Raw genomic sequence first — 113676 nt, 5'->3', positions numbered from 1 at the left:
TCGCATTGTCTCGGAGGACCACGCCGCGGACTGGCTGTACAACGGCGCCACGCTGACCGCGCTCACGCCCGGGGTGTCCGGGTTCCCGAAGGACTCGATCAACTCGCGCATCGATCTCGCCGGCGTCACCAAGACAGCCGACTGACCCGTGCTCCGCTACGCGCTCACACGGGGGGTCCTGCTCGTCGCAGGACTCCTCGTGTCGAGCGCGATCATCTTCCTCACCCTGCGCGTCTTCCCCGGCGACGTCGCCCAGCTCATCGCCGGTACGCAGGCGAGCCCCGAGACCGTCGCCGCGCTGCGCGAATCCCTGGGTCTGAACCGGCCGATCCTCGCGCAGTACTCCGACTGGATCGGCGGCATCCTGCGCGGGGACCTCGGCACGTCGCAGCTCAGCGGGGCATCGGTGGGCGCCGAGCTCGCCGAGAAGGCGCGCGTCACGGTGCCGCTCGGCATCCTGGCCCTCACCGTCGCGCTGCTCATCGCGCTGCCGTTCGGGATCCTCTCCGCGCTGCTGCGCGGGCGCGCGGTCGGGACCGCCATGAGCGTGGGAGCGCAGGCCGTGGCCGCCGTCCCCGTGATCTGGGCGGGCATGATGCTCGTGGTGGTCTTCGCTCACGTGCTGGGCTGGTTGCCGGCGCAGGGGTTCCCCCGCGCCGGCTGGTCCGAACCCGGCAAGGCGCTCGAGGCGCTGCTCCTGCCCGCGCTCACGATCGGCATCGTCGAGGGCGCCATGCTCATGCGCTTCGTGCGCAGCGCGACACTGCAGGCCGCATCCCAGGACTTCGTCCGCACGGCCGCCGCCAAGGGCCTCACCCGCCGCCAGGCGCTGGTGCGACACGGCATCCCCGCCGTCGGGCTGTCGATCGTGACCGTGCTCGGACTGCAGATCGCCGGCATCATCGTCGGATCGGTCGTGATCGAGCAGCTGTTCACCCTGCCGGGGATCGGACGGATGCTCGTCACCGACGTCGGCACACGCGACCTGGTCAAAGTGCAGAGCGAGCTTCTGGTGCTCACCGGGTTCGTGCTGGTCGTCGGTTTCGTGGTCGACCTCGTGCATCACGCGGTCGACCCGCGTCAGCGAGCGGAGGCCGACTGATGCCGCACTGGCTGCGCGCCCTCTTCTCGTCCGGCACCGGCCAGTTCGGGGCGATCGTCGTGCTCGTCATCGCCGCCGTCGCCGCCGTGTCGCTGGTGTGGACGCCGTTCGATCCGATGCTCTCGGATGTACGCGGCCGCTGGGCGCCCCCGGGCTGGCCGCACCTGCTGGGCACCGACGGCACGGGTCGCGACGTCCTCAGTCTCGTGATGGCCGGGGCGCGCACGACTCTGTTCGTCGCCGTGGGCGCGGGGGCCGTCGCGACCGTCGTGGGGATCGCGCTTGCTGCGCTCGGCGCTCTGTCGCCGCGGTGGGTGCGCGAGAGCGTGGCCGTGCTCGTGGACATCCTCATCGCGTTCCCCGTGCTGATGATCGCGATGATGATCTCGGCCGTCTGGGGCGGCTCGCTGTGGGTGGTGGTCTTCTCGGTCGGCATCGGCTTCGGTGTCAGCATCGCCCGGGTGACCCGTCCGGAACTCCGGCGGGTGCAGCAGAGCGACTTCGTGCTCGCCGGGCGCGCGAGCGGTCTGACCGCCGGCCAGAACCTTCTGCGGCATCTGCTGCCCAACGTCGCGCCCGTCTTCATCGTCCAGCTGTCATGGTCGATGGCCGTCGCCGTGCTCGCCGAGGCGGGGCTGTCCTACCTGGGCTTCGGCGCGTCCCTCACAGAAGCGTCCTGGGGGACGCTGCTGGCCGACCTGCAGCGCTACATCGGCGTGCACCCGCTCACGGTCGTGTGGCCGGGTCTGGCGATCACGCTCACCGTGCTCGGGCTGAATCTGCTCGGAGACGCGCTGCGAGAGGCGACCGATCCGACCCTGTCGCACCGGCGAGCGCAGGTGCACGTACCGGAGGTGGTCGCGTGAGCCTCGAGGTGACCGATCTCGTCATCCGCATCGACGGACGCCGCGTCGTCGACGGGGTGTCCTTCCGCGTGGAAGACGGTCAGCGCTTCGGCCTGATCGGCGAATCCGGCTCCGGCAAGTCGCTCACGGCCCTGGCTGTACTGGGCCTGCTGCCGGAGGGGGCGACGGCGAGCGGCAGCATCCGGTGGGACGGCGTGGAGCTGATCGGGATGCCCGACCGCGAGCTGGCGCGGTTGCGCGGAGATCAGATCGGCATGGTGTTCCAGGAGCCGCGCACCGCGCTGAACCCGATCCGCACGGTGGGCAGGCAGATCGCCGAATCCGTGCGGATCCACGAGGGTGTCGGCCGTCGCGAGGCGCGCGAGCGCGCGATCGCGGAAGCCGCCCGCGTGCGCCTGCCCGAGCCCGCCTCGATCGTCGACCGCTATCCGCATCAGCTCTCCGGCGGACAGCGCCAGAGAGCGGCCATCGCGATGGCTCTCGCCTGCCGCCCGAGGCTCCTGATCGCCGATGAGCCGACCACCGCGCTCGATGTGACCATTCAGGCGGAGATCCTCAGACTGCTGCTCGCGCTCGTCGAGGAGCACCGCATGTCGCTCGTCTTCATCACGCACGACCTGGCGGTGCTCTCGCAGGTCGCGACGCACGCCGTCGTCCTGGAGGACGGACGGGTCGCTGAGCAGGGTCCCGTCGCGACCCTGCTCAGCGCACCGGTCTCCCCCGTCACCCGGGCGCTCCTCCGTGATGCGAGAGCGACTCTGTGGCACCGCGACGACCCGGCCGGAGGTGCGCCGTGACCCTCATCTCGGCCGAGGGGCTGAGCCGCGTGTTCCCGGTACCGCGTCGCACGATGTTCGAGCGCCGCCGCACCGGCACCGCGCTGCATCCGACCGACCTCCGCATCGACGCGGGCGAATCGCTCGGCCTCATCGGCGAATCGGGCTCCGGCAAGTCGACGCTCGTGCGCCTGCTGCTCGGGCTCGACCGGCCCACGGCCGGTCGAGTGCACGTCGACGGCCGGGAGGTGGATGCCACGGCGTCCGCCCGATCGCTGCACTGGCTGCGTCGGCAGACCGGCCTCGTCTTCCAGGACCCGTACGCGTCGCTGGATCCGCGTCTGACCGTGGGCAGGATCATCGCGGAGCCGCTCTGGGCGCTCGACGTTCCGGGAGATCATCGCGCGAGGGTGCACGAGGTGCTGGCGCAGGTCGGGCTCGACACCGAGATGGCCGACCGGCACCCCCACGAGTTCTCCGGCGGGCAGCGACAGCGCATCGCCCTCGCCCGGGCGATCGCCCACCGTCCGCGCATCCTCGTCGGCGACGAGCCGCTCTCCGCGCTGGATGTCACCGTGCGCGCGCAGATCCTCGCGCTCTTCGATCGGCTGCGCCGGGAGGAGGGCATGACGCTCATCCTGGTGTCGCACGACATCGGGGTGGTGCAGCATCTCGCCGACACGGTCGCCGTCATGAAGGACGGCCGGATCGTGGAGCGCGGACCGACGGATGCCGTGCTGCGGCATCCGTCCGAGGACTACACCCGCGCCCTGCTCGCGGCGATACCGGTGATCCCCGACTCGCAGCCGTGAGGCTCAGAGCGACTTCTGCAGGAAGAGCACCCCGAGCCGCTCGCCGAACTTCTCGCCCACCTCGACGAGACGGCCGGCATCCGCGAATCCCGCCCTGCGGTGCAGCGAGATCGATGCCTCCGCACCGTGGTCGGCGATCACCGCGATGATCTGGCGCAGCCCGGCGGCGCGGCAGGCGTCCAGGAACTCGGCCAGCAGCGCCCGGCCGATGCCGCGGCCGGCCGCGGAAGGCGCGAGGTAGATGGAGTTCTCGACGGTGAAGCGGTAAGCGGACTTCGGCGACCACGGCTGACCGAGGGCGTATCCCAGCAGCTCCCCGCCCTCCGTCTCGGCGACGAGGAAGGGGATGCCGGCGGCGGCGATCCGGGCCGCCTTGTCCGCCCACGCCTGCTCGGTCGACTCGACCTCGTCGTACGTGACCGTCGAGGTGCGGACGTAATGGTTGTAGATGTCGCGGATCGCGGGCAGGTCGGTCTCGAGCACGCTGCGGATGCGCACCGCGCTCACGCCTCACCGCCCACGCGCCAGTCGACGGGCGTCGCGCCCATCGACTCGAGCAGCGCGTTCGCCCGTGAGAACGGCCGCGAGCCGAAGAACCCCCGGCTGGCCGAGAGCGGCGAGGGGTGCGCCGACTCGATCAGCGGCGTCTCGCCGAGAAGGGGCTTGAGCCCGCGGGCATCCGCACCCCAGAGAATCGCGATGAGCGGCCTCTCTCGGGCGACGAGAGTGCGGATCGCCAGCTCGGTGACGGCCTCCCATCCCCAGCCGCGGTGCGAAGCGGGTGTGCCCGGACGCACCGTCAGGACTCTGTTGAGCAGCAGGACGCCCTGATCGCTCCAGGCGGTCAGGTCGCCGTGCGGGGCAGGCGGGATGCCGAGGTCGGCGTGACGCTCCTTGTAGATGTTCCCGAGGCTGCGGGGCAGGGGCCGCACATCCTCCTCGACCGCGAAGGAGAGCCCGATCGGATGCCCGGGTGTCGGATACGGGTCCTGCCCGGTGATGAGCACGCGCACGTCGTCCAGAGGACGCTGGAACGCCCGCAGCACGTTCGCCCCCGAGGGAAGATAGCCGCGGCCTTCGGCCTGCTCGGCGCGCAGGCGCGCCCCCAGCTCGGAGATCAGCGGCTGCACGGGTTCGAGCGCGGCCGCCCAGCCCGGATCGATCCGCCCCGCTTCCGCCAGCTGGGCCAGGCTCTGCGGCATCAGTCGACGTCCGTGCGCACGTGCAGCGGCCCGCGGGCCAGCAGGTGCTGCGCGGACTGCGCGACCGGACGCATGGTCACATGGTCGAGGTTCACGCGGCGTGGCGCGTTCAGCGCGTAGGCGATCACGTCGGCCACGTCCTCGGCCAGCAGCGGCTCCTCCACGCCCGCGTACACGGCCTCGGCCGCCACACGGTCGCCACCGAGCCTGTTGAGCGTGAACTCCTCGGTGTGCACCATCCCGGGAGCGATTTCCACGACGCGGATCGGCTCGCCGTTGAGCTCCTGTCGCAGCACCTTGACGAGCATCGCCTCAGCCGCCTTGGCCGCGTTGTAGCCCGCCCCGCCCGGATACGCCGTCTGCGCGGCGGTCGAGGTCACGAACACGGCATCGGCGTGGCCGCTCTCACCCGCCGCGGTGCGCAGCAGCGGAAGGATGCCCGCCACCAGCCGCTGCGTGGAGAGCACGTTCGCGTCGTACATCCACTGCCAGTCCTCGACCGAGCCGTCCTCGACGCTGTCGGTACCGCGCGCGCCGCCGGCGACCTGCACCAGTGCGTGCACAGGGCCGGTGCGCTCCAGCTCCTCGATCAGGGCGGCCACGGCATCCGCATCCGTCAGGTCGCAGGCGATCGCCTGCGCGCCGGTCTCGGCGACGAGCGTCCGCAGGCGCTCCTCGCGCCTGGCGACCCCGACGACCTCCCAGCCCTGCGCGCGCAGCGCGCGCACGGTCGCCTCACCGATCCCGGTACTCGCCCCCGTCACCACGGCACGTCTGTTCACCATGCCTCCACCGTACGACTTTTCCGGCCGAGAACCCGGAAGCGCGTGTTACGTAACATTTCCCCGCGCTTGTCGCACCCGGTGCCGCTCCGTACTCTCGCTTGCAGGCACACTGCCGAACGACCACCACTCACCCTGGGAGAACATCATGTCCGCACCCGAGAACTGGCGCTTCGAGACCAAGCAGATCCACTCGGGCGCCGCGCCCGACCCGGTCACCAAGTCGCGCGCCACGCCGATCTACCAGACCACCTCCTACGTGTTCGACAACGCCGACCACGCCGCGAACCTCTTCGCGCTCGCCGAATTCGGCAACATCTACACCCGAATCCAGAACCCCACGCAGGACGTGCTCGAGCAGCGCCTCGCCGCACTCGAGGGCGGCACCGGCGCCCTGGTGCTCTCCAGCGGCCAGGCCGCCTCCACGTTCGCCATCCTGAACATCGCGCAGGCCGGTGACCACTTCGTCGCGTCGAGCTCGATCTACGGCGGCACCTACAACCTCTTCAAGTACACGCTGGCCAAGCTCGGGGTCGAGGTCACCTTCGTCGAGAACCAGGACGACCCCGACGAGTGGCGTGCCGCGGTCCGCCCGAACACCAAGCTCTTCTTCGCCGAGACCATCGGCAACCCGAAGATCAACGTGCTCGACATCCGCACCATCGCCGACATCGCTCACGAGAACCGCGTGCCGCTGATCGTCGACAACACGATCGCCACGCCGTACCTGATCCGTCCGTTCGAGCACGGCGCCGACATCGTCATCCACTCCGTCACCAAGTTCCTGGGCGGCCACGGCACCACCATCGGCGGCGTCATCATCGACGGCGGTTCCTTCGAGTGGTCGAAGAACGTCGACAAGTTCCCCGGGCTGACCGAGCCGGATCCCTCCTACCACGGCGCCAGCTACACCACCGCCGTCGGCGACGGCCTGGCGTACATCATCAAGGCGCGCGTGCAGCTGCTGCGCGACCTCGGCTCCGCCATCGCGCCGCAGAGCGCCTGGAACCTCATCCAGGGCGTCGAGACCCTGTCGCTGCGCATCGAGCGCCACGTGCAGAACGCCCAGGAGATCGCGGAGTGGCTCGAGAACCACGACGACGTCGCCTCGGTGAACTACTCGGGTCTGCCCTCGTCGCCGTGGTACGCCAAGGCCAACGAGTACGCCCCGAAGGGCGTCGGCGCCGTGCTGTCGTTCGAGCTGAAGGGCGGCGTCGAGGCCGGCCGCGAGTTCGTCAACAGCCTCAGCCTGTTCAGCCACCTCGCCAACATCGGCGACGTGCGCTCGCTCGTCATCCACCCCGCGTCGACGACCCACTCGCAGCTCTCCCCCGAGCAGCAGCTCACCGCCGGCGTGACCCCGGGCCTGGTGCGCCTCTCGGTGGGCCTGGAGAACGTCGACGACCTCAAGGCCGACCTCGAGAGCGCCCTGTCCGCCGCACGTCGCGTCGCCGAGGCCGCTCGCGCCTGACCCTTCGCGCAATCGCGCGCCGCGCCGGAGATCGGCGCCCCCTCCGGCCATCCGCGCCCCCTCTCAGTGACGCTTCTGAGAGGGGGCGCGGATGCTGTCAGGGGGCGCGACGACGCACAGCAACCGGATTCGTCCGAACGGTTCGCGTAACCTGCGGGCGGCGACGGCGCCGAGCCCGGAGAATGGGAGGCATGGACTGGCAGACGACCTCTGAGGACACGGTGCCTTCGGCGCTCGTGACCGAAGCGGACCAGCGTCTGCTGCGGGCGCGCCCTCCGGTCACCGGCGCCTGGCGTGACGGCGACCCCGCCGGCGACCGGCGGTTCACGCTCCTCGGGGACGTGCACACGGAGAACGGCGACCTGCTTCCGGCCGCACGCCTGGCGTGGGAGTCCTGGGGCGAGCTGAACGAGGCGCGCGACAACGCGGTGCTGATCCTGCACGCGCTCACCGGTGACAGCCATGTGCGCGGTGCGGCAGGAGCCGGGCATCCGACCGCGGGGTGGTGGGAGTCGATCGTGGGCTCCGGCGCGGCGATCGACACCGACCGCTGGTTCGTGATCGCCCCCAACATGCTCGGCGGATGCCAGGGCTCGACCGGGCCGGCGAGCGTCGCGCCCGACGGGCGCGAGTGGGCATCCCGCTTCCCGTACCTCACCATCCGCGATCAGGTCGGCGCCCAGATCCGCCTCGCGGACGAGCTGGGCATCGACCGCTGGGCCGCGGTGATCGGCGGATCGATGGGCGGGATGCATGCTCTGGAGTGGGCGATCATGCGGCCTGAGCGCGTCGAGCGGCTCGCGGTGCTGTCCTCTCCCCCCGTCACCACAGCCGACCAGCTGGCGCTGAACTTCGTGCAACTGGAGACGGTGCGCATGGATCCGCGATTCGCGGGAGGCGAGTACTACGATGCCGCGCTGGGTGAGGGACCGCACCGCGGCCTCGCCCTCGCGCGTCGCATGGCGCTGCTCAACTATCGCAGCCCGATCGAGCTCAACCAGCGCTTCCAGCGCTCCTGGCAGTCGGGAGTGTCACCTCTCGGCCGCGGCGGCCGGTTCGCCGTGGAGTCGTATCTCGATTTCCACGGCAACAAGTTCACCCGCCGCTTCGACGCGAACAGCTACCTCACGGTCGTCGAGGCCATGAACTCCCACGATGTCGGGCGCGACCGCGGCGGTGTCGAGGAGGCGCTGCACACCGTCACGGCCAGGAGCCTCGTGATCGGCATCGACAGCGACCGGCTCTTTCCCGTCGACGGCCAGCAGCGCATCGCGCGAAGCCTGCCGAATCTCATCGATGATGAGGCGATCGTGCTGACGAGCGACTTCGGCCACGACGGCTTCCTCATCGAGACCGATCAGGTCGGGATGCATCTGCGGCGGCTGCTCGGCAGCTGAGCCGCCGCACGATCCGACTGCAGCCGGCTGCAGACTTCTGCCCGCCCCTCGGCGATCGCGGAGGGGCGGGCAGAGGTCGCGCGGGAGTCACGCCTCCTGGCGGCGCCTCCTCACCAGCAGCACCACGCCGGCGCCGACCAGCAGGGCGGCCAGTGCCATCGCACCGGGCAGGAGCGCACCACCGGTGACGGCGAGCCCGGGCACGATCTCCGGCGTGTCCACGCCGCCTTCGGCGGGCAACTCGTCGATCGTGTTCTCGAGCGTCACCGCGGCGATCTCGCCGCCCACGATGGTCACCTCGCTCGTGCTGAAGACCGCTGCCGTCCAGCGCGCACCGTCCACTGCGGCCGGAGCATCCTCGGTCAGCGTCACGACCGCACCGGACGGAAGGTCGCCCACCACGACGGGTGTCCCGTCGGCCTGCACCTGGATCTCGCCGCTTCCGCCCGGGTGACCGTTCACGGCCGGGAAGGAGTAGTGCACGGTGAACTCCTGGTCATCCGCGACCAGATCGGCGCCGGAGCCGCTCAACGTCTTCGCGACCGAGAGAGCACCGTACACGCGGATCAGCTCGTTCGTGACGCGGACGGTGACCTGCGAGGCGGTGTCGGCCGTCACGGTGAACTCCGCGGGAGTGATGACCGGCGCCTGCCACTGGCCACCGTCCACCGAGGCAGAGGCACGCTCGGAGACGCGCACGACGGCTCCGACCGGGATCGACCCGCTCGCGACGGGTGCGCCGTCCGCGACGAGCTCGATCGTTCCGGCCCCGGCGGCGAAGCCGCGCGAGGCGTCCGCATCCCACTCGTAGTCGAGCAGATAGCGCGCGTCGTCGTCGAGTGCCAGCCCGTCGTCGTTGACCACGGTCTTCGTGGCCGAGAACGCCCCCATCTGCAGGGTCGCGGTGTTGGTGAGCGCGATCGTGCTGACGCGGCCGACGTTGCGGTTCTCCGGGCTCAGCACGACCTCGTAGGAGAAGCCCTGCGAGGATCCACCGCTGGCTTCGTCCTCGATCGCGGCGCTCCAGTCGATGTTCGACGGCGCCGCCGGAACCGTCTCGGTGACCACGAGGCGCGTACCCACGCGGTACGTCTTGGTGAGGAAGGACTCCCCATCGGAGATCGTCGCCGACTCGGAGTCGAACTTCGTTCCGTCGGCGTCGTAGGCGTCGACCGTCACGGAGAACTCGGGGGCCGGATCGAAAGAGGCGTCGCCTTCGACGGTCTTGGTGATGAGCAGCTGACCCTCGTTGACACCGACGGCGCCACCGCTTCCCCCGCCACGCTGAGAGACGGCGGACATGTTGCCGGTGGACCGCCCGTCCACGGTGAAGGAGGCGGTGTTGTAGTAGGCGCCCGCTGCTCCCTCGTCGTCCAGGGTGACCGTCCACTCGACCTCGTACACAGTCCCGCCCAGACCACGCAGATCCTCACCGGCGGGGTTCTGACCGAGGTCGCCGCTCTCGGCGGGTGCCGCCGTCCACGACACCGTCGTGAAGTCATCGGACCAGTCGAGCTCGGATTCCGGCACGTCTTCGAAGTTCAGCACCTCGTTGCCATCGGGCCCCTTGCGCACGGTGTCAGCACCGATCACACGCACGGAGACGACGGTCATCCCGTCGTCGATGCCGCTGTCGGTCACCTCGATGACCCTGCCCTCTGCGATGGGCGCGCCCATCGCAGCGAGATCGCCGGGCTGGGTGCCGGCCGGAACATCGCCGACGCGGACGACCCAGCGAATGCGGTCGACCTGACCGGGCTCGGTCGCACGGAGGTACTGTCCGAACTTCTCCGGCTGTGCGGGAACGTACTCGCAGTCGTCGCAGACTCCACCGCCGTTGTCCTGGCGCGGGGCGACCGTGAATGTGAAGTCGTGCCCGCCGATGGTCTCGTCGATGGTCTCGCTCGCGGTGTTTCCGCGCTCCGAGACGAGGTAGAAGGAGAAATGCCCCCTGAAGTCGAGCGGCCGCTCGGAGACGTACGCGTCATCGGTGATCTCGCACGTCGCCGCGGTCGCGGTGATCGTGCAGGACCCGATGTCCTCGCCTCCGTCACCGCGAAGTGTGAAGAAGTCGGCCTCGCCCTGCAGCCATGACGGCAGCGGCAGCTCGATCGATATCGGCGCTTCGGTCGGATTGCCGTCGACGTGCCACTGGACGCTCACCTCCTGCCGGGTTCCGTCCTCGAACTCCGTCTTCTCGAACGAGACGGTGTCGAAGACGATCGGGTTCCCTGCGGCGTCGTCGGCGTGCGCCGGAACGGCGATCAACGACGCGAAGACGACCCCCAGGACTCCCAGGAATGACAGCACCCACGAATGCAATCGTGATGAATGTATGGCTTCGCCACTACGCGATGACATGGTTCTCCCCACCAGCCTGATGACAGGCATTCTGAATGAACGCTTCGGGTAAGCGTTTCTCGTACAGTAGGGACACGGTTGACACCGGTCGACGGTTCAATTCCTGCGCAGATCGGCCGCCGCGTCATCGGCGTAATGCGGTCCGCGGGTCCGGGACCGGCCGGATCAGGCGGGGACGGATGCCGTCGCTGCGCGCCTCTCGGCCCGGTACGCGAGGACGGTGATCCCCAGGCCCAGCAGCGCGAGAGCGGCACCCACCCATTCGGGGGATGTGAACCCGAAGCCGAGCGCGATCGCGGCGCCGCCCAGGAAGGCGCCCAGGCTGTTGCCGACGTTCAGGGCCGAATGGTTCAGCGCCGCGGCGATCGACTGGTTGTCGCCGGCGACATCCATCAGGCGCGTCTGGATGGCGGGGCTCAGCAGAGACGAGAGCGCGCCGATGATCACGGCGAGGAGCACGAGGGCGACGTACGACCAGGAGAGCAGGGCGAGCAGCACGAGCGCGGCCGCGAGCCCGGCCAGCCCGACATGCAGCGTCGCGCGCAGGTCGCGGTCTGCGAAGTGGCCACCGGCGAGGTTGCCGGCGGTCATGCCGACGCCCACGAGCACCAGGGTGACCGGCACCGCCCAGTCCGGCGCTCCGGCGATCTCTGTGACCAGAGGCGCGATGTAGCTGTAGACGGCGAAGAAGCCGCCGAACCCGATCGCACCGATGCCGAGAGTCAGCCAGACCTGCGGCACGCGGAACACGCCGAGCTCGGACCGCAGCGTCCGCCCGGGGTCTCCGGGGTGAGCGGGCACGAACAGGGCGATGCACACCGCGGCGAGCGCGAAGACGATCGTGACGGCGAGGAACGCGGTTCGCCAGCCCCAGTGCTGGCCGAGGAAGGTGCCCGCCGGAACGCCGACGACGTTGGCGATCGTGAGGCCGGTGAGGATGAAGGCCACGCCCTGGGCGCGCCGGCCGGGTCCGAGCACGTCCGCGGCGACCAGCGCGCCGATACCGAAGTAGGCGCCGTGCGGGAGCCCGGCGAGCAGGCGCGCCATGCCGACGAGTCCGAAGCTGGGCAGCACCACCGCGAGAGCGTTGAAGACGGTGAGGGCGATCGCGAGGCCCAGCATCACGCGGTGCCGCGGATAGCGTGCGACGGCCCCGGCGATCGTGGGCGCACCGATGACCACGCCCAGGGCGTACATCGACACGAGCACGCCGGTCTGGCCGATCGCCTGCTCCCGGCTCTGCTCCCAGAGGGCGGGCAGCAGGTCGCGGGCGATGTCGGGAAGCAGGCCCATCATGACGAATTCGGTCATGCCGATGCCGAAGCTGCCGACGGCGAGAGAGAGGAGCGCCCGCATCGCCGCCCCCCTCGAGAGGTTCGAGGGAGTCACGGGTCCATGCTAGTCGCGCACGCGGGCGTTCCTGCCAGCGGGGGCGGCGAGAGGGTCAGCGCCGTTCGTACGTCCACGGCAGCGCGCCCATGAGCAGCCGGTGACGCGCGCCGGCCACGCCCGGAGCATCCGGGTACTCCTCGTCACCGGCCCAGGTCGCCAGCGATCCGCCGTCGACCGACGTCACGCGGGTCGCGAAGTGCTCCGGCTCGCCGAGCGCGTCGAAGGCCTCATCCACGGTGCGCGCTGCCCGCAGTCCATGCAGTGTCACCCAGGTGGGCGGGACGAGCGTGATCAGGCCGCCGACGTGACCGTCGAAGATGCGCTCGATAGTCAGCCAAGCGGCCTCCTCGATCTCACCCGGGTTGATGACCACCGCGTCCCCCGGGTCCCGCGCGAGGAAGAACCAGGTGCGGAACTTCACCGGCGTCTCGGGCGGCGGGGTCCATCTCGACAGCAGCGCCAGCTCGCCGATGCGGATGCCCGCCTCCTCGTGCGTCTCACGGACGGCGGCGCGCCGTGCCGCCTCCGCCTCGTCCGGGGCGTTCCGCGAATCGACCGGGTCGACGCGGCCGCCCGGGAACACCCACGCGCCCGGGAAGGACCCCGAAGCCGGCCGCCGCAGCAGAAGCGCCTCGACCCCGGATGCAGAGTCGCGCAGCACCACGGCCGTGCCGGCGACGCGCATCGGGGCGTCTCCCGCCATCTAGCGGTCCTCGCCCTCGACGCCGACCGGCCGGTCACCCTCGCCGGTGCCGGCCCGTGAGGCATCGATCGCGGCTTCCAGCCGGTCGATCTTGGCATCCAGCTCGCCGGTGTACCCGGGCCGGATGTCCGCCTTCAGCACCAGGGACACCCGCGAGCCGAACGGCATCACCGCCTCGGTGGCACGCTTGACGACATCCATCACGCTGTCCCAGTCGGAACCCTCGATCTCGGTGAACATGCTGGTGGTGCGGTGCGCGAGACCGGATTCGCGCACCACCCGCACGGCTGCGGCGACCGCGTCGTGCACCGAGCCGTCCTCTCCTGATCCACCGGACGGGGCGACAGAGAATGCGACGAGCATGGTTTCCTCCTGGGTCAATGCGGGGACGGCGCCGGCACGCGCAGGACGGCGCGGACGGCATGAGCGAACAGGACGACGAGCAGAGCATTGCGGGCCGTGACGAGGAGCACGGCCACCGGCTGCGCGGCGAGCAGCTGGTCGTAGCAGAGCGGGTACACGGCGAAGGTCAGCGCGCACAGCGCGAGCACCATGAGGGCGGCCGGCCGGGCACGCCGGCGGTCGAACACGATCCAGACGACCATCGGTGCGATCAGCCAGGTCTGGAACTGCGGCGAGCCGACCTTGTTCGTCACGATCAGCCCCACCACCAGCGCCGTCGCCAGCGCCGGCAGCAGCCGCCGCCACTCGGCCCCGATGCGCGCACGCCACACCCCCAGCACCAGGATGCCCGCGGTGACGAGGATCATCACGGGAGTGAGCGCCGCCGAGACCTCGTCCGCCCCCGGCGCGGCGATCTGGAAGGTCAGGATGTCGAAGCTGTACTCGATGCGCGCGCCCCCGGCGGCCGCCGCCCACAGGAAGGGTGTCGCGGCGACCGCTTCGATCTGCAGGCCGCGGCCCGTCTGCAGACCCAGGAACCCGAGAGTGTGCGCCCCCGCGCCGAGCAGCAGCAGGACGACGACGACCGCGATCGAGACGACGCCCGCGGCCAGCACGATGCGCCACGCACGGCGTCCGGCCGCCACCGCTGCCAGGACGATGGCCGCCGGCCAGATCTTCACCCACGCGGCGAGGGTGAGCATCGCCGCTCCGGCACCGGGCCGACGCGCGAGCCACAGCCCGCCCACCACAGCCAGCGGCACCGTGATCGCGTCGATGCGGTACAGGGCGATGGGGCCGAGCAGCGCGAGCGCCGCAGTCCAGAGCCAGGCGGCCAGGCGCCGTCTGCGCGTCGCCCCTCGCCCGACGAGCGCTGCGAAGCCCAGCAGATCCGCCGCCGTGACCAGCAGCGCCCACCCGATCAGATAGGCCCCCTCGTGCCCCAGCGCGACGATGAACGGCACGGCCAGCACCTGCGCGAGCAGCATCGGCACCAGTGCGAGCTGCGGGTACACCCACGGCTGCGTGATGCCGACGATCGCCCCGCCTCCGAGGGCGGACGACGACCACGGCTGATAGACCAGCACGACATCGCCCATCGGCTGACCGGGCAGCACCCAGCCGAGCCACGCCACGAGCGCGTGAGCGGCGAGGAACGCGCCCCACAGCGCGGCGGAGCGTGTCGTGGCCCGCGTCATCCGACTCGCGCCACGGTCATGAGAGCAGCTCCGCGATCGCGGCCGGCAGCGCCTCGGCGACATCCATCGCGACGATCGGATGCCCTGGTGCGCCGTCGCGTGCGCCGGAAGCGATGGCGCCGGCGAGTCCGTGCAGCCACGCCGCCGATGCCGCGACCTCGACGCGCGGACGCTCCGGGGAGGATGCGAGCAGGGTTCCCACGATGCCCGCCAGCACGTCGCCGGTGCCCGCGGTCGCGAGCCAGGCGGGCGCACCCGAAACCTCGATCACCTGTCCGTCGGGTGCGGCGATCAGCGTGCGCGCGCCCTTGAGCAGCACGACGGCCTCGAGCATCCGCGCCGTCTCGACGGCTTCGGCCATCCGGGCCTCGGCGCGGGCGGACGCCGATTCGGGGGAATCCTCGCGCACCTCGAGTCCGAGCTGTTCACGCAGCCGGCGCAGTTCCCCGGCGTGCGGGGTGAGGACGAGCGGCGCGTCCGCCTCGCGCGCCAGATCGAGCGCGCCGGCGTCGACGACGACGGGCGCCGAGCCCGCGAGGATGTGCTGCAGTGCGGCGAGCTCCCCGGGATCGCGGCGGGAGGCGTCCATCCCCGAGCCGATCACCCATGCGCCCACGCGCGTGCGGCCGGTGTCGGAGGTGGCGACGGTCTCCGGTCTGCGTGCCAGCACGGCCGCGGCGGCGCCGCCGACGTACCGCACGTACCCGGCACCTGCGCGCCACGCCGCCTCGACGCCCAGCACCGCAGCGCCGGGATAGTCCGCCGATCCCGTCCGCAGGGCCACGACCCCGCGGGAGTACTTGTCGTCGTCCGCCACGGGAACGCGCAGCACGCCTCTCGTATCGGCGCGTGTCCACTCGCGGATCATGCCTCCACGCTAGCGCGCCCAGCCGTCGACGCAGACGGTAGCGTCGAGGTGTGAGCCTCCTCTTCTCCCCGCTGACCCTGCGCAGTCGCACGTTCCGCAATCGCCTGTGGGTCTCGCCCATGTGCATGTACAGCGCTGTCGACGGCGTTGCGCAGTCCTGGCACCGCGGCCATCTCTCCCAGTTCGCCTCGGGCGGGGCGGGTCTGGTCCTCGCCGAGGCGACCGCGGTGGTCCCGGAGGGACGCATCTCGCCGCGTGACACGGGCCTGTGGACCGACGAGCAGCGCGACGCCTGGTCGGCCATCGTCGACGACGTGCACGAGAGAGGCGGTCTGATCGGCGTGCAGCTCGCGCACGCCGGGCGCAAGGCCTCGACCTGGTGGCCGTGGGCGGAGCAGGCCGGATCCATTGCGCCCTCCCGCGGCGGCTGGGTCACGAGCGCTCCCTCGGCGATCGCCTTCGAAGGGTTCGCCGAACCCGTGGCGCTGGACGCCGACGGCATCGACGGGGTGGTCGCCGGGTTCGTCACGGCCGCCCGCAGAGCGGTGGATGCCGGATTCGACGTCCTCGAGGTGCACGGAGCGCACGGCTACCTTCTGCACCAGTTCCTCTCGCCGCTGTCCAACCGGCGCACGGACGACTACGGCGGCGCGCTGGCCGGCCGCGCCCGGCTGCTGCTGCGGGTGCTGGCGGCGGTCCGGGAGGAGGTCGGCGAGGACCTCCCGCTCTTCCTGCGGATCTCCGCCACCGATCACGCCGAAGGAGGCTTCACACCCGATGAGGCGGCGCAGGTCGGGCAGTGGGCCGTGGACGCGGGCGCCGATCTGGTAGACGTGTCCAGCGGCGGGCTCGTCGCGCATCAGCGCATCGACGTGCATCCGGGCTACCAGGTGCCGCTCGCCGAGACCGTCCGCGCCGGCGGGCGGGTGCGCACCGCCGCCGTCGGGCTGATCACCACGGGCGCTCAGGCGGAGCAGGTGCTGGCCTCGGGCGCGGCCGACGCGGTCTTCGCCGGACGGGAGTGGCTGCGCGATCCGCACCTCGCCCTGCGGGCCGCCCACGAGCTGGGTGCCGAGGCGACCTGGCCGCCGCAGTACCTGCGGGCCCGCTGGCGCTGAGCCGGGGCCCGCAGGCGGCGGTCGGTCAGCGACCGTGGCCGCGACGCGTGGCGTCCTGCACCTCGCCCACCAGCTCCTCGAGGATGTCCTCCAGGAACAGCACCGCCGTGGTCTCACCCGTGACGTCGCGCACCTTCGCGAGATGGCGGCCGGCGCGGCGCATCGCCGCGAGCGCGTCCTCCAGGTCGGTCTCCTCCTGCACCGGCACCATGTGGTGGATGCGCTTGGCGGGCAGCGGCTCGTCGACGACCTTCGCGTCGGTCTCGGGACCCTCGAATGCGCGGAGCACGTCCTTGAGGTGCACGTAGCCGATCGGCACGTCCTCGCCGTCGACGATCACGTACCGCGAGAAGCCGTACTTCGCGACGGCCTTCTCCACGTCGTCCGGCGTGGATGCCACCGGGAGCGTGACGAGCTCGGCGAGCGGCACCGCGACGTCCCTGGCCTTCTTGTCGGTGAACTCGACCGCCGCGGCCACCGCGCCCGAGGCATCCGCGAGCACGCCCTCGCGGCGCGAGCGATCGACGATCGTGGCCACCTCGTCGATGGTGAACGTCGAGGCCGCCTCGTTCTTCGGCTCCACGCGGAACAGCCGCAGCACGGCGTTCGCGGTGCCGTTGAGCACCCAGATGACGTGCCGGAAGATTCGCGAGACCCACACGAGCGGCGGGGCGAGGACCAGCACCGCACGATCCGGGATCGAGAACGCGAGGTTCTTGGGCACCATCTCGCCGAACACGACGTGCAGGAACGAGACGAGCGAGAGCGTGATCACGAAGGCGAGCACCGAGATGAGCGCCTCGTCCCAGCCCAGCGCATGCATCGGGATCTCGAGCAGGTGGTGGATCGCCGGCTCTGAGACGTTCAGGATCAGCAGGGAGCAGATCGTGATGCCCAGCTGCGATGTCGCGAGCATGAGCGTGGCATGCTCCATCGCGTAGAGCGCCGTCTTGGCAGCACGCGAACCGCGCTCGGCGAGCGGCTCGATCTGCGAGCGCCGCGCCGAGATCACGGCGAACTCCCCGCCGACGAAGAACGCGTTGGCCAGCAGGAGCACGACCAGCCAGACCAGACCCATCCAGTCGCTCATCGGCCTGCCTCGCTCTCGTCAGCGGAGACGCTCTCCGGATCAGCGGTGTAGCGGATGCGATCCACGCGCCGGCCGTCCATGCGCACCACGGCGAGGGTGCCGGTCTCGACCCGCACCTCGTCGCCGAGCGCGGGCACGCGCTCGAGCAGGCTCATCATGTAGCCGCCGACGGTGTCGTAGACATCGCCCTCCGGCACCTCGATGCCGGTACGCGCCAGAAGCTCGTCGGGGCGAAGCTCGCCGGGGAAGGTGATCGAGCCGATGCGGCGCACGATCCCCGCGCGGGAGCGGTCGTGCTCGTCGAACACCTCGCCCACGATCTCCTCGATGAGATCCTCCAGGGTCACGATGCCGGCGGTGCCGCCGTACTCGTCGACGACGATCGCCATCTGATAGCCCTTCGAGCGCAGCTCGGCGACCAGCACGTCGAGGTGCACGGTCTCGGGCACGCGCAGCGGCTCGGTGCTCAGCGCTCCGACGGGCACGTCGCGTCGCTTCTCGCGCGGCACCGACACGGCCGCCTTGACGTGCACGACCCCGGTGATGTCGTCGAAGTCGTCGTCGTACACCGGGAAGCGGCTGTGACCGGTGCTGCGGGCCAGGCGGATCACGTCGTCGGCGGAGTCGCCCACCGAGATGGCGTGCATGCTCGGTCGCGGGGTCATGATGTCGTCGGCGGTGAGCCGCGCGAAGGTGAGCGTTCGATCCAGCAGCGTCGCGGTGTCCTTCTCGAGCACGCCCTGACTCGCGGAGCGGCGCACGAGCGAGGAGAGCTCCTCTGCGCTGCGCGCCCCGGACAGCTCCTCCTTGGGCTCGATGCCCATCGCCCGCAGCACTCCGTTGGCGCTGCCGTTGAGCAGCACCACGGCCGGCTTGAACACCGCGGTGAACGCGGTCTGGAACGGGATCACGAGCTTTGCCGTCGCGAGAGGGAGCGCGAGGGCGAAGTTCTTCGGCACGAGCTCGCCGATGATCATCGACAGGATCGTGGCGATCAGCATCGCGACGGTCACCGAGACCGGAGTCGCGACGGCGTCGGGAACTCCCCAGACCTCGAGCAGCGGCGCCAGCAGCGTCGAGATCGCCGGCTCCATCGTGTATCCGGTCAGCAGCGTCGTCAGGGTGATGCCGAGCTGTGCCGAGGAGAGGTGGGTGGACGTGATCCGGAGGGCCCGGATGGTGAGGGAGAGACGGGTCTCGCCGCGCGCCTGACGCGCTTCGAGCTCGGCGCGATCCAGGTTGACGAGCGCGAACTCGCTGGCGACGAACAGCCCCGTGCCCACGATGAGCAGCAGCCCCACGCCCAGCAGCAGGAATTCCATCAGCTGATCTCCTCGCAGAGGGCGAGAAGCGGGCGGTGGGGCGATGTACTGCAAGAAGGAGGGTCGTCCATGGTGCGCACGATCTTACAGAATCCGCATGTGAGACGCGCGCCGCAGAACGTCTACCAGCTGACCGGGAGCGCCTTGCCCTCCTCGTAGCCGGATGCCGACTGCAGGCCGACCAGTGCGCGGGCGTGGAACTCCGCCACGGTGGACGCACCGGCGTAGGTGAACGAGGAGCGCACGCCGGAGGTGATCATGTCGACGAGGTCCTCCACGCCCGGCCGCAGCGGGTCGAGGTAGATCATGGACGACGAGATCCCCTCGGCGAACAGCTCCCTGCGTGCGCGCTCGTACGCGTCCAGACGGCCGAACCGCGCCTGCACCGCCTTGGTCGAAGCCATCCCCCAGGACTCCTTGAACGCCCGACCCTCCGCGTCGTGGCGCAGTTCGCCGGGCGCCTCGATCGTGCCGGCGAACCACGAGCCGATCATGACCGACGCCGCACCCGCCGCGAGCGCGAGCGCCACATCCCGCGGATAGCGCACTCCCCCATCGGCCCAGACGTGTGCGCCGAGTGAGCGCGCCGCCTCGGCCGTCTCGAGCACGGCGGAGAACTGCGGCCGGCCGACCGCGGTCATCATCCGGGTGGTGCACATCGCTCCCGGGCCGACTCCCACCTTCAGGATCGAGGCGCCGGCGCGGACGAGATCGTGCACGCCGTCGGCGGTCACGATGTTCCCCGCGGCGATGGGGATGCCGAGATCCAGCGAGGAGACGGCGCGCAGCGCCCGCAGCATCCCCTCCTGGTGACCGTGCGCGGTGTCGACCACCAGGACGTCCACCCCGGCGGAGGCGAGGGCTCGGGCCTTGCCCTCCACGTCGCCGTTGATGCCGACGGCCGCCGCGACCGCGAGCCTTCCTGACGCGTCGACGGCGGGCCGGTAGAGGCTCGAGCGCAGCGCGGAGCGCGGAGTGAGGGTTCCGACGAGGCGGCCCCGGTCCAGCACGAGGACGATCTCGGCGTCGAGCGCGTCGAGCGTGTCGAAGGCGGCCCGCCCCTCCCCGACGTCCTCGGCTGCGAGAGCGAGCGGCTCGGCGTGGACGAGATCGCCCAGCGTGGCATCCGCGAGCGCCGTCGCGAGCCGCGGGGCGGGCAGCACGCCGCGGATGTCCTCGCGGCGCGGGACGCCGTCGTCCGTCCGTTCGGCGACGACGATCCCGTGCCCGGCCGTCGCCGGCAGCAGCCGGAGCGCCTCGGATGCCGTCGCCTGCGGCGGCATCACCAGTGGCGTGTCCCAGCGCACGGGCTGTTCCTTGACCCACCGGATCGCCTCGTCCAGCTGCTGCAGCGGAAGGTCCTGCGGGAGCACCCCGAGCCCGCCCCGGCGCGCGAGCGCCGCCGCGAGGCGGGGCCCGGTCACCGAGTTCATGTTCGACGCGACGAGAGGGAGGGTCGCCGGGGTGCCGTCCTCCGGAGCGAGATCGACTCCGAGACGGCTCTCGACGGCCGATCGCCGGGGCACCAGGAAGACGTCGGAGTAGGTCAGATCCACCGTGGGTCGCGCGCCGGAGAACTTCATGCCGCCACGCTACTCCGGAGGGTCCGGGAAACGCTCGGCCCTTCGAGCGATCGCCGCCGCATTGGCACTAGGCTTGAGGACTGTTACACATGTGCGGCCCGACGCGCACTCATCGTCGAGCCGCATCCACAGCTTCAGCGATGGAAGAGGGCGATAGAGCGTGTCGAACCAGGTGACCGGCGTCGGTGGCGACGGGGGGTTCGGAGCCAATTCCTGGCTCGTGGACGAGCTGTACGAGCAGTTCAAACAGGATCGCAACTCCGTCGACAAGGAGTGGTGGCCGATCCTGGAGAACTACACGCCGGATGCGGCCGAGCCGGCCTCGCCGGCGCAGACGACCGGTTCTTCCACGACTCATCCCGTGACCGCCCCGATCCCCGTGATCGGCGCGCAGCCCGTCGCCCGCACCACCGCCAAGCCGGCCAAGGAGGCGCCCATCCCGGCGCAGGCTCCGAAGCCCCAGGCCAAGGAGGCTGCCGATCCCGCCGACGAGGAGAAGGTCACGCCGCTGCGCGGCATGCCCAAGACCCTCGCCGCGAACATGGATCAGTCGCTGAGCGTGCCCACCGCGACCAGCGTGCGCACCATCCCGGCCAAGCTGATGATCGACAACCGCATCGTCATCAACAACCACATGTCGCGCACGCGAGGCGGCAAGGTGAGCTTCACCCACCTGATCGGCTGGGCTCTGATCCAGACGCTCAAGGAGTTCCCGAGTCAGAACGTGTTCTACGCCGAGGTCGACGGCAAGCCGTCGGTGGTGGCGCCCGCTCACGTGAACCTCGGCATCGCCGTCGACATCCCCAAGCCCGACGGCACCCGTGCCCTGCTGGTGCCGAGCATCAAGCGCGCCGACACCATGACGTTCAGCGAGTACCTCGCCGCCTACGAGGACCTGATCTCCCGCGCGCGCAGCAACAAGCTGACCGCGGCGGACTTCGCCGGCACCACGGTCTCTCTGACGAACCCCGGCGGCATCGGCACCGTGCACTCGGTCCCCCGCCTGATGAAGGGGCAGGGCTGCATCATCGGCGCGGGCGCGCTCGACTACCCGGCCGAGTTCCAGGGGTCGAGCGCGAAGACGCTCACCGAGCTCGGCATCGGCAAGACGATCACGCTGACCAGCACCTACGACCACCGCGTGATCCAGGGAGCCGGCTCGGGCGAGTTCCTCAAGAAGGTCCACGAGCTGCTGATCGGCGAGCGCGGCTTCTACGACGACGTGTTCGCCGCTCTGCGCATCCCGTACGCACCGATCCGCTGGAACGCGGACATCGCCGTCGACCTCGCCGAGCGGGTCGACAAGCAGTCGCGCGTGCAGGAGCTCATCAACTCCTACCGCGTGCGCGGTCACCTGATGGCGGACATCGATCCGCTGGAGTACGTGCAGCGCTCCCACCCCGACCTCGAGATCGAGACCCACGGGCTCACGTTCTGGGATCTCGACCGCGACTTCGTCACCGGCGGCTTCGGCGGCAAGCGCGTGATGAAGCTGCGCGACATCCTCGGCGTGCTGCGCGACTCGTACTGCCGCACGCTGGGCATCGAGTACATGCACATCCAGGACCCCGAGCAGCGCCGGTGGTTCCAGGAGAAGCTCGAGGTCAAGTACGTCAAGCCGGGTCATGACGAGCAGCTGCGCGTGCTGAGCAAGCTCAACGAGGCCGAGGCCTTCGAGACCTTCCTGCAGACGAAGTTCGTCGGTCAGAAGCGGTTCTCGCTCGAGGGTGGTGAGTCGCTGATCCCGTTGCTCGACGAGATCCTGCAGGGCGCGGCCGGCGCGGGCCTCGACGGCGCCGCGATCGGCATGGCGCACCGTGGCCGCCTGAACGTGCTCACCAACATCGCGGGCAAGACCTACGGCCAGGTCTTTCGCGAGTTCGAGGGGTCGCTGACCCCCGGCAACCAGCGCGGCTCGGGCGATGTGAAGTACCACCTCGGCACGCAGGGCACCTTCGTCGCCGAGGACGGCGCCGAGCTGCCGGTGTACCTGGCGGCGAACCCCTCGCACCTGGAGACCGTCGACGGCGTGCTCGAGGGCATCGTGCGCGCCAAGCAGGACCGCAAGCCGATCGGCACCTTCGCCTGGCTGCCGATCCTCGTGCACGGCGACGCGGCCTTCGCCGGGCAGGGCGTGGTCGTCGAGACGCTGCAGATGTCGCAGCTGCGCGGCTACCGCACCGGCGGAACCGTACACGTCGTGGTGAACAACCAGGTGGGCTTCACGACGCTGCCGACCGACTCGCGCACCTCGGTCTACGCCACGGATGTCGCCAAGACCATCCAGGCGCCGATCCTCCACGTGAACGGCGACGACCCCGAGTCCGTCATCCACGTCGCGCAGGTCGCGTTCGAGTACCGTGAGCGCTTCCACCGCGATGTCGTGATCGACCTGGTCTGCTACCGCCGCCGTGGCCACAACGAGGGCGACGACCCGTCCATGACCCAGCCTCTGATGACCGACCTCATCCAGGCCAAGCGCTCGGTGCGCAAGCTGTACACCGAAGCCCTGGTCGGACGCGGCGACATCACCGAGGAGGAGTACGAGCAGGCCAAGGCCGACTTCCAGAACCGTCTGGAGATCGCCTTCGCCGAGACGCACGCCGCCGAGACCGGAGCGACCCCCATCGCCCCCGATCTGCCCGCCGTCGACGCGCAGATCGGCTCACCGGAGGTCACCGGCGTCCCGCTCGAGGTCATCCATCTACTCGGCGACGCGCACGCGAACAAGCCCGACGGCTTCACCGTGCACTCCAAGCTGCAGCAGCAGCTCGACAAGCGCGTCGAGATGAGCCGCAACGGCAACATCGACTGGGGCTTCGGTGAGCTTCTCGCCTTCGGCTCCCTGCTCGTCGAGGGAACCCCGGTGCGCCTGGCCGGTCAGGACTCCCGCCGCGGCACGTTCGTGCAGCGTCACGCGGTGCTGCACGATCGCCAGAACGGGCAGGAGTGGCTGCCGCTGGCCAACCTCTCCGAGAGCCAGGGGCGCTTCTTCGTGTACGACTCCCTGCTGAGCGAGTACGCGGCGCTGGGCTTCGAGTACGGGTACTCGGTCGAGAACGCCGAGGCCCTCGTGCTCTGGGAGGCGCAGTTCGGCGACTTCGTCAACGGAGCGCAGTCGGTGATCGACGAGTACATCTCTGCCGCCGAGCAGAAGTGGGGTCAGCAGTCCGGTGTCGTCATGCTGCTGCCGCACGGCTACGAGGGCCAGGGCCCCGATCACTCCTCGGCCCGCATGGAGCGCTTCCTTCAGCTGTGCGCGCAGGAGAACATGACCGTGGCGCGCCCGTCGACGCCGGCGTCGTACTTCCACCTGCTGCGTCGTCAGGCGTACGCACGCCCCCGCAAGCCGCTCATCGTCTTCACCCCGAAGGCCATGCTGCGCCTGCGCGGTGCGACGAGCCCCGTCGAGGACTTCACCCAGGGCCGCTTCGAGCCGGTGCTCGACGACGACCGCGGTGTCGACCGCAGCGCCGTCAAGCGCGTGCTGGTGCATGCCGGCAAGATCCACTGGGACCTGCGCAGCGAGCTGGAGAAGAACCCGAACCCCGAGATCGCGCTCGTACGGCTCGAGCAGTTCTACCCGACGCCGATCGATGCCCTGAAGGAGATCACGGACTCCTATCCGAACGCCGAGCTGGTGTGGATGCAGGACGAGCCCGAGAACCAGGGCGCCTGGCCGTTCCTGGCGCTCGCGTTCGCCGACGTCCCGGGCGACCGTCAGTTCCGCGCCGTCTCTCGTCCCGCCGCGGCATCGCCCGCGACGGGCTCGTCGAAGGTGCACGCGACCGAGCAGGTCGAACTGCTGAAGGCCGCGCTCACGCTCGACTGAACGGGCCTTCCGAACGCCGAGTGCCGCCTTCCTCCGGGGAGGCGGCACTCGCGTCTCACCCGCCGCATCCGGCTCCCGACGTGGATCAGGAGCGGCACAGCGGCGCGATCAGCACGGCGACCGCGGCAAGGACTGCGGGAACGATCAGCGCCGCACCCGCCAGCGGAAGCATCGCCGCCGTCAGCACGGCGGCGACGACGGCCAGCCGGTGCCCGGCCGTGCCACGCGGAAGCAGCCGGACGGCCGCGATCATCCCGAGGGCGTAGATCGCCACCATGCTCGCGGTGTGCACGAGGATGAACGGCTGCAGGTCTCCGCGGGTGAGCATCACCAGCGCGAAGTACCCCAGGATGACGACGCCCGTCAGCATCAGCGCGCGGCGCGGAACCCGGCCGTTCTCGACGCCCTTGGCCAGCCACCTCGGCAGATCCCCCGTGGACGCGAGCGACGCGCCGAGCTTGGCGAAGGCGGCGAGGTACACGTTCATCACGCCGAGGGCCACGACACCCGCTGCCGCCCCGACCAGCGCGGGCGCAGCGGGCAGACCGCCGATCGCGGCCAGGTCCAGCAGCACGACGTCGCCTTCTCCCGCGCGCTCCCCCAGGGCCCCCACGGTGACGATCTGCAGGGCGAGGTAGCTCGCGCCGGACAGCACGAGCGTGACGGCCGTGGCGATCGGGATGGTGCGACCCGGCCTGCGGAACTCTCCGGAGATGTGGGTGCCGACCTCCCATCCCGCGAACGCCCACACGAACATCACGATCGCCGTGCCGACGCCGCCCCATCCGTGGGGCAGGAAGGGCTCGAAGCGCACCGGCTGCACCGCGGGCGCCGCGACCGCGACGACGGTGACGACGACCGCGAGAAGCAGCGCCGTCAGCACCAGCTGCAGCCAGCCGGCCACGCGCACCCCGAAGAGGTTCGCGACGAACGGGGCGGCCAGGAAGGCGAGCGCGAGCAGCGGGACGGCGTGCGCGTCGATGCCGACGATCGTGGCGATGTAGCGCGCACCGAGCATCGCCACCACGGAGCCGCCTGCCGCGACGCCGAACAGGAACCAGTAGCCCGTCGCCCGGGCCGCGGTGGGGCCGAGCGCACGACGCACGTATGCGGCGACGCCACCCGGGTCCGGATGCTTCGCCGCGAGCGCGGCGAAGGTCCCGGCGAGCGGCACGGCGAGCAGCATCACCGTCGCGACGGCGAGGACGCTGGCCGGTCCCGCCGCGCGCGCGGCCAGCCCCGGGAGCACCAGCAGCCCGGTGCCCAGGACGGAGGCGAGGTACAGCGCGATGCCCGACCCCAGGCCCAGCCGGCCCGAGGTCGTGTGGTCGGCAGGCGGCTCGACGAGCGGGGATTCTCGGATGCTCACCCGCTCACGGTACGAGGATCCGAGGGCCTCGGAATGCGATGCAGGCGCACTCGCGCCGCTTTGTCCGGAAAGCGGCGGAATCCGTCCGGATCCCGCCGCTCCGCGGCGCTCAGTGCACCGCCGCGGCCCCGGCTGCCAGCCTGTCGTCGGTGCTCAGCTCCTCGGTGGCCCGCGCCAGGGCGGCCGCTTCCGACCCGGCATCGCCGAGGGTGAGCAGCGCCGCGCCGAGCACGGGCGGCGCATCGACGACCGCCAACTCAGCCGAAGGCAGGCGGGCCGCAAGCCCCTCGGTGATCGCGGAGAGCAGCATCGGATCGCGCGCACGCGCGACACCGCCGCCGAAGACGACCGGCACCGGGACGTCGTGCAGGCTCAGCCGGTCGACGCACGCCGTCACGTATGCCACCACCTCGTCGGCCTGCCGCTGCACCACCGAGCGCGCGACCGCGTCCCCGGCGTGGGCGGCGCGGAAGATCAGCGGAGCCAGAGGACCGAAACGATCGTCCTCGCGCCGTCCGAGATGCACGTCCTCGATCAGCGCGCTCACGCTCGTCGCGCCGGTCTCCGCCAGCAGCAGCGGGAGCAGGCCGGTGAACGGTCCGCGCCCGTCCTCGGCTCGCGCGGCGTGCCAGACGACGGCCGAACCCAGTTCCGTGCCACCACCCCAGTCCCCCGACAGCGGTCCGAGAGCGAGGAAACGCACCACCATGCCGTCCCGCCGGACGCCGATGGCGTTCATGCCGGTTCCGCAGATCACCGCCACGGCGTCGGGGGCATCCGTGCCGGCTCGCAGCAGCGCGTGCAGGTCGTTCTCGACCGTCAGCGGACCGCGGGACCAGGGCAACCCGGAGATCGCGGTGCGGAACGCGTCGATCTCCTCGGGAAGATCCAGTCCCGAGAGGTACACGCCCACATGCGCGAGCCGGGCCGCCCTCCTGCCGTCGAGCACGCGCACGACGAGCTCGTCGATGACGTGCACGGAGCTTCCCAGCCCCTCGACCTGCGGACTCGATCCCGGTCCACGCTGCCATCCGAGCACCCGTCCGTGCAGGTCGAGCAGCACGACGTCGGTCTTCGAACCGCCGCCGTCGATGGCGACGACCAGGTCGGATGCTCCGGTCACGCCCACTCCAGGAATGGTGCGTTCACAGCCATCAGCAGGTCTGTGAGCTTCTCCGCCCGATCGTGCTGGAGCACGAGAGGGTGGGCGCGCATCGCCCTGAGCACCCGGTCGCGGCCGCCCTCGACGGCGGCGTCCAGGGCGAGCCGCTCGTAGCCGGCCACCGCCGCGACCAGGCCGCTGATGTCGTCGGGCAGAGCCGCGACGGGCTCGGCCACGAACCGGCCGTCGACGTATCGCGCCGGCACCTCGACGACGTGATCGTCCGGGAGGAAGGGCAGCACCCCGTCGTTTCGCAGGTCGACGACGCGCGGCAGGTCCGACGCCCCCCTGATGGACATGAGCAGCTCGATCGCCGCCTCGGAGTAGTAGGCACCGCCGCGCTTGTCGAGGATCGCCGGTTTCGTGTCGATGCTGCTGTCGGCGTACATTCCCAGCAGCTCCTGCTCGATCGCGCGCACCTGCTCCGCACGGGTGGAGCCGTGCATCTGTTCGTGCAGTACCGTGTCGTGTGCGTAGTAGTAGCGCAGGTAGTACGACGGGATGACGCCCAGCTGGGCGAGCAGTGCGGGCGCGAGCTGCACATCCTCGGCGAGGTCGTCCAGACGGCTGTCGAGCGCGGCGGGGAGCGTGTCGACGCCGTCGACGAACACACCGCGCTCCCACGTCAGGTGGTTGAGACCCACATGGCCCAGACGCACACGATCCGGGGTCACCCCGGCGGCCGCGGCGAAGCGCCGCTGGAAGCCGATGGCGACGTTGCACAGGCCGACGGCGCGATGTCCCGCCTGAAGCAGGGCGCGCGTCACGATCCCGACCGGGTTCGTGAAGTCGATGATCCAGGCATCCGGCTTGGCGTGCCGGCGCACCGCGTCGGCGATCCGCAGCACGATCGGAACCGTGCGCAGTGCCTTTGCCAGACCCCCCGGTCCCGTGGTCTCCTGCCCGATGCAGCCGGCCTCGTGCGGCCAGCTCTCGTCCTGCTCGCGGGCGTCCTGCCCGCCCACGCGGAGCTGGATGAGCACCGCGTCGGCGTCTGCGACGCCGGCCACGAGGTCATCGGTCGTCGTGATTCGGGCGGGGTGCCCGCCGCGCGCCAGCATCCGCCGTGACATCCCGCCGACCAGCTCCAGCCGCGAGCGATCGGTGTCGACCAGCACCAGGTCGTCGATCGGCAGCTGGTCCTGCAGCCTGATGAAGCCGTCGATCAGCTCCGGTGTGTATGTCGATCCGCCGCCGACGATGACGAGTCTCATCTGCTCTCCTCCTGTTGATCCCGGTGCGCCTGTGCGGTCACCAGGTGGGTATCCGGTCCTCGAGCCGGGCGCGGATCTGCTCCACGAGCAGTCGCCGCGCCCCGGCGAGCACGGCGATGTCGCCGGTGACGCTGAGGCGCACGTCCGGGTCGGGTCTGTCGCCGCTGCGCAGTGCATCGGCGACGAGTCCTGCGAGCCGCTCGCCTCCGGCCAGGCAGGTCGGCCCGCCCAGCACGACCAGCTGCGGATCCAGCACGGCCAGCACCGGCTCGATGGTCATGGCCAGGCGCAGCGCGATCTCGTGCAACGCCTCCTCCCGGTGCGGGAGCGGCGCGAGCGCCTCGGGGTAGCGGGCTGCGGCGGGAGCGCCGACCAGGCGCAGCACACCGTCGGCGCCGAGCAGCTCCGTGGTGACTGCGCCGACGCGGTCGCGCGGGGAGGCGACCGTCAGGTACCCGATCTCGCCGGCTCCGCCGTGCGCTCCGCGATGGATGCGACCGTCCAGGTCGATGCCGACGCCGAGCCCGACGCCGACCCACAGCAGCGCGAAGCTGGCCGCGTCCTGTGCCGCGCCGAAGGCGCGCTCGGCCATGGTCGCGAGATTGACGTCGTTCTCCAGGATCACGCGGACGCCGAGTCCGGATTCGATGCGCCCTCGCGCGCCGACCGCAGGCCACCCGGGCAGGGTGTCTGTGAGGGAGAGGGCATCGCCGTCGCCGCTGACCGCCGCCTGCACGCCGACGGTGACGGCGTCGACCGTGCCCCGATCCGCACCCGCCGCCGCGCAGGCCGCGTCGATCGCACGGTCGATGTCGAGCTCCGGCGAGCGCACCTCCCCGCGCACGGGCAGGTCGGCGATCGGGTGCACGGTGTCGAGTGCGCCGACGAGTGCGGCCTGGATGCGGTCCTCCAGCATGTTGACGGCCACTCCGGTGACACGGTCGGCACGGACCCCCCAGCTGACCGCGCTCGGGCCGCGGCTGCCGGCGACCTCCCCGGCGGGTTCGATCAGATCGGCCCGCTCCAGCCGGGCGATCATCTGCGTCGCCGTGGGCTTGGACATGCCGGAGAGCTCCCCGAGCATCGTGCGGGTGAGCGCGCCGTGCTCGAGGAAGAGCCGGAACGCCTCGCGGTCATTGCGCGTGCGCAGCCAGGACGTGGTTCCCGGATCGATCTGCGACATGGGGCTCCTTTCTCCTCTCGTGATGCGCCGCGGTGCGAAGGCCGCGGGGTCGGGCGGCCGGGTTCGGCGGTCAGCTGCGCGCGAGCTCCGCACGGACCTCGTCGCGGAGCCGGCCGAGGTCGTCGGGGTCGGGCGCGGCTGCGAGCAGGGTCCTGGTGTACTCGTGCTGCGGGCGCAGGATGACCTCGTCCGCCGGTCCCCGCTCCACGACATCGCCCTTGTAGAGCACCATGATCTCGTCGCTGAAATGACGCGCGGTGGCCAGATCGTGGGTGATGTACAGCACCCCGAGATGCTCCTCACGCTGAAGGTCCGCCAGCAGGTTCAGCACACCGAGGCGGATCGAGACGTCGAGCATCGACACCGGCTCGTCGGCGATGATGAAGCGGGCGCCCGGCGCGAGTGCGCGCGCGATCGCGACCCGCTGCCGCTGACCGCCCGACAGCTCGTGCGGGCGCCGCTCGATGAAAGACGTCGCCGGCGTCAGGCGCACCCGTTCCAGCAGATCGAGCGCGCGCTGCCTCACCTGCGCCGGCGAGAGCCGCGGGTGATGGATGCGCAGCGGCCGCTCCAGGTGATGCAGGATCGTGTGGAACGGATTCAGTGAGGCGAACGGATCCTGGAACACCATCTGCACCTGAGAGCGGTAGGCGGCAGCCGCTCTGCCGCGACGGCCGGTACGCGCCCCGTCCAGGAGGATGTCGCCGCCGGAGGGCGTCTCCAGCTTCATCAGCATCCGCGCGATGGTCGACTTTCCGCTGCCGGATTCCCCCACGAGGGCGATCGTCCTTCCCTGCCGGAGGGTGAAGGAGACGTCCTTCACCGCGTGGAGCACCTCGGTCCTCATCCCCGAGCGCAGCCGGAAGTCCTTCACGAGGTGCCGCGCCTCCAGCGTCGATGCCTGGGTCTCAACGGTCATGGTCATCCTCCCCGCCTGCGGCGGCGCGCGTCGATCCGGTCCGGACGAAGCCGCCCCGATCGCCCTTGAGGCTCGGGAAGCTCGCCAGCAGCGTCCTGGTGTACTCGTGCTGCGGGTCCCGGTAGATCTCCGCTGCGGTGCCCTGCTCGACGATCCGCCCCTCGCGCATCACGGCGATCCGATCGCAGATCTCTATCAGCATCGGCAGGTCATGGGTGATGAAGATCACCGCGAACCCCAGCTTCTCGCGCAGCCGCATGATCTCGCGGATGATGCCGCGCTGCACGACCACGTCCAGGGCGGTCGTCGGCTCGTCCATGATCATGACCTGCGGGTCGAGCGCCAGCGCCATCGCGATCATCATCCGCTGCCGCATTCCTCCGGAGAGCTCGTGGGGGAAGCTGGAGAGCCGTCGCGGGTCCACCCCGACCATCGTGAGCAGCTCCTCGGCCCGGCTCTGCTTCTCGCGGCGGGACATTCCGGGTCGATGCGTGTCGAAGATGTCGAAGATCTGCGCGCGCACCGTGATCACGGGGTTCAGGGAGTTCATCGCCCCCTGGAAGACCATCGAGATCTTGTCCCAGCGGAACGCCCGCAGACCGTCGCCGCCCAGGCCGACGACGTCGATGTCGGTGCCGGACCTGTCGTGGAACACGATCTCCCCCGACGTCATCAGCGCAGGAGCCTTCAGGAGGCGGTTCAGTCCGTAGGCGAGCGTCGTCTTGCCGCAGCCGGACTCGCCCGCGAGCCCCAGGATCTCTCCGCGGTTCAGCGTCAGGGACACGTTGCGCACCGCCAGCACGGGCGGGTCGACCTCGTACTCGATCGATACGTCGCGCGCCGTCAGCACCGCCTGCTCTGCCGTCATGAGGCCGTCTCCTCTCCGGTCACGCCGACACCCGCGCGTCGCGCGCGGCGCTGGCGGCGCGCGGCTGCGGGCGCCAGACGCAGCTTCGGGTTCACGATCTCGTCGATCGCGAAGTTGATGAGCGAGAGCCCGGTGCCGATCAACGCGATGATCGCGCCCGGCGGCACGAACCACCACCATGCACCGCTGCCGACGGCCTGTCCCGTCTGCGCATCGTTGAGCACGGTGCCCAGCGTGATCGAGCCGGTCGGGCCCAGCCCGAGGTACGACAGCCCGGCCTCGCCCAACACGGCGAAGATCACGCCGAAGATCAGCTGCGCGGCCAGCAGCGGCACGAGATTCGGAAGGATCTCGACGAAGATGACCCGCAACGGGCGCTCGCCCGCGACCACCGCGGCGGCCACGTAGTCGCGGGTGCGCAGTGATCGGGCGGTGCCCCTCAGCACGACCGCTGAACCCGCCCATCCGGTGATGCCGAGGACCACGGCGACCAGCAGCGAGCTGCGAGCGAGCGCGCCGAGCCCTTCGGTGTTCTGGACGTAGGCCGCGATGATCATCACCAGGGGCAGTCCGGGGATGACGAGCATGATGTTCGTGGCCAGCATGAGCAGTTCGTCGAGCAGGCCGCCGAAGTAGCCGGCGAGCACGCCGAACAGCAGAGCCAGCAGTAGCGCCACCAGGCCCGCCACGACCCCGACGAAGAGTGATCCCTGCGTGCCGGTCGCTATCTGCGCGAGCACATCGTGCCCCAGCTTGGTCGTGCCGAGCAGGTGCTCGGGTGACGGCGGCAGCAGCGGCTCGTTGCCGGCGTCCCGGGGATCGCCCGTGAACAGCGGACCGATCAGCCCGAACAGGGTGATTCCCACGATGAGCAGCACGCCCGTCAGCAGCTTGCCGGACAGGCTCGGGAGCGTCCGCCGTGCGCGGCCGATCCGCGAGACGGCGACGGCGTGGGTGGTGTCGGCGACGGGCGCCTCGATCAGGTCAGCCATTTCTGCGCACCCTCGGGTCGATGAATCCGTACAGCACGTCGATGAGCAGGTTCGCGGCCAGCACGGTGAGGGTGATCACCAGGAAGACTCCCTGCATGAGCGCGTAGTCGAGCCCCTGCACGGCCTGGATCATCAGCTTGCCGATGCCCGGATAGCTGAACACCTGCTCGGTCACGATGGAGCCCGCCACGACGAAGCCGAGCGCGATGCCGAAGCCCGCCAGACTGGGGATGGCGGCGTTGCGCGCCGCATAAGCGCGGCGGATGCGCGAGGGCCTGAGTCCCTTCGCCTCGGCGGTCAGCACGTGATCCTCCGCCATCTCCTGCACCATCATGTTGCGCATGCCGAGCAGCCACCCGCCCACGGAGGAGACGACGATGGTCACCGCGGGCAGCAGGGCGTGCAGCAGTGCGCTGCCGATGAATCCCGGCGTCCACTCCGGCCCGGCGGGATACTCGAACACGTCATAGCCGCCGATGATCGGCAGCAGTCCCAGCTGCACGGAGAACACCGCGACCAGCACGAGCGCCAGCCAGAAGTACGGGACCGACTGCAGGAAGGTCGTCACGGGGACGAGCTGGTCGACCCACGTTCCGCGCAGCCACCCCGCCCACGCTCCGGCGACGATGCCGATCACGAAGGAGATGATGGTGGCCGCACCGACGAGCGTCACCGTCCACGGCAGGGCCGCGGCGATCAGTTCGCCCACCGGTGCCGGATACCGCGTCGAGGAGACTCCGAGGTCTCCCTGCAGCATCCGGCCCCAGTAGGCGAGGTACTGCTCCCACAGGCTCGAGTCCTTTCCCGTGCCGAGGAGCGCGTGGATCGAGCGGATCGTCTCCTCCGACAGCGGGCGCCCACCGCTCGCGCGGCGCAGCTTGCCGATCATGATGGCCGCCGGGTCCCCCGGCATCAGCCTCGGCAGGAGGAAGTTCAGCGAGACCGCGGCCCAGAGCGTGATCACGTAGAACACGATGCGACGTACCCAGAACCTCATGCAGCCCACCCCCTCGTGGTGACGCGAACCATGCGGGAGAGCCCTACTTCTCGGCCGGGCGCAGGCGCGTCAGGATGACGGCGGACGCGGTCGACAGATACGGAAGCGGGTTCGCGTAGAGATCGTCCTCGGTCGGCCAGCCCGTGAAGTCCGCCGTGTTGTAGAACGCCTGCGAGGCGTTCAGGACGACGGGGATGTACGGCAGGTCCTCGGCGATCCGGGCCTGGATCTTCGCGTACGCTTCCTTCTTCACGCTCTCGTCGAGGGTGGCACCGGCCGCCTTGACTGCCGCGTCGACGTCCGCATTGCTGTAGCGGGCGTAGTTCTGTCCCTTGACGGGCATCTGCCCGACCTCGGCGGTCGCCGAGGTCGCGAAGTACTGGTCGTAGTTCGAGTACGGATCGGCGACCAGCGACTGGGTGAGTCCGTACAGGGCCAGTTGGAAATCGCCGTTGGAGACCGGTGTCCAGTACTCCGCCTCGGACACCGTCCTGGCATTGACCCGGATGCCCGCCTCGGCAGCCTGCGCGCCGATGAGCTTGGCCGCGTCGTTGTAGTCGGTCCACCCGTCGGGCGAGAAGAGGTCGAGCTCGATGGCGGTGCCGTTCTTGCCGTAGAAGCCGTCGGAGTCCTTCGTGTAGCCGGCGGCTTCCAGGATGCGGCCGGCTTCGGCGGCATCCGGATCCTGAGGACTGGTCGCGAGCGATGAGTCGCTCAACCACTTCTCGTCCCTCGGCAGCAGTGCGAAGCTCGGGCTGGCCTCGCCGGCCAGGCCGGCGAACGCCTTCTTGCCGATCGCCGCGCGATCGATCGCGACATTGAGCGCCTGCCGGACGGCGGGGTCGGTCTGGGCGCCCTTGCAGCCCAGCGCGGCGTCGGCGCAGGTCATGATCACGGTGGGGTCCTGCTGCTGGTTCATCGTCGCGATCCTGCCGCTGCCCGTGACGCCGTCGGGATTGGCGACGAACTGGCCGACCCAGTCGAGCTTTCCGGTCTTCAGCAGGTCCTCGGACGACTGGTTGGAGTCGATCCCGACGTCCTGCACCTGCTTGATGTCCGGCGCACCCTCACGGAAGAGCGGGTTCGCCTCGAGCGTGTACGCGGCATCGGTGAAGTTCTTCAGACGGTACGGCCCCGAGCCGACCGGCTCGGGATTGGTCTCGGCCATGTAGTCGCTGACCTCGGACCAGACATGCTCGGGCACGATCCACGTCGAGCCGAGGATCATCGAGGCCGAGGTGAACTTGGGAGCCGAGTACGTCACCACGACGGTCGTCGCATCGGCAGCCTCTGCCGACACCATGTCCGGGTCGAGGTTCGGTCCGTAGCCGAGGCTGAAGACGACGTCGGCGGCGGTGAGGTCGGCGTCGTCGTTCCACTTCAGGTCCGGCTTGATCCTGATCGTGAGGACCGTGCCCTCCTCGTTGAACTCGAAGGATTCCCCGATGAGACCGACCGGCTCGTCTGCGGAGAGCTGGTTGAAGAAGAACAGCGGCTCGTAGATGGCGCCGTAGGTGAGATGCGCTGCGGTGTCGACGGCGAACGGGTTGAAGTTGTGGGTGATGGGCGTCATCGAGCCCGACCAGATCCGCAGCGGCCGGTCAGCGGCGTCAGCGGATCGGGAGGGCGCGCATCCTCCCAGTGCCAGGGCGAGCGCGGCGGCGCCGGCGACGAGAGGAATCATCTTCCTCCAGCGGTTGTCGTGCATGGGGACCTCGTCTCACGTGCTTCGTTGCTTGCAGAGAAGGGCGGAGCGGTCTCCGCCTGAAGCGAGGTTATAGTAAAGGTCCTTTTCAGTAAAGACCTTTCCGATTAATGACCCTGACGAGTCCGCGGACTGGCGCGACGAGCGCTCAGTACCAGATGCCCAGCTGCGGCGCCGGGTCGACGAGGAGTGTGCGGGTGAGCGAGGCGATCGCAGCGGCATCGCCGTCGACTCGCCCGGCGGCTGCCAGTCGGCTCAGTGCCACTCCCCCGGCATAGGCGGCGGAGAACGTCGCCGCCGCCATCGACACGGCGGGCTCACGATGCGTGGGTTCGACATCGGCCGTTCCGTCCGCCCCGACCGTGAGCCGCCACGTCCCCGTGGCGAAGCCGTACGGATCCTCCACCCGCAGCGTGACGTCTGAAGCGTGCTGGTACCGGCGGGCGCGCAGCACGGCTGGAACATCGAGCACGCGCAACCATCCGTGATCGTGCACCGCGAACTCGACCGCGCGCTGATCGGCGACGAGGTACGGGATCGGATCGTCGACGGGACGCAGGTCCGCTTCGACACGGTTGACCAGATCGTGATTGACCGCGAACCCCCACAGCGCACGCAGTGCCTCGTCGGTCTCGGTCACGAGCTGCATGATCTTCAGGATGCTGCGGAACTCGCCCGGGAGCTCCTTGAGGGTGTACGTGAGGATGCCCGTCGTCCGCCCCTGCGCGTCGACATGGCGCACACTGCGGACGTCCCTGCCCTTGTCGGGCCCCTCGCCGAGTCCGGCGGCACGCTTCCAGCGCCCCTGCCATCCGGGCACCTGACCGGAACGGAGCGGCCGGGAGCGCTCGTGCACGGCCTCGAGCTCTCCCACCGCGATGTCGCGCTCGATGTACTCCAGGCGTCCGGACGATGCACCCGCCGCCCAGCCCGCCCGACGGGTGTCGATGGCGACTCTCGCCACGGGCACCGCGGGAGCGAAGCCGTAGCGCGAGTAGATCGTCGCCTCGGAGGCGGTCAGCCCGGCCGCCGGCACCCCCGCCGAGGCAGCCGCGCGAAGTTCGCCTTCGAGGAGGTTGCGGGCGATGCCGCGACGCCGATGCGTGGCCGCGACCGTGACGGAGCTGATCGCCCACAGGGGGATCTCGCCGCCCGGAACGGTCATCGGCGTGACCCACGCATTGACCGTGGCGATCGGCAGGTCGTGAGCGGAGGCATCGGTCTCGTAGACGCCGGTGTTCCGGCGAGTCGCCCAGGCCTCGGTCATGCGCTGCACGGATGCCGCGTCGGGGTCCTCATCGAGGAAACCCCGGGCGTCGGCGCGGACGAAGGCGCCGGCCGCCGCGTCGTCGGTCAGATCGACAATGCGGTAGGCGAATCCCGCATCGCGCAGGCGCCGACCGGATTCGGGGTCGACGGGTACGGTGCGTGCATCGATGAGGTTCACCCGATCAGCCTATCGACCGGCTCCGGGCGCTGGTCGGCCGATCCTGATCAGTGCGCGGTGGCCTGCACCGCGCGCAGGCGTGCGAACACCTGCTCCCGCAGCTCTTCGGGGGCGGTCTCCCTGCAGGCGCGCGCCACGACCTCGGTGAGCGTCTTGGCCACCAGCGCCTCGTCCTTGCACGACGGGCAGTTCTCCAGATGCTCGCGGATGTCGGCGTGCTCGGTGTGACACACCTCGTTGCGGAGGTACTCCTCCAGGTCCCGGCGGGCCTTGTCGCAGCCGCAGTCGCTCATTCCGTGCTCCTCGATCGGGCCGCTGCGATCCCTCGCTCGGCGGCATAGTCGGCCAGCAGCTCCCGCAGCATCCGCCTGCCACGGTGCAGGCGGCTCATCACGGTGCCGATGGGGGTCTTCATGATGTCGGCGATCTCCTGGTACGAGAATCCCTCGACATCGGCGAGGTACACGGCCAGGCGGAAGTCCTCCGGCACCTCCTGCAGCGCATCCTTGACGACGGATGCGGGCATCCGGTCGATCGCCTCAGCCTCGGCGGAGCGGCCGTGCGAGGCGGTCGTCGACTCCGCACCGCCCAGCTGCCAGTCCTCGAGCTCGTCGATGGTGCCCTGGAACGGCTCGCGCTGACGCTTGCGGTAGATGTTGATGTACGTGTTCGTCAGGATGCGGTACAGCCACGCCTTGAGGTTCGTGCCCTGCGTGAAAGACGACCAGGCCGCGTACGCCTTCACGAAGGTCTCCTGCACCAGGTCTGCCGCATCGGCGGGGTTGCGCGTCATGCGCATGGCCGCCGCGTAGAGCTGATCCATGAAGGGGATCGCCTGCTCCTCGAAGTCGCGTCGAGGATCCGCGGTTGTCGTCTCGTCCATCACCGGCCAGTCTAGGCGGGCGAGCACGTCGGCTGCGGGGCGGTCGAGGTCGCCGAGCGTCAGGGTCTCAGACATCCGTCACCTCTTCTCTCCGCGTGTCACAGGCTTCACTAGGCTTAGAACCGATGAGCAACGAACGGTATTCCCCCGCCCCGGCACGCGGCTCCTACCTCGCGCCGGCCGTCGAGCTGCCCGTGACCGCCTCCCTGGCGATCCCCGGCTCGAAGTCGCTGACCAATCGGGAGCTGCTGATCGCCGCGATCGCCGACGGACCCGGCCGCCTGCTGCGACCGCTGCACTCCGACGACTCCCGCCGCATGGTCGAAGCGCTCCGTCAGCTGGGCATCGGCATCGAGGAGGTGCCCTCCGACGGCGAGTTCGGTCCCGATCTGCTGGTGACCCCCGCCCCGCTGCGCGGAGGGACGACGATCGACTGCGGCCAGGCGGGCACGGTCATGCGATTCATCGCCCCGCTCGCCGGTCTCGCCTCGGACGACGTTCATCTGACCGCGCACGAGACGGCGCTGCACCGACCGATGGGCACGCTGATCAGCGGCCTGCGCGACCTGGGTGTGGACGTCGACGACGAGGGCACCTGGTCGCTACCGTTCACGATCCACGGGCACGGTCGCATCCTCGGCGGCCGGGTCGAGATCGATGCCTCCGGCTCCAGCCAGTTCGTCTCGGGACTGCTGCTGGCCGCTCCCCGATTCGACGTCGGACTGCACCTCGTGCACACCGGCGAGCATCTGCCGAGCCTGCCGCACATCGACATGACGATCGAGTCGCTCAGCCGGCGCGGGATCCGCATCGAGCGCCCCGCCGTGGGCGAGTGGCTGGTCGAAGCCGGGATCCCGCGCGCCAAGGACGTGGCGATTGAGCCCGATCTCTCCAACGCCGCACCGTTCCTCGCAGCCGCCCTGGTGACCGGAGGCGAGGTCACCGTGACGGGATGGCCGCTGCACTCCACCCAGCCGGGCGCCCTGCTGCCCGACATCCTGCACGCCATGGGCGCGCACACCTCACGCCACGGCGGCGCACTCACGGTGCGGGCGGGCGAGGGCATCCGGGGCCTCGACCTCGACCTGTCGGCGGCGAGCGAGCTGACCCCGACGATCGCCGGACTCGCGGCCTTCGCCGACGGGCCCACGACCATCCGCGGGGTCGGTCACATCCGCGCGCACGAGACCGACCGCATCGCGGCGCTGGTCGGCAACCTGCGGGCACTCGGCGGAGACGCCGAGGAACTGCCCGACGGCCTGCGCATCGTCCCCGTTCCGCTCCGAGGCGGGGCGTGGCCTGCGCATCACGACCACCGCATGGCCACCACGGGCGCCCTGATCGGGCTTCGGGTGCCGGGCGTCGAGATCGACGACATCGGCACCACCGCGAAGACCCTCCCCGAGTTCACGATGCTGTGGGAGCGGATGCTGACGGGCGCCACCGCGTGAGCTGGCTGGGCGGGGACGACGCCGAGCTCGACGAGTTCGACGAGTTCGACGAGAGCAGCATCCGGACCCGCCCCAACCCGAAGGCCAACCGGCCGCGCACCAAGCGCCGCCCCGCTCACGAGGATGCCGAGATCGGTCGCATCCTGGGCGTCGACCGAGGCCGCTACAGCGTCCTGCTCCGCGAGGACCGGGCCGACGAGCGCACCGTGACCGCCGCGCGCGCCCGTGAGCTCAGGCGCACGGCGATCGTCACCGGCGATCGCGCGCGCGTGGTCGGCGACACGACGGGCGACGAGGGCACCCTGGGACGCATCGTCGGGCTCGTCGAGCGCAGCTCGCTGCTGCGTCGCAGCGCGGATGACACCGATCAGGTCGAGCGCGTCGTCGTCGCGAACGCCGACCAGATGCTGATCGTCGTGGCGGCCGCGGATCCCGAGCCGCGAGCGCGACTCGTCGACCGCTACCTCGTGGCGGCCCTGGATGCCGGCATCCGCCCCCTCCTGGTCGTCACCAAGACCGATCTCGCCGATCCATCCGCCTTCCTCGCCCACTTCGACGGTCTCGACCTCACAGTGTTCACGAGCGCCAGGGGCGAGATGCCCGTGGACGAGATCGGCGCAGCGCTGGTCGGGCACTCGACGGTCTTCGTCGGGCACTCCGGGGTCGGCAAGTCGACACTCGTGAACGCCCTCGTGCCCGGCGCGGGAAGGGCGACCGGACACGTGAACGAGGTCACGGGGCGCGGCCGCCACACCTCCTCGTCGACCGTCTCGCTGCGGTACACCGGGCCGTCGGGTAGCGGGTGGGTGATCGACACCCCCGGCGTCCGCTCGTTCGGTCTCGGACATGTCGACCCGGCGAACATCCTCGCCGCCTACACCGAGCTCGCCGAGATCGCCGAGGACTGCCCGCGAGGATGCACGCACCTGCCCGACGCCGAGGACTGCGCGCTCAACGAGGCCGCGGCGGACGGAACGCTGTCCGAGACCGGACGGGCTCGCCTGGAGTCGCTGCAGCGCCTGCTGGCGACCTTCGGCGGATGAGCCGGGCGGCTAGGCTGGCCGGGTGACGACCAGACTGGCACCAGGCTCCCCCGCTCCCGACTTCACCCTCGCCGACCAGGACGGCACCGACGTCTCGCTGTCCGACCTGCGCGGCCAGAAGGCCATCCTTTACTTCTATCCCGCCGCCATGACCCCGGGATGCACGACGCAGGCGTGTGATTTCCGCGACAGCATCTCCTCTCTCCAGGGCGCGGGCTACACCGTCGTCGGCGTCTCCCGGGACGAGCCCGCGAAGCTGCGCGAGTTCCGCGAACGCGACGGGCTGACGTTCCAGCTCCTCAGCGACCCCGACCACGCCGTGCACTCCGCATACGGAGTGTGGGGCGAGAAGATGAACTACGGGAAGGTGGTCGAAGGCGTGATCCGCTCGACCTTCGTCATCGACGAGCAGGGCGTCATCGAACTGGCACAGTACAACGTCAGGGCCACCGGCCACGTGGCGCGGCTGCGCAAGACCCTGGGCGTCGACGCCTGAGGATCACTCGTCGCCGGCGGCACGATCGCGCGGAGACGGCGCCGCGCTTCCCTGCAGCCGGGGGTCGGACGCGCCGTCCCGGCGCACCGCCGCGATGAGCGCGACCAGGCCGGCGATCCCCGTGACTCCCAGCGCCAGGACGAACAGCCAGGGCGTGGGCGCGATGCTCAGCGCGGCGAGCGCGAGCGCGATGCCGAGCACCTGGAACAGGATGCCGCCGGAGCGCGCCCAAGATGCGCGGCGCAGGGTGCCGACGGCGAAGGCGATCAGCGCCGCGGCACCGAGCAGCGTCAGCACGATCAGCGCGAGACCGTTCGCGAGCGACGTCGCGTCGCCGGCTCCGAGCGCGAAGAGCTCGACCAGTCCGATCACCACGAGGGCGATCCCCTCGAGACCGAGGATGACGGCCGCGATGCCTGCCGGTCCGAAACGACGCACACGCGCTCCTCTCAAGAGCTGTCATAAAACCCTTGATTTCAGCTTATTTCTGTAACACAATGGTGAAAGCCATGTGCTCCCACATCGGAGTGGGGCGGGTTACTCCCCGCATGACCAGGGTAGCTGACTCCCGATCCGCTCCCGAACTCGAGTGCCCGATCACGGTCACACCACACCGATCACGAATTCTGAGGAGCCATCAAATGGATTGGCGCGACAAAGCGGCATGCCTGACTGTCGACCCCGAGCTGTTCTTCCCCGTCGGGAACACCGGCCCGGCGGTCGATCAGATCGAGAAGGCGAAGACCGTCTGCGCGACCTGCACCGTCACCGAGATCTGCCTGCAGTACGCCCTCGAGTCCGGTCAGGACTCCGGCGTGTGGGGCGGCCTCTCGGAGGACGAACGCCGCGCTCTCAAGCGTCGCGCCGCCCGCGCCCGGCGCGCCGGCTGACACGGATCTCTTATCGCGCGAAGCGCCGGCCGGACCTCGAGGTCCGGCCGGCGCTTTCGTCTCGGCTGCTCCGCCGCGGACGGCTCAGGCCGTGATCCACCGCATCGGGATCTCGATGGTCACCTGCGTTCCCTCGCCCTCCGTGCCCTTCCAGTCGATGCTTCCGCTCAACTCGCCTTGGATGAGCGTGCGCACGATCTGCGTGCCCAGTCCCTGCCCCACACGTCCTTCCGGGAGCCCGTGACCGCTGTCGGTCACGGTGACCCGCAGCATCTCGGCGGTGCGCGACGCCTCGATGCGCACGATGCCCTCGCGGCCGGCGAGACCGTGCTCGACGGCGTTCGTGACCACTTCGGTCAGGGCGAGCGCCAACGGGGTGGCGTACTCGCTGGGCAGCACGCCGAACCGGCCCTCGAGCTGGGTGCGGGCCCGCGTGTTGGGTGCGGCGGCCACCTCGGCGACGAGCTTCAGCACCCGATCGAACACCTCGTCGAAGTCGACCGTCTGCGCCAGCCCGCTGGCGAGTGTGTCATGGACGACCGCGATCGATTCGACGCGGCGCATCGCCTGGGTCAGCGCTTCGCGGGCCTCGTCGGAGTGTGTGCGGCGCGCCTGGATGCGCAGCAGCGACGCGACGGTCTGCAGGTTGTTCTTGACACGGTGGTGGATCTCGCGGATCGTCGCGTCCTTGGTGATCAGCTCCTGCTCCTGGTGGCGCAGCTCGGAGACGTCGCGGCAGAGCACGATCGCTCCCGTGCGGGTGCCGTGGTCTTTGAGAGGGATCGCGCGCAGCGAGACGGTGACACCGCGCGCTTCCATGTCGGTGCGCCAGGGCGCACGACCGGTCACGACGACCGGCAGCGATTCGTCCACCTGCCGCGAGGGAGGGACGATACGGGTGGTGACCTCTGCCAGCGACTCGCCTTCGAGCTCGTCGTCGAAGCCCATCCGGTTGAATGCGGACAGGGCGTTGGGGCTCGCGAACGTCGTGATGCCGTCGACGTCGAGGCGGATCAGGCCGTCGGAGGCTCGCGGTGCGCCGCGACGAGGTGCGGTGGGTGCAGCGAGATCGGGGAACTCGCCGGAGGAGATCATGCGGAACAGCTCGTTCGCGCACTCGTCGAAGCTGATCTGCTGCCGCGACGGCATGCGGGCCTCGCCCAGATTGGTGTGCCGGGTGACCACGCCGAGCACCACGCGGTCCTGATCCCTGCCGCGCACGATCGGCACGGCGCGCACGCGCGTGGGAGTCTCCTCGAACCAGTCCGGCGACGACGAGTCGACGATCTCGCCGGTCTCAAATGCGGCCTGCACCTGCGTGCGCCACTGGGGGCGGACCTTCTCGCCCACGATGTCGCGGTAGAACAGGGTGGCCGCGCCGCTGGGACGCGAGTGCGTGACGGCGACGAAGGAGCCTTCGGATCCCTCGACCCAGATGACGATGTCCGCCGAGGCGAGGTCGGCGAGCAGCTGCCCGTCGCCGGCGAGTCGATGGAGCCATTCGACGTCCGCGTCGGTCAAGCGGCCCTGGGAGTGGACGAGATCACTGAGGGTGGACACGCGTTCAGCCTACTGGGCGCATCGGGGCAGGCCCTGGGCGGCGGTCCTCGATCGGCGGATGCTCACAGGACGGCGAACGAACTCGCCCGCCATCTGCCGTCGAGTCCCTCGAGACGCACGGCCACCGCGCGCGTGCGTCCGGGGCCCGCGACGATGACCACAGCCTCGACCACGCCGTCGCTGGGCGCCGTGTCGCGGATGGAGAGGATCCGGAAGCTCGGACGGGCCGGAGCGACTCCACGGGCGCTGCGGGCGCGGGCGGAGAGGTTGGCCCGCGTGGCCATCGCACGGAACGCGTCCTCGCTGAGCCATCGCGCCAGCTGATCGACCTCGCGCACGCCGGCCAGAACCTCCAGGGCGCCCTGCGTCAGGGCCCTCAGCAGCGGAACCGGGTCGGGCAGCCGTGCCGCCGAGGTGGGCTGCGGCGCGAAGTACTCGGTCAGCGTCGTCGTCATCATTCCGCGATCCCCCCGGTTCGTGGCAGTTCTTCGATGAAGGTGTGCGTGGCGGTGCCTTCTTGCAGTACAGCATGGGCCGGGCCGCAGAGGAAGCTCCGCGATCGCATCTGTGGATAACTCGTACGTCGTCATGCCCGATCGCTCTACCCTCGTACACGTGGAATGGGAGCACCTCTTCGACGACCTCGAGGGTCAGCTCGCTGCGGAGTGGGAGGCCGAGCGCGCGGCGCTGGCCGCCGAGTCCGAGCGCCTGCGCATCTCGAAGCTGACGCTGCGGGAACGGATGCGGATCATGTCCGCGGGCGGCGCGCGAGTCGGGATCGAGCTCACGACCGGCGAGCGCTGGGACAGCGTGCTGCGGGCGGTGGGAGCCGACTGGGTCGGCGTCGGGATCGCGGGCGAGCACCGGCTGCGGATCGTGCCCTCGGCGGCGATCACCGCGATCGGAGCCGATCACGGCGTGCTGCTCGCCGGCCTCGAGGCGGGCATGGCCGGCGAGGGTCTGCGGGAGCGGATGACATTCGGCTTCGTGATGCGCGACCTCGCCCGCCGACGCACGCCGGTCACGGTGCGCCGCACAGGCGCCGATCCGCAGCACGGCACCATCGATCGCGCGGGTGCCGACCATCTGGATCTCGCGCTGCATGATCGAAGCGAGCCGCGTCGGCCCCGGGCCGTGCAGGGTTTCCGTCTCATCCCCTTCGACGCCGTGTCGTGGGTGCGGGTCGAGGGCGACGCCTCGGCCGCGCTGTGAGCGGGCCCGGGTGATCAGTCCCGACGGTAGGGCGTGGTCCCCCAGAGCTCGGGGAAGCTCGCCTCGTTCGCCTGCCGCCACAGCGCCATGCGCCTGGCCTCTTCGGACTGCTCGGCGAGGTACTCCGCGATGCTGGACTCCTCTACGCGCCAGCGGGGCGGTGATCCGAGCTGCGCGCCGCGCAGGCGACCGTGATGCACGAGCTCGATCACCTCATCGACCTCGATGCTCAGCAGCTCGGCGACCTGCGCGGGCGCGAGGAAGCGAGGAGCGATGTCGGATGCTTCGGGCATGGCTTCATTCTCTCCCGGCCCGGGGCCGCCGGCGCCTGCGAATCCCCCCTGTGGATAACTTTTCGGACGCAAGACCGGAATCTGTGACGATGACTGCATGATGCGTCCGCTCGCCCGCCGTCCGTTCTTCGGCGACCTCAGGTTCATCATCGGGCTCGTGCTCGTCGTGGTCTCGGTCGTCGGCGTCTGGCTGCTCGTCGCCTCGTCACGGCAGACCGTTCCCGTGCTGCAGGCCACGCGCACGGTCCTGCCGGGCGAGACGATCACGTCCGCCGACCTGCAGGTGATCGAGGTGGGCCTGGGAGCCCTCACCGACGCCTACCTCGGCCCGCAGGACCTCGATCCAGGCGCAGTGGCCACTCGGACTCTGCCGAAGGGCGAGCTGGTGCCCGCCTCGGCGATCGGCGACGAGGCCGAGGTGCGCACGACCACCGTCGTGGTCAGCAGCACGACGATCCCGGCCGGGCTCGCTCCGGGCGCCGTCGTGGAGCTCTGGCATGCTCCGCCGGTCGAGGACGGCCGCTCCTTCGACAAGCCGCGGGTCCTCGTCGGGGATGCGATCATCGCTCACGTGGCGGAGGCCGACGGGATGCTCAGTCAGAGCCGCACCGACGTCGAGCTCGTGATCGATCGAGCCGATGTCGCCGATGTCCTCGCGGCCATCACCGGCGGTTCAGCGATCTCGATCGTCCCCGGCGGAGCGGGATCATGACCCGCGTGCTGATCGTGGCTCCTGCGGGCGAGGCCGCCATCATGGCATCGGATCTCGAGCTGGAAGGCGTGGAGGTGCGGTGCCTGACGGCGGATGCCCTGCGCGCGGAGACGCTCGACGGCATCGATGCGGTGCTGCTCGCGCCGACCCGCTCTCTCCTCTCGCCCGATCTCGTCACGGCATGCGACCGGGCCGGCGCCCGCCTGCTGCCGATCGGTCCGGCGGATTCCCGGCTCGTCGCGCGCTTCGGGCTGCCCGCGCCGCTTCCCTACGACACACCGGCGCCACGGATCCTCGCGGCACTGACCGCGTCCACGACCGCGCAGACCCCTCCGGCGCAGCCGGCGCGGGTCGTCGCGGTGTGGGGACCGCACGGCGCGCCCGGTCGTTCGATGATCGCCGTCCAGCTCGCGGTGGAGTTCTCCCGTGCTGCGAGGCGCACGGCTCTCGTGGATGCGGACAGCGTCGCCCCCTCGCTGGCGATCCAGCTCGGGCTGGGCGACGATGCACCGGGGCTGGCAGCCGCGTGTCGACGGGCCGAGCTGGGCACCCTCGACGTCGCCGAGCTGTCGCGCCTGTCGATGCCGGTGGAGACCTCCGGCGGAACACTGGAGGTGCTGGGCGGTCTGAACCGGCCGAGTCGTTGGCCTGAGCTCGGGGCCTCACGCGTGCGCGCGACGCTCGCCGCATGCCGCTCGTGGCTCGACGAGACGGTGGTGGACGTGTCGGCCGCCTTCGACGAAGACGATGACGCCCTCGATCCGGGGGCGCCGTCACGCAACGCGGCGACGACGGCCGCGCTGCTCGAGGCCGATGCGGTCATCGCCGTGCTCTCGGCGGATCCCGTCGGCGTCGGCCGCTTCCTGCGAGGACACGCCGAACTTCAGCACCTGCTCGGCGGGACCCCGATCACGGTGGTCGCCAACCGCGTCAGGCCGGGTCCGCTCGGCATCGACGCGCGCGGGCAGATCCGGCGCACGCTCGAGAGGTTCGCCGGGATCGAGGATGTCGCGTTCGTGCCCGACGATCAGCGCTCGGCGGATGCCGCGGCGCTGCACGCCCGGGCGGTCGCCGATGTCGCGCCGCGCTCTGCACTGGTCGCCGCGGTCCGCCGCATCGCGGCGGGCCTCGATGCCCGCACCGAGGTCACTGCCGGTAGCTCGCGAGGAAGTTCCCGAGCCGCTCGACGGCCTCGCTGAGCACGCGCGCCTCGGGCAGGGTGACCACGCGCAGGTGGTCGGGGCGGGGCCAGTTGAAGCCTGTGCCCTGCACCAGCAGGATCTTCTCGGACACGAGCAGATCGTAGACGAGCTTCTCGTCGTCGCGGATCTCGTGGACCTCGGGGTCGAGCCGTGGGAAGGCGTACAGGGCTCCCGCGGGCTTCACGCAGCTGACACCGGGGATCGCCTCGAGTCCTTCCCAGGCGATGTCGCGCTGCTCGTGCAGCCGACCGGAGGGCGCGATGAGGGCGTCGATCGACTGCACGCCGCCCAGCGCCGCCTGCACGGCGTGCTGTGCGGGCACGTTCGGGCACAGGCGTGTGGATGCCAGCAGTGTGATCCCCTCGAGGAATCCTCTGGCATGGGCTTTGGGACCGGTGATCACCAGCCAGCCGGAGCGATAGCCCGCCACCCGATACGTCTTCGAAAGGCCGTTGAAGGTCAGGCACAGCAGGTCGGGCGCGAGCGTCGCCGTCGGGATGTGCTTCGCGTCGTCGAAGAGGATGCGGTCATAGATCTCGTCGGAGAGCAGCAGCAGCTGGTTCTCGCGCGCGATCTGCACGAGTCCTTCCAGCACCTCGCGGGAGTACACCGCGCCGGTGGGGTTGTTCGGATTGATGATGACGATCGCCTTCGTCTGGGGCGTCACCTTCGAGCGGATGTCGTCGAGGTCGGGCTGCCAGCCGTTCTCCTCGTCGCACAGGTAGTGCACCGGTGTGCCCCCGGCGAGGGAGGTCATGGCCGTCCACAGCGGATAGTCGGGAGCCGGGATCAGCACCTCGTCGCCCTGGTCGAGCAGCGCCTGCATCACCATCGTGATGAGCTCGGAGACGCCGTTGCCCAGGTAGACGTCGTCCGGATCGAAGCGGGGGAATTCCGCGATCTCCTCGTAACGGCTCACGACGGCGCGACGGGCGGAGATCACGCCCTTGCTGTCGCTGTATCCGTGTGCGGTGGGCAGGGCGGCCAGCATGTCGCGGACGATCTGGTGCGGCGCCTCGAATCCGAACGTCGCCGGGTTGCCGGTGTTCAGCTTGAGGATCTGGTGACCCTCCGCCTCAAGACGCGCCGCCTCGACCAGCGCCTTGCCGCGGATCTCGTAGAGGACGTTCTTGAGCTTGGACGACTGGTCCAGGGTTCGGCGGGTCATCCGCCAAGAATAGCGGTCTCGCGGGAGCGCCCCGTCCACCGGGAAGGGCCGGTCCGCGCGGGTCCGGCCCTGTTCCCCGCGCTCTACTTCCTGCGGTTCTGAGCGCGACGCTGCTCACGGTTTCCGGCCGGCGCCTCCTCGGCATCCGTCTTCTGTCCGAACGCACCGCGGGCGGGCTCCTCCGACTGCTGCCCGGCCTTGCGCATGCGCGCGGTCGCCGCCTGCTGCACCTGACCGCGCTCGTTGCGCACCTCGACGTCGCCCGAGTCGTTCGGGGCGGAGTACTCGAGCTTCTGCTCGGGCTGCTGGTCCACCAGGCCCTTCGCCTCGACCTCGGTCTGATCGGCCCCCGCACGACGCACCTCGACCTCGAGGTTGTAGAGGTAGCCCACCGACTCCTCCTTGATCTGCCCCATCATCGACTGGAACATGGCGTAGCCCTCGCGCTGATACTCGATCAGCGGATCGCGCTGGGCCATCGCCCGCAGTCCGATGCCGTCCTTGAGGTAGTCCATCTCGTACAGGTGGTCGCGCCAGCGACGATCGAGCACCTGCAGCACCACGCGTCGCTCCAGCTCGCGCGTCGCGGCCTCGCCGAGCGACTCCTCGCGCTTCTCGTACGCGATGAGGGCATCCGAGAGCAGCTCGCGCTTCAGGCCTTCGGAGCTGATGCCGCCCTTGCGGCCCGCCGCCTCGGCAACGACCTCGTCGATGGAGACGTTCATCGGGTACAGGGTCTTCAGCTCGGTCCAGAGCGCGTCGAAGTCCCAGCTCTCCGTGTGCCCCTCGGCCGTGTGGTCGTCGACCACGCCGCCGATGGCGTCCTCGATGAAGTGACGGACGCGCCCGGCGATGTCATCGCCCTGCAGGATGTGCCGGCGATCGGCGTAGATCGCCTCGCGCTGCCGGTTGAGCACGTCGTCGTACTTGAGGACGTTCTTGCGCATCTCGGCATTGCGCGCCTCGACCTGCGACTGGGCGCTGCGGATGGCACGGCTGACGAGTCCCGACTCGATCGGCACGTCGTCCGGGAAGTTCGTGCGCGCGAGGATCGCCTCGGCGGCGCCGGACTGGAACAGGCGCATGAGGTCGTCGGTGAGGCTCAGGTAGAACCGGCTCTCGCCCGGGTCGCCCTGACGGCCCGACCGCCCGCGCAGCTGGTTGTCGATGCGGCGGGACTCGTGGCGCTCGGTGCCCAGCACGTACAGACCGCCCGCCTCGGCGACCTTCTCGCCCTCCTCGGCGACCTGCTTCTTCATCGCCTCGTAGGCCTCGTCCCAGGCCGCCTCGTACTCCTCCGGCGTCTCCTCGGGATCGAGTCCCTTCGACTTGAGCTCCTGCACGGCGAGGAACTCGGCGTTGCCGCCGAGCATGATGTCGGTGCCGCGACCGGCCATGTTGGTGGCGACCGTGACCGCCCCCAGCTTGCCCGCGAGCGCGACGATCTCGGCCTCTCGCGCGTGGTTCTTGGCGTTGAGCACCTCGTGCTTGACGCCCTTCTTGGCCAGCAGTCGCGAGAGGTACTCGCTCTTCTCGACGCTGACCGTTCCGACCAGAACGGGCTGCCCGGTGGTGTGGCGCTCCGCGATGTCCTCGACGACCTGGGCGAACTTGGCCTGCTCGTTCTTGTAGACGAGGTCGGGCTGGTCCTTGCGGATCATCGGCCTGTTCGTCGGGATGGGAACGACGCCGAGGCTGTAGGTCGACATGAACTCGGCCGCCTCGGTCTCGGCGGTTCCGGTCATGCCCGCCAGCTTGCCGTAGAGGCGGAAGTAGTTCTGCAGGGTCACGGTGGCCAGGGTCTGGTTCTCGGCCTTGACCGGAACGGCCTCCTTGGCCTCGATGGCCTGGTGGATGCCCTCGTTGTACCGGCGACCGACCAGAATGCGGCCGGTGTGCTCGTCGACGATCATGACCTCGTCGTTCATCACGACGTAGTCGGTGTCCTTCTTGAACAGGGCGATCGCCTTGATGGAGTTGTTCAGGAAGGAGATCAGCGGCGTGTTGGCCGACTCGTAGAGGTTGTCGATGCCGAGGTAGTCCTCGACCTTCTCGATGCCGGGCTCGAGCACACCCACCGTGCGCTTCTTCTCGTCGACCTCGTAGTCGACCCCCACCTCGAGGGTGCGGGCGATCTTGGCGAACTCGGTGAACCAGCGATTCGCCTCGCCCGACGACGGTCCGGAGATGATCAGCGGCGTGCGCGCCTCGTCGATGAGGATCGAGTCGACCTCGTCGACGATGGCGTAGAAGTGCTCGCGCTGCACGAGATCCTCCTTGCGCCACGCCATGTTGTCCCGCAGATAGTCGAAGCCGAACTCGTTGTTCGTGCCGTAGGTGATGTCCGCTGCGTACTGCTGACGGCGCACCTCGGGCGTCTGCCCCGAGACGATCGTGCCGGTGGTCATGCCCAGCGCGCGGTGCACACGACCCATGAGCTCGGACTGGTACGAGGCAAGGAAGTCGTTGACCGTGATGATGTGCACGCCCTTGCCGGCGATGGCGTTGAGGTACGACGGGAACGCGGCCACGAGAGTCTTGCCCTCACCGGTCTTCATCTCGGCGATGTTGCCGTTGTGCAGCGCGGCGCCACCCATGATCTGCACGTCGTACGCACGCATGCCAAGGGTGCGGCGCGCCGCCTCGCGAACGGCGGCGAAGGCCTCGGGCATCAGCTGGTCGAGCGTCTCGCCCTTCTCGTAGCGGGCCCGCAGCTCGGCGGTCTCACCGCGCAGCTCCTCGTCGGTGAGCTTCTCGAAGTCGTCCTCCAGCGCGTTCACGGCCTTCACGACCTGCTTCAGCCTGCGGAGGATGCGCCCTTCACCGGCACGCAGCAGCTTCTCGAGAGGATTCGCCACGGATGTCTCCCTTGGGTTCTCGGGCGCCCGGCGAGGGTCACCGCCGGGCATACCGTGCCATGTTACCGGTCTGTGACTTGCGGATGCTGTGTACCCGCGACGCGCGGCTGACGCTGAGGGCGAACGAACACGCCGGGAGTCGGAGTCCTTACGGCTTTTTCCGAGCATGCATATACTCGGAAACGCATTACCGGGAATCGAACGGAGACCACATGTCCGTCCGCCAGAGTCTGCTCGCCATCCTCGACCAGGGCCCCTGTTACGGGTACCAGCTGCGCGCCGAGTTCGATCGCCGCACCGGATCGACGTGGCCGTTGAACGTCGGCCAGATCTACAACACTCTTGAGCGCCTCGAGCGCGACGGCCTGGTGCAGAAGGGCGACATCGACGAGCAGGGTCACGTCTACTGGCGGATCACCGCAGCAGGATCCGTCGAGGCCGCGGAGTGGCTGCGCTCTCCGGTGCCCCGCCAGCCCGGCACGCGCGACGAACTCGCCATCAAGCTGGCACTGGCTGCGACCCTGCCCGGCGCCGACGTCACCGGGGTGATCCGAGCTCAGCGGAGAGCATCGCTGGCTCACCTGCGATCGCTGCAGGGCGCCGCCGACCCCGAGCCGGCGGGTGCCGAGGAACTCGCCAAGTCGCTGGTCATCGACGCGATGATCTTCTCCGCCGAGGCCGAGCTGCGCTGGCTGGATCATGCGCAGCAGCTCCTGGCCCGGCATCCCGGACCCGAGCTGCACCTGGAACTGTCGGCCGAGCGCCCCAAGCGCGGGCGCCCCGCCAAAGCGTCTGTATGAGTGCCCGAGCGGAGAACCGCCTGACCCGCCCCCGACTTCGCCCAGACTCCGTGCTACCCACACCCCCAGGTGCGGCCGGCTGTACCCGGTGGGCGGTATCCCGGGGTCTCAGCGGGAGCGGGTGTTCGCCGAAGGCGCATCGGATGCACAGCACGCGCATCACCGGACGAACGTAGGATCGATACATGGCCGGATTCTGGGGCAGACGCAAACGTGAAGAGGAAGCACTCACCGCGCAGGACGCGGATCTCGCGCGCCGCGCCGAGCAGGCGCTGGTCGCCGCCGACGAGCGCATCCGCACCACCTCGGATGAGCTCGTGTTCGCGCAGGCGGAGCTCGGCGACTCCCTGACCTCCGACCTGAAGGCCGCCCTCGACGCCGTGCGCACGCACCTGCGCGAGGCCTTCCAGCTGCACCAGCTGAACCACGACGAGATCCCCGACACGGTCGAGGAGCTGCGCACGCGCAACGCCCGCATCGTGCAGCTGTGCGACTGGGCCGAGAATCTGCTCGACGAGAAGACCGGCGTCCTCGCCGAGACGATCGCGAAGGTGCGTCGCGCGCCCGAGATCGTCGCGCAGGTCAGGAAGGACGCACAGGCGCTGGAGGCACGCATCCCGCAGGCGCGCGAGACCATCGCCCGCCTGTCGTCGCGCTACGCCGAGACCGCCATGCGCCGCATCGCCTCCTCCGGAGACGAGGCCGCACAGCTGATCGCGTTCGCGACCCATGGCGCCGACGTGTCGGAGCGCCGCCGAGAGGCCAAGCAGAACGAAGAGGCGAACCTGGCTCTCGAGACCGCCACCGAGGCCGTCAGACGCGCCGGAGCCATGCTCGATGCGGTCGAGGACTTCGAGATCCAGGCTCTGCGCGCCGAGTCGACGCTCGCGGACGTGGTCGCCGACTCCCGGGGCGACATCGTCGCGGCTCGCACCGCCCCGCAGACCCCGGAGGTCCGGGCTGCCACCTCCGCCCTGGAGAGCGCCCTGGCCGCTCTCGCCCCCACGGGTACCCTCAACGATCCGTTCGCAGAGCTGACCGAGCTGCGATCGGCGAACTCCGCCCTCGACGAGGTCATCGCCAAGGCGCAGTACCGGGCCCAGAATCCGCTCCCCTCCCTCGCCCAGGTCCAGCACGCCCTCGACGACGCGGATCGTCAGCTCGGCGTCGCGCGCGGGCTCATCGCCGGCCACCGCGGCTGGATCGGAGCGGATGCCCGCACCCGGCTCGCCGAGGCCGAGCGCCTTCGCGTCGACGTACCGGCGATGCTCCCGGCAGAGGACACCCGCGAGCAGGCGCTCTCGGCCTCTCGGCGCATCGCCCAGCTCGCATCCGAAGCCCTGCAGCTCGCGCAGCGCGACATCGACTCGGCCCGCCCGCAGACTCAGGGCTGGGGCGGCGACGGCTGGGGCGGCGGCGGACGCCGGGGCGGCATGGGGGGCGGCGACATCGTCGGCGGTGTTCTCGGCGGCCTCGTCATCGGCAGCATCCTGGACGGCATCTTCGACTGACCGACACGCGCAGGTGCGCACAATGATGCGCACGGCGTGTCCCAGAACAGGCGCGTCCTGCCGCCATCACGTCGCCGTTCCTGAGCCGCGCTCAGGGCCGTGTCCCAGAAGCCGCGGGTCCGACCGACGAACACCCGCCGGTTGTGGGACATCCGGGCTCCGACGTCACAGAGGCGCCCGGTCGAACGGAAGAGGCGCCCTCCCGGATCGGGAGGGCGCCTCTCGCACGTCGGGGCTTCAGGACGCGAGCGCCTCCGCCGGCGGCGCGGCCGTGGTGAGAGAGATGACGCCGTAATCCCAGCCCTTGCGGCGGTACACGACGCTGGGGTGATCGGTACGCGCGTCGACGAAGAGGAAGAAGTCGTGGCCCACCAGCTCCATGCGATCGACGGCCTCTTCGACGGTCATCCACTCCGCATCGAAGTTCTTGGTGCGGATGACGACGGGCGAGTAGGCCTCGTCGTCGTCCTCCACGACGGGGATCGCACCGGTGGCGACGGCATGCAGCACGTCTGCCGACGCCGGCTGCACGTCGATTCCCTCGAGCGCCCCGCTGCCCTTCTCGAAGTGCGCGCCACGCGGGTGGTGGCGACCGTCGATGCGCTTCTCCTTCGCGCGGCGGAGCTGCTCGGCGAGCTTGTCGAGCGCAAGGTCCAGCGCCGTGAACTTGTCGGTATCGACCGCCTCTGCGCGAACGACCGGACCCTTGCCGAGGAGCGTGAGCTCCACCGTCTCATCGGGCACGCGACCATTGCGATAGGCACGATGGGTGACCTTGATCTCAAGGCGCTGCGCCTTCGGCGCGAGCGTCTGGATGCGTGCGGTCTTCTCCTCGACTACGGTGCGGAACCGATCGGAGATGCTCACTCCGACGCCGACGATGCTCGTTTCCATCACTGTCTCCTTGTCCCGGTCCTCCCGGCCAAGGGCGGACCGTGGTCGCCTTGTGAACCCCTACCGTAGTCGCCGATCACCCGCATGTCACTATCCGTTCACCGGAAGTTCGGCCGTGTCGCGACGGCCGGGCGTGGCGGCCAGCGCGATCGCGCACACCGGGCGGAAGCCGGCGCAGCGCAGCGCTCGGGCGGCCTCGTCGAGCGTGGCACCCGTCGTGACGACGTCATCCACGATCACGACATCTCCCCCGTCGCCGCGCGCCCTGCCGACCCGCATGCTCCCCGCCGCATTGCGCGCTCGCGACGCACGGTCGAGTCCTCGCTGGTCTGCCGTGCGACGCGCCGGGCTCAGCATCCGCTCGGCGCGGAAGCCCGCCCGCCGGATGAGCAGCTCGGGCACCCGGTATCCGCGGCGGCGGAAGGGCGCGCGTCCGGTGGGCACGGGGACGAGCAGGGCGTCCCTCGGCGCGTTCGCGATGAGGGCCCCGGCGAGCGCGGCGCCCAGCGGGCGGGCGAGCATCGTCATCCCCTCCTCCTTCACGCGCCGGATGCAACGGGCCACGACACCTTCGTAGGTCAGCGCCGCGTGCACCCGCAGCCCTCCGGGTGTGCGGACGGTGACCGGATCAGGCCGGAGCGCTTCCCGGCACGCACCGCACAGCAGCGTTCCGGGCTCGTCGCAGCCCGGACAGCAGGATGCGATGAGGAACGCCAGTGCGTCCCGCAGCTGCTCGATCATCCATCGTTCCTCGACCACGAGTCGATGCTGACGCAACGCCGGCGCGCGCTGATGTCACGATCACGGCATCGGTGGACAACCGGGTCCTGTGCTCTCGTGTGCAGGACGAATCAGTATCCGGCGCGGGTGCCGAGCACGAGGACGTCCTGCACCGCGATCTGCCAGGAGGAACCGCGCTGCGCGTAGACCGTCCCGTCGGCGGTGAGCACTCGCAGACCCGTCGGCGTCCGCGCCCCGGCGATCGCGACCGAGCCGTCCGGAGCCGGTGAGGACGATGACGGCCCGCCGACGGCGTATGTGGTCAGCGTCGGCTCGGGCGTTCCCGACAGCACGGCGAGTGCGTCGGAACCGATCCAGGCCAGCCCCTGCACGGGACCGTTGACGTGGCCGACCTCCAGCGGGATCTCTCCCAGCTCGGTCGGCTTGGAGTCCTCTCCCCGCAGCACGGCGAACACGACCACGCGACGCTGCCCGCCGGTCGTGACCACCGCCGCGACGCGGGCGCCGTCCGCCGACACCCGGAGGTGACTGATCGAGTCGGCGCTCGGCCACGCCCGGGCGATGTCGTGCTGCTCGACCTGAGCGCTCACCGCCTTGAGCCGGTCGGGATGATCGCTCGGCACGGTCCAGGTGAAGCCGAACGGGTCGAGTGAGGGCTCGATCAGGCCGGACCTCTCGTCGAGTCCGACCGAGTCGCCGGCGGTGACGGCGAACACGCGTCCGTCGCGCAGCTGCATGGCCGCCAGGGTCGCCGTCGCGGAGATGTCGAGGGAGCGGATGGGGTCGGCGATCCGGTCGAACTGGTCGGTCAGCCCGTCCACGGGCGTGAGCGCACTGCCCGAGGTCGTGGTGCCGAACATCTCGCCGTTGAGCACCAGCACGCCGGGATCCACGATGGTGTCGTCGACCGGAACCGTGTCCGCGTCCAGCAGCGCGCCGTCCACCGTGAAGCGCACCTCGCTCACTCCCGCCTCGACCAGGCTCGCCTCGAGCTGGGTGCGCATCCGCGCGAGGACGGTGGGCGACGCGGTCAACGCGGCGCGCGACAGCGAGACCGAGGCGACCGACGCCTCCACGACCACGGCGTCGCCGGCGAGCGAGACGTCCTCGGTGAACGCCGAGCGCACGGCCGGCGCCAGCCAGCCGCTGGGCTGCCCCGAGATGAGTGCCCGGCTGATCGAGGTGGCCATGGCCGCGCGGCGCGGGAACCAGCGCACGTCCGGGACCAGGTGACTCCAGCTCGTGTCGAAGTACTTCAGCGCGTACTTCTGGTAGACCTGACCGAACGTGTCGGTGTCGAGCACGATGCCATCCGGTGCGTCCGCGATGCGCCACTCGCCGCCCTCGGTGCGCGTCAGGCGGTAGGTGGACTTGCCCGGAGCGGGCAGCGCGCTGTAGGCGCCGTCGGCATCCACGCTCGCGATCTGGTCGAGCTCCACCCGCACCTCGGCGCTCGTCGCCTCCTCGTCGTCGGCCTGGACTGTCGAGGCGATCCGACGAGACTCGACCGACGTGTCGATCGCCACGCCCATATCGGGCTTCCAGGTGCTCTTGAAGTCCTCGGTGAGGTACTCCTGGGCGATCTCCCAGTCGCCGACGGGCGTCATCGACGCTTCGAGGAAGCCGGCCACGATCTCCTCGGGGCCGTCGCCGGCGCGCGGCTTCTCGGCGGTCAGCGTGAACGGCGGCGCCTCGGCGTCGTCGCCGATCGCGAGTCCGGGCTGCGGCGCTCCCGTCGTCGGCAGCCCGGCGCAGCCTGCGAGCAGCAGGGCGGCCGCGGCGACCGCGGCGAGGCGGATGCCGGAATGCGCTCTCATGCGCTCCCCCGTTCCGTGTCGGGTCGGCGGAGCACGATCGGCTGCGTGACGCTGCCGAGGTCCGCCAGCATCTCCTGCGGCTCCACCGGCACAGGACCCTGCCCCTGCGGGTCCGCGCCGGGGCGCGGGAGGGTGAGCACGAAGTTCGTGCCGATGCCCAGCTCCGACCACACCTCGAGGGTCCCCCCGTGCAGCCGCGCGTCGCCCAGCGCGATGGACAGCCCCAACCCCGTGCCGCCGATGGTGCGTCGGCGCGAAGGATCGGCGCGCCAGAACCTGTCGAAGACATGCTCGGCGTCCTCGGGCCGCATCCCCAGGCCGAAGTCGCGCACGCCGACGGCGACGGCGTGCTGATTGCTGTCGACCGTGACGACGATGGGCTGACCCTCGCCGTGCTCGATGGCGTTGCCGATCAGGTTGCGCAGCACCCGGCGCACGCGCCGCGGATCCATGTCGACGGGCGAGTACCCTCCGGGTGCCACCAGGCGCAGCTCCGTGCCGTGCGTGACCGCGAGCGGCCGCAGCTGCTCGACCATGTCCTCCGCCAGCTGTGCGAGGCTGGTAGCCTCGACCTCCAGCTGCACCGAGCCCGCGTCGTAGCGGCTGATCTCCAGCAGGTCGGCCAGCAGCGTCTCGAAGCGCTGCACCTGCGTGTGCAGCAGTTCGGCTGTGCGCGCCGTCGTCGGATCGAACTCGTCCTTCTGGTCGTTGATCATCTCCGCGGCCAGCCGGATGGTCGTCAGCGGGGTGCGCAGTTCGTGCGAGACGTCGGAGACGAAGCGCTGCTGCACCAGGGAGAGCTCGGCGAGCTCCTTGATCTGCCCCTCGATGCTGTCGGCCATCGCGTTGAACGAGCGGCCGAGGCTGGCCAGCTCGTCCTCGCCCCGCACCGGAAGCCGCACGCCGAGATCTCCCGATGCGAGTCGTGCACTGGTGTCGGCGGCTTCGATGATCGGCGCCGACACCGATCTGAGGACCAGCCACGAGATGACCGCGATCAGTGCCACGAGCGACAGCCCGGCCAGCCACAGGGTGCGCTGCACGAACAGCAGGGTCTCGTCCGCATCCGAGAGGTCGTAGGCGATGTACACCTCATACGTGCCCACGCCCGGAATCCTCAGCAGCTGCCCGACCACGATCCCCGCCGACACGGTGCCGTCGTCGTGCGGCAGGGCGATCGACTGCCAGGCCTGCCGGCCCGGCACGCTCACGACCCGCGTGCGCAGTTCGCCGCTCAACTGCGCCGACGAAAGGTTCAGGCTGAACGTGGGCGGCGTGTAGCCGTCGGTCTCGCTCTCGGCGAGGAAGCCGCCGATGCGGTCGGATGACGCGGCGCGCCCGAGAACATTGCGCGCCTCGCGCCACAGTCCCGACAGCCGCGCGCGGTCGTCGGCGCTGGCCTGTCCCGCGTCGAGCACACGCTGCGCCTGCGCCACCGCCAGGCTGGCGTTGTGCTGCGCCTCGTCCTTGCGCGCCTCGAACAGGTCGTTGCGGATGACCAGCCCCATGATGACGCAGGTGACGAAGATCGCGAACGAGGTGAGCACCAGCGTGATCGCGGTCGCCCGGAAGCGCATCGAGCGCCGCCAGGCGGAGGCCACCGTCTGCGGCCAGGTGCGCGGCGAGCGCCAGGACGGAGTCACCACGCGCGTCGCGGTCGTCGCGATCACGGGGTCTCCTAGCCGACGCTCCCGGCACGGTACCCGACGCCGCGCACGGTCATCACGATCCGGGGGTTGTCCGGATCGAGTTCGACCTTCGCGCGCAGCCGCTGCACGTGCACATTGACGAGCCTGGTGTCGGCCTTGTAGTGATAGCCCCAGACCTGCTCGAGCAGCATCTCGCGGGAGAACACCTGCTGGGGCTTGGAGGACAGCGCCACCAGCAGCTGGAACTCGAGAGGGGTCAGAGCGATCGGGGTCGTCCCACGGCGGACCTCGTGCGCGTCGACGTCGATCGTGAGGTCGCCCACGCGCAGCACCTCGGCGGTCGCCTGCGGAGCGGGTCGCAGCCGCGTGCGGATGCGCGCGACGAGCTCCTTCGGATTAAACGGCTTGACCATGTAGTCATCCGCCCCCACCTCGAGTCCGCGCACGACGTCCGCCGTGTCGCTGCGCGCGGTGAGCATGATGATCGGCACACCGGACTCCGAGCGGATGCGCGAGCAGATCTCGATGCCGTCCATGCCGGGGAGCATCAGGTCGAGCAGAACCAGATCGGGGCGCGCGGTGCGCCATTCCTCCACGGCCTGCGCACCGTCGGCGCAGTACTGCACGTCGAACCCCTCGGTGCGCAGCACGATGCCGATCATCTCGGCGAGCGCCGTGTCGTCGTCGACCACCAGGATTCGAGAGGTCATCTGCACCCAGCCTCATCTTTCTTCCGGAAGCGGGCGGCGAAAGTCCCAGCGCGCCCGCGACTCGGATCAGCCTACTTGAGAATCCCGTCCCGGCCGAGAGGCTGTCGCGCGCCCGTCGACACCACCCGATGTGCCACGATGGGAGGGCACATGGGAGGGGGTGCCGAATGAGCGGACAGACCTGGACGCCGGCTCCGAAGAGGGGGGCGATCCCGCTGCATCCGATGCCGTTCGGGACGATCCTCGGTCGTGCCTTCGCGGCGCTGCGCCACAACCCGAAGGTGCTGTTCGGTTTCGCCGTGGTCGTGCAGTTCGCCGTCGGGCTCGTCACTGCGGGCGTACTGCTGCTGGTGGGCTGGTTCATCGCGGCCCGGATCGCCTCGGTGCCCGTCTCGTCGCCGGACTACGGCGTCATCGTCGCGGGCTCCATCGCGCTCGGCGGCGCCGCCGCCATCCTCATGGCCCTTGCGACCGTCGCATTCACCGCCGTCGTGCAGGGGCTGGTCGCCGCGGACGTGTCCTACGCCGCGCTGTCGCGCAAGGCGTCGCTGCGGATGCTGTGGGGCCGTGTCCGCCCCGCCTTCTGGCGCCTGTTCGCATACTCTCTGCTGCAGTCCCTCGCCGTTCTGATCTGGGTGGCGATCATCTTCTCGATCGTGTTCAGCATCCTCTCCGCCGGCGGGTTCCGCAGCGCCGAGGCGATCGCGATCGCGGTCGGCGTCGGTCTGCTGGCCGTGCTCGGCAGCATCCCGCTGTTCATCTGGCTGACCGTCAAGCTCCTCGTCGTGCCGTCGGTGCTCGTACTGGAGGGCGCGACGCTGCGCACCGCGCTGGTGCGTTCGTGGCGCCTGATCCGCGGACGGTTCTGGCCGGCGTTCGGCATCACCGCCCTCATCGGCCTGATCATGGGCCTGGCCGTGCAGGTGGTCGCCTTCCCGGCATCCATCCTCTCCACCGTGCTCACCGGCCTGCTCGCGCCCACCGGTGCGAGCGAGCCGACCGAGTACGTCGGCGTGATCGCCGTGAACGTGCTGCCGCAGGTTCTCGTGCTCGCCGTCCAGGCGATCTCGATCGTCGTGCAGGGCACCGGTGCCACACTCATCTATCTCGACAGCCGGATGCGCTACGAGGCGCTGGACCAGGCGCTGATCCGCCACGTCGATCTCAGCGCGCAGGGCACGCCGGACGACCAGCTGGGCGATCCCTACGTCGTGGATCCCGCCCGTGCGGTCTCCAGCGCGCCGCCGCCGGCGCAGACCGCGTACGGCTCGCCGACCGGCTTTCCCGCCTACCCCGCACAGCAGCCGTACCCCGGCCAGCAGCCGTATCCCGCCCAGCCGTACCCGGCCCCGCAGCAGCCGTACGCCGGCCACCCGTACCCGGCCCAGCAGCCGTATCCCGCCCAGCCGTACCCGGCCCCGCAGTCATACCCGGCCCAGCCGTACCCCGGTCAGGCGCCGTCTGCGCCACCGGCACCGGCCCCGCCTGCGACCGAGCGCTCCGCGCCGCGCGTCATCCCGCCGACCTCCACGAGCCCGTGGGCTCCTCCCGGCGGAGACGCATGATCATCCTTCCCCGCGCCGACGTGCTCATCCCGGACGGGGACGAGGCGCAGCGGTGGGCCGAGGACGAGCTCGCCAAGCAGGAGTATCAGGCCGCGAAGCCCACCTGGTTCGATGAATGGGCGGCGGGCGTCGTGAAGTGGTTCTTCGAACTGTTCAGCACCGACGGCGCCGGCGGCGTCGCCCCGATCGCCGTCACCCTCATCGTCATCGTCGTCATCGCTGCGCTGGTGGTCGCCCTGCTCGTGTGGGGACGGCCCCGGGCCTCGCGCGCCGCCCGCCGCGGTCCCGAACTGCTCGGTGAGCGCGACGACCGCACCGCTGCCCAGCTGCGCGCCGAAGCGGAGCGCCGGGCGCGCGAGCAGGACTGGGACGCGGCCGTCGTCCTGCGCTTCCGCGCCCTCGCACGAGCCCTCCTCGAACGCGACCTCATCGACCCGGCGCCCGGCGCCACCGCTCAGGGGATCGCGCGAGAGGCCAGCGCGCCGTTCCCCGCCCACCGCGATCGTCTGCACGACTGCGCGATCGCCTTCGACGCCGTCCGCTACCTGGGCACCCCGGCAGGCGAAGCGGAGTACCGCGCCCTCGCCGTGACCGACGACGAGCTCCGGGCGGCGACCCCCGTGCTGCGCGCGCCGGAGGCGGTTCCGGCATGACCACGGCCCCACCCTCCGTCTCCGCCCCTTCCGTCGTCGCCGCCGACCCCGTAGACGGCGCCGGGTCCGGCCCGGCGTCGACCGCCGCGCCGCACGCGCCGGGGCGCGGGCGGCGCCTGATCGGATGGATCTTCGTCGCCGCGCTCCTGGTCGGAATCGCCCTGCTGTCGATGCGCTTCGCCGTCACGGATCCCGATCTGACCGGCACGCTGAATCCGGACGGTCCCGGTCCCGCCGGCGCGAAGGCGCTCGCCGAGCTTGCGCGCGACCAGGGCTCGGACATCGACATCACGCGCAGTCGCCTCGACGCCGCCGGCGCGCTCGACCCCGAGACGACGCTGGTCATGACCGACCCGTACACGCTCAGCGATCAGGCCGTGCTCGACCTGATCGATCGCGCGGACCGGGTGGTCCTGCTCGGTGGCAGCGCGCGGATGCTGCGCCTGCTCGAGCTCGGCGAGGACGTGCCGGGCGAGGCGGGCCGGGTGCAGGCCGGGTGCGGGGTGCCCGAGTTCGCCGATGTCGGCGTGATCGAAGCCGAGCGGATGTTCCTGCCGGCTCCGGGCGTCGACGGGTGCTTCCGCGTCGAGTCGGGCGCGTCCGCGGTGCTGCGCACCACCGCGGACGCGCGCATGGTCACGCTCGTCGAGGGGACGCACCTGTTCAGCAACGACGCCCTCGCCGAGAACGGCAACGCCGCCCTCGGGCTCGCCCTGCTCGCCCAGACGGACCGGATCGTCTGGTACGTGCCGAACTTCCAGGACAGCGATCTGTCCGTCGACGAGGACTCCCTGGGCGATCTCACGCCGGAGTGGGTCACGCCCGCGATCCTGCTGCTGATGATCGCCGGCTTCGCGGCGATCTGGTGGCGCGGTCGCCGGTTCGGCCCACTCGTCGCGGAATCGCTGCCGGTCACGGTGCGCGCGTCCGAGACGATGCAGGGGCGCGCCCGGCTCACCGCGAGGGCCGCCGACGCCCCGCACGCCGGCGAGGCCATCCGCACCGGCACCGTCACGCGTCTGGCCGCGCGCCTCGCACTCGGTCCCCGCTCCACCGCCCAGGAGGTGGCGGATGCCGCATCCGATCGCTTGCGGATCCCGCGCACATCGCTGTACGACCTGCTCGCCGGCTCCGCACCGCAGAGCGACAACGAGCTGATCGACCTCGCCCGCAGACTCGCCGAACTCGAGACGGCCGTCGACGACGCCGTCCACATCGAAAGGAACCGCCCGTGAGCGACGAGCGCACTTCCCCCACTCCGCACGCAGACGCGCATCAGGCCCCGCCCGGCGATGACGTGCTGCGCCAGGCGATGCACCGCGTGCGCACAGAGGTCGACAAGGCCGTGATCGGCCAGGCCGGCACGGTCACCGGGCTTCTGGTGGCCCTGCTCGCCCGCGGCCACGTGCTGCTGGAGGGCGTGCCGGGCGTCGCGAAGACGCTCGTGGTGCGCAGCTTCGCGCGCGCCGTGGGTCTGGACACGAAGCGCGTGCAGTTCACGCCCGACCTCATGCCCGGCGATGTGACCGGATCTCTGGTGTACGACGCACGCACGGGAGAGTTCGAGTTCCGTGCAGGCCCGGTGTTCACGAACATCCTGCTCGCCGACGAGATCAACCGCACGCCTCCGAAGACCCAGGCGGCGCTGCTGGAGGCCATGGAGGAGCGGCAGGTGTCGGCCGACGGCGTGAGCCGGACCCTGCCCGACCCGTTCCTCGTCGCGGCCACGCAGAACCCGGTCGAGCACGAGGGCACCTACACCCTGCCGGAAGCGCAGCTGGACCGATTCCTGATGAAGCTCGTGGTCGGGATGCCCGAGCGCGACGCCGAGGTGTCGGTGCTGCGCCTGCACGCGGGGGGCTTCTCACCGCGACTGCTCACCGGGGTGCAGCCCGTGGTCACCGGCGATGAGATCCGTGCCGCGCAGGATGCGGCCGCCCGCGTGCAGGTGACCGATGACGTGCTGGGCTACGTCGTGGACCTCGCCCGCGCCACCCGCCAGTCTCCCTCGGTCGAGCTGGGCGCGAGCCCCCGCGCATCGACATCGCTGCTCGCCGCCGCCAAGGCGTGGGCGTGGCTGAACGCGTCCTCCGCCGTCACTCCCGACCACGTGCAGACGATGCTCATGCCGGTGTGGCGTCATCGCCTGCAGCTGCGCCCGGACGCGCAGATGGAGGGCGTCTCGGCGGATGCGGTGCTGCAGTCCGTCGTGCAGCAGACCCGGGTGCCGATCTGAGATGTACGTCACCGCGCTGCCGGCGCCTCTGATCGCCCTGGGTGTCGTCCCCGTCGTGCTGCTCAGCGCGATGGGACACCCGGTGTGGGCGGTGTTCGGCATCTGGCTGCTGCTGTGCGCCGCCCTCGTCGCGCTCGACGTGGCGCTCGCGGCCAGCCCGCGCCAGGTGGTCGTCACGCGCGCCGTGCCCGCGCGGGCGCGTCTCGGCGAACCCGTGTCCGCCGGCGTCGCCGTGCAGAACATCGGCGCGCGCACGCTGCGCGCCGTGCTGCGCGACGCCTGGCAGCCGACGGCCGGCGCTCCCCAGGCCCGGGTGCGACTGAGCATCCCCGCCTGCGAGCGCCGCCGCGCGCAGATCCCCCTCCTCCCCCGACGGCGCGGCGAGCTGTCCAGCGCGTTCGTGGTGATCCGCTCGCGCGGGCCCCTGGGACTCGCCGGGCGCCAGGCGCGGCACGACGTGCGCGGTGCGCTGCGGGTGCTCCCCGCGTTCACCTCGCGCAAGCATCTCCCCTCGCGGCTGGCGCGCCTGCGCGAGCTGGACGGCAACACCTCCATCCAGGTGCGCGGACAGGGCACGGAGTTCGACTCGTTGCGCGAGTACGTGCGCGGTGACGACATCCGCTCGATCGACTGGCGTGCCACCGCCCGCGCCGGCACGACGATGCTGCGCACCTGGCGCCCGGAACGGGACCGGCACGTCGTCATCCTCATCGACACGGGGCGCACCGCGGCCGCGCGCGTCGGCGACGGCACTCGCGTGGACGCCTCACTGGAGGCGGCCCTGCTGCTGGCGGCGCTGGCGTCGCGCGCCGGAGATCACGTGCACCTGCTGATGTACGACCGGGTCGCGAGGGCGCGGGTCACCGGCGTCGACGGAGCAGGCCTGCTGCCCGCTCTGACCGATGCCATGGCGCCGGTGCACGCCCGACTGGTCGACACCGACTGGGCCGGGGCCTTCGCATCCGTGCGCACGCTGACCACGCGCCCGTCGCTGGTGGTCGTGCTGACCGCGCAGGACGCCGCCGAATCGGCGCGAGGGTTCCTCGGGGCCTTCCCCGACGCCTCCCGCGCCACCACCCTGCTGGTCGGCTCGGTGACCGACGACGCGATCACCCGAACGGCGACGCGCCGCGACTCCCGCATCGACGTGTATCTCGCCGCGGCCGCGGAGCAGACCCTCCGCGACGCACAGGTGGTGGCGGATGCCATTCGGCGGGCGGGCGGCGAGGCCATCGCCACCGACCCGGAGTCGCTGCCGCCGCGGATCGCCGACCGCTATCTCGAGCTGAAGGCGGCCGGGCGCCTCTGACGCACAGAGACGGCGATGGCCCCCACCCGGAGGTGAGGGCCATCGCCGATCGCGGGATCAGACCAGGTCGAAGCGGTCGAGCTCCGTGACCTTGCCCCACGCTGCGACGAAGTCGCGGACGAACTTCTCCGCGGCGTCGTCCGAGGCGTAGACCTCGGCCAGCGCGCGCAGCTCCGAGTTCGAGCCGAACAGCAGGTCGACGCGCGTACCGCGGCCGACGACCTCGTCCGAGCCGTCCTTGCGGCCCTCGAAGGCGTGCGAACCCGGGTCGAGCGGCTTCCACGTGGTGCCGAGCTCGAGCAGGTTCACGAACACGTCGTTGCTGAGCACGCCGGGACGGTCGGTGAACACGCCGTACTGCGAGCCGTCCCAGTTGGCGCCGAGAGCGCGCAGGCCGCCGACCAGCACGGTCATCTCGGGGGCGGTGAGGGTGAGCAGGTTCGCCTTGTCGAGCAGCAGGTGCTCGGCGGGGATGGCGGCCGTCTCGCGCGACACGTAGTTGCGGAAGCCGTCGGCCCTGGGCTCGAGGAACGCGAACGACTCGACGTCGGTCTGCTCCTGGGTGGCGTCAGTGCGACCGGGGTGGAAGACCACCTCGGCCTGCACACCGGCGTCCGCCGCCGCCTTCTCGACCGCGGCGTTGCCCGCGAGCACGACGAGGTCGGCGAACGAGACGCGCACGTCGTCGGTGCGTGCGTCGTTGAACTCGGCCTGGATGCCCTCGAGCACGGCGGTGATGCTGGCGACACGGGCCGGGTTGTTCGCCTCCCAGTCCTTCTGCGGTGCGAGACGGATGCGGCCTCCGTTGACGCCGCCGCGCTTGTCGCTGCCGCGGAACGACGACGCCGCCGCCCAGGTGAAGGCCACCAGGTCGGAGACGCTCAGGCCGGAGGCGAGCACGCGCTGCTTGAGCGCCGCGGCATCCTCAGCGCCGATGAGGGCGTGATCGACGGCGGGCACGACGTCCTGCCAGATGAGCTCCTCGGCGGGAACCTCGGTGCCGACGTAGCGGCTGCGCGGCCCCATGTCGCGGTGGGTCAGCTTGAACCACGCGCGGGCGAACGCGTCGGCGAAAGCCTCGGGGTTCTCCTTGAAGTGCTTCGAGATCCGGCCGTACTCCGGGTCGACCCGCAGCGCGATGTCGCTGGTCAGCATGCGCGGCTCGCGACGGCCGTTCGAGTGCGCGAGCGGCACCATGTCCTCGCCGCCGCCGTTCACGGGGCGCCACTGGTTGGCGCCGGCAGGGCTCTGGAAGAGCTCCCACTCGTAGGCGTACAGGATGTGGAAGAACTCGTTGTCCCAGCGGGTGGGGTGGTAGGTCCAGGTGACCTCGAGACCGGAGGTGATCTGGTCGTCGCCCTTGCCGGTGCCGTTGTTGTTCTTCCAGCCCAGGCCCTGCATCTCGAGGCCGGCGGCCTCGGGGTTGTCCTCGAGGTTCGAGTCGGACGCCGCGCCGTGCGTCTTGCCGAAGGTGTGACCGCCGGCGATCAGCGCGACGGTCTCCTCGTCGTTCATCGCCATGCGGGCGAAGGTCTCGCGGATGTCGCGGGCCGAGGCGAGCGGGTCGGGGTTGCCGTTGGGGCCCTCGGGGTTCACGTAGATGAGACCCATCTGCACGGCGGCGAGGGGGCGCTCCAGCTCGCGGTCGCCCGAGTAACGCTCGTCGCCCAGCCAGGTGGTCTCCGGGCCCCAGTACACGTCGTCGTCCGGCTCCCAGGCGTCGATGCGGCCACCGGCGAAGCCGAAGGTCTTGAAGCCCATGTCCTCGAGCGCGGCGTTGCCGGCGAGGATCATGAGGTCGCCCCACGACAGCGCCTGACCGTACTTCTTCTTGATCGGCCAGAGCAGACGACGGGCCTTGTCGAGGCCCACGTTGTCGGGCCAGCTGTTCAGCGGCGCGAAGCGCTGCTGGCCAGTGCCTCCGCCGCCGCGACCATCGGTCACGCGGTAGGTGCCGGCGCTGTGCCAGGCCATGCGGACGATGAGCGGGCCGTAGTGGCCGAAGTCCGCCGGCCACCAGTCCTGCGAGGTGGTGAGCACCTCGACGATGTCCTTCTTGACCTGCGCGAGATCGAGAGCCTCGAAGGCGGCCTTGTAGTCGAAGTCGGCACCCAGCGGGTTGCGCTGCTCACCGTTCTTGGCCAGGATCTTGACGTTCAGCTGCTCGGGCCACCACACGCGGTTCGCCGAGCCCATCGTGGGGTGCGGCTGGGCGTGGATCACCGGGCACGAGCCGGCGTCGGCCGGCTCGATGGGCTCTTCGGTGACGGTCTTCGTCTGGTCGATGTCTGCTGCGTTGTCGCCGATGGCGGGTACGTCGTCGCGAACGTCGGTCATGGTGTCCTTCCGATGGGGTTGGGGTCTTCAGAGATGGGGGGCCGAGCACTCGCACACGAGGGGCACAGCCCCCAGTACGTCACCTCGGCGACGTCGATGCGATAGCCGTGCGCGTCGGTGGGGACGAGGCACGGCGCCTGCCCCGTGGCGCAGTCGACGTCGGTCACCGCGCCGCAGGAGGTGCACACGAGATGGTGGTGGTTGTCGTCGATGCGCAGTTCGAACATCATCGAATGCCCTGCGGGCTCGATCCGACGCACGATTCCCGCCTCGGCGAAGTCACCGAGCGCGTTGTACACCGACTGCAGGCTGGTCGAGGCGATCGTCTCGCGCACCACGGCGTGCACCACGTCGGCGGTGGCGTGCGGATGCTCGCGCAGCGCCTGATACACCGCGCGGCGGGAGTCGGTCGCACGCAGGCCCGCGGCACGGATGGCCGCGGTCACGGCATCCGTCATCGCGTCGGCAGTCATGCTTCCATCCTAGCTTGTTTTGATCAATTCAAGAAAAGCGACGGCTCCTCGGCGCGGCGCGCGGCGGCGCGCCTGGGTGCGGTCGGGCCGGATTGCGGGATCATGTGATCGCTCGGCGCTCGCCGGGCGTCACAGAAGGGTTGGGCAACATGAGCGAAGCATCCATCACACCCGCACCTGATCCCGGTGCACCGCTGCCCGCGTCACTCGGCGCGAAACTCGCCGCCGAGGGATTCGGCACCTTCCTCCTGGTCTTCGGCGGCGTCGGCACCGCCCTGTTCGCCTCGAACCATTTCACCGAGCCCGGTTCCGGCTCGGCCGTGTACGTCGCCGTCGCTCTGGCGTTCGGCCTCACCGTCCTGGTCGGCGCCTACGCGTTCGGTCCGCTCTCCGGCGGCCACTTCAACCCCGCGGTCACCCTGGGCGCCGCGGCGGCGGGACGCATCGCCTGGCGAGACGTCGCGCCGTACATCGTCGCGCAGGTCGCCGGCGGACTCATCGCCTCCACGGCGCTCGCCCTGATCGGCATGTTCGGACCCGAGGGCTGGCTGACCGGGGCGCAGGACTCCGGCTTCGCGAGCAACGGCTGGGATGCCCACTCCCCCGGCGGTTTCGGGATGCTCGCGGCGATCATCATCGAGGTCATCCTGACCGGTGTGTTCCTGCTGGTCATCCTCGGGACCACCCATCCGACCCGCGGGACGACGCACGCCGGGCTCGCGATCGGTCTCAGCCTCACCCTCATCCATCTGATCTCCATCCCCGTCGACAACACGTCGGTGAACCCGGCGCGCTCGATCGCCGCGGCGGTCTACGGCGGTGGCGACGCGCTTGCACAGCTGTGGGTGTTCCTCGTGTTCCCGATCGTCGGGGCGATGCTCGCCGGCTTCGCGTACCGGGCTCTCTTCGACGGCACGGCACGGGCCTGATCGGCATGCGGCCGATGGCGGGACGCGGCCTGCACCGCACTCGCCGTCGGCCGTGCCGGGACCCTCAGCCGGCCGTCAGTGTGGGAGTGCCCGCCTCGTACTCCACGAGGTCGCCGGTCTCGCCCCGCCTGAACGCACGCCGGCCGATGACGAGCATGTAGAAGAGGAAGACGCCCAGCGCGGCCGCACCGATCGCGATCTTCACCGCCCAGGGCAGCGCCGACCCGGTCACGAATCCCTCCACGAGACCCGAGAGCAGCAGCGCGAAGACCAGGCCGATGGCCACCGTCGCCAGGGCCCGACCCCCGGCCGCCAGCGACTCGGTCCGGCTGCGGTGCCCGGGCACCACCCACGCCCAGAAGATGTGCAGTCCCGCGGCGGCGGCCACGAAGATCGCCGTCAGCTCCAGCAGCCCGTGGGGCAGGATGTGCAGCAGCATCGTGTCGAGGTGCCCGTGCGCCGTCATGACCGCGGCGGCCACGCCCAGGCTGACCGCGTTCTGCACGAGCATCCAGATCGGCCACACGCCCGTCACACCGAACAGCACGCACTGCAGGGCGATCCACGCGTTGTTCGACCACACCAGGCCGGCGAACGACGCCATCGGCCCGTAGTAGTCGACGAAATCCTCCTCGGCGTACTGCCTGAGCACCTCCGGCGTCCCCAGCGTCGCGATGCGCTGCGGGTCGGCGGCGATCCAGGCGCCGCTGATCACGATGACGGCGATGAACGCCAGAGCGATCACGGCGGTGGTCCAGCGGATGCGGTAGAGCGCCGCGGGAAGCTGGAGCGTGAAGAATCGGCCCGCCTGGGCGAGCACGTTGTCGGAGGCGCCCGTGAAGCGCAGCCTGGCCGCCGCGAGGATCGTGGACAGGTAGGCGCCCTGCGGCGAGTCACCCACCGAGGTCTTGAGCTCGGCGAGATCGGCGGACGCCGCGCGGTACCGGACGATCAGCTCGTCCACCTCGGCACCGCTCAGGCGGCGCTGCCGGCTCAGTGAGTCGAGCCGCTCCCACTCGGGTCGGCGTGCGTCGGCGAGGGCATCGGCATCCACCTGCTTTACTGTACTCATGTCGACCCCGATTGCCGATGAGCAGGAGATCCTCTCCGGCGAGGCCGTCGCGATCGATGTGCAGCCGGTCGGCTTCGTGTTGCGCGCGGCCGGCGCGCTGATCGACATGCTGATCGGCTTCGTCGTGTTCGCGGGGTTCCTGGTGCTGCAGCTCTGGCTGCTCGGGCAGGGCCTGCTCGACGATCACACACTGCCCCTGCTCAGCATCTGGGCGACGGTGCTGAGCTTCTTCGTGCTGCCGGTGACGATCGAGGTCGCCATGCGCGGCCGCAGCGTCGGCAAACTCGCCGTCGGCGGCCGCATCGTCCGGATCGACGGCGGGGCGATCACCTTCCGGCACACGTTCATCCGCGCGCTCGTGGGCGTGCTCGAGATCTACCTGACCTTCGGCGGCGGCGCCGTCATCACCGGCGCGCTCACGGCCCGTTCGCAGCGCCTCGGCGACCTGGTGGCCGGCACCTACTCCCAGCGGGTGCGCACACCGCCGCTGCCCGTGCACGCGCCGCAGCTGCCCGCTTCGCTGCACGAATGGGCCCGCATCGCGGACGTCGCACGCATGCCCGACCGGCTCGCACGACGCGTGTCCCAATTCCTCGCCAACGCCGAGCGCCTCTCCCCCAGCGCCCGTGCCCGCGTCGCCCAAGAGCTCGCTTCCGAGGCGAGCGCCTTCGTCTCTCCCCTGCCGCCGGTCTCGCCGGAGGAACTGCTGCGCGGCGCCACCGTGCTGCGCCGGCAGCGGGAGGAGCGCGCCCTCATCATCGCCGACGACCGCACCGAGCGGCTCACCGGACAGCGCATCCGGCTCTGACGCTCAGAACCGGATCGCGTCGATCACCCGCACCCTCAGCGCGATCAGGGCGGGTACGAATCCCGCGAGCGCGCCGACGACGACCGCGGCGACCAGTCCGGTGACCGCCGCCCGCAGAGGGAACGGCGGCACGTCGACGAGGGCGGGGAACATCGATTCGATCAGCAGCGGCGAGCGCAGCACGGCGACGACGATCGCGATGCCGAGTACGCCCGCGACCGTCGTCGCCACGAGGCTCTCCAGCAGCACAGCGCTGAAGATGCGGCCGGCTGTGGCGCCGAACGCCCGCCGCACGCCTATCTCGCGCACCCGCTGACGCATCGCGACGAGCTGAATGTTTATCAGGCTGAGTGCGCCCAGCGCGAGGATGAGCACGGCGACGCCGCTGAGAACGAGTTCGACCGTCGCCTGGCCCTCGCGGAACCCCGGTGAGGCGGCCCAGTCGCTGCGCGAGACCGAGACGGTCTCGCCTTCCGGCAGTCCCGCGCGCAGATCCGTGGCGAGCGAAGGGGCGATCGCCGCCAGATCGCGCTCGCCCAGCCAGATGTCGTAGCGGACCGGCGCCTCCTCGGGCAACCGGTCGACGCGGGTGGCGTATGCGTCGAAGAGCAGGTCGACGCGCTTCTCCTCGTCCCACGGGCCCTGGCGCGGTCGCACGCCCACCACCTGATAGATGCCCCCGGCAGCACCCGTGAGCTCGATCGTCGGATGCTGCTCCATCGGCACCCGACCGAAGACCTCCCACATCGGCTCGGAGATGATGACCGGCGGTGCGACCGCTTCGACATCGTCGTCCCGGAACTCTCGGCCGGTGAGCAGCTTCTCCCGATGAATCGTCGCATAGGCGGGGTCGAGCAGTCGCGCGTACGCCTCGTGCACGCCGTCGGGGGCCTGCACGGGAACCGTGAGTCCTTCGGCGAAGCGCGCGACGTGGCTGAAGTCGAAGCGTTCGGCGACCTGCTCGAAGCGCCGGTGGAAGGCCTCGGCATCCACGGGTTCGTCCGCCCCTGCCGGCGCGACCACGATCGTCGCGACGCGACCGCCGTAGCGGTCGTACTCCTCGGTCTGCGCCTGCACGGCGATCTCGGAGATCGCGACGACGGCGGTCAGCGCCGCCACCGAGACGGCGATGCCGATGAGGCTGAGCAGCACACGAAGGCGGTGGACACGGATCTCCGCCCACGCATCCGCGAGGGCGCCGAGCACCGCGCTCATGCGACCTCCTCCACCGAAGCCCGCGCGAGATCAGCCGGTTCACCGTCCGAGGCGCCGCCGGTGTCGCGCGCATCGCCCCCGCCGCCGAGGTCGAGCGTCGACGCGGCGAAGGCTCGACGCAGGTCGGCCGGGGCCAGCACTCCCGCGTCCAGCCGGTAATGCCGACGGGCTCGCGCGGCGACATGCAGGTCATGCGTGATCGTCACCAGCGCCGCCTCGGTCTCGGTCGCCACCTCGTCGAGCAGGTCCATCACGCGTGCTCCGGTGTCGATGTCGAGAGCACCCGTGGGCTCGTCGGCGAGGATCAGCACGGGTCTGCGCACGAGCGCCCTGGCGATGGCGACCCGCTGCTGCTCGCCACCGGAGAGTCGATCCGCGATCTGGTCGATGCGGTGCCCGAGCCCCACCCGCTCCAGCATCTCGGCGGCGATCCGCCTGCGATGCCGGAACGGCCGCCCGCGGGCATGACCCAGGGGCATCGTCACGTTGTCGAGCGCCGTGCGCCCGGGCAGCAGATTGAACTGCTGAAAGACGAATCCGACGTGGTCGCCGCGCAGGCGATCGAGTCGGCCCGAGCGCGTCCTGCCCACTTCGCGACCCGAGAAGGACACGGCGCCGGACGTGGGTGCATCCAGCAGACCGAGCAGATTGAGCAGGGTCGACTTCCCCGAGCCCGAGCGTCCGACGATCGACACGTGGTCGCCGGCTTCCACCTCCAGGGTCACGTCTCGCAAGATCTCGAGCGTGGTGTCGTCGGGAAGCCGGACGCTCTTCGCGACGTCCCGCAGGCTCACGAGCGTCACCAGGTCGATCCCGTCTCGCAGTACTCCCCGCCGGCTCCGTCGTCGTAGCACTTCTCTTCGTCCCTCACCGCGAACCCCGGCACGTACTGGCGGATGGAGTCGCCTTCGGCGAGACCGTCCACGACCTCGACCATCGCGCCGTCGTTCACCCCGAGCTCCACGGCGCGCTCCACCGGCTCGGTCCCATCGCCCTCGTCGATCCAGACCACACCGCTGCCCGCGCCTCCCTTGACCGCGGTCACGGGGACCACCAGGGCGTCGTCGACCTTGCCGAGTGCGAGATCGACGACGGCCGGGAGTCCCGCGAAGACCTTCTGATCCGCAGGGACGGCGCAGCGCAGGCTGGCCGTGCCGTCCTCCGCGATCTGTACGCGCACGCCCGAGCAGGTGAAGGGAGCGGGCCCGCCGCTGATCGAGACCGCAGCCTGGGACGGGGCGTCGACGAGCCGGTAGAGCTGTGTCGGCTGGACGGTGGCGAGCACGTGGTGGCGTGCGGGGCTGAGCGTCATGACCTCGGACCCGATGCTCGACAGCTGCCCCTTCACGAGCGCGATCTCCGACACCTCGCCCGCCTCCGGTGCCCGCAGATCGATCATGCGCACCGGATACGTCTGCCTGATCGTGAGCAGCAGCTGTCCCTTCTTCACCGTCGCGCCCTCGGCGACGTGCACCGCCGTGACGGTGCCGTCGGTCTCGCTGCGCACGGCGTACGCCTCGTCGCGAGCGATGGTGCCGTCGATGCTCAGCTCGTTCACGATCGAGCCGCGCTCCACGACCGTCAGCGGGTCCGAGATCTGCGCGGTAGGACCGCTCGGCGCGGCATCCGCGACGTCGGGGAGGAAGGCGAGCTTCACCAGTGCCGCCGCCGCGACCCCGAGCACGAGCACGAGCAGGACAGGAAGTATCACACGACGCCAGACGACCACGGCTGCCTTTCCGGGACAGCCACCATGACTCCCCGTCCCCACCGTACGAGGCACGGCGCACCGGTGCATCAGGGTTCACCCCGATCCTCGCCGCGCGCCGCGATCGCGCGCCGGGTGGGGCTCAGTGTCGCAGTGCCTCGTGACGGATGACGAGCCATCCGGCGGGAACCGACAACCGCTCGGCGTGCTGCGCGCAGAGGTCATGCGCGTGCGGATCGCCACCGGGGCCGAGCGGACCGAGCGCGGCCATCTGATCGCCGTAGTCGAACGTGAGCGTCGCGACCGCCGCGCGGGCGCACGCCACCTTGGAGCAGAGCCGTTCGTCGATGCGCAGTGTGTGATCCATCTCGTCCAGAGTAGGCCGACGAGATCAGGATGGGATGCTGCCGCGCGGCGACCGCGGAGAGAATCGGCCTAGACTTTCGGCATGCCCCGCCGCCGCCCGTCCCGCTCCGTCACCGCCCACGGCGCGCGCCACGGCCGGCACGGTCGTCTCGGACGCAGCGAGGTGGTGCGCCCTCCGCTTCCGCCGGTGGATGGACGCCTCGACCGCTTCGAGGTCACCGTCGGCAGCGCCGTGGAGTTCCTGCGCGGCACATGGGAGGAACTGCGGGACGTCAGCTTCGAGATCGCCGCGATGCCGCTGCACGATCGCGAGGACGGCATCCCGCGGTGGCGCGTCGATCATTCCGCACGACGGGTGTCGCTGTACCGCGTGCCGATCGAGCGCCTGCTGCCGAAGGGACACGACGACGCGGCGCATCGCCGCGTCGCCATCGAGAGCGCGGTCTTCCACGCGGCCGCGGAGTACGTGGGTCGCGAGCCGTGGGAGCTGGGTCCCGAGGGCCGCGACTACTGACGGCCGAGCGGCCTTCGCATCCGCTGTCCGGTCACGGACGAACGGTGATGGGCTGCTGTGTCGCGGCTCCCGGCCACAGCGGCCATCCGGCGATCGCCGCCGATCCCTTCTCGCCGCGCATTCCGATCGCGGCATGAACCCGACCGGTCGGTTCCAGCACGTGACCACCGGCATCCAGGGGCACCTGCGCCGACTCACCGGGCGCGAGGCGCACGGTGCGCTCCTCGTCGCCGGACAGTTCGACCGAGACGGGCTCTTCCTCTGCGTTGCGCAGGTAGAGGGTCGCCGGTTCCCCGGGAGGAACCGAGAACATCGTCTCGGTCTCGGCGGTCAGCGCGGGAGAGGGCAGCGCCCAGGAGAAGTCCTGCGCGGCTCCGGCGCGCGCCGTCTGCCGCACCCCTGCCACGATCGGTGCGCCCGCCTCCACCTCGATGTCGTACACGCCCTCGGGCACGCCGGCCAGCGCGATCTCCGCGGGGACGGCCGCGGGAAGGTCGACCGAGTACTCGTCGACGACCTCCGCCGATCCCGTCGCGCGGACGCGCACGGTGGCGGTCGTGTCGCTCTCGGGCGACAGCATCCGCACGGTCATTCCCGTGCTGTCGTCGCCTTCGGTCGCCGGCGACGACTGCACGCCGAGGATCACCTGATCGGACTGCAGGCCCGGGACGCCGTCCTGCAGATCGATTCCCACCGCGTCGAGCGTTCGCACCAGCGCGGACTGCAGCGTGGCGCGCACCGGCGCGCCCGAGGACACCACCTCGACGACGGGACTGCGCTGACCCGAGGCGACGGATGCCAGCGGCAGGCCCAGCTGGGTCTTGGCGGGGACCACGACGGTGGATGCCGAGCGGCTCTCGCCGTACACGTTGAGATCGACGTTCGCCGTCACATCTCCCGGGTTGGTCAGCAGGATGATGTCGGATGCACCGGTCGTCACGTCCCCACCGACGAGCCAGGAGCTGAGAGCGGGCTCGCGGCAGGGCGCGGCGGCGAATCCGGTGAGATCGTCGTCGGAGAGTCGCACCGACTCGGAGGCGGCGATGAGAGGCGTGCGGCGGTCGTGCACTCGGGAGATCAGCGCGATCGCGCCCTCGCCGCCGGTCACCTCGGGCATCTCGAGTTTCGCGGTCTCCGTGGCATCCGTCGCTCCGGAGATCTCACGGCGGGGCGAGGCGGCCGACACCATCAGATCGGCCTGTGAGGAGTCTCTCCCGAGAGCGCGGAAGGAGCCGTCGCACACGAGCACGGTGTCGCCGGGCACCGGGGTGATCTCGGTGGATGCGGGGTCGCTGCTCACCTGGGGCCAGGGAGCCGCGACCGCACCTGCCACGCCCAGCACGCAGGCCGTCGCCACCACGGCTCCCGCGGCCATGCGAGCGCCCGTCGCGGCGAAGCGGATCGTCTGCTGCTTCATCGTGTTCCCTCCGCGTCAGCGTCGCCGAGCTGCTCGGGCGGGCCGCCGCCGATGTCGGCGGCCGCAACGGCTTCGTCCGGATCGGCCGGAGCCGTGACCCGTCGCGAGGGCGCGCTCGCGCGCCGCGACAGCACGAACGGCTCATCCTGAGCCCGGCCGACGATCCGCGAACGCGCGCGCGCCGCACGTCGGGATGCGCGCGTGGGGATCGCCAGCAGCAGTGCGGAGAGCACGATCACCAGCTGCACCAGCGTGATCGTGCTGCCCAGCGTGCGCTGCGCCGAGGTCTGCCGGTCGCGCTCCGCGATGTCCACGTCGACGCGCCAGAGCGTCCCCCGTGCGGTCTCGCCGGCCTTCACGAAGCCGGTGCGCTGGTCGATCGATGTGATCGCCTCGTCTCGCAGCGAGCGCGCACGATCCTCTTCGCCCGGCGTCTGGGCGACCAGCACGAAGCTGATGCCGTCGCCGGCCAGCGCGGTCGCGGCGTCGAAGTCGCGCCCGGAGATCAGGTCCACGGCCGTCGCGGCGACGTCCTGCCCCTGCGTGCTCGTCGCCGTGGTGATCAGGGTGCTCTGAGCGCCGAGGGTGGCACTCGCTCCCCAGACGGTCTCCGCCGAGAGCGAGCCGTCGTTCAGCGGCGTCAGGATCAGCGTGCCGAGGTCGGCATCGCCCCCCGCCTGCGCGGCGACGAGGGCGGGCAGCGTGCTCTGCGGACCGTTGTGCACCTGCGCGTGCTCGGTGTGCACGGCGAGCAGCGCCGGCAGAGCGCAGGCGGCGACGGCACAGGCCGCGACGACCGCGGCGATCGAGCGGAGGGTCGCATGCTCGACGACCGTGTCGAGGGCGACGAGAGCGGCGCCGACCGCGCCGAGCCACGCCAGACTGATGCCGGTGCCCGGCCAGACGGCGACTCCGATGCCGTCGGTGAACGCCACGGTCACACCGGAGACGAACAGCGCCGTGACGAGTCCGGCGAGCACGACCGCGAGCAGCGTGTATCCGGCGCGCCACCGCGGCGAGAGCGCGGCGAGCAGGGCGAGGAGCGCGACCGGAACCAGCAGCAGCGGCACCCACGCGACCAGGCCTCCTCCGGCGAACCACTCCCAGCCGACACGGTCGGGTGACGGGAAACCGAGGGCGATGTCGAGGCGGCCGGCCGCGTCGCCGCCGGACTGGCGCAGCGCCGCCACGGCGCCGGGATCGGCGAGCAGCGCCCACGGGTCTCCGCTGCGGAGGCGGTGCACGACGAGCGGGGCGAACATCGCCGCACTCGGAATCAGCAGCCAGAACAGGCGGGCCGCGCCGCGGAGACGCCCGCTCACGAGCATCAGCACGAACGCGAGCGCCCACAGCAGCACGAAGGCGGGCGCGAGCGAGGGCGCGCACGCGAGCGCCGCGGCCGTGAGCAGGGATGCGGCCCCGGCCGCTCCCCAGGAGCGCTGGGCGACCACGGCGGAGTGGAACACCCAGGGAAGCAGCAGGTGCAGCAGCACAGCAGAGGGGCGGCCCTGCACCAGCGCGGTGAGGAACGTGGGCGCGAGAGCCCACAGCACGCCGCCGAGGATCCGCAGCCCGGCGCGGTCGGTGACCCGCGTCGCCGCGAACCAGCCCCCGAGCACAGCGAGCGGAAGGGCCAGAAGCCAGAGCAGCACCATGGCGAAGGAGGGCGCGGCCGGCCACAGACTGCCCAGCACGGCTATGACGCCGGCGAACGGATCCGCGGGGCCGACCACCCCGATCCCCACGTCGCGCGGACCCCACGCGGCATCCGCCCACAGGGCGCCGACCGTGCGCCGCAGCGGGAGAAGCGCGCCGCCGCCGATCGCCGGCCAGGCGAGCATCGAGACGAAGGCGGCGACGCCGACGACGAGTGCGGCGAGCACGGCCCACGCCCCGCCGCCGCTGAAGAAGTTCAGCTCGCTGACGGCGCCGCGTTCGCTTCCGTGGCCGTCGTCGAGGCGCTGCTTGAGCTGCGCGCGACTGACGCGCAGTGGTGCGATGTCCGCCCACGAGGCCCGCCGGAACGACCGGATCGCGCCACGGGAGCGTGCCACGGCCCCCAGGCGCACCATCGTGGTCAGCGCGGCGCCCCACTCCGGCGCGACCGCGCCGGGCCGCTTGGCGATGAGGTGCGTGATCGAGCGCCAGAGCGCCAGGGGCAGCAGCGTCAGCCAGTGCAGCGGGACGGCGAGCGCGGGCGCGTATGCGAGTCGGCGGTGCAGCTGGGACCGGCGCGTCGCCCAGGCGCGCGCCATGGGGGCCCGGGGAAGCGCGCCGGGTCCGTGCGGTCCCACCGCCACGCGCGCCTGTGGGACGAGCACCATGCGCGCACCGCCCAGGCGGGTGCGGATGCCGAGATCCAGCCCTTCGTCGGCGCCGACCAGCGCGGTGTCGGGGCGGAGGACCGTCGGAGCCTCGCCACGGATCAGCATGCCGCGCACATCCGCGCCGAGCGCGTCCTCCGCACCGTCGTGCTGCCCCTGATCGAGTTCGTCGGCGGCGAGTTCGACGGTGCGCCCCCAGCGGGTCATGCTCACGCCGAGGGAGACGATCTCACGGTCGTCGTCGTGCCGCACCAGCTTGGGAGCCGCGACCGCTGCGGACGGCGAGCGCTCCAGCGCCCCGGCGAGGTGCTGGAGGGCACCGGACTCGGGCACGGTGTCCTCGGCGAGCAGCCAGACCGCCGAGTTCTCGGCGATGCGCGGCTGAGCAAGCGCAACGGCCTCGGAGTAGGTGGTGCTCGAGCGCGCCTCGATGATGCCCTCGACGGTGTGCCCGATGCCCGAGATCGCCCGCACCCGCGAGGCATCGCCGAGCACGACGACGGTGACGGCCGCCGGCGGACTGCTCAGCGCGCGCACGGCGTCGAGGGTTCGGCTGACCTGGACGCTCGAGGAGTCCCCGGAGCGCGCGACGATGATGGCGTGTACACGAGCTGGCATGGCAACAGCCAGCCTAAGCAGGGGCGTGCGCCGACCCGGTCACGCTGTCGGCGCGCCCGAGAAGAAACCGGCGGGGCGCGCATCCGAGGATGCGGCGCTCCGCCGGTCCGATTCTCTGCGCGGAGCGCTCAGCTCGCGCGGCGCTTGAGCTTGCGCCGCTCGCGTTCGCTGAGGCCGCCCCAGATCCCGAAGCGCTCGTCGTTGTTCAGCGCGTACTCGAGGCACTCCCCGCGCACATCGCACGAGGTGCAGATGCGCTTGGCGTCTCGTGTCGAGCCGCCCTTCTCCGGGAAGAAGGCCTCGGGATCGGTCTGAGCGCACAGCGCATCCACCTGCCACGCGAGTGCGCCGTCGTCCTCGGCGTCCATCCGGCGTACACCGGGAACTCCGAGGTTCACCGGATCGACGAACCAGTTCTCGGGAACGTCTGAGCGGTAACCCGTCATCTCGATCTCCCAACCCTGCTTGTGCCCCCCACCGGGCCGTTCTTTCACTAATTACACCCGTGTCATTCGCTCCGGTCAAGTCGCGGATCGTAAACCCTCAACAGGGCGTTTAAGGTTCATTGCCTGTCGCTCGGCGTGTCGCGGGGGCGAGGGATTAGGCGCGCCCCGGTTCGGCGATGAACACCTGGCCCGTACCGCGCAGCGCGAGCTCCGTCTCGTCGGCGGTCGCGAACGCCGCGGCGCCCGCACGCACCGGCCGCTCCGGCCCCGACCCGGCCGCCACGGTGATGGATCCGGCCACCACGAGTGCCATGGCCGGGCCGGCCACGGGAACCCGCGTCTCTCCGGCGACCTGCACCCGCCGCAGCGCGAAGTCGTCGACCGGGATGTCGTAGGAGGTCACATCGCCGCCAGCGGGAGCCTGCACGGGCACTTCGCCCGGCGTCGTGTCGACGACCGCCAGCAGCTCGCCGACGTCGATGTGCTTGGGCGTGAGGCCGCCGCGCAGCACGTTGTCGCTGGCGGCCATGATCTCCACGCCGAGCCCGGAGATGTACGCGTGCAGCAGTCCCGCGCGCAGGAAGATCGCCTCCCCGGGGCGCAGCACCAGGTGGTTCATCAGGAGCGCCACGACGACGCCCGGATCGCCGGGGTTGCGCTCGGCGATGCCGCGCACGGCGCGCAGCGTCTCGGCGAAGCCGTCGGCATCCGCCTCTGCGAGCCCCTCGATGATCTCGTCGACCGCCGCCTGCGCGCCGCCCGACAGCAGCCAGCCGATCGTCGCGCGCAGCGCGGCGGCCTCATCGCCGCCCAGTCGCGAGCGCAGCTCGTCGACGCCCGACGAGTCGGGGAAACCCGAGAGCAGCCGCAGCGTGTCCGCGACGGGGCGCAGGCCGCCCAAGGCCTCGAACCGGTCGCTGAGGGCCACGATGAGCTCGGGCTTGTGGTTGTCGTCCCGGTAGTTACGGGCGGGATCAGCGGCGTCGCGTCCCGCCTCGCGAGCGAAGCCCTCCCGGGCCTGGTCGCGGGTGGGATGCACCTGGATCGACAGCGGCGCGGCCGCGGCCAGCAGCTTCAGCAGGTACGGCAGGGTGCCGCCGGTGACCGCGTCCAGCGTGCCGCCGCCGTCCACGTCCGCCGGGTCGCCGGGATGATCCCCGAACCAGACCTCCGCCTCGGGCGATCCGGACGGCGCCCTGCCCTCGAGATCGGCGATCAGGGAGTCGGAGCCCCAGGCGTAGTCACGGGGCACGTTGGCGATGGTGAGCAGCATGCCCCCAGCGTAGGACTTCCCGTCGCGTCCCCTGCGGCGCGGCGGCCTCGGCGCGATAGCCTGATCCCGATGGCCGTGTACACCAAGCATCCCGTTGCGGCGCCTCCCGTCGCCCCCGCTCGCGAGACGACGGGGCACCTGATGGTGCGCGCTTACGGCGTGCTGTGCCTGTTCGCCGTCTTCGCGCACACCGCGGTCTACAACCTCGTCGGCCCCGTCGGCGCGGTGATCGTGCTCACCGTGCTGACCCTCGGCGCGCTCGCGATCTGGGTGCCGGCGGTCGCGAAGGGCCGCCCGACGCGCTTCCCGTGGCGTCGTCTGCCGTGGGCGGCTCTCGGCTATGGCGCCCTGGCGCTGGTCTCGGTGCTGTGGTCGCGCTGGCCGATGGCGACGCTGCTGACGTGGGCGCTCCTCGCAGCCGTGACGGTGACGGCCCTGTTCCTGTCGACCCTGCTCAGCTGGCAGGAGATCGCGCGCGCCCTCTCGACCGCGTTCAAGCTGATCCTGGGCCTGTCGCTGGCGATCGAGCTGTGGGTCTCGCTGCTTCTGCGCCATCCCCTCCTGCCCAACTTCGTGGACGCGCCCGATGGCCGGATCGATCCGCACCTGTACTGGGTGCGCGGGAACCTGTTCGACGGCGGACGGATTCAGGGCATCGTCGGCAACGCGCACACGCTCGCCATGATGTGCCTGTTCGCGCTGATCGTCTTCGGGGTGCTCTACGCCGCGCGGGTGCGCCGGCGCGGCGTGCTGATCGTCTGGGCGCTGCTGGCCGTCGTGCTCCTCGTCGCGGCCGCATCGACCACCGTCTACCTGGGCGTCGCGGTGATCCTCGCCGTGCTCGCTGCGGCGCTCATCGCCCGCAGGGCCACGATGCCCGCGGCGCGCCGCGTGGTCTATCTCGTCTTCGCGGCGGTCGCCGTGGTCGCCGTCGCGAGTGCGACGCTGCTCGGAGGGCGCGTGCTCGAGCTGTTCGGCAAGAGCGCCGACCTGACCGGCAGGGTGGAGATCTGGCAGAAGGTGTGGGAGCGCGCGATCACGCGCCCCGCCTTCGGCAACGGGTTCTCCTCTCCGTGGGTGCCCTGGGATCCGGCCTTCCAGGGATGGATCGTCGACCATGGCCTCACCGTGTTCCACGCGCACGACATGTGGCTGGACGTCTTCCTCCAGCTCGGTGCAGCCGGCGTCGTCCTCATGGCGATCGCGTGGCTGGCGCTCACCTGGCGGGCCTGGTTCTTCGCCGTCGATCGACCGCGGTGGGATCTCGATGCCCGACGCCCCTACTCCGCCATCTCGCTGCTGCCGCTGCTGCTCACGACCGCGCTGCTGTTCGAGGGACTGGCGGAATCGGCTCCGATCATGCTGTGGGGCTGGCTCCTGCTGATCCTGCTGTCCTTCAAGATGAAGTCGGTGCCGCTGATCGGGGTGAGCGTCGGCGAGCGCACCCCGCTGATCTCGCACGGCCCGCGGGCACGGCCGGTGCCATGACGCCACGGCGGCACGTCGTCTCGCTGCTGGCGTCGGCCGAGTTCGCCCGCGCCTACACGATCGCCGGGCTCGCCGCCGCTTTCGGGTCGTTCCTGATCGAGCGGCTCACCTCGACGGTGACGCTCGCGACGATCGTCACGATGCTCGCGATCACCGGCATCGGCATGCTCTTCGCCCGGCGAGACGAGCTGACGCTGCTGCGATTCGCACCGACCTCTCTGGTCGGGTTCCTCGCTCTCGCCCTGATCAGCGTGCTCTGGAGCACCGACCGCTCCGAGACGCTGAGCGGATGGGCCACGCTCTTCGGCTACACCGTGATCGCGATCACGATCGGGCACGTCCGCGACACGCTGCAGACCGTTCGGGCGCTGGGCGACACGCTGCGCTGGCTGCTGGCGCTCTCGCTCGGGCTCGAGGTGCTCTCGGGCATCCTGCTCGACATGCCCTTCCCCGCGCTGGGCATCGAGGGGAACCTCGCACTCGGCGGATCGGTGCAGGGGATCTTCGGCACCCGCAACATGCTGGGCTTCGTCGCTGTCGTCGGTCTGATCACGTTCGTGATCGAGTGGCGCACGCAGTCGATCACCCGACGGGTCGGCACGCTGTCGATCGCACTGGGCGCCTTCCTGGCGCTGCTGTCCGCGTCGCCCTCGGTCGTCGTCCTCGCCGCCGGCGTCGGCGTGGCCACGACCGCGCTCACGATCGTCCGGCACACCCCCGCGCACCGGCGGGTGGGCGTGCAGTGGGCGCTGGGAGCGCTCGTGGCCGCCGCACTGGCGGTCGCCTTCGGCATCCGCCATCTGATCATCCGGATGCTGGATGCCGGATCGGACTTCTCGACGCGTGCCGACCTGTGGAACACGATCCTGGACTACGTGGCCCAGAAGCCGCTCACGGGATACGGCTGGTTCGGGCCGTGGGCGCCGAGCGACTCGCCGTTCACGGCGATCAACTTCGCGCTGTCCGATCATCACCGCACGGCGCTGAACTCCTACTTCGACCTGCTGCTGCAGCTGGGCTGGATCGGGCTGGCGCTGTTCCTGGTGCTGGGGGGCGTCGCCACGGTGCGATCCTGGCTCGTCGCGAGCGTGCGCCGCTCGGTCGTCTACGCGTGGACGCCGCTGATGCTGGTGACCCTGGCCGTGGAGTCGATGTTCGAGAGCTTCACGCTCACCGGTGCCGGCTGGCTGCTGCTGGTGCTGTGCGCACTGCGCGCGGGCCAGACCCGCTCGTGGCGGCAGAACATCGACGACGCGCAGACGGGCGCGATCCCCACTCTCGGGCCGATGGGATAGCGCTCAGCCGCGCGTCTTCAGCCGGGCCGACCACGCGAGGGCATCGCGCACGCCGTCCTCCACCGTGCGCTCGGCACGCCAGTCGAGCGCCTCGCGGGCGCGATCGACGAGCGCGAAGGCACCCGCCTGATCGCCGGCGCGACGCGGGCCTTCCACGACGTCGAGCGTCTCGCCCGTGACACGGTCGAAGGCCGCGACGAGCTCGCGGACCGTGACGCCGTCGCCGGTGCCCACGTTCATCGCCGCGTACGGCGCGTCGCCGTCGACGATGTCATCGAATCGCTGGACGGCGGCGACGTGCGCGCGGGCCAGATCCCACACATGGATGTAATCACGCAGACCCGAGCCGTCGCGGGTGTTCCAGTCGGTGCCGGTGAGCGTGAACGGAATACCCCGGTCTCTGGCCGTCATGATCTTTCCGAGCGCGTGCGAGGGCTCGGCGTTCTGCAGCCCGGTGCGCAGCTGCGGGTCTGCGCCGATGGGGTTGAAGTAGCGCAGGGCGATCGCGCGGATGCTGCCCGCGTGGGCCGCGTCGCGCAGGATCTGCTCGACCATCCACTTGGTGGTGGCGTACGGGCTGCCCGGCGCGATCTCCGCCTGCTCGTCGACGCCGGCGCCGGAGTCGCCGCGATAGATCGAGGCGGAGGAGCTGAACAGCACCCGTGTCAGACCGCGCGCGGCGAGGAGGCGGAGCATGGTGACGGTCCGGCCGACGTTGACGTCGTAGTAGCCGAGCGGGTCCGCCACGGACTCGGGGACCACGATGCGGGCGGCGCAGTGGATGACCAGGTCGAGATCGGGGTGGTCGCCGGTGATCCGATCGAGGAGCGCGGCATCGGCGATGTCGCCGCGGTAGAGGATGCGCCCCTCTCCGAAGTCTTCGCGTCCGGCGGACAGATCGTCCAGCAGCACGACGTCGATTCCCGCATCGAGGCACGCGCTGGCCACGGTCGATCCGATGTATCCGGCGCCGCCGGTGATCAGTACCTTCATCCCCGCCATGCTAACGCCTCGCCCGGCCGCCGCTCCGACGATCCTCAGGCGACGCCGGTAGGCTGTCACCTCGTGACCCACGTGCTGCAGAACGTCGTCTTCCCCATCGATCGGGACCCTGATCTGCTCCCGCTGTACGCGGACCCCGAGACCTGGTCGGTCATCGACGACGAGCCGGTGCGCGTTTCGAACCGCGCTCATCTGGGCAACATCCTCGGACGACACCGCGCGCGTATCGTGTCGGGACGCCGGGTCTCGCTCGGCACGTATTTCAATGCCTTCCCGGCCTCGTACTGGCAGCACTGGACGGGCGTGCGCGAGGTGCGACTGACCGTGCGCACCAGCGGGCCCGCCACGATCCTCGTGTATCGCTCCAACGGCGGTGGTGTGCGTCAGCGCATCGACACCCGCGAGGTCTCAGGCGAGTCCACCACCTCGTTCGACCTGCGCCTGACCGAGTACAGCGACGGCGGCTGGATCTGGTTCGACGTCGTCGCCGACGAGAAGCATGCCGTCCTCGAGGGCGCCCAGTGGACGACGGAACAGGAGCCGGTGCGCACCGGGAAGGCGTCACTCGGCATCACGACCTACAACAAGCCGGACTACTGCGTGGACACGCTCCGCGCCCTGGCCGCATCGCCCGACGCCCTGGAGTTCGTCGACCGGATCTTCCTGATCGACCAGGGCACCCAGCTGGTCGCGGATCAGGCCGGGTATGCGGAGGTCGCCGCCGATCTCGGCGAGACGCTGCAGATCATCCGTCAGCCGAACCTGGGCGGATCGGGGGGATTCGCCCGATCGATGCACGAGACCCTGCAGCGACCCGAGAGCGACTTCGTGCAGCTGCTCGACGACGACGTGCGCCTGGAACCGGAGTCCCTGCGTCGCTCCATCGTCTTCGCGCGGTACGCGACCAGCCCGGTGCTCGTCGGCGGACACATGTTCGACCTGCTCGACCGCCCCAAGCTGCACGGCTGGGCGGAGGTCGTCGACGAGGCGCCGTTCATGTGGCGCAACCTCTACCAGGAGCGCATGCCGCACGACTTCGGGACCGCGAACCTGCGCCAGTCCCCGCTGCTGCACATGCGCATGGACGCCGGGTACAACGGGTGGTGGATGTGCCTGATCCCCCTTGAGGTGATCCGCAGCGTCGGCCTGTCACTGCCGGCGTTCATCAAGTGGGACGATGCGGAGTTCTGCCTGCGAGCCGGTGAGGCGGGCTTCCCCACGGTCTCACTGCCCGGTGTCGCCCTCTGGCACGTCTCCTGGGTGAACAAGGACGACACGATCGACTGGCAGGCGTACTTCCACGCTCGCAACCGGATCGTCGCCGGCCTGCTGCACTCCGAGGCGCCGCAGGGCGGCCGCCTGCTCACCCACAGCCTGCGCGTGGATCTCAAGCACCTGATGATGATGCAGTACTACCCGGTCGCGCTGCGAGCGAGGGCGCTGCGCGACGTGCTCTCCGGGCCCGACCACATGCGCCGCAATCTGGCGACCGCCATGCCCGCCGCGCGCGCGATGGCCGCCGACTTCCCCGAGACCGTGGTGCATCGCGACCCGAGTCGCGTGCTGCACTCGCGCAAGGGACGACGGGTCTTCCCGCCGCTCCGGGCGAACGAGCTGGACTCGCCCACCGGTCTGCGCCTGCGGCTCTTCACGGTGCGCACGCTGATCTCGCACTGGCTGCACAGGCCCGACCCCGCCAACGTGGCGCGACCCGAGGTGGAGTTCGGCAAGGGCGATGCCCTCTGGTGGCGGGTGCCCTCCTTCGACAGCGCGCTGGTCAGCTCGGCTGACGGCTCCGGCAAGAACATCTACACGCGCGATCGTGCCCAGTACCGCCGGATGCTGCGCGATTCGTGGATGCTGCACCGCAGGCTGCGCCGCAACTGGGCGAAGCTGCAGGAGCAGTACCGCAAGGCGCTCCCCGACCTCGTGTCGGACGCATCGTGGCAGAAGACCTTCGAGGAGCAGGCATGACCGCCGTCGAGTTCGATCCCGCGTCGGCGGCGATCGTGATCGTCACCTTCAATCGCTCGCATCTGCTCTCCGGGCTGCTCACCAGCATCCGGGCCATGGAGCCCAAGCCCGGGCGCGTCGTCATCATCGACAACGCGTCCTCCGACGACACGACGGACGTCGTCGAGTCGTTCCGCGCGGATCTCGGCACCGAGATCGTGTACCGGCGTCTGGCCACCAACACGGGCGGGTCGGGAGGCTTCAGCGAGGGGATGCGCACCGCGTACGACCTCGGTGCGGAGTGGATCTGGATGATGGACGACGACGTCGAGGTGCTCCCCGACGGTCTCGCGCGGATGGGGGCCTGGTCGGGTCGGTTCAAGAGCATCCAGGGCCGGCGCTACGACTACGACGGCAGCGAGTTCTACTGGCAGTACCGCATCGCCGACCGGATGGGCATCCCCATCCCGTTCGCCCCGTCGAAGTTCGACTCGTCGGGCTTCAAGGAGATGAACAGCGGATGCTTCGAGGGCATGTTCATCCACCGCTCGATCGTGCAGCGGATCGGCCTGCCCGACCCGCGCTTCTTCATCTACTGGGACGACCAGATGTACGGCTGGCTGGCGTCGCGACTGACGACGGCCGTGATCGTCGACGAGTTCGTGCTGCGCCGCACCCGCGAGATCAAGCAGTGGGACATGGGCATCCGGCACATGAACGCCTCCAGCAACGCCTACCGGTACTACATCATGCGCAATCGCGCGTTCATCAAGCACTACTACCGGGTGCACAGTGCATACAGCCCTGTGCTGTTCGGGCTGGGCACCACGGCGACCTTCTTCAAGGAGCTGATCCGGCTGTTCTTCGTCGAGCGCACCGTGCGCGGCACGAGCAACCTGTTCCGCGGACTGCGCGACGGCGGCAAGATCGGCCGCGACCGCAGCTGGCGGCCGATGCCCGCACTGGAGCGGTCATGAGCGAGCCGCAGCCCGAATACGTCTGGGCGTTCCCGCCCGAACAGCCCCGGCGCGGCCGCGTCTGGCTGATCGTCGTGCTGGCCGTCGTGGCGGTCGCGATCGCCACAGGCGTCTTCTGGCTGTTCCTGCGCCCGGGAGCGCCGTTGGCCGCCGACCCGACGCCGAGCATCTCGCCGAGCGCGAGCTCGTCGCCGACAGCCGAGCCGACACCGACCGCCACGCCGACGGCCACGTCCTCGCCCTCGCCGTCGCCATCAGCCACCTCCGTCCCGTCGACCGCTCCCGTCCCTCCGCCGCCGGCCGATCCGGCGATCGCGACGTTCCGTGAGAAGATCGCGCCGATCCTCGACGACGCGGCGACAGGTCTGGGCATCGCTCGGGACTCGGACGCACAGGAGGCCGCCCAGACCATCGGCTTCCTGCAGGAGGATGCCGGGCGTCTCTCACAGACCGTCGCTCCCGCCTCGATCTCTCAGAAGTGGTCCGCGGCCCTCGCCCGCTACTCGCAGGCGCTGCAGTCGCTGCGCGCCGCGTACGACCGCGGCGGCTCCGCTCAGAAGGAGTGGAAGGCGGCGGACAGCGCTCTGACCTCGCTCAACGGCACCGTCGGCGCGAGCTGAGACGACCGCCTCAGCTCGGGCCGTGATCGGCGTTGTAGCGGTCGAGCACCTCACCGATAGGGGCGTCCAGCACGAGCGCGCCCTTGTCGAGGTAGAGGCCTCGCTTGCAGAAGCGGCGAAGGTCGCGCTCGTTGTGACTGACGAAGAACAGTGTGCGCCCCTCGGCGAGAAGCTCGTCGATGCGCTTGTAGCACTTGTCGCGGAAGGCCTTGTCGCCGACCGCGAGCACCTCGTCGACCAGCAGGATCGGCTCGTCGAGCTGCGAGACCACCGAGAAGGCCAGACGCACCTTCATGCCGTTGGACAGGTGCTTGTAAGGCGTGTCCTCGAACCCGTCGAGCTCCGCGAAGGCGATGATGTCGTCGTAGCGTGAGGAGACCTCGGCGCGGGACATGCCGTGCAGACCGGCGGTCAGCCGGACGTTCTCTCGCACGGTGAGATCGCCGACGAATCCGCCCGTGAGCTCGATGAGGGGCGCCACGCCGCCGTGAACCTCGACGCCGCCCTCGTCGGGCAGCAGCACCCCTGCGACCAGGCGGAGCAGCGTCGACTTGCCCTGCCCGTTGCGTCCGACGACGCCGATCGACTCTCCGGGCTGGACGCGGAACGAGACGTCGCGAAGCGCCCAGAACTCGCCCGGTCTGGAGCGCCGGGACGAGCCGCCGAAGAGATCCTTGAAGCTGCGGCGACCGCGCCTGTTGCGTCGGAAGCGCACCCCCAGGCGGCGAACCTCGATCGCGGCATCCATCACAGCTCCTTCAGCACGGATCGTTCGAGCGACCGGAAGACCCAGACGCCCAGTGCCAGGATGAGCACGCTCATCACCGCGCCGATGAGCACCGTCGTCAGGTGCCACTGGTCGGGGAAGAACGCCATCCGATACAGCGTGAAGATTCCGGCCAGCGGGTTGAACGAGCCGATGACGTCGAACGGTTCCGGCAGGTTCGAGACGCTGTAGATGATGGGGGTCGCGTAGAAGAGGGCACGCAGGATCAGCCCGGTCGTGCGCTCCAGGTCGGCGTAGAGCGCGCAGAGCGGTGCGACCAGCAGACCGAGGCCCACGAGCAGCACCACCTGCAGCAGGACGGCGACGGGGAGCCAGAGGATTCCCCAGCCGATCTGCACCGCCTTCGACGGATCGGACTCGACGATCACGTTGATGACGATGAAGATGGCCAGCACCGGCAGCGAGAACAAGAACTCGATCCCCTTGCTCAGCACGATGCGGTTCACCCAGATCGAGCGCGGGATCGCGGTGGATCGCACCAGGCGCGAGTCGCGCTTGAACGCCTTGGTGAAGTCGGAGACCGACGAGTTGAACCAGACCCACGGCAGCAGGCCGCTGATCAGGAACACGATGTACGGGTCCTCCCCCACGTCGCGGTGGAACACCTGCGTGAACACGAACCAGTAGATCGCGCTCATCACCAGCGGATCGAGCACGGACCACAGGTACCCGAGCGCGCTCGTCGAGTAGCGCACCTTCAGATCGCGCGCCGAGAGCAGCCACAGCGAGTGCGCGTAGCGCTGCGGGGTCCCGGGTGCCCCGACGGTGGTCCTGCGCATCCGCGTGTCAGTCGTCCGCGCCGGCGAGATCGTTGCGCCACATGGACAGCGCGGACCCGATCGCCATGTGCATGTCGAGGTACTGGTACGTGCCCAGCCGTCCCCCGAAGTGCACGTCTCGCTCGCCCTTGGCGAGATCGCGGTAGGCGAGCAGGCCCTCTCTGTCGGCCGCTGTGTTCACCGGGTAGTAGGGCTCGTCCTCGCGATCCGCGAAGCGGGAGAACTCACGCATGATCACCGTCTTCTCCTGGGCGAACACGTCCTTGCGCTCGGGGTGGAAGTGCTTGAACTCGTGGATGCGGGTGAAGGGCACGTCGAGGTCGGGGTAGTTCATCACGCTGGTGCCCTGGAAGTCGCCCACGTTCAGCACCTCCTGCTCGAAGTCGAGCGTGCGCCAGCTCAGCGCGCCCTCGGCGTAGTCGAAGTAGCGGTCCACCGGTCCGGTGTAGACCACCGGCACCTGCCCGACGGTGTCTCGCTTGTTCAGTGGCTGCGACTCGTCGAAGTAGTCGACGCCCAGCTTCACCTCGATGTTCGGGTGGTCCGCCATGCGCTCCAGCCACGCGGTGTACCCGTCGGTGGGCAGGCCCTCCCAGGTGTCGTTGAAGTATCGGTTGTCATACGTGTAGCGCACCGGCAGACGGCTGATGATGTCGCCGGAGAGCTTGTGCGGATCGGTCTGCCACTGCTTGGCGGTGTAGTCGCGGAAGAAGGCCTCGAACAGGGGCCGGCCGACCAGGGCGATGCCCTTCTCCTCGAAGTTCTGCGCCGTCTTGACGTCGAACTCACCGGCCTGCTCGCTGATGAGCGCGCGAGCCTCGCTCGGCGAATAGGCCGCCTGGAAGAACTGGTTGATGGTCCCCAGATTCACCGGCATCGGGTAGACGACGTCCTTGTGGTGCGTGTACACCCGGTGCACGTAGTCCGTGAAGGTCGTGAACCTGTTGACGTACTCCCACACGGTCGGGTTCGACGTGTGGAACAGGTGCGCTCCGTACCGGTGCACCTCGATGCCGGTCTCGGGCTCCGCCTCGCTGTAGGCGTTGCCGCCGATGTGCGAGCGGCGGTCGATGACGGTCACCTTGCGACCCGCGGCTGCGGCCCGTTCGGCGATGGTGAGGCCGAAGAAGCCCGACCCGACGACGAGAAGATCCATAGGGCAATCGTATCGGCGGGATCCTGGGAGCCTGAGCCGCCCACGCCCGTCGGTGGGCTCAGACGTCAGCCCGCGGCGCCCACGACGATCCGCGGCGTGCCCGCCCACAGTGCGGCGTCCGAGGCGTTACGACCGTCGACGAGCAGCTTGACGCCAGGGATGTCGGCCGGCGCAAGGGTTCGGTAGTCGGCGTGGTCGGTCTGCAGGATCGCGAGGTCGGCGGCACCGCCGATCTCGTACGGCTCGAACCCGAGCCGCCGCAGTTCGTCGTCGGTGTAGAGCGGGTCGTGGACCACGATCTCCGCCCCGCGAGCGCGCAGCGCGTCGACGGTCGGGAAGACGCCGGAGAACGCTGTCTCCTTCACGCCGCCGCGGTAGGCGGCTCCGAGCACGACCGCCTTGCGCCCCGTCAGGTCGCCCAAGATGCCCTCCGCCTGCTGCACGAGGCGTTCGGGCATGGAGGCGTTGAGCTGGCGGGCCACGCGCACGATGTCTGCGTCGGGGTCCGTCGACAGGTACAGGCGCGGGTACACCGGGATGCAGTGTCCGCCGACCGCGATGCCCGGACGGTGGATGTGGCTGTAGGGCTGCGAGTTGCACGCCTCGATCACCTTGTAGACGTCGATGCCGTGTGACGCGGCGAACAGGCCGAACTGATTGGCCAGCCCGATGTTCACGTCGCGGTAGGTGGTCTCGGCGAGCTTGGCCATCTCCGAGGCCTCGGTCGAACCCAGATCCCACACGCCGTTCGGCCGGGGAAGGTCGGGGCGCTCGTCGAACTGCAGCACGGCCTCGTAGAACTCGCGGGCGCGCCGGGTGCCCTCCTCGGATAGCGCGCCGATCAGCTTGGGGTACTTGCGCAGATCCTCGAACACCCGGCCGGTGAGCACGCGCTCGGGAGAGTACACGACGTGGAAGTCGACCCCCTCGGAGAGCCCCGAGCCCTTCTCGAGCATGGGCTTCCATCGTGTGCGCGTGGTGCCGACGGGAAGGGTCGTCTCGTACGAGACGAGCGTGCCGGGCGTGAGGTGTTCGGCGAGCGAGCGCGTGGCGGCATCCATGTACTGGAAGTCCGGCTCCCAGGTCTCGTCGTTCACGAACACCGGCGCGACGAGCACGACGGCATCCGCCCCGGGGATCGCCTCGGCGTAGTCGGTCGTCGCCCGCAGTCGGCCGGCCGGGACGAGCTCCTCCAGTCGCTCCTGCAGGTGGGCTTCGCCGGGGAAGGGTTCCTGCGCGGCGTTGATCGTGTCCACCGCCTTCTGGTTGACGTCGACGCCGATCACGTCGTGACCGGAGGAGGCGAACTGGACGGCGAGGGGAAGCCCGATCTTTCCGAGGGCCACGACGGCGATGCGCATGGGGTCCAGTCTACGAGGCACCCGAGCCGCACCGGCTCAGCGCAGGAGATCCTGATACGTCTCGAACAGCTGCTCGGCCGCCTGCTGCGCAGAGCGTTCGGCGACGACGAACGCGCGGGCCCGCTCTCGCATCGCAGAGCGCTCTTCGACGCCCAGCGCCAGCACGTGACGGAGACGTTCGCCCAGTGCTCCGATGTCGCCCTCCGGCGCCAGGAGACCACTGCGCCCCTCGTCGATCATCTCGGAAGTGCCGCCGCTGTCGTAGGCGATCACCGGCGTGCCCACGGCCTGAGCCTCCAGCAGCACGAGACCCGCGGCCTCCCGCGCGCCCCGATTGACCCGCGTGGGCAGCACGAGGACGTCCGCCTGCTGCATCTCCGCGACCACAGCCTCGCGAGCGACTCGGCCGAGGATCGTGAGGCGTCGGTCCGTCTCGGCGCGCGTCCGAAGCTCGCCCTCCAGCGGTCCCGCGCCCGCGAAGCGGATCTCCGCATCGAGACCATCCGCCGCCTGCAGGAGATCGCGAGCGCCCTTCGTCTCGGTGAGGGCGCCGACGAACAGCACGCGCGGTGTGCTGCGGGGCATCCGGAGTGCGGGCGCGAAGGCATCGATGTCCACACCTTGACGGTGCACATGCACGCGGTCCGCGGGCGCTCCGGCCAGAACGGCGACCTCCGCGAGGTAGTCGCTGACCGCCAGGATCCGGTCGGCACGCGCGAAGGCGCCGCGGATATCGCGCTTCATCCGCGCCAGTGACGCGCGCGCTGTCACGCCGAGACCCCGCCCTTCGCGCAACGGCGCGAAGGCGTCGCCGCCGTGCACCGTCACGACCAGCGGCGTGCCGGAACGGGCAGCGATGACCGCGGCTCGCGACGAGTACGCGACGTGCTGGTGGATGATGTCGGGCCGCCATGCGGTCACGGCCCGCGCCGTGCGCCCCGCCATCAGCAAGGAGAGGCGCTCACGCTGTCGCACGGGCAGTCCCCCGAACGGGCGGAGCTGCGCCGTGGTGTCGACGACCTGAATGCCGCCGAGGTCGACCGAGGGCGCGATCTCCGCCGCACCGGTGAAGATGCGGGAGTTCACCCTGTCGGCGAGCAGGAGGGGATGCTGCACCGCGAAATACGTCGGCGGGATCAGCAGAGACCCTTTCACCGTCGCGACGCGCATCACAGCACCCGATCCTACGCGCAGTCCAGCGCACGCCCCGCTGCCGCGCCTAGGATGTCAACGTCGACTGCACGAGAGGAGCCACCCGGTGGTGACCCGACTCTTCAGCCGTCTCCAGTTCGATCGCCCCGCCTCTCAGAACATCGCGCGTCCCGGGTTCTACGCCCTGCTCACGCGCGTCGGCCCCGCCGCCGCGAGCTTCGTCACGAATGTGCTGATCGGACGACTCGCCTCGCCCGTCGTGCTCGGCCAGACCCAGGCGGCGATCTCCACGGCGTCGCTGGCATCGGTCGCCGGGCCCACCTCCACAGGATCAGCCGCGAGCAAGTACATCGCCACGAGCCGCGGAGGGGGATCTCCGCAGCATGCCGCGTCCGTCGCGGCATTCATCGGCAGGGTTGCGCTGGTCGCCGCCGTCGCGCTGACGGTGATCGTCGCCGCTGTGCTCGTGCTCACCGGTCGGGATGCGATGACCGTCGCGGTGACGTCTCTGATGGTCCTCGGGGTGAGTGCCCGCGCCTTCATCGAGGGCGCCCAGTTCGGCGCACAGCAGATCGAGCGCGCCGCGGCGTGGAGCACGGTCATCTCGGTGCTGAGCACGCTCGCCGTCGGCACGATGCTCCTTCTCGGCACACGGAGCATCCTCGTGCTCCTCCCGCTTGCCCTGCTCAACCTGATGTACGCCGTCGCGAGCTGGCCATCCATGCGCGGCCCCCTTCCCGCGGGCGCCGAGCGCCGCCGGATCCTGCACTTCGCCGGCCTGGCCATGCTGGGGACGGTGGCGAGCACCGGACTGCTTCAGGCATCGGTCCTGGTGGCGCAGAACGCTCTGGGCGATCACTACACCGGCCAGTACTCGGTCGCGATCACCCTGGCGGCTCCCGTATCGGTGTTGGCCGGTGCGACTTCGCTCGTGCTGTTCCCGATCCTCGCCGCGAGCCATGGTGCAGGCGACGCGGCGTCGGTGGCCCGCACGACCGACAGCGTGTCGCGCCACCTGCTCACGCTCATGGTGCCCGCGCTGATCCTGCTCGTGTTCCTCGGGCGTCCCGTCATCGATCTGCTGTGGGGCGGGTCGTTCTCCGAGGCATACGGGCTGACCGCCTTCATCGCCGCGGCCATGGTGATCACTGCGGTCGCATCGCCCGCCGTCAGCTCCCTCACGACCGGGGACAACAGGGGAATGCTCATCTCCGCGGGCTCGGCACTCGGCGGCGCTGCAGTCGGCGTGGCCTCGTGGTTCGCCCTGCTTCCGGTGGCGCCCGAGAGCGCCATCCCGATCGGGTTCCTGACGGGGACGGCGCTGACGGCCGCCATCCCTTACGCGGTCGCGTGGAGACGGCAGCGTCAGCGTTGGATGCTGCAGGCGATCACCACCGTCGGCGCTGTGGCTGTTCTCGTGATCGCCTCACGCTTCCTGGCGACGGCAGATCTCCCGCTGTGGGCCGAGATCGCGCTGGCCGTGACTGTGCTCGGCGCCTGGCTGCTGCTGCGGCGGAGGAGCGTCATCGATCTGCTGCGCGCCGCGCGTGGCATCGGAGTGCGCTGACGCTTCCCCGTCAGATCGCCGGGGTGAGCAGCCGGCGCAGGATCCCCCGTGCCACGGCAGCGTCGACCTCGAAGCTGAGATCGCGCGCCGCCTGGTCGGAGTTCTCTTTGAATCGCCGGACGCTCTCCGGCGTCAGCGACCGCAGGCTGCGCTGGTACGAGTCGACGGAGAACTCCTCGCTCACCACGCCGAGATCGTGCTTCTCGACGATCCGCTCCATCTCGATCGACGGCCCCACGGCCACGGCGAGCCGCGCCTGGACGAAGTCGAAGAGCTTGTTCGGCAGCGTGAGTCGCGCATTGGTGTGGACGGGCGGGATCCAGAAGATCCCGACGTCATAGGCGTTCAGTGTGCTCGGCAGCTCGTGCGGGCGCACCGGGTCGCGGAAGCGGATGTGAGGATGGCCCGCGGCCCGGCGCTTCAGCTCCTCGGCATAGGCGCGGGCGCCCTCGCTGCCGCCGACGAGATACAGATCCAGGGTGAACCGATCCGGCAGCGCAGCCACCGCATCGATCATGCTCTCGATGTCGCGTCCGGGCACCGCCGCCCCGCTGTGCACCGCCCGCAGGATTCCGTCGCCCACGGCCGTCGGCTTCAGATCGGCGAAGGGGGGCGCGTTGCGCATGAGCTCTGCCTTCACGCCATAGCGTTCGTGGTAGAGCCGAGCGATCTCTCCCCCCACGGTCGTGATCGCCGCGGACTTCGGGAGATACACGCGACAGAGATGATCCATGAGAGGGGCGACGAGCAGTCGCCAGCTGAGCAGGTGGGTGCGCTCTTCCGGAGCCCACTCGTGCATGTCCGCCCACACCGGCGCACCATCCGCCACTGCGTGCGCCAAGGCGAGGATGCGCGCCTCGTTGGCCACGACGAGATCCCAGCTCGTGCCCTTCAGCTGCCTGCGAGCGAAGACGATGCCGGGCGCGTCGAGCTCGGCTGCCTTCAAGCGCCGCAGCGCGAGCTTCAGCACGCCGGGCACGGTCTGCGGCAGTGACGCCAGTCCCGAGGGCACCTCGATGTGGTGCGCGACTCCGTCCGGCTTCGGCCCATAGCCCACTGTCGTCACGTCACCGAACTCGGCGAGTACGGAGATCTGGCGCAGGACGCGTGCGTCTTGCGCGATCGGGGAGAGCGACAGACACAGGATGCGGGGACGTGCCAAGGATCTGCCTTTCAGTCTGCCGACGATCCGCTCCAGACGGCGGTGCAGCGCGGATCAAGCCTAACGGCCTGACAGAATGGAGGTCATGAGCCGCTCCGACGACATCCCTTCGGGGGCCGCCGATCCCCGAACCTGGGTGGTCATCCCGCTGTACAACGAGGAGTCGGTGATCGGCGATGTGATCGCAGGTCTCCTCCCCCACTTTCCGCACATCGTATGCGTCGACGACGGATCCCGGGATTCCTCCGCCGCGGTCGCCGAGGCCGCCGGTGCGATCCTGCTGCGTCACCCGATCAATCTCGGGCAGGGCGCCGCGTTGCAGACGGGGATCACCTATGCGCTGAGCCAGCCCGAGTGCGATCTCATCGTCACTTTCGATGCAGACGGGCAGCACCGCGTCGAGGATGCCATCGGAATGGTCGCCCTCGCTCGCGAGGACGACCTGGGAATCGTCTTCGGTTCACGCTTCCTGGACGATCGCACCAAACCGGGCCTGCTCAAGACGGTCGTGCTGAAGACGGCGGTGTTCGTCACGAATCTCACCACCGGACTGCGGCTCACCGATGCGCACAACGGGCTTCGCGTTCTTCGCGCGGACGCAGCCGCCGGCGTGCAGCTGAAGCAGGACCGCATGGCGCACGCCACCGAGATCGTCCTTCAGCTGCGCCGCACGGGCAAGCCGTGGAAGGAGTACCCGGTGCAGCTGCTGTACACCGATTACTCGAAGGCGAAAGGCCAGAGCGTGCTCAACTCCGTCAACATCCTCGTCGACCTCCTGGTGCGCTGATCATGTGGATCCAGTTCCTGCTCATCGCCGCCATCATCGCCATCGGCGCGTTCTTCATGCGTCGGACCGGCGCTGACAATCACCTCGCGATCCGGCGGATCGTGTTCGGCCTGTTCGTGGTGGTCGCCATCCTCGCTGTCGTCTTCCCTCAGACGATCACGTGGTTCGCGCAGCTGATCGGCGTCGGACGCGGAACCGACCTGCTGCTGTACATCGTCAGCATGATGTTCCTGGTGTTCGTCTACACCCAGTTCCATCGCAATGCTCAGCTGCAGCAGAAGATCACGGGGCTCGCGCGTGCGGTCGCGTTGCTCGAGGCGGAACGCGCGAAGCCCGAGCCCACAGCCCCCGCCGATCGAGACGGGATCAGTCCGCTCGACGAGGCATGACCCGGGCGATCGCTTTCACGCTCCGCGTCACGACGGCCGCAGCCGAGACGTTCTCGCGGGCCCACGCCGCGACGTGGCTGCGCAGCTCCGCCGCCGTGCGGTCTGCCAGGGCGGCGCCGATGGCGTCCGCCAGCGCACGCGCGTCGTGATCGACGCCCCAACCGAGCCGTTGATCGTTCACCAGTGCACGAACCGGGTCGGGCCCGGCGTAGATGACCGGGGTGCCGACCGCGACCGAGGAGTACAGCTTGGTCGGCACGGCGAAGTCGTAGCCGGCACCAGGACGCAGTGTCGCAACGCTCACCCGGGCCCGTCGGAGCCAGTCCGCCGCCTCGCTGGTCGGCACCGTCTCGAGCATCCGGACATGCTTCTCGAGCCCGGATGCGCGGACGGCGTCTCGCAGCGCCGCCCACTCCGACCCCTGCCCCACGATGGCCGCCTTCACCGACCCCGCAGGGAGCCGCGCCAATGCGTCGACGAGCACGCCGGCACCGTGCCATTCACTCATCGAGCCGACATACACCAGGTCGACGGCGTCGGTCCCTTCGACGTCGCCGCTGCGGGGAGAGTACACGTCCATGTCCACACCGTGACCCACGACTGTCACATGGGCTCCGGGCGCCAGGCTCCGCACGCGCTCGGCCACTTCTGTCGTGACGGCGAGCACGCCGGACGCGCGACGGAGCGCACGCGCTTCCATCCATCGGACCGCACGGATCACGAGCGGATGGGCGCCGGTCTGGGCGCTCGCATCGGACCAGATGTCGGCCGCGTAGTAGACATAGGGGATGCGACGCCACCGCGCGGCTGCACCCACGAAGAGGCCGGTCGTCGGAGGCGGCTCGATGAGAATCGCGTCGCTGCGGCGCCCCAAGAGCACACGCAACGCCGCCTGAAGATCGAAGGACATGTACGGCAGGTAGCCGCGAACATAGCCCGATCGGTCACGGAGCACCCGTACTCGCGCGATCCCGGGATGAGGCTCCGACGGCGTGGCGGACGTGGAGGGCAGTCGCGAACTGAGCACCGCAACCTGGTTTCCCGAGGCCTTCAGGCCCTGCACAAGGCTCAGCAGTCGCTGAGATGCCGCCGACGGCTCAGGCGCGTAGATGCGGCTGACGACACGCACACGGGGTTGACGGATGCCGGTCATGCGATGAACCTTCCGAACCGGGGGATGCGCCGCAGGAGAGCCGCGATCATCCAACTGGGCACAAGCAGGACGAGCACCATCATGGGCACGGACGCGAACGCGGGCAGCAGCGCGGTGGTCACGCCGGCGGCGGCGAGGACACCCTGGAGAAGCGGGTGCACCAGGTATATGCCGAAGGATGCGTCGCTCAGGCCCCGCATGACGCGGGACGAGCGGGTCGTCTTCGGACTGCGGCGACCGAGACGCCGCACGAGCAGGAACACCGCCCCCGCGAACAACGCGACGTTCGGGGTGAGGTACTCGTACAGGTCGAGCACCGCTGTGCCGGTTCTCGACGAAGCGACGGCGGGACCCACGACAGTGATGCCGGCACCGACGACACCCGCCACCGCGACCCAGATCGTCCGCAGGCGATCGGCCGCGCCTGTGTGCAGCAGATGCCCGAGCATGAAGTAGAACGAGTAGCCCAGCGCCACGTGGAACTGCATCTTGTCGAGGATCAGCATCAGCGGTTGCCCGACCACCGGCAGCGGCGTGAGGAGCGGCAGGACGAGCCCGAAGCCGGCGGCGAGGACGACGAAGTACGTCGCTGAGACCCTGTCCGCGGCGATGCGTCGCAGCAGCGGCGTCGCCAGATACAGACCCATCAGCGCCCACAGATACCAGAGGTGGTAGTGCCCGACCGCCCAGCGCTCCAGGAACGCACGCATACCCGGTTCCCCGAGCCCGAGCGACGGTGCGACACCGGCATACAGCGCAGACCACAGGATGTAGGCGATCGCGACCCGGGGCAGGCTCTTGCGCAGGATGGAGCTGAGCGACACCCGTCGTCGGGGATCCAGCAGCAGCGCACCCGTGATCATGAAGAAGATGGGAACGCAGAACCTCGTGATCCCGTCGTAGACGTTCAACGTCATCCACGTCGGCGACGACACCGGCGCCTCAGGCATACCGAGGGCTGCGGCGTGCAGTGTCACCACACCGACAATGGCGATGGCGCGAAGTCGGTCGAGGTAATCGGCACGCTCCACGACCCCTGCGCCCGGCCGTGTCGTCATGCGTCCTGCGGCAGCCGGACCGACTCGCCATCCCTGGCCGACACCAGCGCAGCCTCGACGACCGCGAGCGTGCGTTGGCCCTGGGTCATGGTCACCACGTCGGTCGACTTGCCGAGAACGGCATCGCGGAAGGCCTCGTGCTCGACGCGCAGAGGCTCGCGCTTGGCGAAGGCGTAACGGGTCACGTCGCCCTCCGAGACGCCGCGGAACGACGAGACGGACTCCCACTCCAGCGGGATGGTGCCGTTCGCGTAGAAGGTGAGATCCCCGGTGGAGGTGTCCGCGACGAACGCGCCCTTCTCCCCCGTGACCACCGTCACGCGCTCCTTCATCGGCGAGAGCCAGTTCACGATGTTGTTCACGATCACCCCCGACCGGGTGCGCCCGGTGATCGTGATCATGTCCTCGAACTCGCGGCCGGACTTGAAGGCGGTCTGCGCGAACACCCGGTCGTAGTCGGACTGCACGACCCATGCGGTCAGGTCGACATCGTGCGAGGCGAGATCCTTCGCGACCCCGACGTCGGCGATCCGGGACGGGAACGGCCCCTGCCGCCGTGTCGCGACCTGGTACACCCCTCCCAATTCTCCCGCCTCGATCCGGCGGCGGAGCTCCTGCAGTGCGGGATTGAAGCGTTCGATGTGCCCGACTGCACCGACGAGGCCCGCGTTCTCGAACGCGTCGACCATCCGCTGCCCTGCCTCGAGCGAGTGGGCGATCGGCTTCTCCACGAGTGTGTGCACGCCGGCGGCGGCGAGCTTCAGCGCGGCATCCTCGTGGAAGCGCGTGGGCACCGCGACCACGGCGGTGTCGATGCCTTCTGCGATCAGCGCATCGATGTCCGGGAGGATGCGCAGATCTCCGGCGACGCCGTGGGGGTCGCCGCCGGGATCGGCGATGGCGACCAGCTCCACGCCATCGATCTCCCGCAGCACGCGGGCGTGGTGACGCCCCATCATGCCGACGCCGAGCAGTCCGGCGCGCAGCGCGGGCATCAGGCGCCCGCCCCGGCGACGGCGTTGACCGCGCTCACGATGCGCTCCAGGTCGGCCTGCGACAGGGAGGGATGCACGGGGAGCGAGACGACCTCGCGTGCGGCCCGCTCCGTCTCGGGCAGATCCAGCCCGGGCGCGTAGGAGGTGAGGGAGGGCAGCCGGTGGTTGGGAATCGGGTAGTACACGCCCGACCCCACGTTGTGCTCTTCCTTCAGCGTCCGAACGAACCCGTCGCGGTCCTCGGGCACGCGGATCGTGTACTGGTGGTACACGTGCACGGCACCGTCGGCCACGGGCGGAGTCACGACGCCCTGCAGGTTCGCGTCCAGGAAGGCGGCGTTGTGCTGACGCGTCCTGGTCCAGGCATCCACCTTCGTCAGCTGCACGCGGCCGATCGCCGCGTGGATGTCGGTCATGCGCGCGTTGAAGCCGATGACCTCGTTCTCGTACTGGCGCTCCATGCCCTGATTGCGCAGCAGCTTCACCCGGCGCGCGATCTCGTCGGTGGCCGTGGTGACCATCCCGCCCTCGCCGCTGGTCATGTTCTTGGTCGGGTACAGGCTGAACATGGCGAACTCGCCGAAGGACCCGACCGGCCGCCCGTCCAGCGAGGCGCCGTGCGCCTGCGCGGCATCCTCGTACAGCGCGACGCCCCGCTCGGCAGCGAGCGTCTCCAGCTCGCGCATCCTCGCCGGGTGGCCGTACAGGTGCACCGGCAGGATGCCCCGGGTCCTCGGTGTGATCGCCGCAGCCACCGCATCGGGATCGAGTGTGAACGTCTCAGGCTCGATGTCGACGAACACCGGCGTTGCGCCGGTCAGCGCTACGGAGTTCCCGGTGGCGGCGAACGTGAACGACGGAACGATCACCTCGTCTCCCGCGCTGACGCCCGCGGCGAGCAGGCCCAGGTGCAGACCCGCGGTGCCGGAGTTCACGGCGACCGACGGCCTGCCCGGCACGAAGTGCGCGGAGAACTCCTGCTCGAAGGCGGCAACCTCGGGGCCCTGCGCCACCATGCCGCTGCGCAGCACGCGGTCGACCGCCTCGCGCTCCTCGTCGCCGATGATGGGCTTGGCCGGGGGGATGAACTCGGTCACAGGGCCTCCTTGGTCAGAGTTCCGTCGGTCTCGATGTAGCGGTCACCCGTCGTCGGGCACACCCAGACGGCGTCTTCGTCGCCGGGGGCCAGGGGCACGCCCGACTCACCGACCCAGCCGATCCGGCGAGCGGGCACGCCGGCCATGAGCGCATAGGCGGGTACGTCCTTGACGACGACGGCGCCCGCGGCCACGGTCGCCCATGCGCCGATGGTCACCGGGGCGACGCACGTCGCCCGCGCGCCGATCGCGGCGCCGCGATCGATCGTCACACCGACGGGCTCCCAGTCGTGGGCGCTCTTGAGCGAGCCGTCGGCGTTGATCGCGCGCGGATAGGTGTCGTTGGTGAGCACGACCGCGGGGCCGATGAACACGCCGTCCGCCAGCTTGGCCGGCTCGTAGACGAGCGCGTAGTTCTGCACCTTGCAGTTGTCGCCCATCTCGACAGCGGTGCCGATGTACGCGCCTCTGCCGACGATGCAGTTCTCTCCCATCCGCACCCCCTCACGCACCTGGGCGAGGTGCCAGATCGAGGATCCGGCGCCGATGGAGGCGTCAGGTGAGACGTCCGCGGAATCGACGATCTTCACAGTCTCAGATGACACGCGTCCTCCTCTGCGCCGCGAAGTCGACGCGCGTCGATTCTACCGGCGAGCGTCCGGGCGCCGCGGCCCGGGCAGGCATCAGTCGAGGGCGCACGGCTCGATCCGCCACAGCGAGGCCTCGCCGCGCTCTGCGACGAACTGGAACCCGGGGTGATCCTCGAAGCCGGTCAGCCCGGGCATCTCCCACTTGCCGGCGCCGTTCGAGCTCTGGCCGAAGTCGAGAACGTAGTCCACGTCCATGCGTCTCACGGCCGAGCACACCGCCGGGTCGCGTGAGATGTCGGTGAGGTTCCAGCGCAGCTCCTGGAAGTCTTCGTCACCGGGCATCGACCAGGTGCGCGGGACCACGTCGATCCCGCTGAGCGCGTAGCCGAACGCCGCGCCGGCAGAAGGGTTGCCCAGCACCCTGTCCCCGCGATCCACATACGTGTTCAGGTCCTCGAGCAGCGTCTCCTCGTCAGATGAGAGATACGAGGTCGGAGTCGAACGGTAGGAGCCCCAGTGGCGCTCGACGGCGATCGCGACACCGATCGCGGCCTCGGCGACGACTGCAACCAGCAGCAGGCCGGCGACGACGACCGCGCCGCGCGGGCGTGCTCGTCGCACGGTGGCGAAGATCGCGTCCACGGCGATGGCGGCAAGGGGGATGACGATCAGCGGCATCATCGCGACGAACCGATGTGGATCCGCATACCACGCGGCGAGGAGTCCGCGTACCGTCACGTTCTGGACGGAGAGCGCCACGAGCGTGAGCAGCGTGATCGCGACGGCGAGCAGAGCCAGCCAGCGGAGCCGCGGGACGCGCACCGAGATCACGAAACCGACGACGGACAGTAGGCTCATGAGAATGATCGGAACGGGACCTGCACCCGCGTTCAGCACGATGTCGACCGTCGCGGCGCCGATCGGCTTACGCGGCCCCCAGAGGGCGCTGGAGCTGAAGCGTGTGACGACGAGCCACAGCGCGGACGCGACGATCAACAGCGCGGCAGCTCCCAGCATCCGCCGGATCCGTCCCGGCCGGTCTGCGGTTCGCCAGCCCTGCGCGAGCCGACCCAGTCCGGCGCAGACGGCGCCGATCAGCCACACGAGGACGGCGGACGGCTGAGCGAGACCCAGCGCGACGATGCCGACGCCCGACGCGGTGATCACCAGCCACACGTGGCGGGAGCGTGACGGGGTCTCCGCCTGCGACGGCGAGAGTGCCAGGACCAGCAGCGACAGCACGCCGGGCAGAACCGCGAGCGCGAGCGCGTACGGATACAGCACGCCGAAGTCGAGCATGTCGAACGGGAAGGCGAACAGCGCGGGCGACATCACGGCGGCGGAAACGGCCGCCGGAAGCGACCCTCGCGTGACGCTCCAGACGAGAGAGGTGATCGACAGTGTCCAGAGCGGTCCGGCGATCGCGAGCGAGGTCGCGTTCGCGGCCAGGACCGCATCCGTACCCGTCAGGCCCATCACGAGCGAAGCGACGGAATGCCATGCGGCCGGGTAGAAGCCGGATGCGTCGATGGTTCCGAGCAGATCGAGCGACGACGCGCTGCCCGACTCCGCGACGAAACGCAGAGCGTTGAGATGGAAAGTCGCGTCGTTGGTCTGTGACAGATTTCGCGGATCGCCGATGAGCGAAGCCATGCGGGCGGGACCGAGGAGTGCGCCGAGCGCGATCGCGCCGACGAACGTCCAATTTCGCCAGGGCCGCGAGGGACGTCGCTCCCATTGCGTGGGACCAAGGAGGCGGCCCAGCGCGTAAGCGATCGCCGCAAGCACGAGGACGCCGCCCAATGCCGACCACCATGCCCACTCGATCCCGGCCAGTCCCAGCACCGTGGCGCTGAGCGCGACGGCCGCCACACCCGCCGCCGGCGCGAAACCCCAGAGCAGCACTCCGCGCAGGCGCAGTGCTGCACCCACGGCGGCCCCGGGCAGCAGGACGATGAGGCAGGCGACCACCGGGAGCAGCGACAACCAGCCGCTCACGCATCACCCCTGGGCGCAAAGACGGCGTCGACCAGCCTCGCCGCCGCGTTCCCATCTTCTCGCTCCATGAACGTATCGATGAATCGAGTGCGTGCCTGCTCGAAGTCGGCGGCGACGCCAGCGGCGCCCCGGATGCCTTCGACCAGCCCCGACAGTGTCCGCACGTGCGGACCCGGAGAGGTGTCCTCGTACGGCACGAAACTGTCCCGCCCCTCGAAGTAGCGCTCCAGGTCGGGAACGAAGTAGAAGGTGGGCTTGCCCGTCAGCGCATAATCAAATCTCAGCGAGGAGTAATCGAGCACTCCGACGTCGGATGCCAGGATCAGGTGATTGATGTCCGGGTAATCGGTCACGTTGATGAAGGTCCGCGACCTCTTGGTCCCGGAGCGGGCATTGAACGGGTGGCCCCGAAGGAGCAACACGTAGTCGTCACCCAGCTGACGACTCAGCTCAGCTGGATCGAAGAGCTGGACCAGTTCGGCGGTCATGTCATCACCGGACATGTAGTCGCGGAACGTCGGCGCATACAGGATGGCGGTCTTTCCGTCTGGTATGCCGAGCCGCCGACGGGTGTCCTCCCGCAGCTGCGCGGCGTGCTCATCGAGCAGCGCGTCGTTGCGGGGGTACCCGATCTCGAGGATCTCGGTGCTAGGCGTCGCACCTTCACGGAAGAACTCGTGGAGGATCGGCGTGGCGTAGCGCGCCGGAGAGACGAGGTAGTCCCATTCCTCTGCCCGACGGAAGAAGGATTCCTGCCGCTCCGGCGCGAACCCCAGCCGCTGCCACCAGCGGCGTCCGTTCATCTTGAAGGGATAGCCGTGGAAGGTCTCGATGAGCACCTGCCCGTCCGGCTTCCGATACCAGTCCGGCTGATGCACGTTGACCATGAGGTAATCGGCAGTACCGAACGCCTCGTAATATTCGCGACTCTCTTCCAAGACAGTGCGAGCGCCTTCCGGAACGTGCACCGAGCGATCCTTCACGGCCCAGAGCAGTTCGAGTTCGCTGCCCCGGCGGCGCAGTTCCCGGTGCACGGCGAGTGCCGAGTCGTTGGCGGACTCCCCGTACAGGTTTCGGAAAAGTACCGAACGCGGAGGCGTGGGGTGCAACGAGACCGTCCAGTCCCGCATGCGCCACCGGTCTCCACTTCCGCGCTCCTCGTCGCGAAGTGGGGCGCTCGTCTCCAGCTGGATGTGCCCTCGTGCGGAACGCCGCACGCTGAACCGTACTAGGGGGTGATCCAGTTCCAGCGGCAATCGCGCCACGACCGGAGCGCTGAGATAAAGCCCCATCTTCGCGCCGTCACCGGCCCTCGCTCGCAGGTGGTTCCTACCGGCCGGAAGTCCTACGGCTCCCAACCCCCACGCATCCTGTTCAAGAGGAATCGCCAGCCGACGTGCGGACCCGTCGCCTTCGATACGTGTCGCGAACTCTGATGATCCGATCCTCTGGCGCACCGACTTCAGCCGTTGCGGCGAGTGCATATCCGTGAAGCAGACGACGAGAGCGTCGTCCTCGATGCGGATGTCGGTCACCAGACCCGCCCGCGTGATGTCCACGACAGTGGTCCCGCCGAAGCTCTCCTGTGAGCGATGGAGGTGCGCGTGCGCATAGCACCGGCTGTCTTCGGTGCGTGGGGGCGCTGCGCTGAAGGCAACGTCGTGAGATTGTCCGGTTCGGTCCACGACACGCAGCGCATACTCCTGTGCTCCGTGCTTTGCACCCCGGGTGTGCGGCAGATCGATCGTTGCGGAATAGACGCCGTCGTCCGATCGAACCAATGGGGTGCGTGATCGCCGGAGTGCGAAGCGGTCATCACGACGTATCAGATGCGCGTCGACGAGTTCCAGCCCGCTGTGCAGGCGTAGCGCAACGCCGTCGCGGGTCTCCGTCATGGAGATCAGCTCTGCCGGAGCGCGCCGTGTGGATAGGCGCGCCGCCCGGTCCGCGTCGGTCTCCATACCCACGTAAAGGCCGCTGTCGAGGCGGGTGGGGATCGCGAGCGTGCTCCGCCCGTCCGCCGACAGCTCTCCGGTGCGCGAGAAGTCGCCACTGCGCATGTCGAAAAGCACCCGATGCGTACCGACGTGCTCGACAAGCTCCAGCGGCACGGTCACCGTCACAGCGCAGTCGCTCATGTCCGCGTAGCGTCGGGTGTGCCCGTACGCGGACCAGGCGTCCCGGTATCGGGCGATGGACAGTTGAGCGCGCGTGCCATTCTCGTTCAGCAACGTCGCCTGAAGATCGACGGCCTCCTGATCCATACGAAGATGATTGACATACACCAGGGCGTCGATGAGAAGAGCGCCGTCGGCCTGCCTGATCCTGCGCAGCACCGCCCGCAGTGGTGTCTCGGCGGCGCTGAACCGCAGAGCTTCTGGGGGCACGACGTCGGCGATCTCCTCGGATAGCGGCAGTTCCGCCGTGAGCCGTTCACCGGTGATCGTCCCGGCGAAATGATCGCGCTCCCATCCGCCCATAGCGAGGAAACGGAGTGCCAGGTCACGCCTGTCCTGTATGCACAATGCGACGAGCACTTTGATCCGCGCCTCCACCGCATCGCCGGTGAGAGCATCGGAGTGCTCATCCAACATCTGCAGGAACACGCGCATCTGCTGCCAGGCCGCCTCGTCCATCTGACGAATGTTGGGGAGGAACTCACGCAGATTGTTGTTGAGAATCTGCCGCACGCGAATGTCTCTGGCGTCGGCGTGGCCTCGAGCTTCAAGCGCCGACAGCGAATCTCGGACGGCAGTCGCATGGTCTGCGATGTTCCGCGCGGATGTCACCTGCTGAGTGATCGAGGATTGGTCGCCTCGGATGCGCCAGTTGATACTCACGCGCGATAGCACGTCGAAGCTCTTGGCCGCCGCGTACGCAGCCATCGAGAGTGCTTGGTCCTCATAAAGCAGCCCTACGGGGAACTCGAACCCATGCTCATCCCAGAAACGACGACGGTAGACCTTGCTCCACGCGACAGCATTCACCATGATCTCGGGGAACTCCGTCAACGTGGCGCCCAATCGAGTTGCGCGATGCGCGTGCCCGATCCATTCCGCTGCCCCCTGCAGCATGCCGTTCTTCTCGCGCCTGTAGGGCGATACCGTGAAGTCCGACCCAGAGGCACGCAGAGCGGCGACCGCTTCGGCGTATGTGTGCCGGTCGACGAAGTCATCGCTGTCCAGGAAGGCGAGAAACTCGCCCCGGGCGTGCGATACACCGGTGTTGCGCGCAGCGCTCAGCCCGCCGTTGGGCCGACGGACGATCTGCACGCGTGGATCACGGCGTGCGTAGCGCCGGGCGATCTCGTAGCTGCCGTCCGGCGAACCGTCGTCCACCACGATGATCTGCACGTCCGCGTAATCCTGCACGAGCAGCGAATCGAGACACTCGCCGATATACCGTTCGACGCCGTACATCGGCACCACGATGCTGAGCATGCCTGGCACATAGCCCTTGGTCATGCTGAGCCGCAAGCGCGAGCGGGCTCCCACGGCGAGCTTGTGCAGCGCACGGACGCGCTCACGAGCCGGTAGCAGAGCAGGCTGACCCAGGAAGTCGACCACGGATTCACTGAGTCTCATCGGGCGCGCCTCCGGCCCTTGTCCAACCGACGCGCGAGGCGTCGCAATGCTGACCCCTCGGGGATGAACGCGAAACGGCGAGTGGACCAGCGACGCACTTCGTCGAGCTCCTTCCGCAACGCTGCAAGGTCCGCACGGAGTCTTGCAAGCTGTTGCTCAGCGTCATTCAGCCGCACGGGGATCAAGGGGATGGTCCTGGTGTTGTCACGTCGAGCGGCGGGGTCGCTGTCGGGTACGAAGGGCGGGAAGTACGCGTCGGCGGTGCGGAGCTGATCGGTCTCAGCGCTCTGCCAAAGCCAGTTGATCCGGCTGACGAGTGCTTCCTGTCCCTCTACAGCGAGGCTCCGCACAGGCGGCGCGGGTCGTACGTCCGCGAGGACTGCCTCGTATTCGCTATTCGCCTTGCCCGGCGAGTGGATGTGCTCGAGGCTGTTCGCTTCGAGGAACGCCGTGTAGCGACCGAGGTTCTCGGCTTGGACCTCATGAAAGGCAGTGAAGTCGGCGGACTCGTATAGCTCCTCCGCGCGCACGTCATCCGGGTTTCCGGGCACCGACCGATACGGAATACGGTGATACTCGGCCAGCTCACGCGTCCTCGAGTCGTGTGACAGCACCACAGCAGGGGTACCGGCCGTCAACGCAGCGATGTTGCCGTGAATGCGATTGCCGAACGAGAAGTCGCATTCGGCGAGGAACGCCCGCCAAGAAGCGGGATCGGTGAAGAACCTGAGGACGTCACGGCGGTAATTGGGGTGTTCGGTGGACCGGGGGAATGCTGCTGCGGCCTTCTGCGCGATCGGCTTACCCCAGAGCAACAATGCCAGTTCCCGGTGCTCCTGCTGCACGTAGTACGTCATAGGGAAGCGTTCACGGTGTGAATCGAGGACATCGCCCATCATCGCCATCGCAGGTACCGCGTTGAAGGCGAGCCTCGAGGACGACGACAGCCCATCAAGGTGCTTCGTGATCTGATACTCGGAGCGATCGAGCAGCGACGGGCAACCGATCACCTCCACATGTTCCTCGCCGAAGCCGAGGGCAGCCAGATAATCGCGCGTGAACTCGCCGCGGACGCCGACCTTCGCCGACCGGTCCAATGCCGCGCGCATGAACCGTGAGACAGGCGCCGTGAGCTTCGCGGGGAGATGATCGATGGAATCTCCCTGCGCCGCCGACAGCTGCGCGCCGACCCCGATCACGGTCACCGGGATGCGGAGCTGCTCGATCACCGTTGAAAGTCTGTTGAGAGCAGGGAGGAACTCCGGACGAAACGCGTTCGCCAGTGGCAGGACGAAGTGTTCGAACTCGCGGTTGATCCGCGCTATGTGAGCGTCGTCAACCCCCGCTCGCTCGGTGGAGAAGGCGTCGGGCACGAGTTCGGCTCCCGGCACTTTCAGCGTCCTGTAGACCGCATCGGAGAACAGAAGATTCCCGACGTTCGAACCGAAGACCCCGTTCTGCCCCCGTTGCATGGCGGCCTCCGGACGAAGCACCTCCTCCGGGTACTTACCTGCCCTGATGAGTGCTCTCATTTGTGTCCTCTGCGGCGTCAGTTCGTGGTTGCCGCGCCCGAGAATCGCACGGCAATCGGCGAGAGACGAGTCTAAAGCACCTCGTCCTCGCAACGGCTGGACACGACCAGCGCTCACATCCGCGGCCGGAGCGCGCAGCTAGGGTGGAGCCTGAACGCGACATGGCTACGCTCTGACCCGGTGCGTCGTCCGGCGCACGAACAACAGCTGGAGATCCTATGCAGGTGCACGCCATGCGGCTCGACCGGGCGGGCCTGCGGTACTCAAAGAGATCCGTCGGTCGCGCAGTCGATGTGGAACTGGATGGACTTCGAGTGTGGTCGTGCACGCTACCCGGCGGCCGGCGGCGGCTCGCATGGCCGAACTCGTTGAAGGACCGACTTCACGGGTCCGCGACAGCGCGGCTCATGGACGCTGTCACCCATGAAGTGATCTGGGAGGGCGTGGTCCGTTGGAGTTCCCAGGGCGTACCCGAACTCACCGATGACAGGGGCAGGGGCCTGCGGGTCGACAAATGGGGTCGGATGAAGCCCTCTTTCGAGACGGGCGAAGATGTCCGCCCCAAAGTAGCGGCGAGAGCAGCAGTCGTGCTGCGCTTCCTCGAGTCGAACGGCTTCGACGCGTTCATCGTCGGCGGCACTCTGCTCGGAGCCGTCCGCGACGGTGAGATCTTGTCCCATGATGACGATGCGGATCTCGCCTACCTCAGTCGTCATTCGCATCCGGCGGACCTCATCCTCGAGAACGAGCGCCTGCACCGCCTGTTGAACGAAGGCGGCTTCCGGGTGATCCGTCACAGCTGGTCGCATCTCCAGGTCCTGGATCCCGAGGGCGACGACGACTTCTATGTCGACATCTTCACGGCTTTCTACAAGTCCGGGCACTTCCATGAGCCGATCCACGTACGCGCCGCCAACATGGAGGACGCCATCCTCCCCCTCCGGGGCCTGCAGCTGCACGACGTCGAGTTGTCCGCGCCCCACGACCCCGAGGCGTGGCTCGAAGCATGCTACGGGCCCTCATGGCGCAGCCCTGATCCCTCCTTCGTGTTCGAGACGCCCTGGCCGACGCAGCGTCGTTTCCATGCCTGGTTCGGCTCGTTCTACATGGGCATCAACAACTGGCGCACCGCGTACGCCCGCGGCGAGGGCGCCCACGAAAGCGAAACGATCCGGCCGCACGTATTTCACAGCGCGGGGGCCGTCGTCGACCTCGGTTCGGGCGATGGGGAGGATCTCGCGGCGTATCGGGCAGCCGGTATCCAGGGCATCGGCGCCGACGCTGTAAGGACCGCGCGGTCGGTTCTCGATGGGGAGAATCACGTCAACCTCGTCGACTACCTTCCGGCGTTCCGGTTCCTGCAAGGCGCCCTTCGGGGCGCGAGCGACGAGCGCACGGTCGTCACGGCGAATCACCTCCTCGCCTGCCAGGATCCCCGCGGACGCAGCGCCCTGCTTCACCTGTTCGCCTTCGCGCTGCGGCAGGGAGCTCGGGTGGTCACCGCTGACTACGAGCAGCTCGGAAAATACCGACAAGATGCCCCCCGCACTTGGCACCTCGACTGGTCGACGCGCATCGAGGAGGCCGCACCGCACGGTCTGCAGTGCCTCCTCCTAGAGCGCACAATCGTTCGTGATCGGGACGGCGTACGACGCGCGGTCGCGGTGGTCGAATACCGGCTCAAGAATGGGAGCAACACATGAACCGACTCGCTCGCCTCCGGCACGACGTGCTGCTCACCCTCCGAGGGTGGCGGGCACAGCGACGTTTGCGCGCCGAGACTCTCGTGGATCTGATCGGCACGGTGAACGATCTGACGGAGCAGATCACCGAGCTCCGCGCAGAACTGGACGAGGTGCGCGCTGACAGCCGCCGGGTGGCTGAGCTGCGCATCCAGGTCGAGGATTTCCTCGCCGACCACCCCTGACCGCTCCCGGGGGTCGCGCCCCGTGCTCGATAGACTTGGCGGATGAGCTCTCGAACGGTGGCTGTACTCCTTGCTGGCGGGATCGGTGTACGGGTCGGCCTCGGCATCCCCAAGCAGCTGATCAAGATCGCAGGCAAGGCGATCGTGGAGCACACGCTGGAAGTCGTCAACGCGAGCCCGGTCATCGACGAGATCATCATCGTGATGAACGCGGGCGCGATCGATCAGCTGGACTCGCTGATGGATCGAGAGCGCTTCCCGAAGCTCACACAGATCATCCCCGGTGGTGAGACCCGCAACGACTCCACCCAGGCGGCTCTCGCGGTGATCGACGATGACCCGGATACGAAGGTGCTGTTCCACGACGCGGTGCGGCCCTTCGTCAACGACCGCATCCTGGATGACTGCGTCGCGGCGCTCGATCACTACGACGCAGTCGACACCGCCATCCCGTCTGCGGACACCATCATCCAGGTCGACGACGCCTCACACATCACGGCGATTCCCGACCGATCGAAGCTGCGGCGCGGGCAGACGCCGCAGGCGTTCCGAGCAGGGACGATCCGGCGCGCATACGAGCTGGCCGCACAAGACGAATCGTTCCATGCGACGGATGACTGCGGCGTCGTCTTCACGTACCTCCCCGAAACGCCGATCATGGTCGTCGACGGCACAGCCGAGAACATGAAGGTCACCGAGCCGATCGATGTTCACATCGCGGACAAGCTCTTTCAGCTGCAGTCCTCGAGTCTCGCAGCCGACGAGGAGCTTCCGGATCTCTCCGATCATGTCGTCGTCGTCTTCGGAGGCAGCTATGGGATCGGTGAGAGCATCGTGCGTCTCGCACGACAGTCGGGCGCAGCCGTGCACGAGTTCAGTCGGTCCTCGACGGGCACAGACGTCCGGTCAAGGAGCCAGGTGAAGAAGGCGCTCAAGGCCGTCTTCGAGCAGACCGGCCGCATCGACGCCGTCGTCGTGACCGCCGGCATCCTGCAGGTAGGACCGCTGACGCGGACCAAGACGAAGCAGATCGAAGCAGGCATCGAGATCAACTTCCTCGCGCCGGTGATCGTGGCCCGAGCGGCCCACAAGTATCTGAAGCGCACCGGTGGTCAGGTGCTGCTCTTCACCTCGAGCTCGCACACGCGCGGTCGCGCGAACTACGGCGTGTACTCCGCAAGCAAGGCAGCAGTCGTCAACCTCACGCAGTCGCTGGCGGAAGAATGGGCGGAAGACGGAGTGACGATCAACTGCATCAACCCGCAGCGTACCCACACGCCCATGCGGACCAACGCGTTCGGCGAGGAGCCGCTCGACACGCTCCTCGACCCGGACAATGTCGCCGCCGTCAGCCTTCAGGTGCTCGACAGTGAGCTGACCGGCCAGGTCATCGCCGTGCGCGTCGAGGACATCCGCGACAAGAAGACCACCTGAATCGGGCGCGCTCGCGCTTCACTTCATCGCCGCGAGGGCCCCTTCGATCTCTCCGTCGAAGATCTTCTTGCCCTTCTTGATCACGATGCCGCGGTCGCAGAGGTCCCTGATCATCCCGGTGCTGTGGCTGACCACGAGCATCGTCACGCCGCGTTCGGTCAGTTCCTTGATCTTGGCAATGCACTTCGCGCGGAACGGCGCATCGCCCACGCTGAGCACCTCGTCGACGAGCAGGATGTCGAGCTCCACATGGATCGCCACAGAGAACGCGAGTCGCATGAACATGCCCGATGAGTAGTGCTTGACCTCCTGGTCGATGAAGTCGCCGATCTCGGAGAACGCGACGATGTCATCGAATCGCGCGTCGATCTCGTCCTTCGACATCCCGAGGATCGCGGCATTGAGGTAGACGTTCTCCCGGCCCGACAGGTCGGGGTGGAAGCCGGCGCCCACCTCGATGAGCCCGGCGACGCGTCCTCTCGTGTAGACCTTGCCCTCGTCGGGCTCCAGTACGCCGGAGATCAGCTTGAGCGTGGTCGACTTGCCCGAGCCGTTCAGGCCGACAACCGCCACGGATTCGCCCTGACCGATCTGAAAGCTGATGTCGTCGAGTGCCAGGAACGAGTCCGCGCGCACCTTCTTGCCGCGGATCCACCCGACGAACGCTTCCTTGAAGGAGTGGGTGTTGCGCTTGAGGAAGCGCTTCGAGACGTGCTCGACGACGATGCGCGGCGTGCCCGTCGTCTGCTGAATGATCTGAGACATCACAGGTCCTGCGCAAACGATCGTTCGTAGTGACGGAACACCGTCTGCCCGATGATCACCATGAGAACGCAGATCACCGTGGCGACGAGAAGCGCCGTGCCGAAATTGGGAAGGATGCTGGGATCCGCCTCACCGGGCGCGGGCCCGGCCACGGTACCGCCCCAGAACGCCTGGTGGAACAGCTCCACGGCCACCGTCAGCGGGTTCCACGTGTAGATGTTGAAGAGCACGTCGTTGTCGGGCACGGCGTTGCGTACGAGGATCCAGGGGTAGAGGACCGGTGACGTCCACGTCGAGAACATCCGGATCAGCTCGACGAAGTTCTGCGCGTCGCGGTAGCGCACGTTGAGGCCGGCGAAGAGCAGACCCAGTCCGAGGGCGAACGCGAGCACGATGGCGATTCCGAGCAGCATGCCGCCCAACCCCATGAGAGTCGGCGCCCATCCGATCAGAAGGCAGACCAGCAGCAGGATCGCGAGCTGCGGCAGAAAATGGATGAAGGCGATGATGATCGCCGCGATGGGGAAGAGCTCTCGAGGCAGGTAGATCTTCTTCACCAGCGCGCGGTTGTCGACGATGGAGGTCGTCGCGTTGCCGAATGCCTCGTTGAACAGGTTCACCGCGACGACGCCGGCGAACAGGTACACCGGGAAGTTCTCGATCCCCCGATCCATGTTCATGATGACGCCCATCACGAAGTAGTAGATGACGAACTGGGCCGCCGGCTTGACATACGACCAGACCCAGCCGAGCACCGAATTGCGGTATCTCGTCGCCGTGCCTTTGCGGATCAGCAGCTGCAGCAGGTACTTCCGCCGGAAGACGTCGAGAATGCCGCGTCCGCGACCGGGTACCTCGAACTCGCCGAGATCAATCTGCACGCCAGACGTCAACACAGTCACCATTCAACTCAGGCTTGCGACCCCGGGCCGCGTAGAACCCGTCAATCATATCGAACGCTGACTGGGAATCCCGGCCGGAACCGGCGGCCGAAACCTGTTCACCGCACGTACGCGGAAACGTCGGCGGCGACCTTCGCGGAGACCGACCCGGTCCCGCCGAGCACGACTACACGCTGCGGCTTCAAGCGGGACAACTCCGACTTCACCGACCCCGGCAGAGCGTTCGCCGGCGTCAACAGCACCGGACCACCCAGCTTCCCCGCAGCCGCCGCCCCCGACAGCGCATCGGGGAAGTTCAGCCCGTTCGCCAGATACACCACCGGCACACCCGCCGACGAATACGTCGCCTTCGACACCGCCACCGCCGTGTCATAACGATTCGCGCCACCCTGCCGCGACACCGACCCCGCATACGACTTCGCCTGCGACTCGACCTTCGTCGACACCGACCCGGCCCCGCCGAGCACGACCACACGCTGCGGCTTCAAACGGGACAACTCCGACTTCACCGACCCCGGCAGAGCGTTCGCCGGCGTCAGCAGCACCGGACCACCCAGCTTCCCCGCAGCCGCCGCCCCCGACAGCGCATCCGGGAAGTTCAGCCCGTTCGCCAGATACACCACCGGCACACCCGCCGACGGATACGTCACCTTCGACACCGCCACCGCCGTGTCATAACGATTCTCGCCACCCTGCCGCGACACCGACCCCGCATACGACTTCGCCTGCGACTCGACCTTCGTCGACACCGACCCGGTCCCGCCGAGCACGACCACACGCTGGGGCTTCAAACGGGACAACTCCGACTTCACCGACCCCGGCAGAGCGTTCGCCGGCGTCAGCAGCACCGGACCACCCAGCTTCCCCGCAGCCGCCGCC

Annotated in this window: 101 protein-coding genes (1 of these 101 running past the window's edge); 37 read left to right on the top strand and 64 right to left on the bottom strand. The window is 69.7% G+C overall.

Annotated features, from left to right (window positions below; genetic code table 11):
- The 5 genes in view from ACFWHT_RS05655 to ACFWHT_RS05635 are tightly spaced (at most 53 nt apart) and all read left to right on the top strand, a layout consistent with a single transcriptional unit that may run on beyond the window.
- Positions 1-145, top strand: partial view of an ABC transporter substrate-binding protein gene (locus ACFWHT_RS05655; protein WP_378826272.1) — the end only. 1388 nt of this gene lie to the left of the window's left edge; only the last 145 of its 1533 coding nucleotides appear in the window; its start codon lies off the left edge, out of view; it ends in the stop codon at positions 143-145.
- 3 nt (positions 146-148) lie between these two features.
- Positions 149-1102 (top strand): ABC transporter permease, encoded by a 954-nt coding sequence (locus ACFWHT_RS05650; RefSeq protein WP_378826270.1) that lies wholly within the window; start codon positions 149-151, stop codon positions 1100-1102.
- The gene (locus tag ACFWHT_RS05645; RefSeq protein ID WP_378826268.1) at positions 1102-1968 is read left to right on the top strand and encodes an ABC transporter permease; all 867 of its coding nucleotides are present in this window, start codon (positions 1102-1104) and stop codon (positions 1966-1968) included. The genes ACFWHT_RS05650 and ACFWHT_RS05645 overlap by 1 nt, the downstream gene beginning before the upstream one ends.
- Positions 1965-2765 (top strand): ATP-binding cassette domain-containing protein, encoded by an 801-nt coding sequence (locus tag ACFWHT_RS05640; RefSeq protein WP_378826265.1) that lies wholly within the window; start codon positions 1965-1967, stop codon positions 2763-2765. Before ACFWHT_RS05645 ends, ACFWHT_RS05640 begins: the two co-directional genes overlap by 4 nt.
- A 53-nt stretch (positions 2766-2818) precedes the next feature.
- Positions 2819-3556, top strand: coding sequence for an ABC transporter ATP-binding protein (locus ACFWHT_RS05635; protein ID WP_378827918.1), 738 nt, complete (start codon positions 2819-2821; stop codon positions 3554-3556).
- A gap of 3 nt (positions 3557-3559) precedes the next feature.
- Here ACFWHT_RS05635 and ACFWHT_RS05630 read toward each other — a convergent pair whose 3' ends face one another.
- From ACFWHT_RS05630 to ACFWHT_RS05620, 3 genes are read right to left on the bottom strand one after another with little or no spacing between them, the layout of a single operon-like run.
- Positions 3560-4063 carry a GNAT family N-acetyltransferase gene (locus ACFWHT_RS05630; RefSeq protein WP_378826263.1) on the bottom strand — a complete coding sequence of 168 codons (504 nt, stop codon included), beginning with the start codon at positions 4061-4063 and terminating at the stop codon, positions 3560-3562.
- On the bottom strand, positions 4060-4758 hold the full coding sequence (locus ACFWHT_RS05625; protein ID WP_378826260.1) for a uracil-DNA glycosylase: 699 nt from the start codon (positions 4756-4758) through the stop codon (positions 4060-4062). The genes ACFWHT_RS05630 and ACFWHT_RS05625 overlap by 4 nt, the downstream gene beginning before the upstream one ends.
- Positions 4758-5543 (bottom strand): SDR family oxidoreductase, encoded by a 786-nt coding sequence (locus ACFWHT_RS05620; protein ID WP_378826257.1) that lies wholly within the window; start codon positions 5541-5543, stop codon positions 4758-4760. Before ACFWHT_RS05620 ends, ACFWHT_RS05625 begins: the two co-directional genes overlap by 1 nt.
- Positions 5544-5688: 145 nt before the next feature.
- On the opposite strand from ACFWHT_RS05620, the gene ACFWHT_RS05615 reads away from it, so the two are divergent.
- Entirely contained in the window at positions 5689-7011 is a 1323-nt protein-coding gene (locus tag ACFWHT_RS05615) for a bifunctional o-acetylhomoserine/o-acetylserine sulfhydrylase (RefSeq protein WP_378826255.1), read from the top strand.
- Positions 7012-7202: 191 nt separating this feature from the next.
- Complete coding sequence (locus ACFWHT_RS05610; RefSeq protein ID WP_378826254.1) at positions 7203-8408, top strand: homoserine O-acetyltransferase; 1206 nt, start codon at positions 7203-7205, stop codon at positions 8406-8408.
- An 87-nt stretch (positions 8409-8495) separates the two neighbouring features.
- On the opposite strand, the gene ACFWHT_RS05605 is transcribed toward ACFWHT_RS05610, so the two are convergent.
- From ACFWHT_RS05605 to ACFWHT_RS05580, 6 genes are all read right to left on the bottom strand, one after another.
- Positions 8496-10718, bottom strand: a complete 2223-nt coding sequence (locus tag ACFWHT_RS05605) for a DUF5979 domain-containing protein (protein ID WP_378826252.1) — start codon at positions 10716-10718, stop codon at positions 8496-8498.
- Between the two features lie 216 nt (positions 10719-10934).
- Complete coding sequence (locus tag ACFWHT_RS05600; RefSeq protein ID WP_378826250.1) at positions 10935-12158, bottom strand: MFS transporter; 1224 nt, start codon at positions 12156-12158, stop codon at positions 10935-10937.
- A 55-nt stretch (positions 12159-12213) separates the two neighbouring features.
- A complete protein-coding gene (locus tag ACFWHT_RS05595) occupies positions 12214-12864 on the bottom strand; it encodes an NUDIX domain-containing protein (protein ID WP_378826248.1) in 651 nt (216 codons plus the stop codon).
- Entirely contained in the window at positions 12865-13227 is a 363-nt protein-coding gene (locus ACFWHT_RS05590; protein ID WP_378826246.1) for an MTH1187 family thiamine-binding protein, read from the bottom strand.
- A gap of 14 nt (positions 13228-13241) precedes the next feature.
- The gene (locus ACFWHT_RS05585) at positions 13242-14465 is read right to left on the bottom strand and encodes a hypothetical protein (RefSeq protein ID WP_378826243.1); all 1224 of its coding nucleotides are present in this window, start codon (positions 14463-14465) and stop codon (positions 13242-13244) included.
- A gap of 16 nt (positions 14466-14481) precedes the next feature.
- Entirely contained in the window at positions 14482-15333 is an 852-nt protein-coding gene (locus ACFWHT_RS05580; RefSeq protein ID WP_378826241.1) for an NAD(P)H-hydrate dehydratase, read from the bottom strand.
- 50 nt (positions 15334-15383) lie between these two features.
- On the opposite strand from ACFWHT_RS05580, the gene ACFWHT_RS05575 reads away from it, so the two are divergent.
- Positions 15384-16451, top strand: a complete 1068-nt coding sequence (locus ACFWHT_RS05575) for an NADH:flavin oxidoreductase/NADH oxidase (protein ID WP_378826240.1) — start codon at positions 15384-15386, stop codon at positions 16449-16451.
- A 25-nt stretch (positions 16452-16476) separates the two neighbouring features.
- On the opposite strand, the gene ACFWHT_RS05570 is transcribed toward ACFWHT_RS05575, so the two are convergent.
- The 3 genes from ACFWHT_RS05570 to ACFWHT_RS05560 form a co-directional block, all read right to left on the bottom strand.
- The gene (locus tag ACFWHT_RS05570; RefSeq protein ID WP_378826238.1) at positions 16477-17541 is read right to left on the bottom strand and encodes a hemolysin family protein; all 1065 of its coding nucleotides are present in this window, start codon (positions 17539-17541) and stop codon (positions 16477-16479) included.
- The gene (locus ACFWHT_RS05565; protein WP_378826236.1) at positions 17538-18863 is read right to left on the bottom strand and encodes a hemolysin family protein; all 1326 of its coding nucleotides are present in this window, start codon (positions 18861-18863) and stop codon (positions 17538-17540) included. Before ACFWHT_RS05565 ends, ACFWHT_RS05570 begins: the two co-directional genes overlap by 4 nt.
- 122 nt (positions 18864-18985) lie before the next feature.
- The gene (locus ACFWHT_RS05560; RefSeq protein WP_378826234.1) at positions 18986-20446 is read right to left on the bottom strand and encodes a GuaB1 family IMP dehydrogenase-related protein; all 1461 of its coding nucleotides are present in this window, start codon (positions 20444-20446) and stop codon (positions 18986-18988) included.
- Positions 20447-20606: 160 nt separating this feature from the next.
- Here ACFWHT_RS05560 and ACFWHT_RS05555 point away from each other — a divergent pair, with 160 nt between their 5' ends.
- Positions 20607-24278, top strand: coding sequence for a multifunctional oxoglutarate decarboxylase/oxoglutarate dehydrogenase thiamine pyrophosphate-binding subunit/dihydrolipoyllysine-residue succinyltransferase subunit (locus ACFWHT_RS05555; RefSeq protein ID WP_378826232.1), 3672 nt, complete (start codon positions 20607-20609; stop codon positions 24276-24278).
- An 85-nt stretch (positions 24279-24363) separates the two neighbouring features.
- Here ACFWHT_RS05555 and ACFWHT_RS05550 read toward each other — a convergent pair whose 3' ends face one another.
- The 12 genes from ACFWHT_RS05550 to ACFWHT_RS05495 form a co-directional block, all read right to left on the bottom strand.
- Positions 24364-25647 carry an APC family permease gene (locus ACFWHT_RS05550; protein WP_378826230.1) on the bottom strand — a complete coding sequence of 428 codons (1284 nt, stop codon included), beginning with the start codon at positions 25645-25647 and terminating at the stop codon, positions 24364-24366.
- A gap of 109 nt (positions 25648-25756) precedes the next feature.
- Positions 25757-26770: an N-acetylglucosamine kinase gene (locus ACFWHT_RS05545; RefSeq protein ID WP_378826228.1), complete on the bottom strand. Its 1014-nt coding sequence runs from the start codon at positions 26768-26770 to the stop codon at positions 25757-25759.
- Complete coding sequence (locus tag ACFWHT_RS05540) at positions 26767-28023, bottom strand: 6-phospho-beta-glucosidase (protein WP_378826226.1); 1257 nt, start codon at positions 28021-28023, stop codon at positions 26767-26769. The genes ACFWHT_RS05545 and ACFWHT_RS05540 overlap by 4 nt, the downstream gene beginning before the upstream one ends.
- Positions 28024-28060: 37 nt before the next feature.
- Complete coding sequence (locus tag ACFWHT_RS05535; protein ID WP_378826223.1) at positions 28061-29206, bottom strand: ROK family protein; 1146 nt, start codon at positions 29204-29206, stop codon at positions 28061-28063.
- Between the two features lie 70 nt (positions 29207-29276).
- On the bottom strand, positions 29277-30125 hold the full coding sequence (locus ACFWHT_RS05530) for an ABC transporter ATP-binding protein (RefSeq protein WP_378826221.1): 849 nt from the start codon (positions 30123-30125) through the stop codon (positions 29277-29279).
- Positions 30115-30993, bottom strand: coding sequence for an ABC transporter ATP-binding protein (locus tag ACFWHT_RS05525; protein WP_378826219.1), 879 nt, complete (start codon positions 30991-30993; stop codon positions 30115-30117). Before ACFWHT_RS05525 ends, ACFWHT_RS05530 begins: the two co-directional genes overlap by 11 nt.
- Positions 30990-31985, bottom strand: a complete 996-nt coding sequence (locus tag ACFWHT_RS05520) for an ABC transporter permease (RefSeq protein ID WP_378826217.1) — start codon at positions 31983-31985, stop codon at positions 30990-30992. Before ACFWHT_RS05520 ends, ACFWHT_RS05525 begins: the two co-directional genes overlap by 4 nt.
- Complete coding sequence (locus ACFWHT_RS05515; RefSeq protein ID WP_378826215.1) at positions 31978-32982, bottom strand: ABC transporter permease; 1005 nt, start codon at positions 32980-32982, stop codon at positions 31978-31980. The genes ACFWHT_RS05520 and ACFWHT_RS05515 overlap by 8 nt, the downstream gene beginning before the upstream one ends.
- A 43-nt stretch (positions 32983-33025) precedes the next feature.
- Complete coding sequence (locus tag ACFWHT_RS05510; protein WP_378826213.1) at positions 33026-34690, bottom strand: ABC transporter substrate-binding protein; 1665 nt, start codon at positions 34688-34690, stop codon at positions 33026-33028.
- 145 nt (positions 34691-34835) lie between these two features.
- Entirely contained in the window at positions 34836-36134 is a 1299-nt protein-coding gene (locus ACFWHT_RS05505) for a GNAT family N-acetyltransferase (RefSeq protein ID WP_378826211.1), read from the bottom strand.
- A 47-nt stretch (positions 36135-36181) separates the two neighbouring features.
- Positions 36182-36427: a zf-HC2 domain-containing protein gene (locus tag ACFWHT_RS05500; RefSeq protein ID WP_378826209.1), complete on the bottom strand. Its 246-nt coding sequence runs from the start codon at positions 36425-36427 to the stop codon at positions 36182-36184.
- Positions 36424-37092: a sigma-70 family RNA polymerase sigma factor gene (locus tag ACFWHT_RS05495; protein ID WP_378826207.1), complete on the bottom strand. Its 669-nt coding sequence runs from the start codon at positions 37090-37092 to the stop codon at positions 36424-36426. Before ACFWHT_RS05495 ends, ACFWHT_RS05500 begins: the two co-directional genes overlap by 4 nt.
- Before the next feature lie 50 nt (positions 37093-37142).
- Here ACFWHT_RS05495 and aroA point away from each other — a divergent pair, with 50 nt between their 5' ends.
- Genes aroA through bcp form a run of 3 tightly spaced genes read left to right on the top strand, consistent with a single transcriptional unit; the run spans position 37143 to position 40007 of the window.
- Positions 37143-38468: a 3-phosphoshikimate 1-carboxyvinyltransferase gene (gene aroA, locus ACFWHT_RS05490; RefSeq protein ID WP_378826205.1), complete on the top strand. Its 1326-nt coding sequence runs from the start codon at positions 37143-37145 to the stop codon at positions 38466-38468.
- Complete coding sequence (gene rsgA / locus ACFWHT_RS05485) at positions 38465-39511, top strand: ribosome small subunit-dependent GTPase A (RefSeq protein WP_378826202.1); 1047 nt, start codon at positions 38465-38467, stop codon at positions 39509-39511. The genes aroA and rsgA overlap by 4 nt, the downstream gene beginning before the upstream one ends.
- Positions 39512-39533: 22 nt before the next feature.
- On the top strand, positions 39534-40007 hold the full coding sequence (gene bcp, locus ACFWHT_RS05480; protein ID WP_378826200.1) for a thioredoxin-dependent thiol peroxidase: 474 nt from the start codon (positions 39534-39536) through the stop codon (positions 40005-40007).
- Between the two features lie 3 nt (positions 40008-40010).
- On the opposite strand, the gene ACFWHT_RS05475 is transcribed toward bcp, so the two are convergent.
- Positions 40011-40445: a hypothetical protein gene (locus tag ACFWHT_RS05475; protein ID WP_378826198.1), complete on the bottom strand. Its 435-nt coding sequence runs from the start codon at positions 40443-40445 to the stop codon at positions 40011-40013.
- 203 nt (positions 40446-40648) lie between these two features.
- Here ACFWHT_RS05475 and ACFWHT_RS05470 point away from each other — a divergent pair, with 203 nt between their 5' ends.
- Positions 40649-40897 (top strand): WhiB family transcriptional regulator, encoded by a 249-nt coding sequence (locus ACFWHT_RS05470; protein ID WP_378826196.1) that lies wholly within the window; start codon positions 40649-40651, stop codon positions 40895-40897.
- 84 nt (positions 40898-40981) lie between these two features.
- On the opposite strand, the gene ACFWHT_RS05465 is transcribed toward ACFWHT_RS05470, so the two are convergent.
- Both ACFWHT_RS05465 and ACFWHT_RS05460 read right to left on the bottom strand, forming a co-directional pair.
- On the bottom strand, positions 40982-42457 hold the full coding sequence (locus ACFWHT_RS05465; protein WP_378826194.1) for a sensor histidine kinase: 1476 nt from the start codon (positions 42455-42457) through the stop codon (positions 40982-40984).
- 62 nt (positions 42458-42519) lie between these two features.
- Complete coding sequence (locus tag ACFWHT_RS05460) at positions 42520-42915, bottom strand: Rv3235 family protein (protein WP_378826192.1); 396 nt, start codon at positions 42913-42915, stop codon at positions 42520-42522.
- 157 nt (positions 42916-43072) lie between these two features.
- Here ACFWHT_RS05460 and ACFWHT_RS05455 point away from each other — a divergent pair, with 157 nt between their 5' ends.
- A complete protein-coding gene (locus tag ACFWHT_RS05455; protein WP_378826190.1) occupies positions 43073-43669 on the top strand; it encodes a hypothetical protein in 597 nt (198 codons plus the stop codon).
- A gap of 14 nt (positions 43670-43683) precedes the next feature.
- On the opposite strand, the gene ACFWHT_RS05450 is transcribed toward ACFWHT_RS05455, so the two are convergent.
- A complete protein-coding gene (locus ACFWHT_RS05450) occupies positions 43684-43962 on the bottom strand; it encodes a helix-turn-helix domain-containing protein (protein WP_378826188.1) in 279 nt (92 codons plus the stop codon).
- Between the two features lie 97 nt (positions 43963-44059).
- Between ACFWHT_RS05450 and ACFWHT_RS05445 the strand changes: the two genes are divergently transcribed.
- Positions 44060-44674, top strand: a complete 615-nt coding sequence (locus ACFWHT_RS05445; protein WP_378826186.1) for an SAF domain-containing protein — start codon at positions 44060-44062, stop codon at positions 44672-44674.
- On the top strand, positions 44671-45873 hold the full coding sequence (locus ACFWHT_RS05440; protein ID WP_378826184.1) for a CpaE family protein: 1203 nt from the start codon (positions 44671-44673) through the stop codon (positions 45871-45873). The genes ACFWHT_RS05445 and ACFWHT_RS05440 overlap by 4 nt, the downstream gene beginning before the upstream one ends.
- On the opposite strand, the gene ACFWHT_RS05435 is transcribed toward ACFWHT_RS05440, so the two are convergent.
- The gene (locus ACFWHT_RS05435) at positions 45821-47044 is read right to left on the bottom strand and encodes a pyridoxal phosphate-dependent aminotransferase (RefSeq protein WP_378826182.1); all 1224 of its coding nucleotides are present in this window, start codon (positions 47042-47044) and stop codon (positions 45821-45823) included. The genes ACFWHT_RS05440 and ACFWHT_RS05435 overlap by 53 nt on opposite strands.
- A gap of 83 nt (positions 47045-47127) precedes the next feature.
- Positions 47128-49902: a preprotein translocase subunit SecA gene (secA, locus tag ACFWHT_RS05430; RefSeq protein ID WP_378826180.1), complete on the bottom strand. Its 2775-nt coding sequence runs from the start codon at positions 49900-49902 to the stop codon at positions 47128-47130.
- Positions 49903-50114: 212 nt separating this feature from the next.
- Here secA and ACFWHT_RS05425 point away from each other — a divergent pair, with 212 nt between their 5' ends.
- Both ACFWHT_RS05425 and ACFWHT_RS05420 read left to right on the top strand, forming a co-directional pair.
- Positions 50115-50702: a PadR family transcriptional regulator gene (locus ACFWHT_RS05425; RefSeq protein WP_378826178.1), complete on the top strand. Its 588-nt coding sequence runs from the start codon at positions 50115-50117 to the stop codon at positions 50700-50702.
- Between the two features lie 185 nt (positions 50703-50887).
- A complete protein-coding gene (locus tag ACFWHT_RS05420) occupies positions 50888-52213 on the top strand; it encodes a hypothetical protein (protein WP_378826176.1) in 1326 nt (441 codons plus the stop codon).
- Between the two features lie 237 nt (positions 52214-52450).
- Here the strand turns inward: ACFWHT_RS05420 and hpf are convergent, their stop codons facing one another.
- From hpf to mtrA, 5 genes are all read right to left on the bottom strand, one after another.
- Positions 52451-53107, bottom strand: coding sequence for a ribosome hibernation-promoting factor, HPF/YfiA family (hpf, locus tag ACFWHT_RS05415; RefSeq protein WP_378826174.1), 657 nt, complete (start codon positions 53105-53107; stop codon positions 52451-52453).
- 90 nt (positions 53108-53197) lie between these two features.
- Complete coding sequence (locus tag ACFWHT_RS05410; RefSeq protein ID WP_378826172.1) at positions 53198-53866, bottom strand: ComF family protein; 669 nt, start codon at positions 53864-53866, stop codon at positions 53198-53200.
- Positions 53867-53958: 92 nt separating this feature from the next.
- Positions 53959-55665, bottom strand: coding sequence for an LpqB family beta-propeller domain-containing protein (locus tag ACFWHT_RS05405; RefSeq protein WP_378826169.1), 1707 nt, complete (start codon positions 55663-55665; stop codon positions 53959-53961).
- Positions 55662-57335, bottom strand: coding sequence for an MtrAB system histidine kinase MtrB (gene mtrB / locus ACFWHT_RS05400; protein ID WP_378826167.1), 1674 nt, complete (start codon positions 57333-57335; stop codon positions 55662-55664). The genes ACFWHT_RS05405 and mtrB overlap by 4 nt, the downstream gene beginning before the upstream one ends.
- Before the next feature lie 8 nt (positions 57336-57343).
- Positions 57344-58024, bottom strand: coding sequence for an MtrAB system response regulator MtrA (gene mtrA / locus ACFWHT_RS05395; RefSeq protein ID WP_378826164.1), 681 nt, complete (start codon positions 58022-58024; stop codon positions 57344-57346).
- Between the two features lie 167 nt (positions 58025-58191).
- On the opposite strand from mtrA, the gene ACFWHT_RS05390 reads away from it, so the two are divergent.
- From ACFWHT_RS05390 to ACFWHT_RS05370, 5 genes are all read left to right on the top strand, one after another.
- Complete coding sequence (locus ACFWHT_RS05390; RefSeq protein WP_378826162.1) at positions 58192-59589, top strand: hypothetical protein; 1398 nt, start codon at positions 58192-58194, stop codon at positions 59587-59589.
- Positions 59586-60242, top strand: coding sequence for a DUF4129 domain-containing protein (locus tag ACFWHT_RS05385; RefSeq protein ID WP_378826161.1), 657 nt, complete (start codon positions 59586-59588; stop codon positions 60240-60242). Before ACFWHT_RS05390 ends, ACFWHT_RS05385 begins: the two co-directional genes overlap by 4 nt.
- The gene (locus tag ACFWHT_RS05380) at positions 60239-61477 is read left to right on the top strand and encodes a DUF4350 domain-containing protein (RefSeq protein ID WP_378826159.1); all 1239 of its coding nucleotides are present in this window, start codon (positions 60239-60241) and stop codon (positions 61475-61477) included. Before ACFWHT_RS05385 ends, ACFWHT_RS05380 begins: the two co-directional genes overlap by 4 nt.
- A gap of 77 nt (positions 61478-61554) precedes the next feature.
- Positions 61555-62478 (top strand): AAA family ATPase, encoded by a 924-nt coding sequence (locus ACFWHT_RS05375; RefSeq protein ID WP_378827916.1) that lies wholly within the window; start codon positions 61555-61557, stop codon positions 62476-62478.
- 1 nt (position 62479) lies between these two features.
- On the top strand, positions 62480-63787 hold the full coding sequence (locus ACFWHT_RS05370) for a DUF58 domain-containing protein (RefSeq protein WP_378826157.1): 1308 nt from the start codon (positions 62480-62482) through the stop codon (positions 63785-63787).
- A 57-nt stretch (positions 63788-63844) separates the two neighbouring features.
- On the opposite strand, the gene katG is transcribed toward ACFWHT_RS05370, so the two are convergent.
- Together katG and ACFWHT_RS05360 are read right to left on the bottom strand one after the other, a co-directional pair.
- Entirely contained in the window at positions 63845-66124 is a 2280-nt protein-coding gene (gene katG, locus ACFWHT_RS05365) for a catalase/peroxidase HPI (protein WP_378826155.1), read from the bottom strand.
- Positions 66121-66597, bottom strand: coding sequence for a Fur family transcriptional regulator (locus ACFWHT_RS05360; RefSeq protein ID WP_378826153.1), 477 nt, complete (start codon positions 66595-66597; stop codon positions 66121-66123). The genes katG and ACFWHT_RS05360 overlap by 4 nt, the downstream gene beginning before the upstream one ends.
- Positions 66598-66746: 149 nt before the next feature.
- Here ACFWHT_RS05360 and aqpZ point away from each other — a divergent pair, with 149 nt between their 5' ends.
- Entirely contained in the window at positions 66747-67526 is a 780-nt protein-coding gene (aqpZ, locus tag ACFWHT_RS05355) for an aquaporin Z (protein WP_378826151.1), read from the top strand.
- A 64-nt stretch (positions 67527-67590) separates the two neighbouring features.
- Here aqpZ and ACFWHT_RS05350 read toward each other — a convergent pair whose 3' ends face one another.
- A complete protein-coding gene (locus ACFWHT_RS05350) occupies positions 67591-68580 on the bottom strand; it encodes a stage II sporulation protein M (RefSeq protein WP_378827914.1) in 990 nt (329 codons plus the stop codon).
- A 16-nt stretch (positions 68581-68596) separates the two neighbouring features.
- On the opposite strand from ACFWHT_RS05350, the gene ACFWHT_RS05345 reads away from it, so the two are divergent.
- Positions 68597-69406: an RDD family protein gene (locus tag ACFWHT_RS05345; protein ID WP_378826149.1), complete on the top strand. Its 810-nt coding sequence runs from the start codon at positions 68597-68599 to the stop codon at positions 69404-69406.
- A gap of 3 nt (positions 69407-69409) precedes the next feature.
- On the opposite strand, the gene ACFWHT_RS05340 is transcribed toward ACFWHT_RS05345, so the two are convergent.
- The 4 genes from ACFWHT_RS05340 to ACFWHT_RS05325 form a co-directional block, all read right to left on the bottom strand.
- The gene (locus ACFWHT_RS05340; protein WP_378826147.1) at positions 69410-70621 is read right to left on the bottom strand and encodes an ABC transporter permease; all 1212 of its coding nucleotides are present in this window, start codon (positions 70619-70621) and stop codon (positions 69410-69412) included.
- Complete coding sequence (locus ACFWHT_RS05335) at positions 70618-71424, bottom strand: ABC transporter ATP-binding protein (RefSeq protein WP_378826145.1); 807 nt, start codon at positions 71422-71424, stop codon at positions 70618-70620. The genes ACFWHT_RS05340 and ACFWHT_RS05335 overlap by 4 nt, the downstream gene beginning before the upstream one ends.
- Positions 71421-72332 carry an efflux RND transporter periplasmic adaptor subunit gene (locus ACFWHT_RS05330; RefSeq protein WP_378826143.1) on the bottom strand — a complete coding sequence of 304 codons (912 nt, stop codon included), beginning with the start codon at positions 72330-72332 and terminating at the stop codon, positions 71421-71423. The genes ACFWHT_RS05335 and ACFWHT_RS05330 overlap by 4 nt, the downstream gene beginning before the upstream one ends.
- A gap of 139 nt (positions 72333-72471) precedes the next feature.
- On the bottom strand, positions 72472-72696 hold the full coding sequence (locus ACFWHT_RS05325) for a DUF3499 family protein (RefSeq protein WP_378826141.1): 225 nt from the start codon (positions 72694-72696) through the stop codon (positions 72472-72474).
- An 81-nt stretch (positions 72697-72777) separates the two neighbouring features.
- Between ACFWHT_RS05325 and ACFWHT_RS05320 the strand changes: the two genes are divergently transcribed.
- The gene (locus ACFWHT_RS05320) at positions 72778-73209 is read left to right on the top strand and encodes a hypothetical protein (RefSeq protein ID WP_378826139.1); all 432 of its coding nucleotides are present in this window, start codon (positions 72778-72780) and stop codon (positions 73207-73209) included.
- Positions 73210-73240: 31 nt separating this feature from the next.
- Here ACFWHT_RS05320 and ACFWHT_RS05315 read toward each other — a convergent pair whose 3' ends face one another.
- The 4 genes from ACFWHT_RS05315 to manA all read right to left on the bottom strand — a co-directional run bounded on the left by ACFWHT_RS05315 (position 73241) and on the right by manA (position 79287).
- Positions 73241-74626, bottom strand: a complete 1386-nt coding sequence (locus ACFWHT_RS05315; RefSeq protein WP_378826137.1) for a DUF5719 family protein — start codon at positions 74624-74626, stop codon at positions 73241-73243.
- Positions 74623-77568, bottom strand: a complete 2946-nt coding sequence (locus ACFWHT_RS05310) for a glycosyltransferase (RefSeq protein ID WP_378826135.1) — start codon at positions 77566-77568, stop codon at positions 74623-74625. The genes ACFWHT_RS05315 and ACFWHT_RS05310 overlap by 4 nt, the downstream gene beginning before the upstream one ends.
- A gap of 128 nt (positions 77569-77696) precedes the next feature.
- Positions 77697-78014, bottom strand: a complete 318-nt coding sequence (locus ACFWHT_RS05305) for a WhiB family transcriptional regulator (RefSeq protein ID WP_378826133.1) — start codon at positions 78012-78014, stop codon at positions 77697-77699.
- Between the two features lie 154 nt (positions 78015-78168).
- Positions 78169-79287, bottom strand: a complete 1119-nt coding sequence (gene manA / locus ACFWHT_RS05300; protein WP_378826131.1) for a mannose-6-phosphate isomerase, class I — start codon at positions 79285-79287, stop codon at positions 78169-78171.
- Between the two features lie 69 nt (positions 79288-79356).
- Between manA and ACFWHT_RS05295 the strand changes: the two genes are divergently transcribed.
- On the top strand, positions 79357-80775 hold the full coding sequence (locus ACFWHT_RS05295) for an O-antigen ligase family protein (RefSeq protein ID WP_378826128.1): 1419 nt from the start codon (positions 79357-79359) through the stop codon (positions 80773-80775).
- Positions 80772-82070: an O-antigen ligase family protein gene (locus ACFWHT_RS05290; protein WP_378826126.1), complete on the top strand. Its 1299-nt coding sequence runs from the start codon at positions 80772-80774 to the stop codon at positions 82068-82070. Before ACFWHT_RS05295 ends, ACFWHT_RS05290 begins: the two co-directional genes overlap by 4 nt.
- 3 nt (positions 82071-82073) lie before the next feature.
- Here the strand turns inward: ACFWHT_RS05290 and galE are convergent, their stop codons facing one another.
- Complete coding sequence (gene galE / locus ACFWHT_RS05285; protein WP_378826124.1) at positions 82074-83063, bottom strand: UDP-glucose 4-epimerase GalE; 990 nt, start codon at positions 83061-83063, stop codon at positions 82074-82076.
- Positions 83064-83135: 72 nt separating this feature from the next.
- Between galE and ACFWHT_RS05280 the strand changes: the two genes are divergently transcribed.
- From ACFWHT_RS05280 to ACFWHT_RS05270, 3 genes are read left to right on the top strand one after another with little or no spacing between them, the layout of a single operon-like run.
- Entirely contained in the window at positions 83136-85046 is a 1911-nt protein-coding gene (locus ACFWHT_RS05280) for a glycosyltransferase (protein ID WP_378826122.1), read from the top strand.
- A complete protein-coding gene (locus tag ACFWHT_RS05275) occupies positions 85043-86002 on the top strand; it encodes a glycosyltransferase (protein ID WP_378826120.1) in 960 nt (319 codons plus the stop codon). Before ACFWHT_RS05280 ends, ACFWHT_RS05275 begins: the two co-directional genes overlap by 4 nt.
- Positions 85999-86622, top strand: coding sequence for a hypothetical protein (locus ACFWHT_RS05270; RefSeq protein WP_378826118.1), 624 nt, complete (start codon positions 85999-86001; stop codon positions 86620-86622). The genes ACFWHT_RS05275 and ACFWHT_RS05270 overlap by 4 nt, the downstream gene beginning before the upstream one ends.
- 10 nt (positions 86623-86632) lie before the next feature.
- Here the strand turns inward: ACFWHT_RS05270 and ACFWHT_RS05265 are convergent, their stop codons facing one another.
- From ACFWHT_RS05265 to ACFWHT_RS05245, 5 genes are all read right to left on the bottom strand, one after another.
- The gene (locus tag ACFWHT_RS05265; RefSeq protein ID WP_378826116.1) at positions 86633-87370 is read right to left on the bottom strand and encodes an ABC transporter ATP-binding protein; all 738 of its coding nucleotides are present in this window, start codon (positions 87368-87370) and stop codon (positions 86633-86635) included.
- Positions 87370-88188, bottom strand: coding sequence for an ABC transporter permease (locus ACFWHT_RS05260; protein WP_378826114.1), 819 nt, complete (start codon positions 88186-88188; stop codon positions 87370-87372). Before ACFWHT_RS05260 ends, ACFWHT_RS05265 begins: the two co-directional genes overlap by 1 nt.
- Before the next feature lie 7 nt (positions 88189-88195).
- Positions 88196-89344: a UDP-galactopyranose mutase gene (gene glf, locus ACFWHT_RS05255; protein ID WP_378826112.1), complete on the bottom strand. Its 1149-nt coding sequence runs from the start codon at positions 89342-89344 to the stop codon at positions 88196-88198.
- A 65-nt stretch (positions 89345-89409) separates the two neighbouring features.
- Entirely contained in the window at positions 89410-90705 is a 1296-nt protein-coding gene (locus ACFWHT_RS05250) for a nucleotide sugar dehydrogenase (RefSeq protein WP_378826110.1), read from the bottom strand.
- A 36-nt stretch (positions 90706-90741) separates the two neighbouring features.
- Positions 90742-91875, bottom strand: coding sequence for a glycosyltransferase (locus ACFWHT_RS05245; RefSeq protein ID WP_378826109.1), 1134 nt, complete (start codon positions 91873-91875; stop codon positions 90742-90744).
- A gap of 88 nt (positions 91876-91963) precedes the next feature.
- Between ACFWHT_RS05245 and ACFWHT_RS05240 the strand changes: the two genes are divergently transcribed.
- The gene (locus tag ACFWHT_RS05240; RefSeq protein WP_378826106.1) at positions 91964-93424 is read left to right on the top strand and encodes a lipopolysaccharide biosynthesis protein; all 1461 of its coding nucleotides are present in this window, start codon (positions 91964-91966) and stop codon (positions 93422-93424) included.
- 10 nt (positions 93425-93434) lie between these two features.
- Here the strand turns inward: ACFWHT_RS05240 and ACFWHT_RS05235 are convergent, their stop codons facing one another.
- Positions 93435-94586 carry a hypothetical protein gene (locus ACFWHT_RS05235; RefSeq protein WP_378826105.1) on the bottom strand — a complete coding sequence of 384 codons (1152 nt, stop codon included), beginning with the start codon at positions 94584-94586 and terminating at the stop codon, positions 93435-93437.
- Positions 94587-94671: 85 nt separating this feature from the next.
- Between ACFWHT_RS05235 and ACFWHT_RS05230 the strand changes: the two genes are divergently transcribed.
- Both ACFWHT_RS05230 and ACFWHT_RS05225 read left to right on the top strand, forming a co-directional pair.
- Complete coding sequence (locus ACFWHT_RS05230; protein WP_378826102.1) at positions 94672-95373, top strand: glycosyltransferase family 2 protein; 702 nt, start codon at positions 94672-94674, stop codon at positions 95371-95373.
- 2 nt (positions 95374-95375) lie between these two features.
- Positions 95376-95762: a DUF2304 domain-containing protein gene (locus ACFWHT_RS05225; protein ID WP_378826101.1), complete on the top strand. Its 387-nt coding sequence runs from the start codon at positions 95376-95378 to the stop codon at positions 95760-95762.
- Here the strand turns inward: ACFWHT_RS05225 and ACFWHT_RS05220 are convergent.
- The 8 genes from ACFWHT_RS05220 to ACFWHT_RS05185 all read right to left on the bottom strand — a co-directional run bounded on the left by ACFWHT_RS05220 (position 95740) and on the right by ACFWHT_RS05185 (position 107769).
- Positions 95740-96915 (bottom strand): glycosyltransferase family 4 protein, encoded by a 1176-nt coding sequence (locus ACFWHT_RS05220; protein ID WP_378826099.1) that lies wholly within the window; start codon positions 96913-96915, stop codon positions 95740-95742. The genes ACFWHT_RS05225 and ACFWHT_RS05220 overlap by 23 nt on opposite strands.
- The gene (locus tag ACFWHT_RS05215) at positions 96912-97973 is read right to left on the bottom strand and encodes an acyltransferase (protein WP_378826097.1); all 1062 of its coding nucleotides are present in this window, start codon (positions 97971-97973) and stop codon (positions 96912-96914) included. The genes ACFWHT_RS05220 and ACFWHT_RS05215 overlap by 4 nt, the downstream gene beginning before the upstream one ends.
- A complete protein-coding gene (locus tag ACFWHT_RS05210) occupies positions 97970-98968 on the bottom strand; it encodes a Gfo/Idh/MocA family oxidoreductase (protein ID WP_378826095.1) in 999 nt (332 codons plus the stop codon). Before ACFWHT_RS05210 ends, ACFWHT_RS05215 begins: the two co-directional genes overlap by 4 nt.
- Complete coding sequence (locus tag ACFWHT_RS05205) at positions 98968-100065, bottom strand: DegT/DnrJ/EryC1/StrS family aminotransferase (protein WP_378826093.1); 1098 nt, start codon at positions 100063-100065, stop codon at positions 98968-98970. The genes ACFWHT_RS05210 and ACFWHT_RS05205 overlap by 1 nt, the downstream gene beginning before the upstream one ends.
- Entirely contained in the window at positions 100062-100670 is a 609-nt protein-coding gene (locus tag ACFWHT_RS05200; protein WP_378826091.1) for a DapH/DapD/GlmU-related protein, read from the bottom strand. Before ACFWHT_RS05200 ends, ACFWHT_RS05205 begins: the two co-directional genes overlap by 4 nt.
- A 78-nt stretch (positions 100671-100748) precedes the next feature.
- Positions 100749-102653: a DUF6541 family protein gene (locus tag ACFWHT_RS05195; RefSeq protein WP_378826090.1), complete on the bottom strand. Its 1905-nt coding sequence runs from the start codon at positions 102651-102653 to the stop codon at positions 100749-100751.
- Positions 102650-106237: a CDP-glycerol glycerophosphotransferase family protein gene (locus ACFWHT_RS05190; RefSeq protein ID WP_378826089.1), complete on the bottom strand. Its 3588-nt coding sequence runs from the start codon at positions 106235-106237 to the stop codon at positions 102650-102652. Before ACFWHT_RS05190 ends, ACFWHT_RS05195 begins: the two co-directional genes overlap by 4 nt.
- Positions 106234-107769, bottom strand: a complete 1536-nt coding sequence (locus ACFWHT_RS05185) for a polysaccharide pyruvyl transferase family protein (protein ID WP_378826087.1) — start codon at positions 107767-107769, stop codon at positions 106234-106236. Before ACFWHT_RS05185 ends, ACFWHT_RS05190 begins: the two co-directional genes overlap by 4 nt.
- 587 nt (positions 107770-108356) lie before the next feature.
- Here ACFWHT_RS05185 and ACFWHT_RS05180 point away from each other — a divergent pair.
- The 3 genes from ACFWHT_RS05180 to ACFWHT_RS05170 are packed head-to-tail and all read left to right on the top strand — an operon-like array spanning position 108357 to position 111130.
- On the top strand, positions 108357-109472 hold the full coding sequence (locus ACFWHT_RS05180; protein WP_378826085.1) for a LicD family protein: 1116 nt from the start codon (positions 108357-108359) through the stop codon (positions 109470-109472).
- Positions 109469-109696: a hypothetical protein gene (locus tag ACFWHT_RS05175; protein WP_378826082.1), complete on the top strand. Its 228-nt coding sequence runs from the start codon at positions 109469-109471 to the stop codon at positions 109694-109696. Before ACFWHT_RS05180 ends, ACFWHT_RS05175 begins: the two co-directional genes overlap by 4 nt.
- A gap of 42 nt (positions 109697-109738) precedes the next feature.
- Positions 109739-111130 carry an SDR family NAD(P)-dependent oxidoreductase gene (locus ACFWHT_RS05170; RefSeq protein WP_378826081.1) on the top strand — a complete coding sequence of 464 codons (1392 nt, stop codon included), beginning with the start codon at positions 109739-109741 and terminating at the stop codon, positions 111128-111130.
- 18 nt (positions 111131-111148) lie between these two features.
- Here the strand turns inward: ACFWHT_RS05170 and ACFWHT_RS05165 are convergent, their stop codons facing one another.
- From ACFWHT_RS05165 to ACFWHT_RS05155, 3 genes are all read right to left on the bottom strand, one after another.
- Positions 111149-111895 carry an ABC transporter ATP-binding protein gene (locus ACFWHT_RS05165; protein WP_378826080.1) on the bottom strand — a complete coding sequence of 249 codons (747 nt, stop codon included), beginning with the start codon at positions 111893-111895 and terminating at the stop codon, positions 111149-111151.
- Positions 111895-112776: an ABC transporter permease gene (locus tag ACFWHT_RS05160; RefSeq protein ID WP_378826078.1), complete on the bottom strand. Its 882-nt coding sequence runs from the start codon at positions 112774-112776 to the stop codon at positions 111895-111897. Before ACFWHT_RS05160 ends, ACFWHT_RS05165 begins: the two co-directional genes overlap by 1 nt.
- A 119-nt stretch (positions 112777-112895) precedes the next feature.
- Positions 112896-113676, bottom strand: a 781-nt coding sequence (locus tag ACFWHT_RS05155; RefSeq protein WP_378826076.1) for a cell wall-binding repeat-containing protein, incomplete at its 5' end; no start/stop codon positions are given.

The sequence above is a fragment of the Microbacterium sp. NPDC058342 genome, assembly GCF_042723935.1.
Classification (GTDB): Bacteria; Actinomycetota; Actinomycetes; order Actinomycetales; family Microbacteriaceae; genus Microbacterium.
Note: the sequence above shows the minus strand (reverse complement) of the source record. Positions and strands in the feature narration are given on the sequence as shown.

What these genes read in the sequence shown, in the direction of transcription:
- ACFWHT_RS05645 (WP_378826268.1), top strand. Translation starts at nt 1,102, where the DNA reads ATGCCGCACTGGCTGCGCGCCCTCTTCTCGTCCGGCACCGGCCAGTTC.
- ACFWHT_RS05635 (WP_378827918.1), top strand. Translation starts at nt 2,819, where the DNA reads ATGTTCGAGCGCCGCCGCACCGGCACCGCGCTGCATCCGACCGACCTC.
- ACFWHT_RS05625 (WP_378826260.1), bottom strand. Translation starts at nt 4,758, where the DNA reads ATGCCGCAGAGCCTGGCCCAGCTGGCGGAAGCGGGGCGGATCGATCCG.
- ACFWHT_RS05620 (WP_378826257.1), bottom strand. Translation starts at nt 5,543, where the DNA reads ATGGTGAACAGACGTGCCGTGGTGACGGGGGCGAGTACCGGGATCGGT.
- ACFWHT_RS05615 (WP_378826255.1), top strand. Translation starts at nt 5,689, where the DNA reads ATGTCCGCACCCGAGAACTGGCGCTTCGAGACCAAGCAGATCCACTCG.
- ACFWHT_RS05610 (WP_378826254.1), top strand. Translation starts at nt 7,203, where the DNA reads ATGGACTGGCAGACGACCTCTGAGGACACGGTGCCTTCGGCGCTCGTG.
- ACFWHT_RS05595 (WP_378826248.1), bottom strand. Translation starts at nt 12,864, where the DNA reads ATGGCGGGAGACGCCCCGATGCGCGTCGCCGGCACGGCCGTGGTGCTG.
- ACFWHT_RS05590 (WP_378826246.1), bottom strand. Translation starts at nt 13,227, where the DNA reads ATGCTCGTCGCATTCTCTGTCGCCCCGTCCGGTGGATCAGGAGAGGAC.
- ACFWHT_RS05585 (WP_378826243.1), bottom strand. Translation starts at nt 14,465, where the DNA reads ATGACGCGGGCCACGACACGCTCCGCCGCGCTGTGGGGCGCGTTCCTC.
- ACFWHT_RS05580 (WP_378826241.1), bottom strand. Translation starts at nt 15,333, where the DNA reads ATGATCCGCGAGTGGACACGCGCCGATACGAGAGGCGTGCTGCGCGTT.
- ACFWHT_RS05570 (WP_378826238.1), bottom strand. Translation starts at nt 17,541, where the DNA reads ATGAGCGACTGGATGGGTCTGGTCTGGCTGGTCGTGCTCCTGCTGGCC.
- ACFWHT_RS05565 (WP_378826236.1), bottom strand. Translation starts at nt 18,863, where the DNA reads ATGGAATTCCTGCTGCTGGGCGTGGGGCTGCTGCTCATCGTGGGCACG.
- ACFWHT_RS05560 (WP_378826234.1), bottom strand. Translation starts at nt 20,446, where the DNA reads ATGAAGTTCTCCGGCGCGCGACCCACGGTGGATCTGACCTACTCCGAC.
- ACFWHT_RS05540 (WP_378826226.1), bottom strand. Translation starts at nt 28,023, where the DNA reads ATGAGACTCGTCATCGTCGGCGGCGGATCGACATACACACCGGAGCTG.
- ACFWHT_RS05535 (WP_378826223.1), bottom strand. Translation starts at nt 29,206, where the DNA reads ATGTCGCAGATCGATCCGGGAACCACGTCCTGGCTGCGCACGCGCAAT.
- ACFWHT_RS05530 (WP_378826221.1), bottom strand. Translation starts at nt 30,125, where the DNA reads ATGACCGTTGAGACCCAGGCATCGACGCTGGAGGCGCGGCACCTCGTG.
- ACFWHT_RS05525 (WP_378826219.1), bottom strand. Translation starts at nt 30,993, where the DNA reads ATGACGGCAGAGCAGGCGGTGCTGACGGCGCGCGACGTATCGATCGAG.
- ACFWHT_RS05520 (WP_378826217.1), bottom strand. Translation starts at nt 31,985, where the DNA reads ATGGCTGACCTGATCGAGGCGCCCGTCGCCGACACCACCCACGCCGTC.
- ACFWHT_RS05515 (WP_378826215.1), bottom strand. Translation starts at nt 32,982, where the DNA reads ATGAGGTTCTGGGTACGTCGCATCGTGTTCTACGTGATCACGCTCTGG.
- ACFWHT_RS05510 (WP_378826213.1), bottom strand. Translation starts at nt 34,690, where the DNA reads ATGCACGACAACCGCTGGAGGAAGATGATTCCTCTCGTCGCCGGCGCC.
- ACFWHT_RS05500 (WP_378826209.1), bottom strand. Translation starts at nt 36,427, where the DNA reads ATGAGCGACTGCGGCTGCGACAAGGCCCGCCGGGACCTGGAGGAGTAC.
- ACFWHT_RS05495 (WP_378826207.1), bottom strand. Translation starts at nt 37,092, where the DNA reads ATGTCTGAGACCCTGACGCTCGGCGACCTCGACCGCCCCGCAGCCGAC.
- aroA (WP_378826205.1), top strand. Translation starts at nt 37,143, where the DNA reads ATGAGCAACGAACGGTATTCCCCCGCCCCGGCACGCGGCTCCTACCTC.
- ACFWHT_RS05470 (WP_378826196.1), top strand. Translation starts at nt 40,649, where the DNA reads ATGGATTGGCGCGACAAAGCGGCATGCCTGACTGTCGACCCCGAGCTG.
- ACFWHT_RS05460 (WP_378826192.1), bottom strand. Translation starts at nt 42,915, where the DNA reads ATGATGACGACGACGCTGACCGAGTACTTCGCGCCGCAGCCCACCTCG.
- ACFWHT_RS05450 (WP_378826188.1), bottom strand. Translation starts at nt 43,962, where the DNA reads ATGCCCGAAGCATCCGACATCGCTCCTCGCTTCCTCGCGCCCGCGCAG.
- ACFWHT_RS05445 (WP_378826186.1), top strand. Translation starts at nt 44,060, where the DNA reads ATGATGCGTCCGCTCGCCCGCCGTCCGTTCTTCGGCGACCTCAGGTTC.
- ACFWHT_RS05440 (WP_378826184.1), top strand. Translation starts at nt 44,671, where the DNA reads ATGACCCGCGTGCTGATCGTGGCTCCTGCGGGCGAGGCCGCCATCATG.
- ACFWHT_RS05435 (WP_378826182.1), bottom strand. Translation starts at nt 47,044, where the DNA reads ATGACCCGCCGAACCCTGGACCAGTCGTCCAAGCTCAAGAACGTCCTC.
- ACFWHT_RS05425 (WP_378826178.1), top strand. Translation starts at nt 50,115, where the DNA reads ATGTCCGTCCGCCAGAGTCTGCTCGCCATCCTCGACCAGGGCCCCTGT.
- ACFWHT_RS05420 (WP_378826176.1), top strand. Translation starts at nt 50,888, where the DNA reads ATGGCCGGATTCTGGGGCAGACGCAAACGTGAAGAGGAAGCACTCACC.
- hpf (WP_378826174.1), bottom strand. Translation starts at nt 53,107, where the DNA reads ATGGAAACGAGCATCGTCGGCGTCGGAGTGAGCATCTCCGATCGGTTC.
- ACFWHT_RS05405 (WP_378826169.1), bottom strand. Translation starts at nt 55,665, where the DNA reads ATGAGAGCGCATTCCGGCATCCGCCTCGCCGCGGTCGCCGCGGCCGCC.
- mtrA (WP_378826164.1), bottom strand. Translation starts at nt 58,024, where the DNA reads ATGACCTCTCGAATCCTGGTGGTCGACGACGACACGGCGCTCGCCGAG.
- ACFWHT_RS05390 (WP_378826162.1), top strand. Translation starts at nt 58,192, where the DNA reads ATGAGCGGACAGACCTGGACGCCGGCTCCGAAGAGGGGGGCGATCCCG.
- ACFWHT_RS05385 (WP_378826161.1), top strand. Translation starts at nt 59,586, where the DNA reads ATGATCATCCTTCCCCGCGCCGACGTGCTCATCCCGGACGGGGACGAG.
- ACFWHT_RS05380 (WP_378826159.1), top strand. Translation starts at nt 60,239, where the DNA reads ATGACCACGGCCCCACCCTCCGTCTCCGCCCCTTCCGTCGTCGCCGCC.
- ACFWHT_RS05375 (WP_378827916.1), top strand. Translation starts at nt 61,555, where the DNA reads ATGCACCGCGTGCGCACAGAGGTCGACAAGGCCGTGATCGGCCAGGCC.
- ACFWHT_RS05370 (WP_378826157.1), top strand. Translation starts at nt 62,480, where the DNA reads ATGTACGTCACCGCGCTGCCGGCGCCTCTGATCGCCCTGGGTGTCGTC.
- katG (WP_378826155.1), bottom strand. Translation starts at nt 66,124, where the DNA reads ATGACCGACGTTCGCGACGACGTACCCGCCATCGGCGACAACGCAGCA.
- ACFWHT_RS05360 (WP_378826153.1), bottom strand. Translation starts at nt 66,597, where the DNA reads ATGACTGCCGACGCGATGACGGATGCCGTGACCGCGGCCATCCGTGCC.
- aqpZ (WP_378826151.1), top strand. Translation starts at nt 66,747, where the DNA reads ATGAGCGAAGCATCCATCACACCCGCACCTGATCCCGGTGCACCGCTG.
- ACFWHT_RS05345 (WP_378826149.1), top strand. Translation starts at nt 68,597, where the DNA reads ATGTCGACCCCGATTGCCGATGAGCAGGAGATCCTCTCCGGCGAGGCC.
- ACFWHT_RS05340 (WP_378826147.1), bottom strand. Translation starts at nt 70,621, where the DNA reads ATGAGCGCGGTGCTCGGCGCCCTCGCGGATGCGTGGGCGGAGATCCGT.
- ACFWHT_RS05325 (WP_378826141.1), bottom strand. Translation starts at nt 72,696, where the DNA reads ATGGATCACACACTGCGCATCGACGAACGGCTCTGCTCCAAGGTGGCG.
- ACFWHT_RS05320 (WP_378826139.1), top strand. Translation starts at nt 72,778, where the DNA reads ATGCCCCGCCGCCGCCCGTCCCGCTCCGTCACCGCCCACGGCGCGCGC.
- ACFWHT_RS05315 (WP_378826137.1), bottom strand. Translation starts at nt 74,626, where the DNA reads ATGAAGCAGCAGACGATCCGCTTCGCCGCGACGGGCGCTCGCATGGCC.
- ACFWHT_RS05310 (WP_378826135.1), bottom strand. Translation starts at nt 77,568, where the DNA reads ATGCCAGCTCGTGTACACGCCATCATCGTCGCGCGCTCCGGGGACTCC.
- ACFWHT_RS05305 (WP_378826133.1), bottom strand. Translation starts at nt 78,014, where the DNA reads ATGACGGGTTACCGCTCAGACGTTCCCGAGAACTGGTTCGTCGATCCG.
- manA (WP_378826131.1), bottom strand. Translation starts at nt 79,287, where the DNA reads ATGCTGCTCACCATCGCCAACGTGCCCCGTGACTACGCCTGGGGCTCC.
- ACFWHT_RS05295 (WP_378826128.1), top strand. Translation starts at nt 79,357, where the DNA reads ATGGCCGTGTACACCAAGCATCCCGTTGCGGCGCCTCCCGTCGCCCCC.
- ACFWHT_RS05290 (WP_378826126.1), top strand. Translation starts at nt 80,772, where the DNA reads ATGACGCCACGGCGGCACGTCGTCTCGCTGCTGGCGTCGGCCGAGTTC.
- galE (WP_378826124.1), bottom strand. Translation starts at nt 83,063, where the DNA reads ATGAAGGTACTGATCACCGGCGGCGCCGGATACATCGGATCGACCGTG.
- ACFWHT_RS05275 (WP_378826120.1), top strand. Translation starts at nt 85,043, where the DNA reads ATGACCGCCGTCGAGTTCGATCCCGCGTCGGCGGCGATCGTGATCGTC.
- ACFWHT_RS05270 (WP_378826118.1), top strand. Translation starts at nt 85,999, where the DNA reads ATGAGCGAGCCGCAGCCCGAATACGTCTGGGCGTTCCCGCCCGAACAG.
- ACFWHT_RS05265 (WP_378826116.1), bottom strand. Translation starts at nt 87,370, where the DNA reads ATGGATGCCGCGATCGAGGTTCGCCGCCTGGGGGTGCGCTTCCGACGC.
- ACFWHT_RS05260 (WP_378826114.1), bottom strand. Translation starts at nt 88,188, where the DNA reads ATGCGCAGGACCACCGTCGGGGCACCCGGGACCCCGCAGCGCTACGCG.
- glf (WP_378826112.1), bottom strand. Translation starts at nt 89,344, where the DNA reads ATGGATCTTCTCGTCGTCGGGTCGGGCTTCTTCGGCCTCACCATCGCC.
- ACFWHT_RS05250 (WP_378826110.1), bottom strand. Translation starts at nt 90,705, where the DNA reads ATGCGCATCGCCGTCGTGGCCCTCGGAAAGATCGGGCTTCCCCTCGCC.
- ACFWHT_RS05245 (WP_378826109.1), bottom strand. Translation starts at nt 91,875, where the DNA reads ATGCGCGTCGCGACGGTGAAAGGGTCTCTGCTGATCCCGCCGACGTAT.
- ACFWHT_RS05230 (WP_378826102.1), top strand. Translation starts at nt 94,672, where the DNA reads ATGAGCCGCTCCGACGACATCCCTTCGGGGGCCGCCGATCCCCGAACC.
- ACFWHT_RS05225 (WP_378826101.1), top strand. Translation starts at nt 95,376, where the DNA reads ATGTGGATCCAGTTCCTGCTCATCGCCGCCATCATCGCCATCGGCGCG.
- ACFWHT_RS05220 (WP_378826099.1), bottom strand. Translation starts at nt 96,915, where the DNA reads ATGACCGGCATCCGTCAACCCCGTGTGCGTGTCGTCAGCCGCATCTAC.
- ACFWHT_RS05215 (WP_378826097.1), bottom strand. Translation starts at nt 97,973, where the DNA reads ATGACGACACGGCCGGGCGCAGGGGTCGTGGAGCGTGCCGATTACCTC.
- ACFWHT_RS05210 (WP_378826095.1), bottom strand. Translation starts at nt 98,968, where the DNA reads ATGCCCGCGCTGCGCGCCGGACTGCTCGGCGTCGGCATGATGGGGCGT.
- ACFWHT_RS05190 (WP_378826089.1), bottom strand. Translation starts at nt 106,237, where the DNA reads ATGAGACTCAGTGAATCCGTGGTCGACTTCCTGGGTCAGCCTGCTCTG.
- ACFWHT_RS05185 (WP_378826087.1), bottom strand. Translation starts at nt 107,769, where the DNA reads ATGAGAGCACTCATCAGGGCAGGTAAGTACCCGGAGGAGGTGCTTCGT.
- ACFWHT_RS05175 (WP_378826082.1), top strand. Translation starts at nt 109,469, where the DNA reads ATGAACCGACTCGCTCGCCTCCGGCACGACGTGCTGCTCACCCTCCGA.
- ACFWHT_RS05170 (WP_378826081.1), top strand. Translation starts at nt 109,739, where the DNA reads ATGAGCTCTCGAACGGTGGCTGTACTCCTTGCTGGCGGGATCGGTGTA.
- ACFWHT_RS05165 (WP_378826080.1), bottom strand. Translation starts at nt 111,895, where the DNA reads ATGTCTCAGATCATTCAGCAGACGACGGGCACGCCGCGCATCGTCGTC.